Raw genomic sequence first — 115343 nt, 5'->3', positions numbered from 1 at the left:
CGCCAGGCGGCACTGCTGTGGCCGGTGGCCGATGCGACCGCTTTCAGCTACGCGCGCGGCATGTCCTACTGGCATTCGCGCACGCGCTTCTGCGGCGTCTGCGGGGGGGCGGTGGCCTTTGCCCGCGGTGGCTTCGTTGGCCGCTGCGGGCAGTGCGCGACCGAACACTATCCCCGGGTGGACCCGGCGGTGATCGTCGCGGTGGAAAACCAGGGCCGGTTGCTGCTGGGGCGGCAGTCCAACTGGGCGCCGCGCCGCTATTCGGTACTGGCGGGTTTCGTCGAACCAGGCGAGACCTTCGAACAGACCGTGGTGCGGGAAGTGCACGAGGAGAGCCGGGTGCGCATCACTGCCTGCCAGTATCTCGGTTCACAGCCCTGGCCGTTCCCGGGCGCGCTGATGGTGGGGTTCCGCGCGCAGGCGCAGGACGATGTGCCGACCGTGGATGGCGAACTGGAGGATGCGCGCTGGTTCAGTGCCGACGAGGTGGGCGCGGCGCTGGCACGTGATGTCGAAGATGATGGCCAGGGCATCCGCCTGTCGCCGCCGATCTCGATTTCGCGGGGGCTGATCGAGCACTGGTATCGCCAACAGCGGGGTTGAAGACCGCACCGGCCTGTCAGAACGGCGGCGACCATTGCCGCCACCTGAACACGGCCCGGGTTACAGTGCGGCAGACCGCTGATGGCGGCGTCGCGACGGGTAAGGTAGCGACGCCGAGCGCCTTGTTTCGTAGGGAGACCTGCCATGTTCACCACTCTGGCTGCCGTGCTGGTTGCACTGGCCCTGGGCCATGTCGCCCCGGCCGCTGCCGCCTCGCTGCGCCGCTTTGACAGCTTCCGGCGCTGGCTGGGCTGGCTGGATGCGCACGGCGGCAAGGCCTGGCAGGGCCCCATGGGCGTGGTGCTGGCGCTGCTGCCGCCGCTGGTGTTGATGGCGCTGCTGGCCTGGCTGCTGCGGGGCGTGCTGTTCGGGCTGCCCTCGTTGCTGCTGGGCGTGGCGGTTCTGGCCTGGTGCTGGGGGCCGCGCGACCTGGACCGTGACATCGAAGCGATCATCGATGCCGATGACGCACCGACCCGGCAGGCGGCCGTGCGCCATCTGCAGGCGGCCGGTGGCAGCCTGCGCGAGGATGTACCCTCGCTGGTGGAGGCGACCGTACTCAATGCGCTGCGCCGCTGGTTTGCGGTGCTGTTCTGGTTCCTGCTGCTGGGCCCGGTGGGCGCGCTGGGCTATCGCCTGCTGGCGCTGATGTCCGAAAGCCCGATGCGTGCACGCGTACCGGTGGAACCGCTGGCAGTGGCCCAGCGCCTGCTGGGCTGGATCGAATGGCCGGTGGCACAGTTGATGGCGTTCTCGATGGCACTGGTCGGCAACTTCGACACGGCGTGGAAGGCATGGCGGCAAGCGCATGGCGAGCGCTTGGTCGGAGGCATCGGATTCCTGGGTGCGGTGGCGCGGGCCAGCGTCAATGCCGAGCTGCGCGAGGACGCGCATGATTACACCGAGGCGGGCCTGCTGCCGGTCTGGCAACGTCTGCCCGACCTGCGCGATGCCATGAGTCTGGTGTGGCGGATGCTGCTGCTGTGGCTGGCGGTCCTGGCCGTGCTGGTGATCGCCGGCTGGGTGACGTAGCCGCTGGCCAGGCGCGTGCGGCCTGACCGCAGCACGCGTCGCGACGCGCCTGGACGCGAAGTGGGAATCTAGACCGGCGCCAGTGCGGTGAACGGTGCCCACGGCAGGTTGCGCAGCAGTGCGTAACCGGGCAGCAGCCACAGCCAGAACATGGGATTGGCCAGAATCCGCATCAGCGGATCAAGCACACGCGGGCGGATGCCGGCGATGTTCAGCAGCATCAGCAGCAGCAGGGGCAGGCTGATGACCAGCAGCGGGTTCATCGCCATCGCGCCGGCCAGATCGAAATGGACCAGCGAGTAAAGGCAGCGCGTGCTGCCGCAGCCGGGGCAATACAGGCCGGTGAGTGCGTACAGCGGGCAGCCCGGCAGGGGATTGCCGGCCACGTAGGGATTGACGTTGCGCAGCACCACGGCCGCGCCTGCGGCCAGGCCGGTGGAGGCCAGCAAGGGTGCCCAGCGGGCGAGCCGGGAAGGAAGAGCGGACACGATCAGGCGAAGACGGATCCGGCGCGGACGCCGCCGGATCCGTCCGCAGGCCTCAGTAGCTGCCGTTGCTCATCGCGCCGATGCCACCGAGCACGACGAAGAACAGCACATACAGCACGACCATGATGACCCAGGCAATGGCCGACCAGATGGCCCACTTCTTGGCCTTGGCGGACGAGTCCTGGGCACCGGCGATATCGCCAGCGGCCAGCTTGCCGTTGACCTGTGCCGCATAGACGATCGACACGATGCCGACCGGCAGGCAGCAGAGCAGGGTGCTCAGGATCGCCCAGACCAGGTTGTTCGGGACCTGCGGAGTAGCGGTGTTCATGATTCAAGCTCCTTGATGGGTGGTGGTGGATCAATGGTCGGAAAGAGCGCCCAGTGCGGCCAGGCCGCCGAAGAGCCCGAACCACAACAGCAACAGGACCGGCAGGGCCGCGGCCGAAGCCGCCGCCCACCAGCCCGCCTTGCGTGACGCGCTATAGGCTCCCGCCAGATCGCCGGCCGCGCGGCGGCCGTCGACCTGGGCGGCATACACGATCGACACCACGCCCAACGGCAGGCAGCAGAACAGCGTCGTCAGGATCGCCCACACCAGATGGTTGGGGATGTAGACCGGACGGCCGAGTGGTGGCGGTTGATTCAACGTGAGACTCCATTCCTTGGTGGCCGACCGTAGTGAACGGGCCGGACCTCCCCCCTGTGGGTGCGTAATCTACCGCAACCTGCGTCGCATGTATGCGTTTTCAGCCCGGCAATGACGGGCACGGCGCTTGACGCTGGCGTATGTGGGGGATGGCCCGGCTATGCGCGAACGGAGGGATTCCGTCAGGCGTGATCGCCGCGAAGGGCGCGGACCTGGGCTTCCAGTGCCGGCGCGTCGGTGCTGCGACCATCGATGGCAGGCGCCGCCACCACCTCGACGGTGGCCCGGAAGCGGCGCGGAACCCGCATGCGGCCAAGCCGGCTGTCGCGCCGGCTCCACATGCTCGACCACATCCCGCGCAGGGCCATCGGCACCACCGGCACCGGCCGGCGTTCGAGGATCTTCTCGACGCCGGACTTGAACGGCGCCATCTGCCCATCGCGGGTGAGTGCTCCCTCCGGGAAGATGCAGACCAGCTCACCCTCGGCCAGCGCCGCATCGATCTCCTCGAACGCGCGCTGCATCAAGGCCTCGTCCTCGCGAGCCCCGGCAATCGGGATGGCCTTGGCGGTGCGGAAGATCCAGCGCATCACCGGGATGTTGAAGATCCTGTAGTACATGACGAAGCGTACGGGGCGCGGAATCGTCGCCGACAGGATCAGTGCATCCATGTAGCTGACATGATTGCAGACGATCAGTGCTGCGCCTTCATCCGGCACATTGGCTTCGATGCCATGCGGGCGCAGCCGGTACAGGGTGCGCACCATCACCCAGCTCAGGAAGCGCATCAGAAATTCGGGGACGATGGTGAAGATGTAGATCGCCACCACGGCATTGGCGATCGCCAGCGCCAGGAACAGCTGCGGGATGCTCCAGTGCAGCAGTTCGCGCGCGGCCAGCGACAGCAGTGCGGCGGACACGATGAAACCGGAGTTCTGGATGTTCAACGCGGCGAACACGCGTGACATCTGCGCCTTCGGCGTGCGGCTCTGGATCAGGGCAAACAGCGGAACGACGAAGATGCCGGTGAACAGGCCGATTCCGACAAGGTCGATGACGATGCGCACACTGCCGGGCTGCTGCAGGAACTGGGTGATGCTCAGCCCCTGCACGGTGGCCTCGCCGCTGCGGGCGAAGTAGAGATCGAGCAGGAACGCGGTCATGCCGAACGCGCCCAGCGGCACCAGGCCGATCTCCACCGTGCGCGCCGACAGCCTCTCGCACAGCAGCGAGCCAACGCCGGTGCCGATGGAAAACAGCGCCAGTGCCAGCAGGTACAGCTTGGGTTCGCCGCCCAGGTTGGCCAGCGCATAATTCGGCAGCTGCGAGGTCAGCACGGTGCCGACGAACCAGAACCAGGACACGCCCAGGATCGCGTTGCGCACCGCCTTCTGCTGGCGCGCCATGCGCAGCACCACCAGCGACTCGGGCAGCGGGTTCCAGTTGATCTTCAGGCCCGGGTCGCCGGCATCGACCCTGGGAATCAATCGCGCCGCGATATTGCCGCAGACCGCCAGAGCGATGACCAGCGATGCCGCGAACACGGGCCCGTGGCTGCCGGCCAGCAGGAACACGGCGCCGCCGATGATCATCCCTGACAGGATCGAGATCGATGTGCCCATCTCCACCAGCCCGTTGCCACCGGTCAGCTCCTCGGGTTTGAGTACCGAGGGCAGCACCGAGTACTTCACTGGGCCGAACAGGGTCGACTGCATGCCGGTGCAGAACAGCGCCACCAGCAGGAACGGCAGGTTCTCGGTGAGGAAGCCGATCGCTGCCAACGACATGATCACGATCTCCATCGTGGTGGTGATCACGATGAGCCGCGACTTCTCCAGTTTGTCGGCGATCTGCCCGGCCAATGCCGAGAACAGGAAATAGGGAAGAATGAAGATCGCCGGCGCCAGCGTGGTGTACAGCGAACGCTGCTCTTCGGACACGCCCAGGTAGAACAGCAGGCCGATGATGGCCTGCCGGTATACGTTGTCGTTGAAAGCGCCCAGCGCCTGCACGATGAAGAACGGCAGGAAGCGGCGCTGGCGCAGCAGGGCGAACTGGTTGTGACCGGACATGGAATCTCCTTGACCGGCGCAGCCTAGCATTCCTGCCCGCCGGCCGGGCCCGGATCCAGTGCTGCCGGGCGGCGGTCAGGTCAGGCTGCGTACGGCCTCGTTGGCGGCGGCACGCAGCTTCGGCAGCAGGCGCAGCACCAGCGCCATCTGGGTGCGGATCAACTGCAGCTTCGGTGGCATCACGTCCTCGATCTGCTCCAGCTCCGCAGCGACTGCGCGGTCGGCATCATTGTCATCCTCCGCAACCGCCTGCCGTGCGGCCAGCGCGCCGGCCAGCTGCTGCAGCGCCTTGCGCACCCGGTCGCCGGCGGCCAGTGCCAGCGGGTCGCCGGCGTAGCTGTCGACCTGGTCGCGGTGGGCACCCAGTGCCGACAGATGACCGAGCAGGGTGTTGGACAACGCCAGGAAGTGGAAGCCGGCATCCAGGTTGCGGCGTACATGGCCGGGCTCGCGCAGCATGTTCGACAGTGCAGTGGACAGCGCCGCATCGGCGTTGTGCATGTCGCGGCGGGCGATACGGTAGGCCAGGTCGTCGTGCATGCCACTGCGGTACTGGCCCAGCACCGCATCCAGGTAACGCGCGGCGGTATCCAGTACCCGTGACAGCACCCGATGCAGCTGGCGTCCCTGCCAGTCCGGCAGGATCAGGAAGGCGGCCGCCGCAGCGATCGCACAGCCCAGGATCGTATCCACCATGCGCGGCACGATCAGCACGAAGCCATCGCCGATCAGGTTGAAGCAGGTCAGCGCCATCACCGTGATCGCGGCCGAGGCCACCAGGTAGCGATCGGTGCGGGTGAAGAAGAACAGCAGCGCCGACAGCAAGGCGATCAGCAGCTGCACGTGCAGCTGTGGGAACAGCTGCAGCAGGGCCCAGGTCAATACCAGGCCGGCCAGGGTGCCGACGATGCGCTGTGCCAAGCGCTGGCGCGTGGCGCCGAAGTTCGGCCGGCACACGAAGACGATGGTCAACAGCACCCATGAACCGTTCTGGGCATTGAACAGGCGGATCGCCAGGAAGCCGGCGATCAGCGCCAGCGCCATGCGCAGGCCATGGCGGAACAGCACCGAGCCGGGCGTGAGTTGCTGGCGCAGCCGTACCCCCATCTCGCGCAGGGTGTGCGGGTTGCTGTCACGCAGGCGCGTGTCGACATTGTCCAGGCTGGCCTCGGAGCGTTCGGCGTCGAGCAGCCGGCGCTCGATGCTGCGCAGGTTGTGCACCAGCAGATCCAGCGAACCGAGCAGGCGCTGCCATTGCGGACGCTGCTGGTCGCGCAGGTAGGCCAGCGCGTCGGCGAGGTCGCGTCCGGCCTGCTGGTTGCTCTCGCCATACACGAACGGGCGGCGCAGGCGGATGGCTTCGCCCAGACGCGCGCAGGCCTGCCCCTGCAGGTCGAGCAGGCGCTGGCAGCGGTACAGCACGTCGCTGTGGAAGAACGCATCCACCAGTGCGCCATAGGGATAGTGCGAAGAGCTGGCGCGCTCGTGGAAATCCTGCGCCATGTAGTACAGGCGCAGGTACAGGCCGGAGTTGACCCCGGGCCGGCCGGAACGGCCGAAGCGCGCAAGGATCGCCGTCTTTGCTTCGTTCAGGGCTCCCACCACACGCCGGTTCTGTTCGGCCAGATCCAGCTGGCGGCGCTGCAGGTCGGCCTCACGCACCGGCTCGAACAAGGCGGCTTTCAGCTGCAGGTAGCGGCCCAGTTCCTGGTAAAGACGGGCCACGCGTTCGCGCACCGGGCGGTTGGCGAACAGCGCGGTCCAGACGATGGACAGCAGGCCATACCAGACTGCACCGGCCAGCAGGTGGCTGACCGCATGCAACGCACGTGGCAGATCTCCGGCGCCGCCATGCTGTTCCAGCCCGATCATGGTGTAGATGGCCAGGGTGACCGTGGCCTGGGCGATGGAGGCGTAGCGTTCGCCCAGAGCGCCCAGCAGGGTCAGGCCGAAGGTGGACAGCGCCAGTGCGCCGATGAACAGCCACGGCCACGGGAACAGCGCGATCACCGAGGCGGCGGCGATGCAGAAGCACAGCAGCGACAGCAGCACCGCCTTGGTGCGGCCCCACCAGTTGTCGTCGGTTTCGGCGATCGCGCTGGCGATGATGCCAAGGAACGCCCCGGGCAGCGCGGGGAGCGCGTCCAGCTGCCAGCACACGGCCATCGCCGCCGACAGGGCGATGAACACGCGCAGGCCATAGCTGGCTTTCTCGTGCGCCCACAGGCGGCTGAGGCGGGAATGGGACGCGGACATGCAGGCTCGGGCGGCGGATTGCCTCCATTATGGCGGTGTGCGCGTGGGTGCGGTGTTCAATGTGCGGACCCACGGTCCGCACCCGCACAAGCCGGGTTACATCTCCCAGCGCACGCTCACCGCGAAGGTGCGCGGCAGGCCGACGCCCGCGTTCGACCAGTACCTGCGATTGGCCAGGTTCTCCACGCTGGCGCGCAGGGTGACCGGGTGCCCCGACGCCATCAGGCGGTAGCCCACACCGGCATTGACCAGGGTGTAGTCGGGCAGCTTCAGGGTATTGTCGGCGTCGTACCAGACATCGCCGTAGTAGCGCACGGCAGCATAGGTTTCCAGTCCATCGACCCACGGCAGCTGGTAGCTGGCATGCAGCACACCGCTCCAGCGCGCGGCGCCGACGGTGCGGTTGCCTTCCTGTGCGGCATTGTCGGGCGACAGCCTGTCGTAGGTCGGGTCCAGCCAGGTCACGCCGCCACCCACGGTCAGCGCATCGGTCAGGTGCAGGTCGGCGCTGGCTTCCACGCCTTCGTACAGGGTGATGCCATCCTGCACCAGGCGCAGGCCGGCGTCGGTGGGCTGGTCGATGTTGGCACCGCGTTCCAGGCGGAATGCGGCCACGTTCGCATTCCAGCGCGAGGCTTCTACCTTGGCGCCGACCTCGTACTGCTTGCTGATGGTCGGACCCAGCACATCACCGGCGTTGATGTAGGGGTTGCCCACGCGGCTGCCGGCTTCCAGCGATTCAATGTAGCTGGCGTACAGGGTCACGGCCTCGCTGGGCTTGAACATCACCGCATAGGTCGGGGTGACCGGGTAGGTGTGGTAACGGCCCTTGGTCTCGAAGTCGTTGTAGCGCCAGCCGGCCAGCACCGACCAGCCCCCGCCGAAGTCCACGGTATCGCTGGCGAATACGGCCTGCTGCACGGTTTCATCGCCGCGGGTCATCACCCGCGAACCCACCGCGTCGTGGCGGATGGCCGAACGCTGGTACAGGTTGGCGCGACCAATGGTGTTCCACTCGTAGGGGCGGTCCCAGCCCAGCCCGGTCTGGTGGCTGACGCCGGCCACCAGCTGGTGCTGCAGCGGGCCGGTGCGGAAGCCGCCCTGCACCAGCGCCTGCGCCAGTTTCCATTGGCTCTTGCCGCCCAGCTCATACACATTCACGTTGTAGTCGCCGTTCGGATCGTCGATGTAGGCGAAGATCTTGTTGACGTCGTTCCAGGAGGTGGTGACGCCGTAGCTCAGGCTGGCCTTCCAGCCGCTGTTGATCTGCCAGGTGAACGCCGTGGACAGCAGGCTGGAACGGGTATCGTAGTAGGTGCCCGGCACGCTGTTGTCGACGTCGCCGGCAATCGGCCGCGGCAGCGAGGTCATGCCGATGAAGTAGTACTGCGGCGACTCTTCGCTCAGGTCGCGGGACTGGAACACGCCGTCGAAGGTCCAGGTGAGCGCATTGCTCAGGCGCGCCTCCAGCGACAGCGCGCCGACCTTGCGGTCGACATGGCCGCCGTTGAAGGTTTCGCCCTTCTCCTGATACGCGTTGAAGCGATAGCCGAACATATCTTCGTTTCCGAAGCGGCCACCGGCATCGACACCACCACTGATGATGGCCTGTTCGCGCCAGCCCAGCTGCGCCGAGAAGGCAGGGGTATCGGTCGGCTTCTTGGTGATGTAGTTGACGATGCCGCCGGGCGCGCCGAAGCCGTACAGGAAGCCGCCGGGGCCCTTCAGCAGGTCCACCTGTTCCATCACTTCCAGCGGCCATTCGGTGCCCCACGAGGACACCTGCAGACCGTTCACGCGGTAGCTGTCGTAGTTCAGATCGATGCCGCGGTTGCGGATGGGCGAGCTCCAGCCGCTGGCGTAGGCGCTTACCTGGGTGGTGACCGATGGATCGAACAGGAAGGCTTCGCCCAGCGATACGACCTGGCGCTGCTCGAGCTGTTCGCGGCCGACCGCAGTAATGGCGAACGGGGTATCGCGCAGGGCACGGTCACCCAGCGCGCCGGCTTCGGTGTGGGTGCGTTCGCCGACCACCTTGATGGCGTCCAGGTCGGTGGCGCTGCGGGCATCAGCCGGGGCTTGCGCATGGGCTGCGCAGGCGGTGGACAGGGCGGCGGCCAGCAGGGCCAGGCGCGGGGTGCGGAACGAAGGCATCGATCGGATTCCTCGGCGGACGGCCACAGGCCATCCACCCATGGTTGGGGGAAGAGGCAGTGGCTGGGATCACGCAGGCTGTCCGTGAACTGGGAGCGGGGCGCCGCAGGGGCGCAGGACCATGGCTGGTTGCGAATTGTTCTCTTTTCGTTACAGCGCGTCAAACCGTGAGCGTCGCCCGGGTGGTAGCGGCACGCCGGGCGTGGCCCGGCGCTACCGAGGCTAGGCGCGCTGCGCGCGCTTGAGCAGTTTCGCCTCGCGCCTGCGCGCGCGCCGCGCCCGCCAACGCTCGGCCAGGCAGGAGAAGATCACGTACAGGGCCGGCGTGCTGAGCAGGGTCAGACTCTGCGAGAACAGCAGGCCACCGATCATCGCGATGCCCAGCGGCCGGCGCAGCTCCGACCCTTCGCCCAGGCCGATTGCCAGCGGAACCGCAGCCAGGATGGCCACCATCGTGGTCATCATGATCGGCCGGAAGCGGACGATGCTGGCCTCGCGCGCGGCCTCGCGCGGGGTCAGCCCGTGCTCGCGCTGCGCCACCAGCGCGAAGTCGATCATCATGATCGCGTTCTTCTTGACGATGCCGATCAGCAGCACCAGCGCGATCATCGAGATGACCGACAGCTCGGTGTTGGTACCGAACAGGGCCAGCAGCGCGCCTACGCCTGCCGCCGGCAGCGTGGACAGGATCGTCACCGGATGGATCAGGCTTTCGTACAGCATGCCCAGCACCAGGTACACGGTCAGGATCGCCGCCAATACCAGGATCAGCATGTCGCTGGGATCGGAATTGAAGCCAAAGCCCGCATCGTCGGCCAGGCGGATGTCGCCCGGCATGCGCATGCCGGCCACGGTCGCATCGATGATCGCCTTTGCCTCGCCCATGCTGACGCCGGGGGCGAGGTTGTAGCTCAGGTCCATCGTCGTGTACTGGTTCTCATGCGTGATCTGCGAAGGCGCCAGCCCCGGTACCTGGGTGGCCACCGCAGTGATCGGCACCATCTCGCCATTGCCTGCGCGCACATGGACCTCGTCCAGTGCGGTGGGGGTCGCCGTCTGCGAAGGCAGGGCATTGACCACGACGCTGTACTGGTTGATGTCCGAGTAGATCGTCGAGATCTGGCGCTGGCCGAATGCACCGTACAGCGCACCGTCGATGGCACCGACCGAGACGCCCAGTCGCGCGGCCTTGGCGCGGTCGATCACGATGTTCTGGCGCAGGCCGGCGTTGTCCACGTCGGTGCCGACATCGCGCAGCTTGGGGTTCTTCTTCAGTTCCGCCTGCAGCTTCGGCAACCACTCCTGCAGCGCCGCCAGATCGTTGCCCTGCAGCGAGATGCGGTACTGCGCGCCCTGGCTGGAGCCGCCGCCGTCGTTGCTGGGCAGATCCTGGATGGCGCGCAGCCGCAGCTGCAGGTCGGGATAGCGGTCGGCCTTGGCGCTCAGTCGCGCCAGTGCGTGCGCGGTGGTCTCGCGGCGGCCTTCCTTGCGTGACTTCAGTTCGACATTGAACTGCGCGCTGGAACCCTGGCGGCCACTGCCCAGGCGCACGCCGACGGTCTTCACCGCCGGGTCGGCCATCAGCATGTCGGTGATGCGGCGCTGGCGGTTGACCATGTCCTCGAAGGACACGGTTGCGCTGGAGTTGGCGCGGCCCCAGATGAGCCCGGTGTCCTGTGGCGGGAAGGCGCCCTTCTTCACCGCGCCGAACAGGAAGACGGTCACGCCGATCAGGATCAGCGGCGTGAGCGAGAGCAGCAACGCGTGGCGCAGGGAGAAATCGAGGAACACCGTGTAGATGCGCAGCATGCGTTCGTGGCCGGCGTCCAGCCAGCGGCCCAGGCGCGAGGGTGCCGCGCGATGGTCGTGCGCACTGAGGAACCGGCTGCACAGCGCCGGCGTCAGCGTCAGCGAGACGATCATCGAGACCACGATCGCCGCCACCAGGGTGACGGTGAACTCACGGAAGAACGCGCCCATCATGCCGCTGGCGAACAGCAGCGGGATGAACACCGCAACCAGCGAGGCGGTAATCGAGACGATCGTGAAGCCGATCTCGCGTGCGCCGGTGAACGCTGCCTGCAGGCGCGGCATGCCTTCGTCGAGGTGGCGCATGATGTTCTCGATCACCACGATCGCATCGTCCACCACGAAGCCGATCGCGATCACCAGCGCCAGCAGGCTCAGGTTGTTCAGGGTGAAGCCCAGCGCATACATCACCAGTGCGGCGCCGGCCAGCGACAGCGGCACCGTCACGGCCGCGATCAGGGTCGGGGCAAGCCGGCGCAGGAACAGCGCCATGGTCAGCACCACCATCGCCAGGCTGATCAGCAGGGTGATCTGCACTTCGTGCAGCGACGAGCGGATCGTCGGCGTGCGGTCGAAGTATGGGGTCATCGTGGTGCCCGGCTGCAGGTAGTCACGCAGCGTCGGGATCTGCGCCTTCACCCGGTCGACGGTCTCCACGATGTTGGCGCCGGCGCGGGTGAACACATACATGACCACCGCGGGCTTGTGGTCGAACCATGCCGCCTGGTAGGCGTCCTGCTGGCCGTCGTAGACGTTGGCGACGTCCTTCAGGCGGATCACCCGGCCGTCGCCTTCGGTCTTCACCACCAGGTTGGCGAAGTCTGCAGCGCGGGCCACCGAATCGTTGGTGATGATCGCGGTGGTGGAGTTGCCATCGCTGAGGAAGCCGGTCGGCGAGGTCACATTGGCCGCGCGCACCGCGTTGCGCAGGTCGTCGGCGGTCAGGCCCAGCGCGTTCATCAGCCGCAGGTTGACGTCCACACGCACTGCCGGCGTCGACGCGCCGGCGATGTCCACCGAGGCCACGCCGCTGATCTGGCGGATGCGCTGGGCCAGCAGCGAGTCGGCCACGTTGTACAGCTCATCGGCCGACTGCGTCTGCGAGGTCAGTGCGATGGCGATCACCGGGTCGTCGTTCGGATTCGCCTTCTGGTACATCGGCGAACCCATGCCCGAGGGCAGGTCGGCCTGCGCGGAATTGATCGCGGTCTGCACGTCCAGCGCTGCCGAATCAATGTCACGGTCGCTCTGGAAGATCATGAACACCAGCGAGCTGCCTTCCGAGCTCGACGAGCGCATGCGGTCGATGCCCGGCAGCTGGCCCAGATGACGCTCCAGTGGTGCGGTGACCGTGGAGGCCATCGTCGCCGCGTCGGCACCGGCCTGGCTGGCGTGCACGAAGATCACCGGAATCTGGATGTTCGGCAGTGCCGAAACACCCAGCCTCAGGTAGCAGATCAGGCCCACCATGAACAGGCCGATGGCCAGCAGGGCGGTACCGATCGGGCGGCGGATGAAGGGGCCGGACAGGTTCATCGCGCGGCCCCCCGCAGCAGCGGGGCAGGGGTCATGCCTGCGGCTCCTGCAGCGTGCCCTCGCGCAGTGCGCGTTGCTCGCGGCGGCGCGCCAGCCACTCGGAGAAGCGCTCCATGTACAGGTAGATCACCGGCGTGGTGTACAGCGTCACCAGCTGCGATAGCAGCAGGCCGCCGACGATGGCGATGCCCAGCGGACGGCGCAGTTCCGAGCCGATGCCGGTACCCAGCGCGAGTGGCAGCGCGCCGAGCATGGCCGCAGCCGTGGTCATCATGATCGGGCGGAAGCGCAGCAGGCAGGCGCGGCGGATCGCTTCATGCGCGTTGGCACCGGCGCGGCGTGCTTCGATCGCGAAGTCCACCATCATGATGCCGTTCTTCTTGACGATGCCGATCAGCAGCACGATGCCGACGATGCCGTCCACCGACAGGCTCAGGCCACACAGCATCAGCGCCAGCAGCGCGCCGACGCCTGCCGGCGGCAGGGTCGAGATGATCGTGATCGGATGGATGTAGCTCTCGTACAGCACGCCCAGCACGATGTAGATGACCACCAGCGAGGCCAGCAGCAGCCACACCACATCGGTCTGGCTGCCGGTGAACTCGGCGGCCTTGCCGATGAACTCGGCATGCAGGTGCGCCGGCATGTCCAGACTGTCCTTGGTCTCCTGGATCGCGCGTACCGCTTCGGACAGCGAATAGCCCGGCGCGACGTTGAACGAGACGGTCACGGCCGGCAGCTGCTGCTGGTGGCTGACCACCAGCGGCGCGCTGGTCACCTGGCCTTCGGCCAGCGCCGACAACGGAATGATGTTGCCGGCACCGACCGTGATGCCGGTGTTCTGCGCGCCGATGCCGGTGGCCGTGGAGGAGTTGGAGGAGGTGACCTGGCCGAAGCTGGTGGCGTTGGTGCCGGTCAGCGCGCCAGCACCGTTGGAGGCCACCGCCAGCTGCTCCATCAGCGCGGTGCTGGTGCGGAACTCCGGTGCCACTTCCAGCACCACGCGGTACTGGTTGAGCTCGGTGAAGATGGTCGAGATCTGGCGCTGGCCGAACGCATCGTAGAGCGTGTCGTCGATGGTCTGCATCGGCACGCCCAGCACGCTGGCCTTGTCACGATCGATCGTCAGCTGCAGGGCACGGCCCTGGTTGGACAGGTTGTTGTCCACGTCGGCCAGCTCCGGCCGCTGGCGCAGGGCCTCGGTCAGGCGCGTGGCCTGGGTGGCGACGGTGGCCGCGTCCACGTCCGACAGGGAGTACTGGTACTCGGTCGCGGCCACGCGGGTGTCGAGGGTGACGTCCTGCACCGGCTTCAGATACAACGCTACGCCGGGAATCCCGGCGACGGCCTCCTGCAGGCGCGGCAGGATCCGGTCCAGCCCATCACGCTGGCTGCGCTCCTTCAGCACGATCGACAACTGGCCCTGGTTGAGCGTGGGGTTCATGCTGCCAGCGCCGATGAAAGCCGACACGCCAGTTACATCCGGATCCTTGCGCAGCGCTTCGGCCACCTGCCTGGTGCGCTGCTCCATCTGCGGGAACGCGATGTTCTGGTCGGCCTGCACCACGCCGGTGATCAGGCCGGTGTCCTGCTCGGGCAGCAGGCCCTTGGGAATCAGCACGTACAGCAGAACGGTCAGCACAAGGGCGCCGCCGGCCACGGCCAGGGTCAGGCGCTGGTGGTCCAGCACCCAGTCCAGGCTGCGCTCATACAGGCCGACGGTGCGGCTCCATACGGTCTGCTTGCCGGCCGCGTGCGCCCGTTCGTGCGCGTCCTCGCCTTCCGGCAGCGCGTCGGGCTTGAGCAGGTAGGCGCACATCATCGGGGTGAGCGTCAGCGAGATCAGCATCGACAGCACGACCGCGATGCTCAGCACCCAGGCGAACTCATGGAACAGGCGGCCGGTGACGCCGGGCATCAGCAGCAGCGGCAGGAACACTGCCACCAGCGATACCGTCAGCGACAGCACGGTGAAGCCGATCTGGCGCGCACCGATCTCGGCCGCTTCCTTGCCGCTCTTGCCCTGCTCGATGTAACGGACGATGTTCTCGATCATGACGATGGCATCGTCGACAACGAAGCCGGTGGCGACCACCAGTGCCATCAGCGAAAGGTTGTCCAGCGACATGCCGGTGAACGCCATCACCGCGAACGTGCCGGCCAGCGACAACGGTACCGCCACCGAAGGAATGATCGTGGCCCACAGGCGGCGCAGGAACACGAAGATCACCGCCACGACCAGGCCGATGGTCAGTACCAGGGTGAACTGCACTTCGTGCACGGAGGCGCGGATGGTCTCGGTACGGTCGTTGAAGATCTCCAGATGCACGTCGGCCGGCAGCACGCCCTGCAACTGCGGCAGGATCGCGCGGATGCGCTCGACGGTCTGCACGATGTTGGCGCCCGGCTGGCGGCGCACTTCGAGAAGGACAGCCGGCTTGCCGTCGGCCCATGCGGCAAGCTGGTCGTTCTCCACGCCGTCCACCACCGCGGCCACGTCCGACAGCCGCACCGGGCGGCCGTTCTTGTAGCTGATGATGGTGTCGCGGTATTCGGCGGCACTGGACAGCTGGTCATTGGTGCCGATGCTGTAGGACTGCGTCTTGCCGTTCAGCGAGCCCTTCGGCGCATTGACGTTGGCCTGGGTGAGCGCGCTGCGCAGTTCTTCCAGGGTCAGGCCCATGTTCGACAGCTGCGCCGGATTGACCTGGATGCGCACCGCCGGGCGGACATTTCCGGCGATCGACACCAGGCCCACGCCCTGCACCTGCGACAGGCGCTGGGCCAGGATCGAATCGGCGTAGTTGTTGACCTCCCGCAGCGGGCGCGTGTCCGAGGTGAGCTTCAGGGTGACGATGGCCGCATCGGCGGGGTTCACCCGGTTGTAGACCGGCTGGTAGGGCAGCGACGAGGGCAGGGTGGCCTGGCGGATCGCCGCCTGCACGTCCTGCGCGGCGATATCGATGTCGCGGTCCATCGAGAACTGCAGGATGATCGTCGACAGCCCGGCCGACGAATCGGACGTCATCAGGTCCAGGCCGGAGATCTGGCCGAACTGCCGCTCCAGCGGGGTGGTGACCAGCGAGGCCATCGTGGTGGCATTGGCACCCGGGTACTGGGTGGTGACCACCAGGCTGGGCGCATCGATTTCCGGCAGTGCCGACACCGGCAGCTTGCGATAACCGAGAATGCCCAGCAGCAACAGGCCCGCCATCAGCAGCGAGGTGGCGATCGGGCGGCGGATGAAGATCGTCGAAAAGCCCACGGACTGATCCTTGCTGGCGCTTCAATGGCAGCGCCGGCGTCGATGCCGGCGCGAAAGGAATCGGTGGCCTGCGCTCAGCGCGGGCCACCACCGCGGCGGCCTGCGCCGCCACTCTTCTGTTCGGCGGCCTTCAATTCGGCCTCGGTGGGTGCAGCCGGGGTCTCACCGGGCTTCAGGGCCGTGACCTTGCTGCCGGGCTTCAGGCGGAACTGGCCTTCACTGACCACCCGCTCGCCGCCCTTCAGGCCCTCGGCGATCTGCACGTGGCTGTCGCCCACTTCCACGCCGCTGCGCACGGTCTGCATCTTCACCGTGTTGTCGCCCTGCACGACGTAGACATACTCGCCGTCCGGGCCACGCAGCACGGCCTGGGTCGGAATCACCACGCCGCCGCCGATGGTGCGCAGCTGCATGCGCACATTGACGAACTGGCCGGGCCACAGGCCGTTGTCCGCATTGTCGAACACCGCGCGTGCCTTGAAGGTGCCGCTGTCGGCGCTGATCAGGTTGTCGACCACATCGAGCTTGCCGTCGCCGGACAGCACGTGCGAATCGGCACGGTCCAGCGCGGCCACCGGAACGATGCCGGCCGCCTGTGCCTGGCGCACATCGCCGAGCTGGCGTTCGGGCAGGTTGAACAGCACGTGGATCGGGTGGATCTGGGTCAGGGTGACCAGGGCGGTGCCCGCGTTGACCACGTTGCCGGCATCGACTGCACGGATGCCGGCGATGCCGGAGATCGGCGCAGTGACCTTGGTGTACTGCAGCTGCACCTGCGCCGAGCGCATGCTCGCCTCGTTGGCGGCCACTGCGCTTTCGTACTGTGCCACCTGGTTGCGTTGTGTATCCAGATCGGTCTTGGCGACGTACTGGCGGTACTCGGGGGCATTGGAGCGCTGGTAGTTGGAGCGCGCGGTCGCCAGCAGCGCCTCGTTCTGGCGCTTGGCGGCAGCGGCCTGGTCATAGCTGGCCTGGGCGGTACGTGGGTCGATCACCGCCAGCACGTCGCCCTGCTTCACTTCCTGGCCTTCGCGGAAGTTCAGGCTCATCAGCTGGCCGCCGACCTGAGGGCTGACCGTGACGGTATTCATCGCGGTGACCGTACCGAGCGCACTGGCGTAGACGGGCACGTCCTGGCGCACGGCGTCGATCACGGTCACCGGTACCGGTGCGGCATCGGCGTCATCGCCACCTTGGCCGGCGGCGACGCCGGGCCTGCCGGCCTTGTCCTTGCCACCGCCCAGCACGCGCAGGCCCACCACGGCCAGCACCAGTACCGCCACGACCAGCAGCACGATCTTCCAAACACGTGACATTCAAGGACTCCAAGAGGGCTGGACGGGCGGGGCCCGGTGGGCAATGCGCAAAGCATACCTGTGCCACATCACGTTTCCTGCATGACGGATGGGACGGGCGCTAGGACCGGGACCGGCCGCGGAGGTTCCCGTAAAGGCAGCGTTGCCCTACATTCAGGTGCAGAACCCTGCCGTGGAGTACCGAGATGCGCCGTTCGTTGCTGCTGTCCGCCCTGATCCTGGCCCTGCCGGCCCTTGCCCATGCCCAGGACGGGCAGCGTCCCGAGGTGACCGCGGCCGCACAGCGGCTGCAGGCCAAAGTGGTGGAGTGGCGCCGTGATTTCCACCAGCATCCGGAGCTGTCCAACCGCGAAGTACGGACCTCGGCCGAGGTCGCCAAGCACCTGCGCGCAATGGGCCTGAAGCCGAAGACCGGCATTGCCCATCATGGCGTGGTGGCGATCATCGAAGGCGGCAGGCCGGGTCCGAAGATCGCCCTGCGCGCCGACATGGACGCGCTGCCGGTGACCGAACAGACCGGCCTGCCGTTCGCCTCGAAGGCGACCGATCAGTACCGCGGGCAGACGGTGGGCGTGATGCATGCCTGCGGCCATGATGCCCATACCGCCACCCTGCTGGGTGTGGCCGAGGCGCTGGTGGCAATGAAGAAGGACCTGCCGGGCCAGGTCATGCTGATCTTCCAGCCGGCAGAGGAGGGCGCGCCGCCGCCGGAAGAAGGCGGTGCCGCGCTGATGCTGAAGGAGGGCCTGTTCGCCGACTTCAAGCCGGAAGCCGTGTTCGGCCTGCATGTGTTCTCCAGCGTGCAGGCCGGTCAGATCGCCGTGCGTGGCGGTCCGCTGATGGCCGCCTCGGACCGCTTCGGCATCAAGGTGATCGGCCGCCAGACGCATGGCTCCGCGCCGTGGAACGGTGTCGACCCGATCGTTGCCACGGCCGATCTGGTCGGTACCGCGCAGACCATCGTCAGCCGTCGCGCGAATCTGTCCAAGCAGCCGGCGGTGCTCACCTTCGGTGCGATCAACGGCGGCATCCGCTACAACATCATTCCGGACGAGGTGGAGATGGTCGGCACCATCCGCACGTTCGACGAGGGCATGCGCCAGCAGATCTTCGCCGACCTGCGCAACGTCGCAGAGCACACTGCGGCCGCGCACGGGGCAAAGGCGGTCACCGACATCTACGAATCAGAAGGCAACCCGGCCACGGTCAACGATCCGGCGCTGACGGCGCGCATGCTGCCGAGCCTGCAGGCGGTGGTGGGCAAGGACAACGTGTACGAACCGCCCCTGCAGATGGGCGCGGAGGACTTCTCGCTGTATGCCAAGGAGGTGCCGGGCATGTTCTTCTTCGTCGGCTCCACCAGCGTGGGCATCGATCCGGCGACGGCACCGGCCAATCATTCGCCGAAGTTCCTCCTGGATGAGAAGGCGCTGGACGTGGGACTGCGTGCACTGCTGCAGGTGAGCCTGGACTACCTGCATGGTGCCGGCACCCCGGCAGGGTGAGGCTTTGCGGCAGGGCTTGCAGCCCTGCACCCCTGAAGCAACGGCAACGTCAACGGCAAAAGCGGTGCTGGATTTCTGTTGGTTGGGCGGGGCGGTGTGGGCCTGCAGGACACGCCGTAAACCCGTCCATGGGGGCTCGATGGCGCCATCCATGGCGCCAACGGTCCTGCAGGCCCACACCGCCCCGCCCCCGACAGGTTCACGCGGCTGTTGGTAGGTGTCGACCTTGGTCGACACAGGCAGACATCGGGAATGTCTGAAGGATTGGCTTTTGATTTTGATTTTTCTGATCTTTCCCGTGGTGGTGGCTGCGTGCAGGGAACTGTCAGGGGCCGGGTGGGTAGGCGGGGCGGGGGTGTCCGCGGCATGGATGCCGCGGCCAAGCCCCCAAGGACGGGTTTACGGCGTCCCCTGACCCGCCTACCCACCCGGCCAAGCCGATAGACCGCCTTCCACGACCAACCGACAAAACCACCACGGAGGGGCTCCGCCGTTGGCCGGCCCGGCCGGAGGCCCGGCCCCGTCGCGATACAATGGCCCCATGAACACCCCCCAGGATTCCAGCCTCGGTCGCGAGGTCAGTTACCCGTCGCAGTACGATCCCGGCCTGCTGTTTCCCATCCCCCGCCGCGCCGCCCGCGCCGAGATCGGCCTCGATGACACCGCGCTGCCGTTCGTCGGCCATGATCGCTGGCATGCGTTCGAGCTGAGCTGGCTCGACCCGCGTGGCAAGCCGCAGGTGGCCGTTGCCACCGTGCAGGTGCCCTGCACCTCGCCGTGCCTGATCGAATCGAAGTCGTTCAAGCTGTACCTGAATTCCCTCAACAGCACCCGCATCGACAGTGCCGAGGCACTGCATGCGCGTCTTGTCGACGATCTGTCAGCCTGTGCCGGCGCACCCGTGCAGGTGGCGTTCGGCCTGCCCGAACTGCGCCCGGTACCGCTGGGCGAATCCATCGACGGCCTGGACCTGGAGATCGACTGCTACGGCCCCCCGCAGGCGGACTTCCTCTCGGCCGACGCTGCGCAGCCGGTGGAGGAGACGTTGGTCTCCGCGCTGCTGAAATCCAACTGCCCGGTTACCGGCCAGCCGGACTGGGCCACGGTCAGCCTGCGCTATCGGGGGCCGAAGATCGACCGGGCCGGCCTGCTGCGCTATCTGGTGAGCTACCGCGAGCACGCGGAATTCCACGAGCAGTGCGTGGAGCGGATCTTCAGCGAGGTCTCCGCGCGCTGCCGGCCGCAGTGGCTGGAAGTGGAAGCGCGCTACACGCGTCGCGGCGGCCTCGACATCAATCCATGGCGCGCCAGCCCCGGCATCGCTGCCCCGGCCGCGACCTACCGCGAGCTGCGCCAGTAACCGCCGCAGGCGGTTACGGTAGCGCCGGGCCACGCCCGGCGAGCGCAGCGGGCCCACCAACCCCTCGCAGGCGGTTACGGGTAGCGCCGGGCCATGCCCGGCGAGCGCAGCGGGCCCAGCCACCGCCGCCGGGCATGGCCCGGCGCTACCGGTGGAGCAGCGGGCAGGGGGTGTCCATCTCCCGATTGTTCAGCCACCCCGGGGGGCGGCTTCACATCTGCACCATCCCCATTTAACAACCGCCATGGCACCGTGCGAACCACGTAGTCATGCAGACGGGAGTTGTGGATGAGTACCGAGAAGAAAGCTGATTTCTCCGGCGTCAGCGCCAGCGTCGACAGTACCGCCCAGCAGGCACCGAAGGCGGACTTCTCCGGCGTCAGCGGCTCGGTGGACAGCACCGCCGAGGTGGTCAGCGGCGGCACCTACACCGTGCAGAAGGGGGACTCGCTGTCGAAGATCGCCAAGGCGCATCTTGGCGACGCCAATGCCTGGAAGAAGATCTTCGAAGCCAACCGGGACGTGCTCGATGACCCGGACAAGATTTTCCCTGGCCAGACCCTGAAACTGCCACCGAAGTAAGCCGGCCGCGCCCGCACGCCATCCGACAATCCTGGGAGGAACACCGAATGATCAAGACCACGCCGCTCCAGACCGCCCTGCTGACCGCCCTGTTGGGCAGCGTCGCCCTGGTGGGTTGCAAGAAGAAGGAAGAGTCGACCGACAGCAATGCAGCGCCCGCTGCCACCGCCCCGGCCGAAACGGCCCCGGCACCGATGACCGGCGCGCCGCCGCCGATGTCTGAGGCGGCAGTAGCCGTCTCCTCCGTCTCCGTCGGCAAGACGGCGGCAGCGGACAAGTCCGTCGCTCCGGCAGCACTGTTCGCGCCGAAGGACGATGTGATCGTGTCGGTCCGCACCGACGGTGCTGCCAACAACGTCAACGTCGGCGCCAAGCTGACCTTCCAGGACGGTCAGGTCGCCGGCGAGCAGAATGCCACGCTGAACACCAGCGGTGCCGAGACCACCAACATCACCTTCAAGAACGCCAATGGCTGGCCGGCCGGCAAGTACCGCGCCGAAGTCATGGTTGATGGTAAGGCGGCCGGAACGCCGCAGGAGTTCGAGGTCAAGTAAGTCCTGCCGACTCTCTCCCGGCAGGGCTCACGATGGACGCAGCCGCGAGGCTGCGTCTTTTTTTGCGTGACACCCCCAGCCGGGTGAATCACTGCGTTGCAGTACCGGCGCGTATGGCGCGGCTTTGCCCCGCGCGGCTGAAAACGCGACAATGCAGGGGTTTCCCCGCCGCGCGCCCACCCTGACGGCGACGGGGGAAAGCGTGGGGCCAGGCCCCGCGCGAGACACGGTTGCACGTGGTCCGGCGCTGCCGCCGGGCTTTCCCTGAGCACTGCTACAGAGTCCAAGTCCCCCATGTCCAAGATTCTCTACACGCTGACCGACGAAGCCCCGTTCCTGGCCACCCAGTCGCTGCTGCCGATCGTCGATGCCTACACCGCCACCGCTGGCATCGTGGTGGAAACCCGCGACATCTCGCTGTCCGGGCGCATTCTTTCGCAGTTCCCGGAACTGCTGGGTGAGGAGCAGAAGGTCAGTGACGACCTGGCCGAGCTGGGCCAGCTGGCGACCACGCCGGACGCCAACATCATCAAGCTGCCCAACATCTCCGCCTCGGTGCCGCAGCTGAAGGCGGCCATCAAGGAGCTGCAGGACCAGGGCTATCCGTTGCCGGATTACCCGGAAACGCCGGCCGACGACCAGCAGCGCGACTACAAGGCGCGCTACGACAAGGTCAAGGGCAGCGCGGTGAATCCCGTGCTGCGCGAAGGCAACTCCGACCGTCGCGCGCCGCTGTCGGTGAAGAACTATGCCCGCAAGCATCCGCATCGCATGGGCGCCTGGTCCGCCGATTCGAAGTCGCACGTCTCGCACATGGACGCGGGCGACTTCTATGGCAGCGAAAAGTCGGCAACCCTCGCCAACGCCGGCACCCTGAAGATCACCTTCCATGGCAATGACGGCAGCACCGTCGTGCTGAAGGAAAAGACCGCGGTCAAGGCCGGTGAGATCGTTGATGCCGCCGTGATGAGCCGCAAGGCGCTGGCTGCCTTCATCGACGCGCAGATCGCCGATGCCAAGAGCCAGGGCGTGCTGTTCTCGCTGCACCTGAAGGCGACCATGATGAAGGTCTCCGACCCGATCATGTTCGGCGTGGTCGTGGAAGAGTTCTACAAGGACGTGCTGGCCAAGCACGCCGACGCCATCCGGCAGGCCGGTTTCGATGCCAACAACGGCATCGGAGACCTGGTCGCGCGCCTGCCGTCGCTGCCGGAGGCCACCCGCGCCGCCATCGAAGCCGACCTGAAGGCCGAGTACGCGCAGCGCCCGGGCCTGGCGATGGTCAACTCGGACAAGGGCATCACCAACCTGCACGTGCCGAGCGACGTGATCGTCGACGCCTCGATGCCGGCGATGATCCGCGACTCCGGCAAGATGTGGAATGCCGAAGGCAAGCTGCAGGACACCAAGGCGGTCATCCCGGACCGCTGCTATGCCGGCGTCTACCAGGCCGTCATCGACGACTGCAAGGCGCACGGCGCCTTCGACCCGGCCACCATGGGCTCGGTGCCGAACGTCGGCCTGATGGCGCAGAAGGCCGAAGAGTACGGCTCGCACGACAAGACCTTCCAGATCGCCGCCGACGGCGTGGTCAAGGTCACCGATGACGCGGGCAGCGTGGTGTTCGAGCACGCGGTGGAGGCCGGTGACATCTGGCGCATGTGCCAGACCAAGGACGCCCCGATCCAGGACTGGGTCAAGCTGGCGGTCGAGCGCGCGCGCCTCAGCAGCACCCCCGCCGTGTTCTGGCTGGACGCTGCCCGCGCCCATGACGCGCAGGTCATTGCCAAGGTCGAGCAGTACCTGAAGAACCACGACACCGCCGGCCTGGACATCCGCATCCTGCCGCCGGTGGAAGCCACCGCGTTCTCGCTGGCCCGCATCCGCAAGGGCGAAGACACCATCTCGGTGACCGGCAACGTGCTGCGTGACTACCTGACCGACCTGTTCCCGATCATGGAGCTGGGCACCAGCGCCAAGATGCTGTCGATCGTGCCCTTGATGGCCGGTGGTGGCCTGTTCGAGACCGGTGCCGGCGGCTCGGCCCCCAAGCATGTACAGCAGTTCGTTGAAGAGGACTACCTGCGTTGGGATTCGCTGGGTGAGTTCCTGGCGCTGGCAGCGTCGCTGGAGCATCTGGGCAACCGCTACGACAATGCAGCAGCCCGTGTACTGGCCAAGGCGCTGGACGAAGCCAACGGCCAGTTCCTGGACAACGACAAGTCGCCTTCGCGCAAGCTCGGTGGCATCGACAACCGTGGCAGCCACTTCTACATCGCGCTGTACTGGGCGCAGGCCCTGGCCGCGCAGGACGAGGATGCCGCACTGAAGGCACGCTTCGCCCCGCTGGCCAAGGCCCTGACCGACAACGAGCGGAAGATCGTCGAAGAGCTGATCGCAGTGCAGGGCAAGGCCGTGGACATCGGCGGCTACTACCGCCCGGACGTGGAAAAGGCCAGCAAGGCGATGCGCCCGAGCGCGACCTTCAACGCCGCGCTGGAGCAGCTGCGCGGTTGATCGATCCATCGCCGTTCGGTCGTGCCCCCGGAACCCGCGCTTCGGCGCGGGTTTCTTTTTGGCTCCGGGGTCAGATCCCCTTTTGCCATGCAAAAGGGATCTGACCCCAAGCGATGAAAACGTGACTTCCGTCAGCTGTCGGAATGTCGTCAACACGGCATGAAACTTGCCCGCGATGGCCGTCGCAGAACCGATGCGTGCGTAGGCGCGGGCACTGTCAATCTGAGCGGTCGATCACGACGGATGCCGCGGGCGATGACCTAGCCTTGGCGACGCGAGATCGCCGGGGAGGCGGTCGCACGGGGAACACGGATGGCACGCGTGCTGGTAGTGGGAACCGATATCCAGGGAGAGCAGGCCCTGCTCAGGCGCCTGCGCATCGCTTCGGCCCTGCCTGACGGCCAGATCCGCCGCAGCCAGGATCTGGACGACTGTGATCTGCTGGTCATCCGCGATACGCCCGCATTGCGCAACGCGGCCCTGCGCATGCGCCAGCAGCGGCCCCGCCTGCAGTGCTGGATCGAAGATCCCGGTGGCCAGCTGCGCGACGGCGATGGCCAGCAGCGTGTGCTCGATGACGGCGCGATCGGCCGCGCACTGCGTGGCATGCAGCGCCCACCGGAACCCGTAATTCCACACGTGCCCGCGCCGATCCGCCTGGCCGATGGTGCACACGCGATCACCCGCCTGCTGCGCGAGCGCTTGCCACTGCGGCAGGGATACGCGCTGCTGGGGGATGCCGCTGCGCCACTGCTGCTGCTGGACCTGGAGCAGGACCAGGCCATCGCACTGCACGAGCCCGTCGTGGCATTGGTCGAACGCCTTGCGCGGGGGTTCGAACAGCTCTGGCTCGATGCGCTGACAGCAGCGCAGCTGCAGGCCCAGGCGGCAGATCGCACCCGGCAGCCATTGCGCCCGTTGCTGTGGCAGTGGGCGCAGCGCAGCCCGCATTGGCAGGCCCTGGACGAGCGCCTGCGCGTCGCCTCGGTGAAACTGCTGCGCTGGCCTGACTTCCGCGTACTGGGCCACGATCACGATGGCTTCCGCCTGTGCTCGCTGCTGCTCAAGCGCGCCTGTACGGTGGACGAGTGTGCCGTGCTGCTCGACCTTCCGCAGGCTGCAGTACGCGATTTCGTGCACGCCGCTTATCTGTGTGGCTATGCGCAGCTGCAACCGGCGCCTGCGGCGACGGTGACGGTCATGCGCAGCACGGGCAACGACAGCGGGCTATTGGCCCGGCTGTGGCGCCACCTGCGCGGGAGCGAACGCAATGCGTGAGCACAAGGTGGTCGTGCTGGGTGGCATGGGCAGTGGCAAGTCGACGCTGGTGCGCAGCATCGCCGCCGGCACGGTGGTGGACACCGACGTCGCCAACAGCGATCGGCTTGGCGCCGACAAGGCATCGACCACTGTGGCGCTCGACTACGCCGACATCGATCTGCCCAATGGCGAGCGTCTCCGCCTGTACGGTACGCCGGGTCAGCAACGTTTTGATTTCCTGTGGCCGATCCTGCTGCAGGGCGCGCGCGGCGCGGTGCTGCTGCTGGATGGCCGACGTGCCGGCGTGGCTGCCGAACTGGACGGCTACCTGCAGGTGCTGCGGCCGTTCGGACCGGCGCTGGCACTGGTGGTGGCGGTGACCCATCTGGACCAGGCACCGGCGGCTGCGATGGAACACTGGGCAGCACATGCGCAGATCGACGGCCAACCGCTGCCGCTGCTGCCGCTGGATGCGCGCGACCGCGAACAGGGGCTGTTGCTGATGGATGTGCTGATGAGCGAGATCGAAGCGTACGCGCTGGTGACCGCGCATGGCTGACGGACAGGCCGCACTGCTGCCCGATGCACGCCAGCGCGAACGCCTGCAGCCGTTGCTGCAGGACCTGCAGCACCGGGTGGAAGGGGTGCGCACCGTGGTGCTGGCCAGTGTCGATGGCTTCGCACTGGTCAGTGCCGGCGCCGAAGGGCGTGGTGAACGCCTGGCCGCGATGACCAGCGCAATGCTGGCGCTGGCGGCAGCGGTAGGGCGCGAGCTGGTCCTGGGAGACCTGCAGACGCTGATGCTGGAAGCCGCGGGCGGCAAGGTGCTGATGCTGGCCATTCACGGTGAAGGGCGTGCGCCGCTGCTGCTGATGGCAGCCTGCGACCAGCGCAGCGTGATCGGCCAGGTGCTGTGGCAGAGCAGGGAATGTGGCCAGGCGATCCTGGCCGAACTCGGCGGACCGTGAGCCCGGCCGCAGGGGAACGAGGGGCTCGAACCTACACCGACAAGGGGTGCAACGTGTCTGGATTGAATGAATCGTTGAATGCACTGATGGGTATCGATGGCGCGCAGGCCGTGGCGCTGGTCGACTATGAAAGCGGCATGCTGCTGGGCGAAGCCGGTGCGGGGATGGACATGGAAGTGGCGGCAGCCGGCAACACCGAAGTGATCCGCGCGAAGATGAAAACCGCAGCGTCGCTCAACCTCAACGACAGCATCGAGGACATCCTGATCTCGCTGGGCAAGGCGTACCACATCATGCGCCCGGTGGCCAGGAAGAAGGGCCTGTTCTTCTACATCGTGCTGGACCGTAGCAAATCCAATCTGGCATTGGCCCGGCGCAAGGTGCAGGAAGTGGAGGCCGAGCTGGCCATCTGAGCCGATGCCTGTTGGAGCCGGGCAGGACCCGGCTCTACCCATTCCACCCCACGCCGGCGTATGGTTGAGCCATCTTCCCCGGTGAGGCCTGCATGTCCACGCCTGACATCGCTGCCGAGCTGGCGCCGCGCATCGCCGGCGCCATCCGCGATGGATTCGAGCAGTACCATGCCCGCTTCGCGGCGATCACCGCCCGCGCACGGCAGCGCTTCGAACAGCGCGACTGGAACGGTGCCCGCCAGGACGCCGTCGAGCGCATCGCCCTGTACGACCTGTGCATCGCCGAGCAGATGGATGCACTGCGCCGGCTTGCCGGCGAGGCAATCGGCGAGCGCTCGCTGTGGTTGCAGGTGCACGGCGCCTACAGCGCCCTGCTGCAGGGGCTGATCGACGCCGAGCTGTACAAGACGTTCTACAACACGCTGTCGCGGCGGTTGTTCGCCACTCGCGGCGTCGACCCGGCGGTGGAGTTCATCGCCTTCGATGTCGAGCCGTCCGATGCGATCACCCATCCGGTCGCCCGCCACACCTATGCGGTCTCGCCGACGCGCCCGGTGGAGGCGCTGCAGCGGGTGCTGGCTGACTATCGCTTCGATGTTCCCTATGCGCACCAGCTGCGCTGTGCCGCCGCCATCGCCATACGGCTGCAGGATGATCTTGCGCACTGGGGCGATACGCCGGTACGCAGCATCGAACTGCTGGATACCGTGTTCTACCGCGAGCGTCGCGCCTATCTGGTAGGGCGCGTCTTCGGCGAGCATCGCTTCTCGCCCTGCGTGATCGCGCTGGTCAACGATGAACAGGGCCTGCGTGCCGATGCAGTGCTGACCCGTCGCCGCGATGTCGCCCATCTGTTCGGCGTGTCGCGCAGCTATTTCCAGGCCGACCTGGCCACCGTCGGCGACGCCGTGGTGTTCCTGCGCAGCCTGCTGCCGGGCAAGCCGATCGACGAAATCTACACCGTGCTGGGCCGTGCCAAGCAGGGCAAGACCGAGCGCTACCGCACCTTCTTCCGCCATTTCAATGAACATCCACACGAGCGCCTGGTCCACGCCGAAGGCACCCCCGGCATGGTCATGGCCGTGTTCACCCTGCCCAGCTATCCGCTGGTGTTCAAACTCATCCGCGATCGTTTCGCCTGGCCGAAGGCGATGTCACGGCAGCAGGTGGAAGAGAAGTACGCGCTGGTGTTCAACCTGGACCGTGTCGGCCGCCTGCTGGACGCGCAACCCTATCGGCACCTGCGCTTCCCGCGCGACCGCTTTGCGCCGGCGCTGCTTGACGAACTGCTGGGCCAGTGCGCGCAGAGCATCCGCGTCGATGGCGACGAAGTGGAAGTGGCGCTGTGCTACGTGCAGCGCCGTTTCCGCCCGTTGAACCTGTACCTGCGCGAGCAGGGCGCAGAGCCGGTGCGCGCTGCGGTGCTCGACTACGCGCAGGCGATCACCGACATGGCGCGCAACAACATTTTCCCCGGTGACATGCTGCCGAAGAATTTCGGTGTTTCACGTCACGGCCGCGCGGTGTTCTACGATTACGACGAACTGTGCCTGGTCAGCGACTGTGTGTTCCGTGCCTGGCCGCAGCCGAGCTCGCCGGAAGAGGCGATGGCCGACGAGCCCTGGTTCCACGTTGGCCCGCGCGATGTGTTCCCCGAACGCTTCGGCCCCTTCATGGGATTGCCGGCCGGCGAACTGGCGGCCGTGCGTGAGCACTATCGGCACCTGTTCGATCCCGGCTGGTGGCAGGCCCTGCAGGCCCGCTTCGCCAGTGGCGACTATCCGGACACGCCGCCCTATGCCGCCAGCCACCGGCTGGCGTAGCCCCGCGCGCCTGCGCTTCAGTCTGCGTGGGGGTAGACGATTACCCGGTTGCGCCCCTGTTCCTTGGCCAGGTACAGGGCCTTGTCGGCCAGGCGCAGGGCCTGCTCGGCATCGGCATGGAAGCTGGGGAAATGGGCCACGCCCAGCGACACCGTGATCGTGCCGACCGGTGCGAAGGGGTGATCGGCGATGTGCTGGCGCAGGCGCTCGGCGGCCTGGCGCGCAGGCTCGGTACCGATACCCGGCAACAGCAGCAGGAACTCCTCGCCGCCAGCGCGGCACAACAGATCGCTCTCGCGCGAGTGGCGGCGCATCTGCTCGGCGATATGGACGATGACGGCATCACCGACGTCATGCCCATGGCCGTCGTTGATCGATTTGAAGCGATCGATGTCCAGCGCCAGGATCGCGAAGGGAATGCCCTGCGCCTGCAGCGCATCCAGTGCATGCTGCAGCCCGCGACGATTCAACAGACCGGTCATCGGATCGGTGCGGCTGGCGCGGTTGAGCGTGCCGATCCGGTCCTGCAGTGCGTTGAAACTGTGCAGCACCGCATGCTTGAGCTGGGCAACCTCGAAGTACCAGGCGCGGATGCCATTGACATGGCTGATCGCGTTGCCGGTATCTTCGCCCGCCTGCACGTTGCGCGCCAGCTGCCACAGCGGCAGCGAAATGCGCCGGGCGAACCACCAGGTGATCACCAGTGACAACACACCCAGCGGGATCGCGTTCCAGATCACCGCCGACATCAGCCGCGACAGTGGCTGCAGGGTGGCTTCGGTGGGCCGCTGGGCGACGATGCCCCAGCCGGTGACAGCGACCGGGGCATAGCCGGCCAGCATCGATACACCGCGGTTGTTGCGTACCTGCTGCGCTCCCCGCTCGCCGTGGATCACCGCCGTCACCGCCGGATTGCCGACCACATAGTCGCCCACCCGCTCGCCTTCGACGTGGTACAGCAGGCGGCCATGGCGGTCGACCACATACAGATACGAGCCGTCGCGATAGTAATGCGTACCCAGCAGCGTATGCAGCGCGCTGCGCTGGCGCAGGTACAGTGTGCCGCTGATATAGCCGCGGTACCGACCCTGGCCGTCGAAAATCGGATGCGACAGTGAGACCAGCAGCTTGCCGGTGGCCGACTGGTAGGGATCGCTGATCATCGGCTGACGGGAGGCCAGTGCCGCATTGTTGCCCGCGCTGTGCAGGATCTCGCCCTGGAGCTGCAGCGTCTGGGGCGAGGTGGCGATCACCAGGCCATCGGCATCCACGACCAGCGAGGAGTTGAAGCTGCTCGACTGCAGCTGCAGGCGGCTGGCTTCGCCCTGCGCCTGGCGCGGATCCATGTCCGCCTCGCCCAGCCGGGTCGCGCTGTAGGCCAACTGCTGCTGGGCGGACAGCAGGAAGTTCTGGGTCGTCTCGGCCAGCTTGCTGGCATAAACGCGGTTGGCCTCCAGCGTGTTGCCGACCAGCTGGTCGCGTTGCACGCGGTAGCTGGCCAGCAGTGTATTGGCCAGGGCGATGATGGCGCTGAGCAGGGCGAGGGCCAGGATCAGCTTGCCCAGGTTGAGGCGGGGCGAAATCAGGCGCATGCGGAGCAGGATGGGGCGGGGGGGACCGCAATGCGGGCAGGCGCAGGCGGAATGCAGGCAGCATTATCGCCAGAAACGGCGTCGGCGCGGGTGAAGCCCGGCGCGACCGGCGGCCTCAGCGCTGCAGGCGGCGCAGCAGGGTCTGGCGCACGTGCGCGGCCGCCGCTGCGTCGAGCGTTCCCAGCACACCCTGCGCCTGCATCGGGATGTGTGCGGTCGCTGCCTCGCTGTCGGCGAACACATAGTGGTCGAACATCGCGCGCCACTGCGCGCGCTGTGCCGCAGGCAATCCGCGCAGGGCCAGGATCGACAGCATCAGGGCATTCATCGGCGAGTCCATCCAGGCCGGCACCGGCCGCCACCAGGTGTTGACCAGCACATTGAATGTTTCCAGACCTTCCATGTGGTGCCACCACAGTGAAGGGATGAAGACCGCATCGCCCGGTTCAAGTTCGGCCACCAGCGCCTGCTGCAGCGCCTGCGGGAAGCGCGGAAAGCGATCAAGGTCAGGTGCGTGGAAATCGACCAGGCTGATCGCCTGCCCTGCGGGAGTGAAGTCGAGCGGGCCGATGTACAGGTTGTCGATCTGGTCCGGTGGGAACAGCGTCACCCGGCGGCGCCCGGCCGCCACGCATGCCAGGTTGTCCGGTACGTCCTGATGGGCGGCAATGCGCGAGCGGTTGCCGATCCAGATGCTGCTGAGAGGTTCGTCCACGCCCAGCTGCAGCGGATTGGCCCGGGTGAAGCCGGGCAGGAAGCTGTCCAGCGTCGTCGATGCCACGTAGATTGATGGCGGCGCCGGATCGGTGGCGTACTTCAGCAGCGTGGCCAGCACCACTTTCAACGGTACCTGCTCGCGGCGGAAGTTGAAGCCGCTCATGTCCGCGTTGTAGAACAGCCGGCCGCCGGCGTCGGGTGCTGCCGTGGTCGCGGTCACCGGCATCTGCCCGTGGTCGAACGCGGCCAGGTGCGCAACCGCCTCCGCAGGCGAGCGGCGCGCGGCCGCGACCAGGGGCCAGTGCGCGACCAGCCCGCGGATCACCTTCGGCGTGGTCCAGGTGTGCAGCCGGGCCGGCAGCTCATCCGGGTCCAGGTCCCGCACGTCATCGATGGGTCGGGGATGGGGCAGCATGCGTGGACATCCTGGTCGTGATGGAGAGCCGGGCCCGTGCCCGGCGGCCTTGGGTCCGCGCATCATGCACCCGTGCGGCGTGGGCCGGGCATGAACCCGGCTCCACGAGCCCTCCGGCGCCGGTCAGAACTTGTAGCGGACGCCGAACATGTAGCGCGGACCGGTCTGGGTGGCATAACGCAGCATGTTGGTGTGCCGCGAATAGGTGCGCATGGTCTCGTCGGTCAGGTTGATTGCTTCCAGGCTCAGCGTCAGCTGTTCGCTGACCGCGTAGCTGATGTTGAGATCGAGCTGACCGTACGCGGCAGTGTAGTTCGGGTTCGGGCCCTGGCCACCGATGCCGTTGAGGAACTTGTCGCGCCAGTTGTAGGCCGCGCGGATCTGCCAGGCGTTCTTGTCGTAGAACGCGACCACGTTGGCCGAATCGCTCAGGCCGATCATCGGGTACTGGTCGCCCAGGCTGAGGTTGTTGAACGTCAGCCCCGACTTCACCTTGGTGTAGTTCGCGGCCACGCCGAAGCCGGACTGGCCGAACAGGTGCTGCACCGCCACTTCCCAGCCGTCGAGGTGATCCGAGTGCTGGTTGGCCGGTACCGTGATGTCGAAACCGGCCACCGGGTCGTTGGGCTGGCCGACGATGGTGCCGGTCATCTGCCCGGCCGAATTGCGCCCGGTATAGGTCACGCCGGGATCCCCGGCATGGTTGGTGAAGATGTAGTCGCGGATGCAGGGCATGTCGGTGGTGCCGCAGCCCGATGCGAGTGCCTCGTTCCAGTACGCGCCACCGACCGGCGTATGCAGGGTGCCGGCGTTCTCGCGCACGATGGTGTCGCTGATGAAGTTCTTGATGTTCTTGCGGAAGAAGCCCACGGAGGCATAGCTGGCCTCGCCGTAGTACCACTCCAGCGACAGATCGAAGTTGTCCGAGATCAGCGGCTCCAGACCCGGATTGCCGCGGGTGCCGGTGCCGCCCTGGGTGCGCACGATGTCGGCCAGCGACTGACCGCTCTGGATCTGCGTCCAGCTCGGCCGGCCCAGGGTGCGGCTGTAGCTGCCGCGCAGCGCCAGCGTCTCGGCCAGGTCCAGTTTCAGATCAACGTTCGGCAGCACGTAGTCGTACTTGCCCTTGCCACCGACGAAGCCGCGATCGGCGGCGTAGTCGATGTTGAACTCGTTGGCCGAACTCCAGCTGATGCCGGTCGGTACGCGCACCAGCGCATTCGACTCCACCTCGGTCTGCTCGTAGCGCGCGCCGACGGCCACGTGCAGTGGCATCGACCAATCCAACGTGGTGCGGTACTGCAGGTAGGCACTCTTCGACTTCTCGGTGGTGCGGATGTCCTCGGAGTACTCCGTCGGTGCGTAGTAGCAGCTCGGGCAGGCCGGATCGGAATCGGTGCCGACCTGGGCCGCGCGATCGATCAGGCGGTCGAAGTCGAACACCAGGAACTGGCCGGTCAGGCGCGGATCGTTGTGGCCGGAGAATGCCTTGAAGTACTTGCCCATGTTGTCGGCGTACCAGATGTCATCGGCGTAGTCGGCCGGAGAGCCCAGACCGCCCCAGCTGTTGCGCTGCATGATGGCCGACGCAGAGCGGTTCTCCACCTGGGTGTGGCCCACGCCGAAGTCCAGCGCCGAATAGTCGGCGAAGCGGAACGTGCCGCGGCCCTGGTACTGCTGCACCTTGGACTTGTTGTAGCTGTTCTGGAACACCGAGCCGGTGACAAGTGCGTCGGAGGCCTGCACGCCGCCCGGCGGCAGTGCGATGTTGATGATCGGCAGGTCGCCGCTGTAGTCGACGGTGGTGGTGCCACGCACGAAGGCGGCCACGCCGAGCACGCCCGCCGAGCCATAGGGACTGTCCGGCCGCGATTCCGACTCGGCGTTGTGCACATCGAAGGACAGGTCCAGCGCGTCGTTCACTTCCCAGTCGACGTTGAAGCCCAGCGAGTGCATGTCGGTCTTGGTGGCCAGTTTGGCGCCGCCCATCGACACGTCCGAATTGGTCATGTCCTCGCTGTAGATGATCGGCGCGGACACCGGGCCGTTGGTCCAGATGCTGTCGCCCGGACCATAGTTGAACCAGACCGACAGCTCGCTGCGCTGCTGCTGCACCTTGTTCTCGACATAGGTGTAGTCCAGCGTGGTCGTGACATTGTCGGCCGGCTTCCACTGGAACGTCGCCTGCGCGTTGGTGCGCTGCCGCTGCACGCCATTGACGTTGTAGGCGGTGTTCTGCGGACGTGCGTAGACATCGTCGGGGCCGGGGCGGTTGGTGATGCGGTCGGAATACCCCTGGCCCGGCAGCGGCAGTGCCCGCCAGTCCGCGCTCTCGTTGCCCTTGAACGTGGCCCAGCCCTCGGCCACGGTGGCCTGGTTGAAGCCGGAATCACGTTCCTGGTGGCTGGCACTGAACGTCACGCCGAAGCGATCGTCGGCGTAGCGCTGGCTGAAGATGCCCGAGAGCTCGCCGGTGACGTTGGAGCCGCGCAGGGTCCGCGGCAGGTTGTCGTTGGACGAATCGTTGACCGCCTTCAGACCAAGGCTGATCACCGGTTCGGACTCCAGCGGCCGCAGCGTCTTGATGTTGATGGTGGCACCGATGCCACCGGCAGGATTGTCGGCGCGGCTGGTCTTGTATACCTCCACCGCAGAGATCGACTCGGAAGCGAGGTTGGCGAAGTCGAACGAGCGCGAGCCGGACAGGCCGCCGCCGCCGTTGCCCAGATTCGACGCCGGCATCTGCCGCCCGTTCAGCAGCACCAGGTTGTAGTCCGGACCAATGCCGCGCACGGTCACCTTGGACCCTTCGCCGCTGGAGGTGCGGTCGATGGAAACGCCGCTGATGCGCTGCAATGATTCGGCCAGGTTGGTGTCCGGGAACTTGCCGATGTCCTCGGCGACGATGCCGTCAACCACGCCCTGGCTGTCGCGCTTGAGGTTCATCGATGAGGTCAGGCTGCCGCGGATACCGGTGACCTGCACCGCATCGAGCGTGGTCGGATCGACTGGTTCGTTGGTGCCGGGTGCGTCCTGTGCCCATGCCGGGGCGGCCAGCGCAGCCAGCAGCGCGGAAGTGAGCATCGTCTTGCGAGGTACTGCCTTGTACGTCTTCATGGAAGCTCCCTCCCCAGGGAATTCGGTAATGGCGATCCTGCTTCGTTCAATCACGGACTACTGCATGTGGCCCGGATTGGAGCGACGCTTGACAGCGTTGTCAACAAACTGCCATGAAGTGCGCCGCGTCGGCGGTCGCAAGGCGCGCTGTGAAATCGTTGCCAGAACCTCGTCGCTTCGGAAACAACGCCTTGTGCGACGGCATCTGCAGCGGTTTTTCAGGGATGACAGCGCTGCCAACACGGGGGCAGGAAAGTGTTGTGCGGTGCAGAACAAAACTGCGCGGATCAGCTTTCAGCCCGCACGTGTCAGGGCATTCGTCGGACTGACAGCGCTGGACAATCACAATGGCTGCAAATGTCACGCATGACCGCAGGATGGCTTCGATCACTGACTGGAAGGACAAGCAATGGACACAGTAACGACCGTTCGAGGACATCACGTGCAGGGCACCACCCGCGCACTGGCGGTGGTCACCGCCATCTTCTTCATGTGGGGCTTCCTGACCTGCCTCAACGACATCCTCATTCCGCACCTGAAAGCGGCGTTCGCGCTGAGCTGGGTGCAGGCGATGCTCATCCAGTTCACCTTCTTCGGCGCCTACTTCCTGATGTCGCTGCCTGCGGGCCGGCTGGTGGCTGCGGTGGGATACAAGCGCGGCATCGTCGCCGGGCTGGCCATTGCAGGCGTCGGCTCGCTGCTGTTCTGGCCGGCTGCGGCCGCCCATGTCTATGGGCTGTTCCTGGCGGCGTTGTTCGTGCTGGCCACCGGCATCACCGTGCTGCAGGTGGCGGCCAACCCCTACGTGGCATTGCTGGGCGAGGAGCGCACCAGCTCCAGCCGGTTGACCCTGGCGCAATCGATGAACTCGCTGGGCACCACGCTGGCACCGTTGTTCGGTGGCCTGCTGATCCTGTCGGCGCAGCCGCGCAGCGAGGAGCAGCTGGCGCTGTTGCCGCAGGCCGAAGCACTGGCCTACCGTGCAGCCGAAGCGCAATCGGTGCAGCTGCCGTACTTCGGCCTGGCCGTGGTCCTGTTCCTGCTGGCGGCAGCGATCTGGATGTTCCGTCTTCCCGCCATTCCCGGCGTGGAGGAACGCACCGGCGCGCGAAGCCGGCCGTGGGACGTCCTGCGCCACCGCCATGTGCGACTGGGTGTGCTGGCCATCTTCTGCTACGTGGGCGCGGAAGTTTCCATCGGCAGCGTGCTGGTCAACTTCCTGTCCTCGCCGGGCATCGGCCAGGGCATGACCGAGCAGGAGGCCACCGGTTATGTCTCGCTCTATTGGGGCGGTGCGCTGGTCGGGCGCCTGCTTGGCGCGGCGCTGCTGGCGCGGTTGGATGCGCGCTGGCTGCTCGGTCTTTTCGCGCTCGCGGTGGTGCTGCTGCTCGGCATCACCGTCTCCACCACTGGTGGCCTGGCCAAGTGGGCGGTGGTGAGCATCGGACTGTTCAACTCCATCATGTTTCCGACCATCTTCGCGCTGGCGATCACCCGCCTTGGAGCTCTCACCGGACAGGCTTCAAGCCTGTTGGTGATGGCCATCGTCGGCGGTGCGGTCATTCCGCTGGCCATGGGCTGGCTTGCCGACAATCATGGCCTGCAGCTGTCGTTCCTGCTGCCGGCGCTGTGTTATCTCTACATTGCCTTCTATGCATGGAAGGGTTCGCGGCTGCCTGCCGCGTGAGCCGCAGGTTCGCCGCTGGCTCAACGTCGCCGTGGTGCGGCGGTCGACTCGCGTTCGAGTACCGCGTGCTCGACCGTGATCATGCGGCCAGCGGCTTCGGCACGGATGTGCTCGATCAGCTGTTCGGTGGCCAGCCGCCCCATGTGCGAGGTCGGTTGGCGCACGGTGGTGAGTGCAGGGTAGATGTGCCCTGCGATCGGCGTGTCGTCGAACCCGCACACCGAGAGGTCGCGCGGCACGCGAAGGCCGCGTTCGCCCGCGACGCGATACACGGCCGCGGCCATGTCGTCGTTGGCGGCGAAGATCGCTGTGGGAGGCTCATCCATGTCGAGCAGCAGGTTGGCTGCGTCCACGCCGGACTCGAACGAGAACTGGCCGTTGACCACCAGCGCCGGATCGTAGGCGATACCCGCCTGCCGCAGGGCCTGGCGGTAACCGGCGTAGCGCCACTGGCAGGCACCATGCGCGCGCGGCCCCTTGATGTGGGCAATGCGGCGGTGGCCCTGCGCGACCAGGTGACCGATCAGCTCGACCACCGCAGTGGTTTCATCCATGCGCACGCCGATGCGTCCTTCCGGGTGTCGCGGGGCGATGCAGGCGAAGGGAATGTCATGCTCTTCCAGGTACGACAGCACTACTTCGTCGTCGGTCAGCGGCGGGATCAGCACCACGCCATCCGGACGCGAGTTCTCGAACAGCGCGGTCATGTCGGGCAGGGTACGCCGGCCAGTGCCCACCGGGCCGAGGATCAGGTTGTAGTGCTGTGCGTGGCAGGCCTCGAGCATGCCGTTCTGGATTTCCATCAGGTAGTTGCGCGAAGGATTGTTGTAGACCAGTGCCAGCGCGTACGAGCGCTGTCCGGCCAGGCTGCGCGCGGAGAGATTGGGCTTGTAGCCCAGGCGCGCCACGGCCGCCAGCACCCGTTCGCGGGTCTGCTCGCGCACGTTGGGCTCGCGGTTGAGCACGCGGGACACCGTCTTGATCGATACCCCGGCAACGGCGGCGACATCCTCGATTCGACTGCGCATGATGCGGTGGATCCTCCTGGAAGGCGGCTACGCGCCGATGGTAGTGCGTACCTGCGATGTCGGTGTTGCCGGAGCAGGCGGATGGTGCCACGACGCGAGGGGGACTGGCACGTCCTGAATTCTTGTCGCGTCGCAACACCCACCGCCGCGGGCCGTGTGCTGCGTCGGCCGCAAAGCCCGCCGTTACGCGATTGCCGCCACAGGATGTGCGATCGCTCATTGACACGATGCAGGCAGGCTTATATGACAGCGCTGTCAGGACGGGCGTCCGATCGCCCATGCCGACGTGCCGCTGCAGTCCCGCACGCCAGGAACGTCACCCACGGAGGTAGTACCCAGTGAAGCGCCCCACCCAGACCCTTCTTGCCGGCTGTCTGCTGGCCGCCCTGGCCGCATCGGCGGGTGCCGCGCCGTCCACGGGCGAACGCCTGCAGGACTGGCCGCGCGTCCACAGCGTGATCGCTGCTGATGCGGATATCGAAAGGCGCGTGCAGGAGATCCTTGCGCAGATGACGCTGGCGCAGAAGATCGGGCAGATGACCCAGGCCGAGATCAAGACCATCACGCCGGACGAGGTGCGCCGCTACTACATCGGCTCGGTCCTCAATGGCGGTGGCTCCTGGCCGGGCATGGACAAGCACGCCAGCGTGCAGGACTGGCTGCAGCTGGCCGATGCCTACCACGCTGCATCGCTGGCAACCGATGCGAAGACGCCGGTGCCGGTCATCTGGGGCACCGATGCGGTGCACGGCCACAACAACGTGCTGGGTGCGACCCTGTTCCCGCACAACATCGGCCTGGGCGCGGCCGGCGATGCCGAACTGATCGAACGCATCGGCGAGGCGACCGCGCGCTCGGTGCGCGCCACCGGCATCGGCTGGGTGTTCGCACCCACCCTGGCCGTGGCCCATGACCCTCGCTGGGGCCGCACCTATGAGAGCTATTCGTCCGACCCGGCGGTGATCCGCAGCTACGCCCACGCCTACGTGAAGGGAGCACAGGGCACCTTCAAGGACGACGGTAACGTGGTCACCACCGCCAAGCACTACCTGGGCGATGGTGCCACCGACAACGGCCGCGACCAGGGTGAGGCGCTGGTCGACAAGAACACCATGATCAACGTCCACGCGCAGGGCTACTATGGTGCGCTTGCCGAGGGTGCGCAGACGGTGATGGCCTCGTTTAACAGCTGGAACGACCGCGCCGCAGGCGTGGACTACGGCAAGATGCACGGCAGCAAGGCGCTGCTGACCGATGCGTTGAAGGACAAGATGGGTTTTGATGGCTTCGTCGTCTCCGACTGGAACGGCATCGCGCAGGTGCCGGGCTGCCGCAACGACAGCTGTGCGCAGGCCATCAATGCCGGCATCGACATGGTGATGGTGCCCGACGACTGGAAAGCGTTCATCGCCAACACCACCGCGCAGGTCAAGAGCGGTGAGATTCCGCTGGCGCGCATCGACGATGCGGTCACCCGCATCCTGCGGGTGAAGCTGCGCGCGGGCCTGTTCGACCACAAGCCGTCCGACAGCCGCTACGCCGGCGATGCCAGTGCCGTGCAGCACCGTGACCTGGCCCGGCGTGCCGTGCGCGAATCGCTGGTGCTGCTGAAGAATGAAGGCGAGGCACTCCCGCTGCGCCGCGATGCGCGGGTGCTGGTGGTCGGCAAGAGCGCCGACAGCATCGGCGACCAGTCCGGTGGCTGGTCGCTGACCTGGCAGGGCACCGAGAACAGGAATTCCGATTTTCCCAACGCCGATTCCGTGCTGGGCGCGCTGCGCGCCGAACTGGGTGCGGACAAGGTCAGCTTCAGCGCCGATGGCCAAGGCGTCGATCCGAAGGCTTTCGATGTGGTGCTGGCGGTGATCGGTGAGACGCCCTATGCGGAAACCAACGGCGATATTCTCGCTTCGGATACCGTCAGCCACAGCCGGGCCTACCCGCAGGACCTGGCCGCGCTGAAGGCCGCAGCTGCAACCGGCAAGCCGGTGGTGACCGTCTACCTGTCCGGTCGCCCGATGTATGTCAACGACCTGCTCAATCTGTCCAGCGCCTTCGTCGCCGCCTGGCTGCCGGGCACCGAAGGCAAGGGCGTGACGGATGTGCTGGTGGCGGGCAAGGGCGGCAAGCCGGCACACGACTTCCGTGGACGCCTCAGCTTCCCGTGGCCGGGCGTTCCGTGCCCGGCACCGATCGACCAGCCCGACGCGAAGAAGCCGGCGCTGTTCGCGCTTGGCTATGGCCTCAGCTACGCCAAGGGCGGCAAGGTCGCCAGGCTCGAGGAAGCTGACCCGGACAGCTGCGGCGAAGTCACCGTGCTGCCGATCTTCAACCGCGCCGACACGCCGCCATTCGCCCTGCACGTTGCCGCCGCGGGAGCGACCCAACCGCTTGGCAATGATCTGAACGCTACGCTGCGCTGGCCCACCGCCAAGCCGGTGGTGCAGGTGCGCACCGTGCAGGTGAACACCCAGCAGGACGCCAAGGAGGTGACCTGGCGGGCCCCGGCGCAGCTGATCGCACGCAGCACCTCGCGCCGCAATCTCGGCGCACTGGCGCGCAGCAACGGCGCGCTGCAGTTCGACGTGCAGCTGGTGAAGCGCCCGGCATCGCCGGTGAAGGTGACCATGGAGTGTGGCAGCGGCTGTGAGGGCGGGGTGGACATCGCCCCGCAGCTGGTCGCGCTGGCGCCCGGGCAGAAGCAGACGGTGACCGTGCCATTGGCCTGCTTTGCAAAGCGCGGCGTGGACCTGGGCGCGGTGGAAGCCCCGTTCGTGGTCAGCGCCGACGCGCCGTTCGCCGCGGCATTCACCCAGGTCAGGTTGACGGCCAACACGGCCACCGCCGAGGGCGCGGTGGCCTGCCCGTAACCGAAGGCAGCGCCGGGCCATGCCCGGCGAATGCGCCGTTCCCGAGCAAAAAAAGCCCCGCAGTGCGGGGCTTTCTTCTTATCGCTTCATGGAACCGAAGAACTCGTCGTTGGACTTGGTGTTCTTCATCTTGTCGAGCAGGAATTCCATCGCGGCCATTTCATCCATCGGATGCAGCAGCTTGCGCAGGATCCAGATCTTCTGCAGCAGTTCCGGCTCGATCAGCAGGTCTTCGCGGCGGGTGCCGGAGCGGTTGATGTCGATGGCCGGGAACACGCGCTTCTCGGCGATGCGGCGGCTCAGGTGCACTTCGCTGTTGCCGGTGCCCTTGAACTCTTCGTAGATCACCTCGTCCATCTTCGAGCCGGTGTCGACCAGTGCGGTGGCGATGATGGTCAGGCTGCCGCCTTCTTCAACGTTGCGCGCGGCACCGAAGAAGCGCTTCGGGCGGTGCAGGGCGTTGGCGTCCACACCACCGGTCAGCACCTTGCCCGAGCTCGGCACGACGTTGTTGTAGGCGCGTGCCAGGCGGGTGATCGAGTCCAGCAGGATCACCACGTCCTTCTTGTGCTCGACCAGGCGCTTGGCCCGTTCGATCACCATTTCGGCAACCTGCACGTGGCGTGCGGCCGGCTCGTCGAAGGTCGAGCTGATGACCTCGCCGCGCACGGTGCGCTGCATTTCGGTCACTTCTTCCGGGCGCTCGTCGATCAGCAGCACGATCAGGTGCACGTCCGGATGATTGGTGGTGATCGCGGTGGCGACCTGCTGCATCATCATCGTCTTGCCCGCTTTCGGCTGGGAGACGATCAGCGAGCGCTGGCCCTTGCCCTGCGGGGCCATCAGGTCGAGGATGCGGCCGGTGATGTCTTCCGACGAACCGTTGCCGCGCTCCAGGGTGAAGCGGCGACGCGGGAACAGCGGGGTCAGGTTCTCGAACAGCACCTTGTTCTTCGACGCTTCCAGCGGCTCACCGTTGATGGTGTCCACGATCGACAGCGCGAAGTAGCGCTCGCCGTCCTTGGGGAAGCGGATGCGGCCGGACAGGTGGTCGCCGGTACGCAGGTTGAAACGGCGGATCTGGCTGGGCGAAATGTAGGTGTCGTCCGGGCCGGCCAGGTAGCTGGCTTCGGCCGCGCGCAGGAAGCCGAAGCCGTCCGGCAGGATCTCCAGCACGCCATCGGCGGCAACGCCGTCGCCGTGGCGGGTCAGCACCTTCAGCAGGGCGAAGATCACATCCTGCTTGCGGGCACGCGCCACGCCTTCGGAGATCTGCAGCTGTTCGGCGATTTCCAGCAGCTTCTGTGCCGGCATGCGCTTGAGATCGCTCAGCGAATAGACCGGGAAGCCTTCCGGCACCGTCGGCTGCACGCGCGGCACGAAGGCCTGCTGCTCGCCGCCCTCGTTGGGCATGCCGTCATCGCGGAAGCGGTTGTTGCGGTCGCGGTCGCGGCGGTTGCGGAAACGGTCACGGCGGTTGCCCTGGCCCTGGCCCTGCTGGCCATTCTGGTTGTGCGGATGCTGGCCGCCACCCTGAGGGTTCTGCTGCCGCGGCTGGCCGGATTCGCGACCCTCACCGCCTTCACCGCCGCCACTGCTGGCAGGGGCCTCGGCGGCGGGCGCGCTCGGCGCGGGAGCGGCTGCGGCCGGCGCCGGTGCTTCGGGCGCGGCGGCCAGCGGCAGGGTCGGCTGCGCGGGGGGCGCGCTGGTTTCGGCGGCGGCCGGTGCGGCAGCCTTGGTCACACGGGCCTTGCGCACGCGCTTTTCGGCGGGCGCTTCTGCGCTGCCGGTTTCGGGAGTGTTATCGGACAAGAGCGTTATTCCTCGCTTGAAGGTGCGAGCGCCCGGCTGGGGCGGCGAACGTTGGGGATGGGTCTGGAAGAAACTGCGTCCAGAAGGTGCGGCACGCGAACGCGGCCGGATGTGCCGACACTATCATCGGCCCGCGGCGCCGTGCAAGGGTCGCCGGGAACAGCATTCATGCAGGCGCGGTCCGCGCCTGCCGGCAGCCGCACCGGGCGGCTGCCGGAGTCGTTACAGGATCAGGCCAGGGCCTTGTCCAGCAGGCCGGCCAGCTGGGCCTTGCCCACCGCGCCGATCTGCTCGCCGACCTTCTCGCCGTCCTTGAACACGACCAGGTACGGGATCGAACGCACGTGGTACTTGGCGGCCAGCGCACGATTGTTGTCGACGTTGACCTTGGCGATCTTGGCGCGGCCCTGGTAGGCATCGGCCAGCTCGTCCAGCGCGGGGGCGATCATCTTGCACGGGCCACACCACTCGGCCCAGAAATCGACCAGCACCGGTTCCTTGGAATTCAGCACGGCGCTATCAAAGTCGGCATCGCCGACGTGTACAACCTTGTCGCTCATCTTGGTTTCTCGTCTTGGATTGCACCCGGCCAGGCCGGAGGTGGGTGAACTGGGCCTTGCCCGGTGGCGCGACCCTCGTCGTTGCCTCGCGGCGTCCTGCCGCGGTGCGTTCGGCGGGATGCCTGGACGCTCACGGCCGGCAGTGTACCCCTATCGCGGGGCATGGACAGTGGCCGGCTGGAACCCAGCGTATCGTGATCGCTTCGAAGCGCGGTATGTGTCGGATTTCACTGTCTTCCTGAAGTGGGGCCGGCAGCCGCGGACTCCAGCGCCCCCGGCAGGGCTGTTCAAGCGCGGTGTGGCTGGGTGAAGAGGCGTCCCGCACGGGCCTGTCTCGCGGTTGTGTGAGACGGTTCATTCCGGTTTGGCCGCCGGAGTGCGTTAAACTGGGGCATTGAGCGGCGCGCGGACCCGGTGGTCCCCGGTCCGCCGACCCGCCGCAGGGGCCGCAGTTTGCGACGGTGCCCCCAGACGATGCAGTGCCGCCCGCCCGCTGGCCGGTGGCCATACCAAGACGGACTCATGAGCGACAAACCGCTGACCGATTTGACCTTTTCCTCCTTTGAGCTGCATCCGGCCCTGCAGGCCGGCCTTGAAGGAGCCGGATTCACCCGCTGCACCCCGATCCAGGCGCTGACACTGCCGGTCGCGCTGGCCGGTGGTGATGTCGCCGGCCAGGCCCAGACCGGCACCGGCAAGACGCTGGCGTTCCTGGTTGCCGTGGTCAACCGCCTGCTGAGCCGCCCGGCGCTGGCCGACCGCAAGGCGGAAGACCCGCGCGCGCTGATCCTGGCGCCCACCCGCGAGCTGGCGATCCAGATCCACAAGGACGCCGTGAAGTTCGGTTCCGACCTGGGCCTGCGTTTCGCCCTCGTCTACGGTGGTGTGGATTACGACAAGCAGCGCGAGATCCTGCAGCAGGGCGTGGATGTGATCATCGCCACCCCCGGCCGCCTGATCGATTACGTCAAGCAGCACAAGGTGGTTTCGCTGCACGCCTGCGAGATCTGCGTGCTGGACGAAGCCGACCGCATGTTCGACCTGGGCTTCATCAAGGACATCCGTTTCCTGCTGCGCCGCATGCCCGAGCGCACCACCCGGCAGACCCTGCTGTTCAGCGCCACCCTCAGCCATCGCGTGCTGGAGCTGGCCTACGAGCACATGAACGAGCCGCAGAAGCTGGTGGTCGAAGCTGAAACAGTGACCGCCGCGCGCGTGCGCCAGAAGATCTACTTCCCGGCCGACGACGAGAAGATCCCGTTGCTGCTGGGCCTGCTCTCGCGCAGCGAGGGCGCCCGCACCATGGTCTTCGTCAACACCAAGGTCTTCGTCGAGCGCGTGGCGCGTTCGCTGGAAAAGGCCGGGTACCGAGTCGGCGTCCTGTCCGGCGACGTGCCGCAGAAGAAGCGCGAGAGCCTGCTCAACCGCTTCCAGAAGGGCCAGCTGGAAATCCTGGTCGCCACCGACGTGGCTGCCCGCGGCCTGCATATCGACGGCATCAAGTACGTCTACAACTACGACCTGCCGTTCGACGCCGAAGACTATGTGCACCGCATCGGCCGTACCGCACGCCTGGGCGAAGAGGGTGACGCGATCAGCTTCGCCTGCGAGCGTTATGCGATGAGCCTGCCGGACATCGAGGCCTACATCGAACAGAAGATTCCGTCCGAGCCGGTCACCAAGGAACTGATGACCGCACTGCCGCGTCCGGAACGCCCGGCCACGGTCGCTGGCGAGGACGGTGACGAGAACGAGAGCGTCGGCCAGATCTTCCGCGAGGCGCGCGAAGCCCGCGCCGCCGAGGAAGAGCGTCGTGGCGGTGGCCGCAGCGGTGGTCGCTCCGGCGCCGGCCGTGGCGAGCGCCGCGAGGGCGAGCGCAGCGGCGAACGCCGCTCGCGTGGTCCGCGCAAGCCGCGGGTGGAAGGCGAGCAGGGCGCGACCGCGCCGGTGGAAGGTGCCGGGTCCGGCACCCCGGCCCAGGCCCCGCGCCCGCCGCGTCCGCCGCGTGCCGAAGGTGCTCCGGAGCTCGCGGCGGACGGCGAGCGCAAGCCGCGCAAGCGCCGTCGTCGTCGCCATGGCCGTCCGGTCGAGGGTGGCGAGGCGATGGTCGCCAACGGCAGCGCCGGCAACGGTGCCTCGCCGGTGACGCCGGTTCACGTGGTGGCCAAGCCGGTGCGCAGCACCGACGCCGCCGACTCGTTCCTGACCCGCATCGGCCGCAAGATCCGCCGGATGCTGTCGGGCGGCTGATCGGCGCGCCCGGTCAGCGGTAGCGCCGGGCCATGCCCGGCGCGCGCAGCGGCAGATCAACGATTCCACCCGGGCGCGTCCCGGCGCTATCGATACTTCGCGCCGGTCCTGCATAATCGGGGCATGAGTGTCCTGCGCTTCGACAATGTCAGCAAACAGTACGCCGGTGGCCACGAAGCACTGATCGACGTCAGCTTCGAGGTCGCGCCGGGCGAAATGCTGTTCGTCACCGGCCATTCCGGGGCGGGCAAGAGCACCCTGCTCAAGTTGATTCACCTCGACGAGCGGCCCAGCCGCGGCGCGGTGGTCTTCGACGAGCGCAACCTGCTGAAGGTGCGCGGCGGCGACGTCCCGCGCCATCGGCGCGCGGTCGGTGCGGTGTACCAGGACCATCGCCTGCTGATGGACCGGACCATCGCCGAGAACGTGGCACTGCCGCTGATCCTGCGCGGTACGCGCCGTGGCGACATCGGCAAGCGCGTGCGTTCCGTGCTGGAGCGGATGGGCCTGGGCCATCGCGAGAAGGCGCTGCCATCGCAGCTGTCGGCCGGCGAACAGCAGCGCGTGGGCATCGCCCGCGCCATCGTGGGTGAACCCAAGCTGCTGGTTGCCGACGAGCCGACTGGCAACCTGGACCCGACCCTGGCGGCGGAGATCATGGCCCTGTTTGCCGAGCTGCCCGCGCGCGGCACCAGCGTACTGGTGGTCAGCCACGACCTTCCCCTGCTGCGTCGCATGCGCAAGCGTGTGCTGATTCTCGACCACGGCCGGCTGGTGGACGACATCTCGCCGCAGGATCTGGCGGAGTAACGCATGGCGAAGAACGAAAACAGCGAAGCCGCCGCACCCTCGCGTCTCGGCGTGTGGTTCCAGCACCACGTGCACAGCGTGGTGTTCAGCCTGGGCCGCGCCTGCCGCAAGCCGTGGGCGACCCTGCTGACGGTGATGGTCATGGCGCTGGCGCTGGCACTGCCACTGGGCCTGTCGATCGCGCTGGACAACCTCAAGCATTTCGCCGGCAGCGTGCAGCAGTCGCGCGACATCAATGTCTTCCTCAAGGGCACGGTGGATGGCCCCGGTGCGTTGCGCCTGGCCGGCCAGCTGCGCGACCGCGATGACGTCGGCGAGGTGACCGTGCGCACGCCCGAGCAAGGGCTGCAGGAGCTGCGCGACGCCGGCCTTGGCGAGGCGATCGACGCGCTGAACGACAATCCGCTGCCGTCTCTGCTGGTCATCACCCCGGGGCAGGGCAAGGACGATGCGCGTCTGGCGCGTGCGCTGGAAAGCCTGCCCGAGGCCGATCTGGTGCAGCACGATGCGCTGTGGCGCCAGCGTCTGGATGCGTGGCTGGCGTTCGGCGCGCGGCTGGTACAGGTGCTTTCGGTGCTGCTCGGCGTCGGCGCTGCGCTGGTGGTCGGCAACACCGTACGCCTCGACATCCAGGCACGGCGCGAGGAAATCGGCGTGCTGCAGCTGCTCGGCGCCAGCGATGGCTTCATCCGCCGGCCCTTCCTGTATCTGGGCGCCTGGTACGGGCTGGGCGCCGGCGCGGTGGCGCTGGCCCTGATCGGTGTTGCCGGCGCCGCCCTGCGCGCGCCGCTGGCTGACCTGTCACGCAGCTACGGCAGCCCGTTCGTGCTGCACGGCCTGGACCTGCTGCATGGCAGCCTGGTCCTGCTGGGCACGCTGCTGCTGGGGTGGCTGGGCGCGTGGCTGGTCACCGGCCACTTCCTCCGCCAGACCCGCCCGACCGACACCTGAGACCGGCATGCAACCGCAAGCGCTGAAGCACCTTGAAGGGCCCGCTACGCGGGTGATGGTGGTCGACGGTTCCAAACTGGTGCGCAAGCTGATCGCCGACGTGCTGCAGCGTGATCTGCCGGGCGTGGAGGTGATCGGCTGCGACAGCATCGAGGATGCCCAGCACGCGCTGGCCCAGGGGCCGGTGGACCTGGTCACCACCTCGCTGACCCTGCGTGACGGCGACGGCCTGGCGCTGGCGCGGACGGTCCGCGAAGCTGCCGGCCAGGCGTACGTGCCGGTGATCGTGGTCTCCGGCGATGCGCAGCAGCATCTGGAGCAGCGGCGCTTCACCGAGTACGTCACCGACTATTTCGACAAGGCGCTGGGCCATGAGGCGCTGGCGACCTTCATCCGTGGCTATGTGCAGCCGCAGACCATTCCCGGGGCGACCATCCTCTACATCGAGGACAGCCGGGTGGTGGCGGAGGCGACCAAGCGCATGCTCGAACGCCAGCAGCTCAACGTGCTGCACGTGGTCAGTGCCGAAGAGGCCTTCACCCTGCTCACGGCCGAATCGCTGGGCCGCAGCCGCCACCGCATCGACCTGGTGTTGACCGACGTCACCCTGAAGGGCGAATTGAGCGGACGCGACGTGGTGCAGCGCGTGCGCGTGGATTTCGGCTACGGCAAACGCCGACTGCCGGTGCTGGTGATGACCGGCGACGGCAATCCACACAACCAGACCGGGTTGCTGCAGGCCGGTGCCAATGATCTGGTGCTGAAGCCGATCGAGGAGCGCCTGCTGGTGACCAAGGTGCTGTTCCAGCTGCGCCTGGCCCGCTTGAACGATGGACCCCTGTTGCGATGACCGATGACGTAGTGGACACCCCGACGATCCAGCTGGAACCGAGCTGGAAGCAGCAGGTCGGCGATTACCTGTTGCAGCCGCAGATGCGCGAACTCTCCACCTTCCTGCGCCAGCGCAAGGCGGCCGGCGCGGCGGTGTTCCCGCCGGGGCCGCAGATCTTCGCGGCGTTCGACGCCACGCCGTTCGAACAGGTGAAAGTGGTGATCCTGGGCCAGGACCCGTACCACGGGCGCGGCCAGGCGCATGGACTGAGCTTCTCGGTGCCCGCCGGCGTTCCGGTGCCGCCATCGCTGCTGAACATCTACAAGGAGATCGAGGGCGACCTCGGCATCCCCCGTCCCGATCACGGCTGCCTGGTGCCGTGGGCGCAGCGCGGCGTGCTGCTGCTCAATGCCGTGCTGACGGTGGAGGAGGGCAGGGCCGGCGCCCACCAGGGCCGCGGCTGGGAAGGCTTCACCGACCACGTGGTGGATGTGCTCAACCGCGAACGCGAAGGCCTGGTGTTCATGCTCTGGGGGGCCTACGCGCAGCAGAAGGGCAAGGTCATCGATACCCGGCGCCATCGTGTGCTGAAAGCCCCGCATCCCTCGCCGCTGTCGGCCCATCGTGGCTTCCTCGGCTGCCGGCATTTCTCGATGGCCAACGATTACCTGCAGCGTCGCGGGCAGGCGCCGATCGACTGGTCGCTGCCGCCGCGCGCGGCGCTTTGACCTCCGCAGGCGGCCGGGCCTGAACACCGGGCAACGTTTCCTGGCCTGAATGGGCCTCCGGAACGGCCCGTTCAGCTCCGCTTGACCGGAATCGGCCGGTTCTCAGCAGGTAATTGGTTGAATTCCAAGGGATTGTGAATCCCGAAAAGCGCGCTCGCCACTGTCATCAAATCGCGCTACGGTAGGGCTCTGTTTGGGACCAGTGTTGCATCAATAGGATGCTGGAACTTTTTCTCCTTTAGCAGTCCAAATCCCGGACTGCTAAGATGGGTGCCTATGAGCCAGAACACCTCTACTGCCCTTGTGGCAAACAATCTCCCGATTCCCAGTGCGCTCGGTTCGCTGGACGCCTACATCGGTGCCGTGCACCAGATCCCGGTGCTGTCGGTCGATGACGAACAGGACCTGGCCCGTCGCTTCCGCGACGGCAACGATCTGGACGCTGCCCGTGAGCTGGTGCATTCGCACCTGCGCTTTGTGGTGCACGTGGCCCGCGGCTACAACGGCTATGGCCTCGCCCTGGGCGACCTGATCCAGGAAGGCAACATCGGCCTGATGAAGGCGGTCAAGCGCTTCGACCCGGACATGGGCGTGCGCCTGGTCTCCTTCGCCGTGCACTGGATCCGTGCCGAGATGCACGAGTTCATCCTGAAGAACTGGCGCATCGTCAAGGTCGCCACCACCAAGGCGCAGCGCAAGCTGTTCTTCAACCTGCGCAAGTCGAAGACGCGCCTGGGCTGGATGAACGCCGCCGAAGTCAGCGCGGTGGCCAAGGATCTGAACGTGTCCGAGCGCGAGGTCATGGAAATGGAGTCGCGCCTGTCCGGTCGCGATATCGGTTTCGATGCGCCCAGCGACGAGGATGACGATCATGCGCCGCCGTCGCCGGCCGCATACTTGGTGGCCAACGATGAAGATCCGTCGATGGCCTACGAGCGTGCCGACAGCGAGGACAACCAGCTGCAGCTGCTGCGCGAAGGCATGGCCGAACTGGATGCGCGTTCGCGTGACATCATCCGCCGCCGTTGGCTGGATGCGGACAGCAAGGTGACGCTGCAGGAACTGGCAGACGAGTACGGTGTGTCGGCCGAACGCATCCGCCAGGTCGAGGCGAATGCCCTGAAGAAGATGAAGGCGCTGTTCACCGCGTGATGTGACATCACAGGTATCCAACAGAAAACCCGGCATTGCCGGGTTTTTTGTTGGGCCTGCCAAGCAGCAGTCCGCTGCCTTTTACGCGTGCTCACGCGCGATCGCGCGCCAGCCGATGTCGTTGCGGTGGAATTCGTTGGCCCAGCTGACCTTGGCCACACCGGCGTAGGCATTGGCCTGCGCATCACGCACGCTGTCACCCAGCGCCGCCACGCACAGCACGCGGCCGCCGGCACTGACCACCCTGCCCTGCGCGTCCAGTGCAGTACCCGCATGGAAGACCTTGGCGCTGGCCGGCACCTCATCCAGGCCGGAAATCACTTCGCCCGTGACCGGCGATTCCGGGTAAGGTTTCGCGGCCAGCACCACACCCAGCGATGGGCGCGCATCCCACTGTGCCTGCACCTGGTCCAGGCGGCCATCAATGGCGGCTTCCACCAGCTCGACCAGATCCGACTGCAGGCGCAGCATCACCGGCTGGGTTTCCGGGTCACCGAAGCGCACGTTGAACTCGATCACCTTCGGTGCGCCGCTGGCATCGATCATCAGGCCGGCGTAAAGGAAGCCGGTGAACGGAATGCCGTCGGCGATCATGCCCTGCACGGTCGGGTTCACCACCTCGCGCATCACCCGCGCGTGCACCTCCGGCGTGACCACCGGGGCCGGTGAGTACGCGCCCATGCCGCCGGTGTTCGGCCCGGTATCACCGTCGCCGACTCGCTTGTGATCCTGCGAGGTGGCCATCGGCAGCGCATGCACGCCATCGACCATCGAAATGAAGCTGGCTTCCTCGCCGTCGAGGAATTCCTCGATCACCACGCGTGCGCCGGCGTCACCGAATGCGTTGCCGGAGAGCATGTCGCGCACCGCATCCTCGGCCTCGGCCAGGGTCATTGCAACGATCACCCCCTTGCCGGCGGCCAGGCCATCGGCCTTCACCACGATCGGCGCACCCTTCTCGCGGATGTAGGCCAGTGCCGCCTCCACGTCGGTGTGCACGGCGTAGAACGCGGTCGGGATGTTGTGCCGGGCCAGGAAGTCCTTGGCGTAGGCTTTGCTGCCTTCCAGCTGGGCAGCGGCGGCGGTTGGCCCGAAGATGCGCAGGCCGGCGGCACGGAACCGATCGACGACGCCTGCCACCAGCGGCACTTCCGGGCCGACCACGGTGAGTTCAACACCTTCGGCCTGGGCCAGGGCCAGCAGGCCATCGATGTCGGTGACCTTCACCGCCACGTTGCGGCACTTGTCTTCGGTGGCGGTGCCGGCGTTGCCGGGTGCCACGAGTACCTCATCGACGCGGGAGGACTGGGCCAGCTTCCATGCCAGGGCGTGTTCGCGGCCGCCGGAGCCGATGACGAGGATCTTCATGGGACAGGGTTCTCGTAAGCAGAAAAGAAAAGCCGGGCAGGGCCCGGCTTGGTGATGCGGATCAGTGGCGGAAGTGGCGCACGCCGGTGAACACCATGGCCAGGCCATGCTCGTCGGCGGCGGCGATCACCTCGGCGTCGCGCATCGAGCCGCCCGGCTGGATGACCGCCTTGATGCCGGCGGCGGCGGCGGCATCGATGCCGTCGCGGAACGGGAAGAACGCATCGGAAGCCATCACCGAGCCTTCAACCACCAGGTTCGCGTCGGCCGCCTTGATGCCGGCGATGCGCGCCGAATACACGCGGCTCATCTGGCCGGCACCCACGCCGATGGTGCGGTTGTCCTTGGCATAGACGATCGCGTTGGACTTCACGAACTTGGCCACCTTCCAGGCGAACAGCAGGTCGGTGAACTGCTTGTCGGTCGGCGCCAGCCTGCTGACCACCTTCAGCTCGTCACGGGTCATGCCGCGGTTGTCCGAGGACTGCAGCAGCAGGCCCGAGCCGACACGCTTGCTGTCGAAGTTGTTCAGGCCGTCGCCATGCGGAATGCGCAGCACGCGCACGTTGGCCTTCTTCTGCGCGTATTCCAGCGCCGCCGGCTCGTAGTCCGGGGCGATCAGCACTTCCACGAACTGACGGTCCAGGATGACCTGCGCGGTGGCAGCGTCCAGCGGCTTGTTGAAGGCGATGATGCCGCCGAAGGCACTGGTCGGGTCGGTGGCGTAGGCCAGCTCGTAGGCATCGCCGTTGCCGGCACCCACCGCCACGCCGCACGGGTTGGCGTGCTTGACGATGACACAGGCCGGCGCATCGAACTGGCGCACGCATTCCCAGGCGGCATCGGCATCGGCCAGGTTGTTGTAGCTCAGTTCCTTGCCCTGCAGCTGCTGGAAGGTGGCCAGGGTGCCCGGCACCGGGTACAGGTCGCGGTAGAACGCGCCGCTCTGGTGGGGGTTCTCGCCGTAGCGCAGGTCCATCACCTTGACGAAGGTGGAGTTCATCTGCGCCGGGTACTCGGCACGCACCGGCACGGCGGCGTCGGTGGCGGTGACCGCCGACAGGTAGTTGCTGATCGCCGCATCGTACTGGGCGACGCGGTTGAACGCGGCGACCGAGAAGGCGAAGCGGGTGGCCGCCGGCAGCTGGCCATCATGGGTGTCCAGGGCGCCCAGCAGCTCGGCGTACTGTGACGGGTCGGTGGCCACGGCCACGCGGGCGAAGTTCTTGGCCGCCGAGCGCAGCATGGCCGGGCCGCCGATGTCGATGTTCTCCACCGCGTCGGCCAGGGTGCAGTCGGCCTTGGCGGTGACCGATTCGAACGGGTACAGGTTCAGTACCAGCAGGTCGATGGCGCCGATGCCGTGTTCGGCCATCACGGCGTCATCCAGGCCCGAGCGGCCCAGCAGGCCGCCGTGCACCATCGGGTGCAGGGTCTTGACCCGCCCGTCCATCATTTCCGGGAAACCGGTGACCTCGGCGACGTCCTTCACGGCCAGGCCCGCATCACGGATCGCCTTGGCGGTGCCGCCGGTGGACAGCAGCTCGACGCCGCGGGCGGCCAGAGCGGTGGCCAGCTCGACCAGGCCGGTCTTGTCGGAAACGGAGAGGAGGGCCCGACGGACGGGCAACAGATCAGCAGTCATGGGACAGGGCAATCGGCAGCGGAGCGGGGCCGATATTGTAGGCGGTGGGGGCCGACGGCGGGCGGCGGCGGCAAAATTGACCGGCCCCAACGGCCCTGCGGCCGCCTTCGGTATGCCCTGGCCGGCGCCGCGCCGCGGACATTTCGACGGAGGTGCGCTCCCAATCGGGTAGGCTGTGCCGGAACTGCCAGGGAGCTGCGGGTTCGGATCGTGTCGATCTATGCATTGAAAGGACGTTTCCAGGACCTGCTGCGTCCGGCCGTAGGCGGCCTGCATCGCGCGGGGATCACCGCCAATGTGGTGACCGTGGCCGCTGCCGTGGTCTCGCTGCTGGTCGCCGTCGTGGTCTGGTGCTGTGCGCCACAGCAGCCGCTGCTGTATCTGGCCCTGCCGCTGTGGATGCTGCTGCGCATGGCCCTCAATGCCGTGGACGGCATGCTGGCCCGCGAGTTCGGCCAGCAGTCGCGGCTGGGCGCCTATCTGAACGAGCTGTGCGATGTGGTGGCCGATGCGGCGCTGTACCTGAGTCTGCTCAGCGTGCCGGGCGTTCGCCCGGAAGCGCTGTGGTTGCTGGCCTGGGGCGCAGCACTGAGCGAGTACGCCGGCGTGCTGGGCCTGATGGTCGGTGCCAGCCGCCGCTATGACGGCCCGATGGGCAAGAGCGACCGTGCCTTCGTCATCGGCCTGCTGGGCCTGCTGCTGGCGTTCGGTTGGGCCGGTGCCTTGACGGTCGGCGGCGTGGCCGCAGCGATGGCGCTGCTGTGCGGGGTAACGGCGGTCAACCGCGTCCGGCGGGGACTGAAGGAAGCGGCCACAGCGCAGCGATAAGTCAACAGCCCACCAGGAGAAGGCATGCGTCAGGTGCAGGAACGGGAATTCCACAGCTTCGACCAAGTACCGCTGTTCTACCGGCACTGGCCGGTTGCGGCCGCAGGCACACCACCGGGGCGCACGGTCCGGGCCATCGTGCTGCTGCATCGTGGCCACGAGCATTCAGGGCGGGTCGCCCACCTGGTCGACGAGCTGGACCTGCCGGAGATCGCCTTCTTCGCCTGGGACGCGCGCGGCAACGGCCGCTCGCCGGGCGAGCGTGGCGACGCACCGGGCTTCCCTGCGCTGGTGCGCGACCTGGACAGCTTCATCGCCCACATCGGCAGCGAGCACGGCATCGCGGTCGAGGACATCGTCGTGGTCGCGCAGAGCGTGGGCGCGGTCATCGCTGCGACCTGGGTACACGACTATGCCCCCCGCCTGCGCGCGCTGGTGCTGGCGTCACCGGCATTCAAGGTGAAGCTGTATGTGCCGTTCGCACGTCCAGGCCTGGCCCTGATGCAGAAGCTGCGCGGCAATTTCTTCGTCAGCAGCTACGTCAAGCCGCAGTGGCTGACGCATGATCCGGCACGGGTGGAGAGTTACCGCACCGATCCACTGATCACCCGGCCGATCTCGGTACGCGTGCTGCTGGGCCTGTATGAAGCCGCCGACCGCATCGTGGCCGACGCGCAGGCGATCAGCGTGCCGGTGCAACTGCTGGTGTCCGGCTCCGACTTCGTGGTGCACCGTGGTCCGCAGGACCGCTTCTATGAGCGCCTGTCCAGTCCGATCAAGGAGCGCGTGTACCTGCCGGGTTTCTTCCACGACACGCTGGGCGAGCGCGATCGTGCACCGGCACTGGCGCGCATCCGCGACTTCATCCAGGCGCGTTTCGCCGAACCGCTGCGCACGCTGTCGCGGCGCGACGCCCATCGGCATGGGCCGACGTTCGAGGAGTCGGAGATCCTGGCCTGGCCTCCGGAACGCAACAGCCTGGCCGACCTGCGCTGGCGCGGGGTGCGTGCGGGCCTGCGCCTGGGCGGCACCCTGTCCGAAGGCATCGCGCTGGGCCTGCAGACCGGTTTCGACTCCGGCAGCACGCTGGACTACATCTACCGCGACGAAGCGCGCGGCAAGGGGCCGCTGGGGCGGATGATCGACCGCAACTACCTCGATGCGATCGGCTGGCGCGGCATCCGCGTGCGTGGCCAGCACCTGCAGGAACTGCTGCGTGATGCGGCCATGCGCCTGCGCGGTCAGGATCTGCCGGTGCAGGTGCTGGACGTGGCCGCCGGCCATGGCCGGTATGTGCTGGAAGCTCTGGGCCAGGGCGAACAGCGCGCCGACCGCATCGTGCTGCGTGATTTCAGCCCGCTCAATGTGACCCAGGGCCAGGCCTTGATCGAACGGCTGGGAGCCGCCGACATCGCCCGCTTCGAGCAGGGCGACGCGTTCGATCCGGCGTCGTTGGCGACGGCGGAACCCGCGCCGACGCTGGCTGTGGTCTCAGGGCTGTACGAGCTGTTCCCCGACAACGACGCCGTGCTGCGTTCGCTGCAGGGTATTGCCGCGGTGGTGACGGAGGGGGGCTACCTGGCCTATACCGGCCAGCCCTGGCACCCGCAGCTGGAATTCATCGCCCGTGCACTCACCAGCCACCGCGGAGGCGCTGCCTGGGTCATGCGACGGCGCACCCAGCAGGAGATGGACGAGCTGGTGCGGCTGTCGGGCTTTGAGAAGGTGACCCAGCGCATCGATGCGTTCGGCATCTTCACCGTATCGCTGGCACGTCGGGTCGCCTGATGGCCATCACCGCAACGCCGATCGTTGCCGATGCACCGCGTCCGTGGCGCCGCGCGCTGCTGTGGCTGGCGGTGCTGGGCCCGTTCTTCTTTGCCAGTTATGGCTTTGCCAACTGGATGGCCGGCCGCCACGACGTGGTTCCGGTTGTCGTGTTCGACTGGGAGACGCGCATTCCGTTCGTGCCCTGGACGATCGTGCCGTACTGGTCGATCGACCTGTTCTACGCGGTGTCGTTCTTCCTGTGCCGGCAGCGCCTGGAGCTGGACCGCCATGCGCTGCGGCTGCTCAGTGCACAGGTGATCGCAGTGACCTGCTTTCTGCTGTGGCCGTTGCGCTTCAGCTTCGAGCGGCCGGAGACGGGCGGTGCCTATGGCTGGTTGTTCGAAGTGCTGCTGGGGTTCGACAAGCCTTTCAACCAGGCGCCGTCATTGCACATCGTGCTGCTGATCGTGCTGTGGGTGAAGTTCGCCCACTACCTGCAGGGCGCCTGGCGGCGGGTGCTGCATGCGTGGGCATTGCTGATCGGCATTTCGGTGCTGACCACGTTCCAGCATCACTTCATCGACATTCCCACCGGCCTGCTGGTGGGCTGGCTGTGCGTGTGGCTGTGGCCGGACCAGGGAACACCGCCGTTGCGTGCCTGGCAGTCCGCGGAGGATCCCGCGCGGTGGCGGCTGGCGCTGCTCTACCTTCTGGGTGCCGCCGTGCTGCTGGTGCCGGCGCTGGCGCTGCGAGGCACTGCGCTGTGGCTGCTGTGGCCGGCGATCTCGCTGCTGCTGGTGGCGCTGGCGTACGCCGGACTGGGCACGGCCATGTTCCAGAAGCGCGACGACGGGCGCCTGACCATGGCCGCGCGCTGGCTGCTCGCGCCTTACCTGGGCGCCGCCTGGATCAATTCGCGGCTATGGACATGGCGGGCACCGCAGCCCTCGGCGGTGGCCGATGGCGTGTGGTTGGGACGGATTCCACGGGCGGCCTTGGCGTCGCCACTGCACGGCGTGGTCGATACCTGCGCAGAGCTGTCGTGCCGGGAGCCAGGTGCTGCGTATGCCAGCGTTCCGATGCTGGACATGGTGGTGCCCTCGCCGGCTCAGCTGCGCGAGGCCGCTGCCGCCATCGAACGCCTGCGCATGCAGGGGCCAGTACTGGTGTGCTGTGCCCTGGGCTATTCGCGCAGTGCGGCCAGCGTAGCGACCTGGCTGCTGTGCAGCGGCCGGGCACGGGACGCAGCCGAGGCGGTGGCACGGATACGTGCCGCGCGGCCCTCCATCGTTCTGCATGACGACCACCTGCGCGCCATCCAGGCCGCCATCACCTCGGAGAGCCCCGCATGAGCCTCGCTGTCGACCTGCCGATGATGCGCCTGCTGCTGCGCCAGGGCCGGCTGCCCGCTGCGCTGTCACTGGGACTGCTGCTGGTGGCGTTGCTGCTGCTGGGCATCGAGCCGGGACTGGCGATGTTCGCGGCCGGCCTGTTGCTGCTGAGCGTGGCGGCGGGGATGGTGCAGGCGTACTACGCGGTGCGCGTACAGCTGGACGCCAGCCTCCTGCAGCTGCTGTTGCAGGAGAATCTGCACGGTGAGGCGGCGGCCGAACGGGTGGACGCGGCCCTGCATGTCGCCGGCCTGCGCCGCCGCGACGCACAGGCGCCTACGCGCGGATGGGATGTGCGCTGGGCGGGCATGCGGGGCCTGCTGCTGCGCCAGTACGCGGCAGCGCTGCTGCAGTTCGCCACGCTGCTGCTGGCCGTGCTGTGGCCGCAGACCTGAGGGGAGACATCGATGTTTGCTGAACTGATCGCCCGCGCCTGCAGTGGCGCCATCCATGTGCTCACCGGCGCGCGGGCGCTATGGGTCGGATGCGCGCCCTCCAGCGAGCGCCGTGTCTACTACGGCAACCACGCCAGCCACGGGGATTTCGTGCTGATCTGGTCGTCGATGCCGCCGGCACTGCGGCGGCAGGTGCGTCCGGTGGCGGCCGCCGAATACTGGCAGCGCGACGCCCTGCGGCGCTACCTGATCGATGCGGTGTTCAACGGCGTGCTGGTCGAGCGCGAAGCGGCGCGCCGCCAGCAGGATCCGCTGCAGGCGCTGCGTGAGGCGGTGGATGCGGAGTGCTCGCTGATCCTGTTCCCGGAAGGCACGCGCAACGTCGGCGATGAGCCGCTGCTGCCGTTCAAGAGTGGCATCTACCATCTTGCGCGGCAGCGTCCGGAACTGGAATTCGTCCCGGTGTGGATCGACAACCTGAAGCGGGTGATGCCCAAGGGACGGTTCCTGCCATTGCCGTTGCTGTGCACGGCCACCTTCGGTACTCCGCTGCGGCTGCAGGCCGATGAGGACAAGACGGCGTTTCTCCAGCGCAGCCGCCAGGCGCTGCTGGATCTGGCGCCGGACGGAGGACGCGCATGAGCGGGTTGATCGCCGTATCGGGTGACCTCGCCGCGCGCAGCGTGGGCCAGCAGACCGGGCTGCTGTTCGCCGGGGTCGGCGCGGTGCTGGTGCTGGCGACGCTGGTGGCCGAGACCCTGCGCTGGCGGCAGCGTGGACGGCCCAGCGCGGTCATCGCCAATCTGGTCTCGCGCATCCGCGCCTGGTGGGTGATGGCGATCGTGGTCGGCCTGGCGCTGCTGTTCGGCCGGGCCGGGGTGATCGTGCTGTTCGCGATCATCTCGCTGTTTGCCCTGCGCGAGTTCATCACCCTGGCACCTACCCGGTCAGGTGACTACTACGCGCTCCTGGCGGCGTTCTACATCGTACTGCCCTGGCAGTACTACCTGGTGTGGATCGACTGGTATGGCATGTACACGCTGCTGATTCCGGTCTATGCGTTCCTGTTCCTGCCGATCCTGGCGACGATCGGCGGTGACACCACGCATTACCTGGAGCGCACGGCCAAGGTGCAGTGGGGGCTGATGATCTGCGTGTTCTGCATTTCGCACGTGCCCCTGCTGCTGAACCTGCGTGTGCCCGGGCATGAGCCCGCGCGCAACGTGCTGCTGCTGGCGTTCCTGGTGATCGTGGTGCAGTCCTCGGACGTGCTGCAGTACATCTGGGGCAAGCTGCTGGGCAGGCGCCTGATCGCGCCCAGGCTGTCGCCGTCGAAGACAGTGGAGGGCTTCATCGGTGGCGTGCTGAGTGCCAGCGTGGTGGGCGCTGCGCTGTGGTGGATCACGCCGTTCACGCCGCTGCAGGCGTTCGGCCTGTCGCTGTTGATCAACCTGATGGGGTTCTGGGGTGGCCTGGTGATGTCGGCGATCAAGCGCGACCGTGGCATCAAGGACTGGGGCCACATGATCGAGGGCCATGGCGGCATGCTCGACCGGCTGGATTCGGTGTGCTTCGCCGCACCGGTGTTCTTCCACGTGGTGCGGTATTACTGGAAGGCGGGCGGCGGCGGGTGACCCCGCTTCCACGACGTCGCCATCCGCGCTCAGGCGCTGATGCCGTATTCCTTCAGCTTCTTGCGCAGCGTGGCACGGTGGATGCCCAGCATCGCCGCGGCCCGGCTCTGGTTGCCTTCGCAGTGGTTGAGCACTTCCACGAACAGCGGAATCTCCATCTCGCGCAGCACGATCTCGTAGACGTCGTCTGCATCGCAGCCATCAAGGTCGCGCAGGTACCGGCGCACGGACTGGGCGACGTGTTCGCGCAGCGGTGGCCGGGGAGCGCCACGACTGTTGTCAGGACGAGAAAGGACAGCGTTCAAGGGGGTTCCCGATCTGGTTGGCCCGTGCACGCGGAGCGCGCGGCCGGATGAGGTGGTGGCGGTCAGTCTAGCGCGAGCGTGCCCGACCTGTCATGGCTGGTCGCCTTCGTCCCGATCACAGGAACTCGAAGGTGAATGCGACAGTGGACGCCGCAGGCTCCTGCACGCGGAACGCGATGTGTGCGCTCTGACCCGGTTCCAGCACGGCGGTACCCGGGTTCTCGCCGAGGTACTGCGTGGGGCTGAAAACGTCACTGCCGATGACCCGTCCGTCCGCATCGGACAGCGAAAGCCGCAGGTCGGGCCAGGCCTGTGGCCATCGCGCGTCATTGCGGATGCTGGCCTGCACCTGCAGTACGCCGGCCTGACCAGGCAGCGGGCGGATGTCGCGACTGGTCATGGTGAAGGCGGTGGGTTCGTGCCAGGCGGGCAGGCTGCAGCGCAGCACGCTGCACAGCGCCACCAGCCATGTGCGGTGGCCGGCATCGGCGGCCAGCCGCGCGCGGTCGGCGAGCACGCTCTGCAGGATCAGCAGCGCCGCCAGCCCCGCCACCAGCAGCCAGTGCCAGCGCGGCGCCGGGCGCGAGCGTGAAGGTGCACGGGCGAGGAAACCGGGTGCGTCATGGTTCGATGGTGATGCCACCGCCGCGGCATGCGGGGGCACATCATCGGTGTGCTGCGGAACGGGTTGCGCAGTGATCACCGCCGCTGCCGGCGCATGTTCGATCTCCGCCGCAGTGGGTTCGGGCGCCGGACCGGCCTGTGCAGGCATATCGACGTGCGCCTCGACGGCAGGTGCCGTTCCGCCTTCCGGCGCGGGGCGCAGGAAGGTGGCCAGTGGACGTCGTGCGGGGGTCGGCTCGGACATGCTCACGGTGCGGGTTCGGGTCGAGCGCTCATTCAAACACGATCAGGCGCGGCGCACGCCGGTGATGCGCATCCAGTCGCCATCGCGGGTCGCCTGCAGGTCGTCGAACCAGGCACTGTAACGCTGCAGCAGTTCGTGCTCCTGTCCATGCAGGATGCCCGACAGTGCGATGCGGCCACCGCCGGCCACGCGCGCGGCCAGCAGCTCGGCCAGCGCATCGAGGGCCGAGGCGAGGATGTTGGCGACCACGATGGGATAGGTTGCCACCGGCTCGTCCTGTGGCAGATAGACCTGCATGCGGCCCTGCTCGCCATTGCGCTCGGCATTGTCGGCGGTCGCGACCAGGGCCTGCGGATCATTGTCCACGCCGATCGCCTCGGCGGCGCCCAGCTTCAGCGCAGCCAAGGCGAGGATGCCCGAGCCGCACCCGAAATCGAGCACGCGCTGGCCCTGCAGCTGGCCGTCCACGGCCAGCTGGTCCAGCCAGCGCAGGCACAGCGCGGTGGTGGGATGAGTACCGGAGCCGAAGGCCAGGCCCGGGTCCAGCCGGACGACGGCCGCGTCGGCGGCCTGCGCCGCCTCCGGCAGCTCATGGTTCCACGGCACGATCCAGGTGCGGCTGCCGAAGTCCATCGGCTGGAACTGGTCCAGCCAGGCACGCTCCCAGTCCTCGTCCTCGACGGCGCGGAAGCTGCCACCGCTCCAGTCCAGTTCCGGGTCGAACGCTTCCAGCGCCGCCAGCAGCAACAGCGCGTTGCTGTCAGCCGGGAACAGCGCCGTCAGCACCAGGCTGTCCCACAGCGGCGTCTCGCCCACGCCCGGTTCCAGGATCGCCTGCTCGTTGCTGGTGTCGGCCTCGGCATCGAGCAGGGTCACGGCCAACGCCCCGACGTCCTCCAGCGCATTCTCATAGCGGGGCTGGGTGGCTTCGGTGCAACGCAGGGTCAGTTCCAGGAACGGCATGGGATCGGGGGCAATCGCGGGAAAGGGGGCCATGCTAGACCATCGGGGCGTCTCCGTATGCTCTGAGATGAACGCCCCCCGTTCAGACAGGCCTGCCGGGCCTTGCTAAACTGCGCGCTTTCCTGTGCGCCCCCGACGCTTTCCGTTGCCGATGGCCCTCGCTCCGACCCTGAAAACCTGGTTGCTCGTGCTGCCGGCGGTGGCCGTGCTGGGCGTGGCCGGGTATCGGGCCAGCGGGCACGTGGGCTCGGTATCGTCTCCGGTCGCGGCCTCCGGGCTGCCGACGGCCCAGGTGGCGGGCAACGAGGATGGGACGACGATGCCGGTCATGCCCGAGGCGCTGGCGCGGCGTCTGGCGGCCTTCGAGCGGGGCGGCGCACTGCCGTCCGGCCTGCCGCTGGACATCCGGGCCGACATCGAGGGCGCCACCGATCTGTTCGCCTATGCGCAGCGGTTGCGTGCGCAGGCCGACGGTGGCAACCACGAAGCGCGCTGGATGCTCAGCCGGGTGTATGACTACTGCGCGCAGTACGCGGTCGATCCCGGGGGGTATCGCCTGGACAACAACGTGCTGGCGGGGCTGGGCCTGAGTGCCGCACCGGCCATGGTCGATGCGCGCGAGCGCGTGGCCCAGCGCTGCGGCGGGTTCGTGCCCGGCGACAAACTGGGCGCGGCGCTGGTGCTGGCGGAGCGTCGCAAGGCGGCCGCGCAGGGCAATCTGGCGGCCGAAGCCGCGCTGTTCGCTGAAGGTGAGCCGCTGCATGACAGCGCGGACTACCGCCGTGGCCTGGTCGAGCGCGTGCGCCTGTCGCGCGATCCGGAGGCATTCATGGCCCTCGCTCCGGGAATGGGCGTGCGCGCCGCCGGTGACAGTGCACTGGACGGGCTGGTGGCCGGCGAGCAGCTCAGCGAAATGGCGTGGCGGCTTGCGGCCTGCGAACTCGGTCTACCGTGTGGGGCCGACAGCGTGCTGGTCAACAGTTTTTGTGCGAATGGAGGGATCTGTTCGCAGGATGAGACGCAGGATTTCCGGGATTTCGTGTATGACGCTGCGGTTTCGCGGCAAGGTGCTGGGAAGATGAACGAATGGATCAAGCGATTGATTGGAAGGGGGAGCAGGCCATGAACTACCGTCGATTCCTTCACGGAGCCAAGTTCTGGTTCTGGGTGGCACTGTTCGTGGCGTATTCGGCCGGCGCGGTGGGCCTGTTGATGATCGATACCTACGAGGATCGCTACCGGCATCTGTCGAAGGTGGAGCTGACCACGGTGAAGGCACAGGAAGACCTGCGCCGCGCCGGCGCCAGCCAGGTCGCTGCGGTCTATCGCGCGCAGAGCGGCGTGCCGTTCGCATCGCTGCCGGCGGGCAGCACCTTCCAGGTGGTCTGGCCCGATGGCTCGACCGAGACCATGGTGATCGTCGATCCGACCTCGCCCAATGGTGTGCGCCCGCTGCCGAACTCGCAGATTCCGGCAACCGCGGCCGACAGGCACTGACACCGATCCTGCAGCGCCGGGCCCTCACGCGCGGCAGCTTTTCCCGGTACGCCGGGCGCGGGGGAAGGCGCTGCAGAAAGCAGAAAAGGGCGGGGATATCCCCGCCCTTTTCGTGTCCGGCACCTGTGCCGATCAGGTCAGCGCGATCGGCTTGTTCTTGCGCTCGGCCAGACGCTTTTCCAGGTAGTGGATGTTCTGGCCACCGGCCTGGAAGCCCTTGTCGCGCATGATCCGCTGCTGCAGGGCGATGTTGGTCTTGATACCGTCGACCACCATTTCGCTCAGCGCCACCCGCATGCGGGCGATCGCGGTTTCGCGGTCCGGGCCGTGCACGATCAGCTTGCCGATCATCGAGTCATAGTTCGATGGCACGCGGTATCCACTGTAGATGTGGGTGTCCACGCGCACGCCGGGGCCGCCCGGCGGATGGAAGCCGGTGATGGTGCCCGGGCTCGGCACGAAGGTTTCAGCATCCTCGGCGTTGATGCGGCACTCGATGGCATGGCCGGTGAGCACCACGTCGCTCTGCTTGATCGACAGCTTCTGGCCGGCGGCGATCTTCAGCTGCTCGGCCACCAGGTCGATGCCGGTGACCATTTCGGTGACCGGATGTTCCACCTGGATGCGGGTGTTCATTTCGATGAAGTAGAAGCGGCCGTCCTCGTACAGGAACTCGAACGTGCCGGCGCCGCGGTAGCCGATGCGGATGCAGGCCTCCACGCAGACCTTGCCGATCTGCTCGCGCTGCTCGGCGGTGATGCCCGGTGCGGGTGCTTCCTCGACCACCTTCTGGTGACGGCGCTGCATCGAGCAGTCGCGCTCGCCGAGGTGGATGGCATTGCCCTGGCCGTCGGCCAGCACCTGGATCTCCACGTGGCGCGGGTTCTCCAGGAACTTCTCCATGTAGACCTCGCCATTGCCGAACGCCGCCTTCGCTTCGCTCTTGGTGGTTTCGATCGAGGTCTTCAACGAGGCTTCGGCGTGCACCACGCGCATGCCGCGACCGCCGCCGCCGCCCGCTGCCTTGATGATGACCGGGTAGCCGATCTCACGGGCGATCTTGGTGTTGGCGACGATGTCCTCGCCCAGCGGGCCGCCCGAGCCGGGCACGCACGGCACACCGGCGGCCTTCATGGCGCGGATGGCTTCGACCTTGTCACCCATCATGCGGATGGTGTCGGCCTTGGGGCCGATGAAGATGAAGCCGGATTCCTCCACGCGCTCGGCGAAATCGGCGTTCTCCGACAGGAAGCCGTAGCCCGGATGGATGGCCTGGGCATCGGTGACTTCCGCCGCGGCGATCAGGGCGGGGATGTTGAGGTAGCTCTGCGGCGACGGCGCCGGGCCGATGCAGACCGACTCGTCGGCCATGGCCACATGCTTGAGGTTGCGGTCGACCGTGGAGTGCACGGCCACCGTGCGGATGCCCAGGGTGTGGCACGCGCGCAGGATGCGCAGCGCGATCTCCCCTCGGTTGGCGATGACGACTTTGTCGAGCATGGCGTGCCCCTCAGCCGATCACGAACAGCGGCTGGTCGAACTCCACCGGCTGGCCGTTCTCGCCGAGGATGGCGACGATGGTGCCGGACGCGTCGGCTTCGATCGGGTTGAACATCTTCATCGCTTCGATGATGGCCAGGGTTTCGCCTTCCTTGACCTGCTGGCCCACGGTGACGAAGGCCGGCTTGTCCGGAGCGGACGAGGCATAGAAGGTGCCGACCATCGGCGAACGCAGCACGTGGCCTTCCGGCAGCGCCGGGCCCGGCTTGGCGGTGCCGCCGGTGGAGGCTTCGGTCGGCGACTGCATCGGCATTGCCTGCGGCGCCGGCGCGGCAGGGGCGGCATACACCGGAGCGGCGACCGGGGCGGCATAGCCGGCGACCGGCGCGCGCGACAGGCGCACGGACTCTTCGCCTTCCTTGATTTCGATTTCGGCCAGGTTCGACTCTTCCAGCAGGTCGATCAGCTTCTTGATTTTGCGCAGATCCATGAGGGCCTCTTGGGTTTCTATCTAGGTGAGGAGAGCGCCGTGGGCGCCCGGGTCGACAATCAGGTGGCGGACAGCCGCAGCAGCGCCGCGTCCATCGCGTAGCGGTAGCTGTCGGCGCCGAAGCCGCACACCACGCCGACCGCCTTGTCGCTGAAATAGCTGTGCTGGCGGAACGGTTCGCGGGCGTGCGGGTTGGACAGGTGGATTTCGATGAACGGCACGGCCACGGCCGCCAGCGCATCGCGCAGGGCGACCGAGGTGTGGGTGAACGCGGCCGGGTTGATCAGGATGAACGCCGTGCCGTCGGTGCGGGCGGCCTGTACGCGGTCCACCAGCGCGTGTTCGGCGTTGGACTGCACACTCTCCAGCACGTGCCCGGCGGCATCGGCCTGGCGGGCCAGCGCCTGGTTGATATCGGCCAGGGTGGTGTGACCGTAGACCTCCGGCTCGCGGGTACCGAGCAGGTTGAGGTTGGGGCCGTGCAGGACCAGCAGCTTCGCCATGGGATCCGATCGACTGGAAAGGGCGGCAGTCTGGCGGAAGCGGCCGATGCTGTCCAGTTCGGCGAAGTTTGCCGCGTTTCAATCGATTGTTTGAAATCGCTGGAAGCGCTTGTGCCCGTATGCCGGGCAGCGCCTCAAGGCGCGCTGAACGTGGCGACGGCTGCTGATACCCGCACGTACGCCGACGATGGCGGCCAGCCGCTCCTGTCCCGGCCAGGCCGGGCGGGTCTGCTCAGGTTTCCAGCGGCCGCGTCGGCACGACGTTGGGGAACACCTGTTCCAGCGGCTCCTGTTCGCCCGGCCGGGGCGCGGGCCAGTCGTAGGCGTTCACCGGCTGCGCGCGGTTCACCCACAGCGCGTAATGCAGGTGGTCGGCGCGCCCATCGCCGGTGTTGGGGTGGATGAGGATCGTCAGGCCCAGGCTGTTGAGCTGCAGCCATGGCACCACGACCGGCAGGAGATCGTTGGTGAAGCCGAAATAGAACGACGGAGTGACATGGGGGCCGCGTGGCTCCGGATTCCAGTTGCCCAGTTCCACCGGGAAGCGTTCCGCCACCCAGCGCCGGATCAGTGCGGCCTTGGCCGAGGTGTCCTCGTCGAAATAGATGTGGGCGTGGTAACTCTTGATGTCGGTGTAGGGGCGTGGGTGGGTCGGCAATGGCGATTCGCCCGGGCGTGTGCTGCGCGGTCGTGGGGTCGGTTCGCTGGCGGTGTCCTGTCCCCAGGGACTGCGGCCCTGCGCCGGCGGCGGGACGATCGCCTGGAATCCGGGACGCCCCGGTGCGGTCGTGTTCGCCACCTCTCGGGCCGGTGTTGCGGCGGCCGGACGCGTGGCGCCGGCCAGGCCACCTGCGGCCAAGCCGGCCGATGCGATCAGGCGGCGCCGGCTGGGTGAGAACGGCGCGGCCTGGTGTGCATCGGTGTCGTCGCCAGCAATGGCGTCAGAAGAATGCGGTGAGCGCGGCATGGTTGTTTCCGTGGACGGCGGACCGTCACCGTCGGACGGATGCGGGGGCCGCGTCCAATGATCCGGTGGCATCACCTGATGCTGCGCCGCAGGTGCGTTGAGTCCTGTGCGCGGCCCGGATAGGGTGGTCAGCTCACCGCACGGATACCCGCCATGAACAGCGCAGATGCCACCACTGCCCGCAGACGTGCCACGTTCCGGCAGTTGCATGCGCAGGGCTGCTTCGTATTGCCCAATCCGTGGGACATCGGCAGCGCGCGCTACCTGCAGCGGCAGGGCTTCCTGGCATTGGCCACCACCAGCGCGGGGTGTGCATGGAGCGAAGGTCGCCCCGATGGTGCGGTATCGCTGCAGGCGACGCTTGACCACCTGCGGCTGATGGTGGCCGCCACCGACCTGCCGGTGAACGCAGACTTCGGCGATGGCTTCGGCGCCACGCCACAGGACGTGGCTGAGGCCGTGACGGCGGCCCTGGATACGGGCATCGCCGCTCTGTCGATTGAAGATGCCAGCGGTCTGGCCGACGCGCCGCTGCGCCCGCTGGAGGAGGCCGTGCAACGCCTGCGTGCGGCGCGTGCGGCCATCGATCGCGCCGCGGCCGATGTGCTGCTGGTGGGCCGGGCGGAAAACTTCTTCGTGGGCGTACCGGATCTGGAAGACACGCTGCAGCGCCTGCGTGCCTACGCGGCCGCAGGTGCCGATGTGTTGTACGCACCGGGCATCACCACGGCCGGACAGATCCAGGCGGTGGTGGCCGCGGCCGGCGGCAAGCCGGTGAACCTGCTGGTGGGCGGACCGACGTCACTGACGCTGCAGGACATCGCTGCGATGGGGGTACGCCGGGTCAGCCTGGGCGGGGCGTTGGCCCGTGCGGCGTGGGGGGGATTGATGCGGGCCACCGATCCCATCCAGCAGGAAGGCCGCTTTGATGGCCTGCAGGCGGCAGCATCGGGTGCGGCGCTGAACGCGCTGTTCCGCTGAGGCAGGGCCGCGGATGCACGGCAGGATCCCTTCGCTGCGCGAAGGGATCCGAGCCAGTGCTGCATCAGAACCGTGCGGTGGCGCCCACGAAGAAGGTGCGCGCGCCGCCGTCGTAGTTGTTGCCTTCGTCGATGGTGGACACGTCGCCTACGTTCAGGACGCCGGCACGCAGGGTCAGGTTCTCGTTCACGTCGAAGCCGGTCACCAGATCCCAGGTGGTGTACGCCTTGGCGAAGGTGGCGCTGGTGGCCGATACCAGTTGCTTGCCGATGTGCTGCGCACTGGCATTCAACGACCAGGCATCGGTCACCTGCCATTCCAGCGAGGTGTTGGCGGTCAGCTCCGGTACTACCAGCAGGGTGGCGCCGGTGGTGCGGTTCTTCGATTCCAGCATGCGCGTGGCGTGGGTGGTCCAGTTCAGGCGTTCGTGCAGCGGCACGGTCACGCTGGCTTCCACACCGCGGGTGCGTGCCTTCTGGATGTTCTGTGCCACCGTCCACCAGTAGCCGTTGACGAAGCTGGTGGTCTGGCCGGGGATCTGGCTCAGCGGCACCTGTTCGATCTTGTCGTCGAAGTTGGTCAGGAAGTAGGTGGCCGAGGCCGACCAGCCCTCGCGGTCGAAGCCCACGCCCAGCTCGTAGTTGGTGCTGGTCTCCGGTTCCAGGTTGGGGTTGCCGGCCATGTAGCAGCCGCGCGTGCCGTCGGCATTCACCGAACGGCTGCTCCAGCCTTCGGCGGTCAGGGCACGGCAGCCGTTGCCGCCGGACTGGGTCGCAGCGCCGGCCGTTCCCTGCTTCAGGTTGGGGGCACGGAAGCCCTTGGAAATGCCACCGCGCACGGTCCATGCGTCGGCCGGGTGCCAGACGCCGTAGATGCGCGGGCTCAGGTTGTCATCGTAGTTTTCCGTGTTGTCCCAGCGCAGGCCCAGGGTCAGCACGAAGCGCTCGTGCAGGGTGAGGTGGTCCTCGGCGAACAGCGCCCAGGAGTCGGCCTCGCTGGTCGGGCTGATGCGGCCGCTGCCCGTCCAGGTGACCGGAACGGTACCGATGGTGTCGCTGTTCTCCAACTCCTCGCGCTTCCACTGCCCGCCCACATTCAGGCTGTGCTCGACGCCCCAGTGGAAGCCGGTGTTGAAGGCGGTATCGAACACCGTTTCCTTCGAACGGTTGCCGACGTCGCTGCCCTTGTCTTCGTATTCGTTCTGCACCAGCGTGGTCTTCGACGTGGTGGCGTCGCTGTAGGTGCCGTCATGGCGGATCACGTAGCCGGTCTGCACCAGCTTGGACAGCCCCCAGCTGTTGACCTGGCCGGCCCCGCTGTTGCGCTGCGTTCCGCGCGAGGCCTCCACGCCCACGACGTGGCTGTCGCTGATGCGCCAGTTGAACAGCACGTTGGCGTTCGCTGCCTTGTTGCCCGGTGTCTGCCGCGCGCCGCGGTCAGATTCGCGGTCAGTGACGTTGGCGCCGATGCGCACGCCCAGGTTGTCGGTCAGCGGGCCACTGAACAGCGCTCCCATCTGCGTGGTGTTGCCGCGGGTGTCCGAATCGGGCTTGCTGTAGTTGAAGGTGGCCGAGCCGCCCCAGTGGTCGGCGATCTTGCGGGTGATGATGTTGATCACACCCCCCATCGCGTCCGATCCGTACAGCGAGGACATCGGGCCGCGCACCACTTCGATGCGTTCGATCATGTCCGGCGACAGCCAGTTCAGATCCTGCGGGCCCAGGTCATCACGATAGTTCACGCCGGCCGAGCTGCCCTGGCGGCGGCCATCGATCAGGATCAGTGTGTACTGCTCGGGCAGGCCGCGCAGCCGGATCTTCGACTGCGCACCGGACAGCGCGTAACCGCCGGTCACGCCGGGCACGGTGCTCAGCAGCTGGCCGATGCTGCTGACCGGCTTGCGCTCGATGTCCTCGCGGGTGATCACGCTGATGCTGGCGGGGGCATCCCGGATCCATTGCTGGGCGCCGGTGGCGGTGACCACCACGGTGTCCATCTGCTTGGCGGCGGCATCGGCTGACGCCTCGGCGTGGGCCTGGGAGGCGAGGGCAAGGCCGATGGCCACGGCCAGCGTGGCAACGGAACGACGGGACTTCAGACTGGCATGCAACATCGCGCGGTACTCCGGGTGAGGGGTCCACTGGCGATGGCTGGGACGTCCGTGTGGGGTTTCAGATCTCCTTAACAATCGTATCACGAATCATTTGCATTTGACTTGAGGCGATACAGAACGCCAGAAACAGTGTCCTGCTGGCAGTGCTGATCGGGCTGGGTTCGCTAGTTACCATTAGTAACTAATCTCCAAGGAGTTGCCCATGCACAGCCTGATTGTTGTTGCCCATCCCGATCCTGCCTCGCTGACCCACGCGGTAGCCGCTCGCATCGCGCAGGCCATCGCCGATGCCGATGAGAGCAATACCACCGCCATGGCCGATCTGATGGCCGAAGGCTTCGACCCGCGCTTCAACGGGCAGGACCAGGCCCTGTTCCGCGGCATCGCGCCGCCACCGGCCGATGTGGCGGCCGAGCACGCACGGCTGGATGCGACCGACACGCTGGTGCTGGTCTACCCGCTCTACTGGTGGTCGTTCCCGGCGCTGCTGAAGGGCTGGATCGATCGCGTTTTCACCCAGGGCTGGGCCTACGCCGAGGGTGCCGATGGAAAAGTGGAGAAGCGGCTGCAGCGGCTGCAGGTGCATCTGGTCGGCATCGGGGGTGCCGATGCCGCGATGATTGAACGCCGTGGCTATGGCGCGGCCATGAACACGCAGATCGACATGGGCATCTTCGATTACTGCGGCGCGCGCGTGCTGTCCTCCACCCTGCTGCTGGAGGCGGACACCGGGGCGGCCGCGGCGCATCTGCAGACCGCGATGGAGATCGGCCGTAAAATCGGACATCCAACGAGCTGACAGCCGTGTTCCGCCGATGCCTGCCACCGACACCCCCACGCGTCGCCGACTGACCCGCGAGCAGCGGGCCCGCCAGCTGCTGGATGTCGCATGGGCGCTGGTAGGCGCCGAAGGCACCGATGCCTTGACCCTGGGGCGCCTGGCCGAAGCGGCGGGCGTGACCAAGCCGGTGGCCTACGATCACTTCGTGACGCGCAACGGCCTGCTGGCGGCGCTCTACCATGACTACGACCAGCGGCAGACGCTCATTTTCAATGACCGTATCGCCGCGGCGCCGGCAGAACTGACCGCGCGCGCAGCGGCCATCGCGTCCGGTTACATCGACTGCGTGCTGAGCCAGGGCAGCGACGTGCAGAGCATCCTCGCAGCGCTGGTCGGCGCGCCGGAGCTGCGCGAGGTGCGTCACTGCTACCAGCAGGAGTTCATCGACAACTGCGCGGACTGGCTGGGCCCGTTCGCCGGTGACGGCCAGGTACCGGTGGAGGGGCGCTGGGCGATCCTCGGCGCTGCCGAAGCGCTGTCCGAAGCGGTGGCCAATGGCGCGATCGGCAAAGCCGACGCGGAACGCGAACTGCAGCGGGTGATCGTATCCACCGTTGTACGGGACTGACTGCCCGCGCAGCTCAGGCTTCTGCGACGGTGTCGCCGGCCAACGCGGCGAATCCACTGGCAAGATGCCTGCGCACCCGCGCATCGCGTGCTTCGCGGTCTTCCGAGCCAAGCACCACGGTGATCAATCGCACCGGCTGCGCGTGTCCGGCGATGGGGCGGCGCGCCGTAGCCGCCAGGCAGAACCCGGCCGCGCGGGTATAGCCGGTCTTCAGGCCGTCCACACCTTCATCGGCGAGCAGTGCGTTCTGGTTGCTGCGGCTGAACGTCCCGTGCGCGAACGCCGGCTGTGCGGTGATGGCCAGCACCTGCGGATGATCTGCCAGCAGGCGGCCCGCCAGCACCGCCATGTCGCGTGCGCTGGATACGTGCCGCGGCGTGGTGATGCCGGACACCGACGCGAACCAGGTACTGCCCAGGCCGAGACGCCGCGCCAGCGCGTTCATGTGCTGCAGGTACGCCGCCTGCGAGCCGTGCAGATGGCGGGCAAGCACAAGGGCCGCGTCGTTGCCCGATACCACCAGCATGCCCTGCAGCAGCCGGCCCAGCGTGACCGTTTCGCCGGGCACCAGGCCCATGCGCGTTTCATCGTCAGCAACCGCGTGCACGTCCTCGGCGGCAACGGTCACCGGCATCTCCCAAGCGGCGGCGCTGGATGCGACCTGTTCGTAGGCTGCGTACGCGGTCATCAGTTTGGTCAGTGAAGCAGGCGGACGCTGCAGGTCGGCGTTCTCCTGGTGGATGACCGCGAAGCTGCCGGCATCCAGGGTGATCGAGGAGACCGGGGGACGTGGAGACGGCATGGTGGCGCGGCAGGGGAGACGTTCCACAGGATACCGCTGCCACGATGCGTGAATCTGCAATATTGCAATGATATAACGTCGCGCATTCCGGGCCGCCTGCCCGACCCCACAGGATGCACGATGACCGCACACACGCCGCGCCGTTGGCTCTACCCTTCGATTCTGGCCGCGCTGGCAGCCCTCGCCGGCTGCCAGCCGGCACCGCGTGCGCAGGCGCCGGTGGCGACCGGCGGCTACCCGCACAACGTGATCGTGATGATCAACGACGGCGCGGGCTGGGGAACCTGGGATGCCGCCGCGTACTGGCAGTATGGCAGTCGCGAAGGCGCTCCGTACGCGCACTTCCCGCAGCGCCTTGCGGTGGCCACGTTCCCGCTCAACGCCAGCAGCCAGCCCACGCACGATTCGGCGCAGACGCTCGGCTACGACGCCGCGAAAGCATGGGATGCCACCCCGGTACCGGCAGCGGATCTTCCGTTCGCCGGTTATCAGTACCTGGCCGCGGTGGCGACCGACAGCGCCGCGGCGGGCACGGCGTTGTCGTCGGGCATCAAGACGTACAACAACGCCATCAACGTCAACAACGACGGCGTCGCGGTAGAGTTCAACACCCTGCGCGCCAAGCGCCTGGGCATGGCAACCGGTGTGGTCACCTCGGTGCCGTTCTCGCACGCGACACCGGCCGCGTTCGCCGCGCAGAACGCGTCGCGCAACAACTACCATGCCATCGCCCACCAGATGCTGGCGCAGGGCCACATGGACCTGGTCATGGGAACCGGCGGCCCCGGCTACAGCGTCGATGGCCGCGCCTGCGATGACGATGCAGGCGCAGTGAAGGAAGAAGGTTGCGCGAACCCCTGGGAGTGGGTGTCGCAGCAGGACTGGCAGCAGCTGGAAGCAGGCACCCCCATCGCTGGCAATCCTGCCGGACCGTGGCGGTTGATCCGCAGCAGGGAAGCGTTCGCTGCGCTTGCACAGGGGAGGGTGCAAGCCGACCGCCCGTTGATCGGCGTACCGCGTGTGGCCAGCACCCTGCAGCAGGCGCGTCAGCTGCAGGTCTTGGGCAGGGATGAGACCACTCCCTCCGGCGTGAGGAAGATCGACAGCGTGCCGGACCTGGCGACCATGACCCGCGGCGCCCTGCAGTTCCTGCAGCAGCGCTCGTCCAAGGGCCTGTTCCTGATGGTGGAAGGCGGGGCCACCGACTGGGCCGCGCATACCAGCGCGTGCGGCACGGAATGGCATTACGGCCAGTGCGGCGACCAGCCGCAGTACGGCCGCCTGATCGAAGAGACGGTCGAGTTCAACGATGCGGTATCGGCGGTGGTGGCGTGGATCGAGCGCAACGGCGGATGGCAGCGCAATCTGCTGATCGTCACCACCGACCACGACAACAGCATGCCGATGGGCCCCGACGCGCAGCAGGTGGCGTTCGAGCCGGTGCGCAACAACGGGCGCGGGCGGATGCCGGGGATGAGCTTCCGCCCCACCGGCAATCATTCCAATGCACTGGTACCGCTGTGGGCCAAGGGCGCCGGCGCCGAGCGGCTCACCGCCCGCGTGCGCGGCATCGACGCCGGTTACCGCCAGCATGTGCGGTGGAATGATGGCAGCTACATCGACAACACCGACGTGGCTGCCGCAGTGGAGGACGTGCTGCAGCGGCCGTGACCCGAACGGCGCACGGTTCGGCCCGGTTGCCATCGCGTCCGAAGCGATGCAGCCTGCGCCGATGGAACCGCAGATCCGCATCGATGGTCGTGTCTTCGCCTACGTCTTTCCCTGCGCCTGGGAGGATTACGCCAAGATCGGCTTCTCGCGTGACCCGCTCGGTCGCATCAGCGCACTGCATCGGCGCTGGTTCGAGTTCTTCGATCTGTGCGCCGGGGCGCTGGTGGAGGCGGAAACCGAGCGCGATGCGCGTGACCTGGAGCTGGAGCTGCGTGCCCCCTTCCGAGCCCATCGCGCGCCGGCACCGATGACCGTGCAGGACAAGGCCGGCGGACGCACCGAATGGGTGCGTGGCGCGAACCAGGCCCTGTCCGATGCTGTGCGTACGCTGGATGGGCGCGGATATCGGACCTTCCCGCTGCGCCCCTGGCTGCGCGCCGCCATGGTCCAGCGGCTGGATCGCCTGCATGACTGGGCCGCCCTGCAGCTGCCGGAAGAGGAAAGCCTGCGCATGCCGGGCAGCCCCGGACCGGCGGTGCTGCGCGATACTCTCGATGGCTATCGCGCGCTGGACATCGACCCGCTGCCATCGCTGCCGCCCCATGTGCAGGCCTGGTACGGGCATTAGCGCCCCGGCCCCGGTAAGCCCGCCGCTGCCTCGCTCAGCGCGGGGCGGAGCAGGTGGGGCAAGGCACCTGCACCGCAGCTGGACGGTCGAGGTGTGTGCTCCGGTACGGCTTTGCGGGTACCCCGGTCGTGCTGGCTACCGGCGTGGCCAACTGGCGCGCCAGCTCGGCGCTTGCGATGTGACCGTGCAGGAACAACAGACTGCTGAAGATGTTCATGATCGTCGCTCCACTTGAGTGGATTGAACGATACGGGCAGCATGAGGACGTAAAAAGCGACATTTCCGCAAGCTTGACTTGAACAGGATTCAAGCCTCATGTCCCGCCCACCCCTCCATGCCCTGCAGGGTTTCGTGGCTGCCGCGCGCCTGGGCAACCTGTCACGCGCCGCGGCGTCGATGAACCTGACCGTCAGCGCGCTCAGCCACCAGATGCGGCAGCTCGAAGAACGCCTCGGCCAGCCGCTGCTGGTCCGCCAGGCGCGCGGGGTCGCACTGACCCTGGAGGGCCAGCGCCTGCTCGATCGGGTCGGGCCGCACCTGGATGCAATCAACGAGGTGTTCCAGCGCTACGCCGCGCGCGCCGAACATGTGCTGACGATCAGCGCCGTACCGTCGATGGCCTCCGCATGGCTGGTGCCACGGCTGGGTCTTTTCGTCGCCGCACACCCGCAGATCGAGATCAACCTGCAGTCCAGCGAACGCCTTGTCGATTTCGATCGGCAGCTGCAGTTCGACGCGGCCTTGCGCGTAGGCGGCGGGCAATGGGCCGGGCTGGTGGTCGAGCGGCTGTTCGATGAGTGGCTGGTGCCGATGGCCAGCCCGGCGCTGATCGCGCGGATGGGCGGCATCGACCGTGCTCCACTGGCGCAGTGGCCGCTGCTGGGCGATCCGGATGGCGCATGGGCCGCGTGGTTTGCCCTGATCGGGCAGAGCCCCCCTTCGCGGTTCGTGGCGGTGCTCGACGATTCGGAAGCGCATCACCGTGCAGCGCTCGATGGCGTCGGTGTGGCCCTGGGCCGGCTGACGCGCGCGCGCCTGCTGCTGGATTCGGGCCAGCTGGTCGCGCTGTCGGAGCAGCGGCTGAAAACGGCCTGGCCGCACTGGCTGGTGTATCCGCAGCGCTCGGCGCGCCACCGTGGATTCCTCGCTTTCCGTGAGTGGTTGCATGCGCAGGCCAGCGAGCATGCGCGGCACATGGAGACGCAGGGCTGATCCGGCCCGGCGCACGCAGCCACCTGCCGCGTGCTGCGGGCCACCGCTGCGTCATCGCACCAGGGTGACCGCCTGTCCGGAACGTGCGAAAGCGTCCTCGAGCAGGGGCCCTGCCTTGATCGCCTCGACCTCGTCGAACAGGGCCCGCAGGGCGGCAGCGGGGCGCGCTGCAGGTGCGGCCACGGCCTGCTGGATCGCAGTGAAGCGGTCGGCGAGCACGCGGTGTCCCGGATGCTGCAGTGCCCAGGCCTGCAGTGGCTGGCGCACGCCAGCGGCGGCATCCAGGCGCCGTACGTCAAACAGATCGATGGCCGTCGCCGACGTGTCGGCACGCTCGATCGTGGCGTGCCGCAGTTCCCGGCTCAGGAACAGATCGTAGGCGGCACCGCGGCCAACGGCGATACGCAGCCCATCGCGATCCAGATCGGCCACCTGCCGCGCGGGACTGTCCTCGCGCACCAGGTAGGTTCCTTCGATCTCCACATACGGTGCACTGAAGGCGATGCGGCCGGCACGTGCCGGATCGATGGCGAGAAAGGCCAGGTCCCATGCGTCGTCGGCTGCCGCCGCGACCACCGATGCGGCCGCATCGTGACAGGTGAATCGCGCCTGCACGCCCATCCGCTGCGCCAGCGCGGTGGCCAGCTCCACCGAGGGGCCGCGCGGCGATCGTGCGTCGCCCTGCGCAAGGACCGGATTCCCCAGATTGATGGCGACGCGCAGATGGCCCAGTGGCGCCAGTGCACTTCGGTGATCGGCCAGGGTCATGCAGCGCTCCGCGAAGGGTGGGCAGGCCAGCATGCCCGCAACGATGCGCACGGAATGTCAGGGCGGCGCCATCCTGCGACGATGAACCCCATCGCGCATGTCGAGATTCCGGCCAGCGACCTGGCTCGCGCCATCGCCTTCTACCAGCAGTGGCTGCAGGTGCGCATCGATGCGCCGGTCCAGCTGCACGGCTGCCGCGGCCCGGCAGATGCCGGCCACTGGCGGGTGGCCGAGATCTGCGACAGCGAGGGCAACCGCATTGCGCTGCAGGCGCCGGTGACGTTGTAACCCGGGCACCGTGCCGCGCGGTGCTACCGTGATGCGGCGTGCGAGCGCTGCAGCCAATCGGTGATCGCCGGGTCGAGCCGCGCATCGTCCGGCACGCGCAGGCCGAATGCCGACTGCAGGACGTCGCGCACGTCGGCGGCATCGCGCAGCGGACGCTTGAGCGGCGCCTGCCCGGGGCGGTACTCGGTGTAGTTGCCACTGCCGATGGTGCGCCGCCAGTCCGGGCCGGCCAGTGACGCGCGCAGCTGGCCGGGGAAACCCGAATCCGGGTGCGTGCACACGTACCAGTTGGCCACCACGTTGTCGATCGGCGCTGGCGGCCGCAGGTCGAAGCGGTACATCGCCCGCCATGCGTCGCCCGCCTGGGCGGAAAGCACGAAGTCGTCCTCACCCGCCAGCTGCTGCAGCTGGAAAGACTCGTGCGGCGTGGCCTGCGGCGCCGTTTCGTACAGCCGCAGCGGCACCGTCGGCGTCAGGCCACCGAAGCCGGCATCGACCAGCCAGTCCTCTCCCTCCACGTGCACGCGCAGCAGCAGGTGGGTACGCGCCGTCGGGGCATTGTCCTGTGCCGCCAGCAGCACGCGCGCGCTCAGCGGCTGTGCGTCGAAGCCCACTGCCTGCAGGAGCGCCAGCAGGCCGCCGTTGAGTTCAAAGCAGTAACCGCCGCGCTGCTGGTCGAGCAGCTTGTGCTGCACGCTGTCCAGATCGATCGGCACCGCGTCGCGCAGCAGGCTGCTGAGGGTTTCAAAGGGGAGCAGGGCGTTGTGGCGCTGCACCAGCAGGGTCAGTCCGGCAAGGTCCAGCGACGGCGGAGCATCCAGTTGCAGGCGCTGCAGATAACGGGGGACGTCGAGCGGGGTCATGGCGAGGGCGGCAGGTGGGAAGAATCCCACTGTGCAACCGCAACCGGGGTTGAGGTCAAGCGCGGGCGCCGTGTCACGTCTCCGTCGCCTGGGGCCGGTACAAAGAGCGCAACCGGCACGGTGCGTGCCACAGCGTCGGCAATGTGCCTAAAGTTGTCGCCGGTCAGGCCGATACAGGTGCGTCCTTCCGCCTGGAGTCTGTGATGTCGGCCGTCGTCCCCCTTCGGTTCCTGCGCACCCGTCTCATCGCGATGCGCTCGGCGCTTCCACGCCTGCTGGTCTGGCTGCAGCCGCATCGGCTCAGCGTGGCCAACAAACTCAAGGCCACCCTGCTGGTCTGCGGCGCGGGCCTGGTGGCGATCGCCGCCGTCCATGCCTGGACCGGCCATGCCAGCAGTCAGGCCGCACGCAGCCAGGCCAGTTACCAGCGTGGCAGCGATCTGGCCGCACGCCTGGCGACACGGGTGGCGGAGGCGCGTCGCCTGCAGACCCAGTATGCACGCAGTTTCGACGATGCCGACCGCAGCCAGCTGCAGGCGGCCCAGCAGGCACTGCAGGTCGATCTGAAGGCGCTCAGGGCGATGCCGATGGATGCCGGTCGCCGCAAGGCATTGCAGGCGCTCACCGAGGCCGCCGAGGGATTCTCGCAGGGAGTGGCCGCGCTGTTCGAACGTGTGGACGAGATGGGGCGTGGTGATGCGGGCCTGGCTGCACAGCTGCAGCAGGCCGCCGATGCCCTGCAGCAGCGGGTGGATGGCCTGGACCGGCCGGCACTGGCGCTGCACCTGCAGAAGATGCGGCGCCAGGAAGCGCTGCTGCTGCTCGATGGCGATTCGACTCATGCCGACCGCGCCAGCGAAGAGAAGCTGCCGTTCGATCTGGCGCTGGCGGGGTTGCCGCCCGACGTGCAGGAGGCCCTCCGCACCGGCATGGACGCCTATCAGTCGGCACTGCTTGGCTATACCGCTGCCCGCGTCGGCCTTGATGTGGAGACGCAATCGCTGCTGGAGACGGCTGCCGGCGTGGCGCCTGCGCTCGCCGCCTTCCAGCAGGCACAGGTGAATGCGCTGGCCCTGGCGCAGGCGCGGCAGCAGGCCGGTGCACGCACCATGAGCGTGCTGTTCGCCCTCACCCTGCTGCTGGTGGCCGGCGTGCTGATCACCAGCCTGCTGCTGGTGCTGCGCGCGGTGCGCAGGCCGATCCAGGACACCCTGCGGTTCGCCAGCGACATCGCCGATGACCGGCTCGATACCACGTTGCGCGTGCACAACGCCAACGACGAGATCGGCCAGCTGGCACAGCGCCTGGTGGACATGCAGCAGCGGCTGCGTGCGCGCATCGAGACCGAGCGTGCGATGGCCCGTGGCAACACGCGCGTACGCCAGGCCCTGGACTGCGCGCAGACCGGGCTGATGGTGGTCGATGCCGAAGGCCAGGTGGCCTACGCCAATCCTGCGTTGCGGCACGTGCTGGGCCTGCAGGCCGACGCGCTGGTCGGCACTGACGCGCGGGACCTGCATCCGGCCCTGGCCAGCCTGGTAGACGCGCGCCACCGCCAGGAGCGGGAAATCAGTCATGCCGGTGTGCGCTATCAGTTGATCGCCAATGCCATCGTCGATGACGACCAGTTCCTGGGCGTGGCGCTGGAGTGGCGCAGCCGTGCGCTGGAAACGCTGCTGGAGACCGAGGTGGCGGCACTGGTCGACGCTGCCGCGCAGGGTGACCTGCACGGGCGCATTTCGCTGCAGGGCAAGCACGGTTTCGTGCATACGCTGTCCACCAGCATCAACCGCCTGCTGTCCACCTTTGAAACCAACCTGGGGGACCTGCAGGCATTGCTGGCGGCGTTGGCCCGTGGGGATCTCAGCGTGCGCATGGAAGGTGAGCTGCAGGGCGTGTTCGCACGCATGCGCGACGACGCCAATGCAACCGTCGCACAGCTCGGCCGCATCGTGACCCGCATCCAGCGCGCCGCCGCCAGCCTCGACAGCGGTGTCGGTGAAATCGTTGCCGGCCATCACGACCTCTCGCAGCGTACCGAGCAGCAGGCGGCCAATCTGGAAGAGACCGCAGCCTCGATGCATGAGCTGACCGACACCGTCGGCCGCAACGCCGACGCCGCCGGACGTGCCGACGCGCTGGTGCAGGGGGCTGCAGCGGTTGCACAGCGGGGTGGGGTGGCCGTCGGTCAGGTGGTGGAGACCATGCAGGGCATCAGTGAAGCATCGCACCGCATCGGGGACATCACCCAGTTGATCGACGGCATCGCATTCCAGACCAACATCCTTGCGCTCAACGCCGCCGTGGAGGCTGCGCGTGCCGGAGAGCAGGGCCGCAGTTTCGCGGTGGTGGCGGCGGAAGTGCGTCTGCTCGCGCAGCGCAGTGCCGAGGCAGCCAGGCAGATCAAGGCGCTGATCGAGGATTCCGTGGCACGCGTCGGCCAGGGCAGCGTGCAGGCCGCGCAGGCGGGCACCACCATGGACGAGATCGTCGGCAGCGTGCAGCAGCTGGCGGACCTGCTCGCCGGCATCCGCAGCGCCTCGCAGGATCAGCACGCGGGCATCGCCCAGGTGAACCACGCCATCGTGCAGATGGAGGCCAGTACCCAGCGCAACGCCAGCCTGGTGGAAGAAGCCGGCTCGTCGACCGCGCAGATGCAGGCGCAGGTGCGCGCGCTGGCCGAAGCCGTGTCCGCGTTCCGCCTGCAGCCGGACCGTCAGGCCCGCGCGGCGGCGTGATCGCGTCCGCCGCCGGGTCCAGCCCGGCGGCGCGGCTCAATACACGTCGCGCCGGTAGCGACCGCTCTCGAGCAGCGTTTCCACCACCTCGTCACCGAGCGCGCCCCGCAGTACCTGATCCACGCCCTCGGCCATGCCCTGCAGCGAGCCGCAGACATGGATCACGGCGCCACGCTGCATCCATTCCCGCAGTTCATCGCAGGCCGACCGCAGGCGGTCCTGAACGTAACCGCCCGCTGCGTCGCGCGAGAACGCCAGGTCGACCCGGATCAGATGGCCCTGCGCCTGCCATGCGCTCACCTCATCGGCGAACAGGAAGTCATGAGCGCGCTGGCGCTCGCCGAACAGCAGCCAGTGGCCGTGCTCGCCTGCGTGTGCCGCCTCGCGCAGCAGGCCGCGCAGGCCGGCGATGCCGGTGCCGTTGCCGATCAGCACCATGGGTGCGCCCGGCACGCGATGGAAGCCGGGGTTGCGGTGCACGCGCGCGGCGATGTGCGCGCCTGCCGGCGCATGCAGCGACAGCCAGCCCGAACCCAGCCCCGGGCGCCCGTTGTTGTCGTGCACCAGACGCACGACCAGTTCCACCACGCGATCGGCCGGGCACGAGGCGATCGAATACTCGCGGCCCGGCAGTACGGGCAGGGCCGTCAGCCAGCGTCCGGCATCCTGCACCTGCAGCGCACTGGCCGCGTCCGGCAGTTCGCGTTCGCTGGCCAGGCACTGCAGGGTCTGCGTGTCGCCTTCGATCAGCAGCGGTTGCAGCGGGTCCAGTCCATGCGCCAGCAGTACCGCACGGGCATGCGCGGCGCTGTGCCGCGGCGCGATATGCAGGATGTCGCCGGCCTGCCACTGCACGTCATCCGGCGCGGCCAGCCGGATCCGCCAGATCGGACCACCGACGCTGCCCGGGTTCAGCTGCTGGCGATCCAGCAGCTGCCAGTCGTGCATGCGGGTGGCCGCCGGCAGCACGCTGTCGTCGGCAGCAATGCCGGTCAACAGGCCGAGCTGCTGCTGCCACTGGCGCAGTGCCGTGACCGATGCAGCGTCCACATCGATGCGGTCGAACATCGCGCGGGCACCGTTGCCCAGCAGCCACGCATCGAACTGGCGGCCGAAGGCGCAGTAGTGCGGGTACTGGCGGTCGCCCAGCGCGAGCATGCCGAACTGCAGTGTGGCCAGGTCCAGGGATCGGCCCAGTAGCTGGCGCGAGGCACGTCGTGCCGAATCCGGCGGTTCGCCGTCACCAAAGGTACTGAGCACGAACAGCGCGTGGCTCGCCGCCTGAAGGCGGTGCGCGTCGATCCTTGCCAGCGGCAATACCTGCACCGCCTGTCCGCTGGCCTGCAGCTGCGCTGCCGCGCGCCATGCCAGCTGCTCGGCCAGGCCGCTCTGGCTGGCATGCACCATCAGCCATGCGGCGCCGTTGGCTGCGGCCGCCGGCAGCGGCTGGCGCAGCGCACGTGCGGCGCGCTGGCTGCGGCGACGGTCGAGATAGAGCAGCCAGCCGGTGATGAAGAACAGGCTCATGCCCAGGCTGCTGAGCATCACGATGATGCGCCCGGGAATCCCGAAGTAGCTGCCCGAGTGCAGCGCGAACACGCTGGTAGCCAGCTGACCGCCAGCGCCCTGGCGCGCGTAGGGACGCGCGTCCAGAATCGCACCGCTGGCAGGGTCGAGCTGCAGCAGATCGTGCGCGCGATCATGATGGCCGCCGCGCAATGCTGGATCGCCCGCCATGGTCCGCACATTCAGTGCCTGGCCGGGCTTCTCGGGCAGCCGCAGGTCGATGTAACCGGTGCGCACCCCGGCCTGCGCGTACAGCGTCGTTTCCACGCGGCGCAGGTCGAGCACGGCGCCGGCATCGATCACCTGCTTGGCCGGTGGCGCCACGCCGAGCAGGGCATTGGCCGCGCTGCGATACCAGTCGAACGACCACCACAGGCCGGTCAGGGCACTCATCAGGTAGATCAGCAGCACCCAGGTGCCGGCCACCGAATGCAGGCTCCACAGGAAGCCGCGGCCGCTGCGCTTCCATTCCACGGCCAGCCAGCTTCGCCAGTGCCACCAGCGGCGGGGCCAGCGCAGGTAGAGCCCGGACAGCGTGAAGAACAGCAGGGCGATCGCGCAGCTGCCGGTAATCCATTTTCCGCGCTCGCCCGCGGCGAGGTGGCGGTGCAGGTCTTCGACGAAGTCGAAGAAGGCCTGCCCGCGCAGGGCGCTGAAGCGCTCGCCGCTGTAGGGGTCGAAGTACACCCAGTGCGCTTTGCCGCCGGCGAAACGGGCCACCGATGGGCGCTGGCCGCTGGCATCCACGCGCAGCCGCTGCAACGGCCGTTTGCTGTCGGCCTGCAGCATCGGCACCAGCTCGCTCAGGGGCAGCGGCTGCTGGCCTTCGGCGTGATGTTCGGCGATGGCGGCGAAGCCGGGGTTGGCGGCGCGCAGCAGTTCATCTTCAAAAGACAGGGCTGCGCCGCTCAGGCCCATGATGGCCAGGACGGTGCCGGCCGTGATGCCCAGCAGCCAGTGCAGTTGGAACAGGACGTTCTTGAACATCGGGGGATGAAAGCCAGGAGGGCTGCCGCCCGCATCCTGCGCAACAGCAAATGAGAATTAGTCGCGTAATTCTCGGGGGCGCCCTGCCTGCGGTCAAGCCGGTGGGGTGGCGCCAGCGACGGGGCCTTCCATGGCCACCGTTGCGTGCACTTGCACCTGCGTCAGAACTTCCAGCCCACCCGCGTGTAATAGAACCCGCCGTTGAATCCGTAGGGCGAATGCACCGGATACTGCGCACCGGCCACACCCCCCAGGGGTTGCTGGCCGGCACACGGTCGAACAGGTTCTGCGCGCCCACGCTGACGTACAGGCCCGAATCGAACTTCCAGCCCACCTCCGCATCCACGATCAACGCGCTGCCCCCGTAGATCGGCAGGCCGCCGTCCTCGGCGGAGATCACGCCGCTGTCCAGGTGATCCTCGTACCAGCTGCTGTAATAGTTGAACCGGAGATTGGCGTGGAAGATCTGCCGCTGGTGATTGATGCTGAAGTAGCCCTTGGTCTTGGGCAGCGATTTCTCCAGCTTGTACACGCGCGCTTCGTCGATGAAGTCGGTGTCGTAGCGGTCCACCTTCGTGCGGTTCCAGTTGGCCGCCAGCGAGTAGGTGGTGACCCCGCCGAAGTGGTTGCTCTTGAAGCTGGTCACCAGGTCCACGCCGGTGGTGGTGGTATCGAAGGCGTTGCCGAAGTAGGTTACCTGCGAGATGGAAGCGGCTTCTGCATTGCCGCCGGCCACCAGCGCCGCACGCTCCTCCGGAGTGACTGCAAAGCTGGTGCTCAGAGCAATGCGGTCTTCCACCTTGATCTGATAGCCGTCCAGGGTGACCAGCCAGTCACCTTCGGTCCACACCGCACCCAATGACACATTCCTGGACTCTTCCGGAGTAAGCGGCTGCGCGCCCTTGAGCTGGGCAATCGGATTGGTTGGCGGCAGGGTGGCGATGTCTTCCAGTGCGGTACCGCCGAACACGGTGCTGATCTGGCTGATGTTGGCCTGGCCGGGCGTTGGTGCACGGAAGCCGGTGTTGTAGGCGCCGCGCAGAGCGAAGTGCTCGTTGAAGTCGAAGCGCGCGGTGAGCTTGCCGGTGGTGGTGCTGCCGAACGAATCGTAGTCCTCGTAGCGCAGCGCACCGGCCAGCAGCAGCCGCTCGGTGAGCTGTGCTTCCAGGTCGGCGTAGGCGGCCCAGTTGCGACGATCAAAGGTGCCGGCGGTGCGCGTGCTGAAGCCGTTGAATCCGTTGGAGCCCAGCGCGAAGCCCTGTTCGGTCAGCGGCCCGATGGCTGTGGACGGGCCGTCACCGGGGCTGATCCTGAAGCTCTCCTCGCGCCATTCGGCACCCATCGCCAGGCGCAGCGGCTGGCTGCTGAAGCTGACCGGGATGTCCCGGCTGACGTCCACGTTGAGGTTCTTTTCGGTCTGGGTATTGCCACCCGGGCGGAAGAACAGCCCGGCCGGCTGGTCGGGACCGAGCGAGGCGTTGACGGTGTTGTAGATGGTGAACTCGATGTCGTTGCGCCCCCAGGAGCCGCTCACGTCCCAGTACCACTCACCCCAGGTGCCTTTGGCGCCGGCGAACACCGAGGCGTCTTCCAGTTTGCCGCCGAAGCGTGGGGTGAAGCCGCCGGGCAGGCTGGACAGGAAGGTAAAGCAGTTGGCGGGCAGGGCAGCCACCGCGCCGCTCACGGTGCCGTACGGCAGCAGGTTGCCGGCGCCATCGCGCAGGGCGATGGTGGGGCATGCGCCCACGCCGGTCAGGTTGCCCACCAGCAATGTCTGGCCGCCATCGTTGGAGTAGACGCCCGAACGTGCGGTGGGGTCGCGGTAGTAGAACCCGCCATCCACTTCACGCTTGGCGTAATTGCCGAACAGGTAGAACTCCACGTTCTCGGTGTCGTAACCGAGGTTGGCGACCAGCTTGAGGTCGTCGTCCACCTTCGGCGATCCCCAGATCTGCGCAGGATCTTTCACCCCGGGGTAGCCTGCCGCTGCGACCGCGGCGGCATCGTCGCGCTGCACACTGCGCGAGGTGTCGTCGGCGTTGCGCCATTCGGCCGTAAGGGTGGCGAAGCCGTGCTCGGTGAGCGGCAGGCCGATCTGCGCCGAGTACTGGGTGGTGAGCCCGTCGCCCTCGTAGTACTGGCCGGCGAACACCTCGGCGGTGCCGCCTTCGCGCAGCTTCTTCAGGCTGAAGTTGAGCACGCCGGCAATGGCGTCCGAGCCGTATTGTGCCGCTGCGCCGTCGCGCAGCACGTCCACCTGTTCCAGCGCCAGCGAGGGGAACACGGACAGGTCCGGTCCCTGTGCGCCGTCGGACAGTCCGTGGCCGAGGAACGTGATCACCGCCGAGCGGTGGAAACGCTTGCCGTTGACCAGCAGCAGGGTGTTGTCCGGCGGCAGGCCACGCAGGTTGGCCGGACGCACCAGGCTGGCCGCATCGTCGATGGGAATCGTGCTGACGTTGAAGGAAGGCACGAGCACTTTGAGCTGGTCGAGGGCGTCGGTCGCGCCCTGGTTGCGGAACTCTTCACCGCTGATGATGTCGATCGGCACCGCCGACGAGGACACCGTGCGCGGTTTGGTGCGGCTGCCCAGTACCGAAACGGTATCCAGGGTGGTGGCCGCGTCGGGCGTCGTCGATGTGCCGCTGTCCTGCGCCCGTGCAACGGGGCTGGTGGACAGCAGCGCGGTGGCGAGGGCCACCATTACTGCGGATGCCAATGGCGTGATTGCGTCTGGAGCCTGAACACTTCTGCGAATTCCGTGTTTCATGCATGCACCCTGCAGTCGATTTGAGTGGTTTGTCGGTCAGTCGTTCATCCTGTTGGTTCTCCTTGCAGCCAGGGCCCTGGTCGCTAAACGCAGAATTAACAGAACGTAAACCGTACTGCAACGAATCTTTCGTTTTAAGGCGCCAAGACGCGGAATGGATCGCAAAACAGCCTTATATGGTTGCTCAAGGCATGTACTATGTGCCCAAGGCAACCATCAGGAACGTCCCCGTGTCTGCGCTCACTTCCGATCCCGTCGCACAGGTCCGCGCCTTCAACCGCTTCTACACCCGCAGGATCGCGGTGCTCGAGGAGCGTTTGCTGCACAGCGACTTCACCCTCACCGAGGCGCGGGTGCTGTTCGAACTGGCGGCGGGCCAGGGCATCACGGCTGCGCAGCTGGGCCATCGGCTGGACCTCAACGCGGGCTACCTCAGCCGGCTGCTGAGCGGGCTGCAGGCGCGCGGTCTGGTTCAACGCGAACCGTCGGTGATGGATGCGCGCGCGAACCGGCTGGTGTTGACCGAGGCGGGCCGTGCCGCCTTCGCACAGCTGGATGCAGCGTCCAGCGAAAGCGTCGCTGCCATGCTGGGAGATATCAGCGAAGCAGGATGCCAGCGCCTTCTTGAGGCGATGGCGCACATCCAGGCACTGCTGGGAGGTGCATCGTCGGATTGCGTGCTGCGCGATCCCCGCCCCGGCGACATGGGCTGGGTGATCCAGAAGCACGGCGCGCTGTATGCACGCGAATTCGGATGGAACGCGGAGTTTGAAGCGCTGGTGGCCGACATCGTCACCCGCTACCTGCGCGAACACGACCCGCAGACCGAGCGCTGCTGGATCGCTGAACTGGACGGCACCCCGGTGGGGTCGGTGTTCGTGGTCCGGCACGACGCGCACAATGCCAAGCTGCGGCTGCTGCATGTCGATGCCAGCGCGCGCAGGCGGGGCATCGGGCAGCGACTGGTGGACGAGGCGATGAGCTTCGCGCGCGCGGTGGGCTACAAGCGCATGGTGCTGTGGACCAATGCCGCGCTCATCGACGCCCGCGGCCTGTACGAACGGGCCGGCTTCGAACTGATGACCGAGCAGCACGAGCAGCTGTTCGGCCAGCCACAGGTGTCCCAGCTCTGGGCGCGCTCACTGGTCTGACCGGGATCAGGACGCGTGGATGCCGGCCGCGGCCAGCTTACAGCCGGGCCCACGTCCGGACTTCGCCGGCGGCAAACGGCCCCAGCTTCTGCTTCACGATGCGGCCCTGTGCATCCACCAGCACGCTGTAAGGCAGCAGCCCCTGGGCATTGCCCAGCTGCACGCTGGCATCGCGCGGACCGGGCGTCTCCAGCACGATCGGGTAGTCCACCGGCACCCGCTGCAGGAAGCGCTGCACATCTTCGGGTGTATCCAGCGCCAGCCCCAGCACCTGCATGCCGTCAGGTTGCTGCGCCTGCGCGAAGCGCGACAGTTCCGGCATTTCCTCGACGCAGGGCCCGCACCAGCTGGCCCAGACATTGATGAGCAGCGGCCGGCCGGCAAAACGCTGGCGCAGATCGAGCGGCTGTCCCTGCAGGTCCGGCAGCACCAGTGCGGGCAGGGCATCGCCTGCCTGCAGCACGGGCAGCGGTGCTGCAGGTGGCTGCACGTCTGGATCGCCAGCGTCCGCCGCCGGCACCGGCGTCAGCCGATGGCCGGCCCACAGGCCCAGGCCGGCAGCCAGCACCGCGGTCCACAGCAGCGCTGGCCGTTGCCACCTCATCGTGCGGTGCGCAGCAGCGCTTCTTCGACCACGGCCTGGGTAAGCAGGGTCGGCAGCACCGTCGGCGGTGCGCCGGGGCCGTACACCACGTAAAGCGGAACGCCCACGGCCTTGTGCTCATCGAGGAAAGCGGTGATCTGCGGGTCCACGTTGGTGTAGTCGCCGCGCATGTACACCGCGTTGGTGCGCCTGAGCAGCTCCCTGAACTCCGGTCGCGACAGCACGGCGCGCTCGTTCGCCTTGCAGCTCACGCACCAGTCGGCGGTCATGTTGACGAACACCACGCGGTTGTCGGCACGCAGGCGGTCGAGCAGCTGCGGCGAATACTCCACGACGTTCTCGCTGGTGGCCTGTGCCGCACGTGCCGGTGGCTTCAGCTGGGTCACGCCCCACACCGGTACCAGCGCGGCGATTGCCAGCAGCACGCCCAGCAGGCCGGCGGCGCGCTGGCTGCGCCAGCGGCTGCGCTCAAACAACCACAGGCCCAGGGCCAGCAGCAGCAGTCCGCCCAGCGCCAGCGCCATGCCGTCCACGCCACGCTGCTTGCCCAGCACCCACAGCAGCCACAGTGCGGTGGCATACATCGGGAACGCCAGCACGTGCTTGAGCGTTTCCATCCACGGGCCGGGCTTGGGCAGGCGCCGCGCGAGCGCCGGCACGAAGCCGATCAGCAGGAACGGCAGGGCCAGGCCCAGGCCCAGGAACAGGAACACGGCCATCGCCTGTACGGGCGTGGCAACGAAGGCATAGGCGACCGCGCCTCCCATGAACGGACCGACGCACGCGCTGCCGACCACGCAGGCCAGCGCACCGGTGAAGAAATCGCCGGCCGGACCGCTGCGACGGGCGAGTGACTGGCCGAGGTTGCCCAGGCCACCGCCGAGGGTGAACACGCCGGACAGGCTCAGGCCAACCGCAAACATGATGTAGGCCAGTGCCGCGACCACGCCTGGGTGCTGCAGCTGGAAACCGATGCCCACCGCATTGCCAAGCATGCGCAGGCCGACCATCAGCGCGCCGATCACCGCGAAGGCGACCAGTACGCCCAGCGTGTACCACATGGCGTGGCTGCGGGCGCGCTCGGCGCTCTCACCGCTCTGTGCCAGGCCCAGCACTTTCAGCGACAGGATCGGCAGCACGCAGGGCATCAGGTTCAGTACGAGGCCACCGGCCAGTGCCAGCAGCAGCACCCACAGGAACGAACGGTCCGGATCCGGGGTCGTGGCCGGCGGGCGGGTACGCAGCGCGTTGTCGCCCCGCGCATCGGCGGCGAACCCTGCCTGCGCGCCGGCCACATCGGCACGCGCCGGTTCGCTGTTCGGCACGGTCGGCAGCAGGCGCAACGGGGTGCCGTTGGCCGCCTCGCGCGGTGCGGCGCTGCCCGCCGGCAGCGGTCGGATCATTTCGCTGCGTGGCGCAGGCTGGCCGGCGTGGGCGCTGATCTTTCCCGCGGGGATCGACAGCTTCACCCGGCGGGTCATCGGCGGGTAGCAGATGCCATCGGTCTGGCAACCCTGGAAGGTCACCACCAGTGTGCTGTCCACCGCGTCGGTCACCGTGCGGCGCAGCGGCAGCGGCACTTCGACCTGGTTGAAGTACACCGACACATCGCCGAAGTGCTCGTCGCGATGCGACTGCGCGGCGGGCCAGCGCGGCGTATCAGCCAGCACACCGGCACTGCCTTCCAGCTTCAGTGAAGTGCGATCGCGATACAGGTAGTAGCCCGGCGCGGGACTGAAGCGCAGCAGCAGGGTGTTGCCATCGCTGGCGATCGCGTCGAAGCCGAAGGCTTGTTCGGAGGGCAGCGGAAGCGCCTGGCTGTTGCTGCTGCCGGGCAGGCGCAGGCCACCACCGCTGCCGGCCCCGGCAAGCGGAGTGTTGAACGCGTTCACGCCGGTGACCCGCGCGGTTGGCAGGGCGGCTGCGGCGCCACCGCCACCACCGGGCAGTGTCACCTGGACCACGCGCTTCTGCGGTGGGTAGCAGACACCGGCATCGGCGCAGCCCTGGTAGCGCACTTCCAGGCTGAGGGTGCCGGCCGCATCCGTCGGGGCGCCCGGCAGCGAAACCTGCAGGCGTTCGCGGTAGGTCTCGACCTCGCCGAAGAAATCGTCGTGGTGCTTGGTGCCGCTGGGCATCTGCAGCGCACCGGCATTGAAGGCCGGGTCGGCCTTGACGCTGGTGCGGTGGCGATAGAGGTAGTACCCCGGCGCGATCTTGAACTGCAGCTGGATCTGGTTCCGCTCCGGCGCACTGGCGGTGAGCGCGAACGCCTGGTCCACCGGCAGCAGATCTTTCTCGTCCAGGGCGAATGCAGGCAGGGCCAGCGAGAGCAGGGCGCACAGCGCGGCGGCACGGGCAAACAGATTCATCAAGCGGTGTCCTCCCGGGTCTGCGCCCGGATCCAATCCAGATAGGCCGGCAGTCCGGCCCGGGCTTCGACCGCGATGCACTCGGGGAGTTCATACGGATGCAGTTCGACGATCCGTGCCATCGCTGCCTCCACGCGGCTGGCCGTAGTCTTCACCAGCAGCTGCAGCTCGGCATCGGTAGTGACCTCGCCCTGCCAGCGGTAGGTCGACTGCGCCCCTTCCAGGCGCGTCACGCAGGCGGCCAGGCGCTCGCCGACCAGCGCATGCGCGATGCGCTCGGCACTGGCCCGGTCCGGGCAGGTGGTCAACAGCAGCAGGACGGGATCGACGGTCGGCATGACCGTCGAGTATAGGGCCGCCGCCGGATCAAGGTCCGGCGGCGGCGATGGACCGCTGCGTTGCGCGGTCAGTTGGCCAGCTGGCAGGTCGCCGGCTTGGCCGAGGTGAACAACGCCGGCGTCGCCCACTCGGGGTGGTCGATGAACGGGTTGCGGTTGCCCTGGAAGCTGTAGATCACGTCGTTGCGCGCGCGCTCGGCGTCGTCCGGCGGATCGGACAGATGCCAGTCGATCAGGGTCGAGAGCAGGCCCATGTAGGCCGGCGAACTGCTGGTCCTGACGATCCGGCTCCGGTCGTCGGTCAGCTCCAGGTCCGGCTCGGACTGGCCGGTGGCTGCATCCTTGCCGCCCTCGTAGCGGATCGCCATGTACATCACCGCGCGCGCCATGTCGCCCTTGCGATGGCCCCACACCTCGAAGGTGCCGGTGTTGCCGTCCGGCGTGCGCACCCAGTTGGAATTGCCCGGGTAGCCGCCGCTGCCGCCGCCATGGCCGTTGTTGGCCTCGGTGGCGCGCTCGCCACAGTTGGCATCGCACTTGCCGAACGGCTTGTTGCCGCGGTCGGCATTCCACTGCGCATCGGTCAGGTACAGCATGTGGGTGTCGGTGTAGGGCGCGTAGGGCAGGCCCTTGTCGCCGGTGGTGCTGGCAAAGCCCAGCGAGTTCGGCCAGGTGTGCTCGCGGTTGTAGGTCAGGCCGCTGCCCGTGCCAGCGCGATCGCTGACCTTGGCGTAGCTGCGGTTGCGATAGGCATCGAGGATGCGGTTGGGATTGTTCGGATCCTCGTCGGCGATCTCCAGGATGGTCCAGGTGCTGGTGCCCGACCCGCTGTACGGATAGGCGGTGTGGCCCTTGATGGTCGCGTGCAGCGAGCAGCGCAGCTGGCTCGGGCTGGAGGTGTTGACCCTGGAGTAGTAGCCCGCCGGTACGCCGGGATTGCCCGGATCGGGGTTGCCCGTGGCGCTGGCCACGGTGAAGGCGATGCGGCTGTCGGCAGCCGGATGCGCGCCCTGCAGGTCGGTGATGCGCGCGGCGCGGATGTCGAAGCGGCAGGCCTCACCGGCCACCAGCGCGGTGTTGGTGGACACCTTCACGCTCCTGCCGCTGGCCGGGTGGGTCAGCGGTACGCTGCCGGAGGCGCCGCAGCTCAGCGCGAAGGCGCCGCTGGCCAGGTTCACCGTCTCGCTGAACACCACTTCCAGATCGGCCGCGGCCGGGAACGTGCTGCTGCCCTGGGCGGGGGTGGTGGTGGACACCGATGGCGGCGTATTGGGACCGGGCGTACCCCCACCGCTGAAGGTCTGGCCGTTGTTGCAGCTGCCGAAGGTCTGCGTCGCCGATTCGGCCCAGGTGAAGTGGGCGTACTGGCTGCCGCTGCCCGTCAGCTGCAGTGAGGTGCCAGGGGCCGTGCTGTTGGTCTCGGCCACCGGAATGTTCTGGCTGGTCATGCCTGCGGCAGGACCGCCGGAGGCAGTGATCGTGCCCTCATAGCTGAGGAACTGGACCACCTTGCCGCTGGCGTCGACCAGCGCGATGCCGTCGTTGGGACCGTTCTGGATGCCGTTGGTCGGATAGCTGACCACGGCCAGGGTGGCGCTGCCGCACCCGGCCGCGCTGCCGGCAGGGACGGCCGTGTTGGCGTACACCGAAGCGGCCGACGGCGTGCTGCCGTTGTAGAGATACAGCCGATAGCCGGACAGATCCTCGCCGGCGGTGGCCACGACCTCGATCGCCTCGCCGACGTCACCGGCTGCGGTGCTGTCGTCGTAATGCAGTTCGTTGATGAAGACCTCGGCCTGGGCCGGCGCGGTGGCCAGGGCCAGCACGCAGGCGGTGGCGAGCGGGGACAGCAATCGCATCGACGACTCCTTGTGATTGGGAATGCGCGGCCGAGCCTAAGGCCGATCCAGTGACACTTTGTCGTAAATGAACGTCAGATATCTGACAGTGCGACGTTGGTCACCTAATTCGGGGCCGCCCCACCGCACTGCCGCAGCGTCCGGCGCGGAAACTTTTTTCGCTATGCCCCTTGAAAGCCTCCCGGGGGGCTCCATCTCTGCCGTGCTCCCGACCTTGTCGGGTTTCTTCACGTGCGGTTCTGGCACTCGCCTGGTGCGAGTGCTAACATCGCCGGACTTTTTTAGACCAATCAATCACTTAAGAGGTCTCCTATGAGCATCAAGCCGCTGCACGACCGCGTTGTGGTCAAGCCGATCGAAGCCGACGAAATCTCCGCCGGTGGCATCGTCATCCCCGACTCGGCCAAGGAAAAGTCCACCAAGGGTGAAGTCGTGGCCGTCGGTCCCGGCAAGCCGCTGGACAACGGCAGCGTGCGCGCGCCGTCGCTGAAGGTCGGTGACAAGGTCATCTACGGCCAGTACGCCGGCAGCTCGTACAAGAGCGAAGGCGTCGAGTACAAGGTCCTGCGCGAAGACGACGTGCTCGCCGTCATCGGCTGAGCCCCGCCGCGACCTGTTTCAACCTGATCCCCACATCCCAGCCGCCGGGCACGGCCCGGCGCGACCAATGAGGTAATTGCAATGGCTGCCAAGGATATCCGTTTCGGTGAAGACGCCCGTTCGCGCATGGTGCGCGGCGTCAACGTTCTCGCCAATGCCGTCAAGGCCACCCTCGGCCCGAAGGGCCGCAATGTCGTGCTCGAGAAGAGCTTCGGCGCCCCGACCATCACCAAGGACGGCGTCTCCGTCGCCAAGGAAATCGAACTGGCTGACAAGTTCGAGAACATGGGCGCGCAGATGGTGAAGGAAGTTGCTTCGCGCACCAACGACGACGCCGGCGACGGCACCACCACCGCCACCGTGCTGGCCCAGGCCCTGATCCGCGAAGGCGCCAAGGCCGTTGCTGCCGGCATGAACCCGATGGACCTCAAGCGCGGTATCGACAAGGCCGTCGTGGCTGCCGTCACCGAGCTGAAGAACATCTCCAAGCCGACCGCTGACGACAAGGCGATCGCCCAGGTCGGCACCATCTCGGCCAACTCGGACGAGTCGATCGGCCAGATCATCGCTGACGCGATGAAGGAAGTCGGCAAGGAAGGCGTGATCACCGTTGAAGAAGGCTCGGGCCTGGACAACGAGCTGGACGTGGTCAAGGGCATGCAGTTCGACCGCGGCTACCTGTCCCCGTACTTCATCAACAACCAGCAGTCGCAGACCGCTGACCTGGATGACCCGTTCATCCTGCTGCACGACAAGAAGATCTCCAACGTCCGTGACCTGCTGCCGGTGCTGGAAGGCGTCGCCAAGGCCGGCAAGCCGCTGCTGATCGTGGCCGAGGAAGTCGAAGGCGAAGCGCTGGCGACCCTGGTGGTCAACACCATCCGTGGCATCGTCAAGGTCGTGGCCGTGAAGGCCCCGGGCTTCGGCGATCGTCGCAAGGCGATGCTGGAAGACATGGCCGTGCTGACCGGCGGCACCGTGATCTCCGAAGAAGTGGGCCTGTCGCTGGAGAAGGCCACCATCAAGGACCTGGGCCGCGCCAAGAAGGTGCAGGTCTCCAAGGAGAACACCACCATCATCGACGGCGTGGGCGACAAGGCTGCGGTCGAATCGCGCGTTGCGCAGATCAAGACCCAGATCCAGGACACCTCCTCGGATTACGACCGCGAGAAGCTGCAGGAACGCGTGGCCAAGCTGGCCGGCGGCGTTGCCGTGATCAAGGTGGGTGCGTCCACCGAAATCGAAATGAAGGAAAAGAAGGATCGCGTCGACGACGCCCTGCACGCTACCCGTGCAGCCGTTGAAGAAGGCGTGGTTCCGGGCGGCGGCGTTGCACTGGTCCGTGCGGTCACCGCGCTGGCCGGCCTGAAGGGCGCCAACGAAGACCAGAACCACGGCATCCAGATCGCCCTGCGCGCGATGGAAGCCCCGCTGCGCGAGATCGTCGCCAACGCCGGCGAAGAGCCGTCCGTCATCGTCAACAAGGTCAAGGAAGGCAGCGGCAGCTTCGGCTACAACGCCGCCACCGGTGAGTTCGGCGACATGCTGCAGTTCGGCATCCTGGACCCGACCAAGGTGACCCGTTCGGCGCTGCAGAACGCGGCCTCGATCGCTGGCCTGATGATCACCACCGAAGCCATGGTTGCCGAAGCTCCGAAGAAGGACGAGCCGGCCCTGGGCGGCGCCGGTGGCATGGGCGGCATGGGTGGCATGGGCGGCATGGACTTCTAAGGTCCGCTGTTCCCGATGAAGTGAAAAACCCCGCCGCAAGGCGGGGTTTTTTTGTGGGCGTTCCGCCCCCTCTGCTGGACGTGGACCGTGGTCGACCTGTCAGCGCACGAATGCCTTCGTGGCGCCGTATTCCCATTCCCACGGCACCCCCGTCTCGCCCAGCACGAAGCGCACCAGTGCCGGAAAGGCCGCTTCGGCGCGCACATCGTTGCCCAGGATCACCACGCAGCGTTGGCCTTGTTCGACGCACACCAGCGTGTTGCCCACCGCATCGTCATGTCCGCCCTTGTAGAAGCCTGCGCCTTGTGGACCGGTGAATGTCACCACGCCCAGTCCCGCAGCCAGGTTTCTGCGCCGCTGCGCCGCCGGCAGTTCCGGCTGCAGCGTCGGGAACTGGCTGGCGGTGGTGATCGGCAGCTGCGGCCGCACCAGCTCCCGGCGCATCGATGCCGACAGCCCCTGGCCACTGACATAGCCGGCCGCGAAATTGCCCATGTCGGTGATGGTCGTGTCCATCGAACCGGCGGCACGCACGCGGCTGCGTTCATCGTGCGGCTCCGCCGTGCCTTCGGCGGTCCAGCCGTCGGCCAGATTCGTGGCGAAATCCTCGCGCCACATCATGCTGGTGCGGGGCATGCCGAAGCGGTCGAATACGCGCTGCTGCATGAGCGTACCCACGTCCTGGCCCAGCCCGCGCTCCAGCACGAACTGCAGCAGGATCAGGCCTTCGCCGGAATAGCCATAGCGGCTGCCCGGATCGAAGTGGAATTTCAGTTTTCCGTCCGGCTCCAGGAATGCAAAGTTGGCAAAGCCGCTGGCATGGTTGAGCAGCAGGCGCGGGGTCAGCCGGCGCCAACGTTCGTCGCCGGCCAGCACGGTGTAATCGGCGTACTTCTTCGGCTCGGCCGGATAGTCCGGTAGCGGTCTGTCCAGCGCGCTGGCGATGCTGGCATCCAGATCGATCACCTTGTCCTGTGCAAGCTGCGCGATCAGGTGGCCGAAGGCCATCTTGGTCAGCGATGCCGCATACATCACCGTGTCGGTCTGTAGCGGTTCGCCGGCAGCGTTGCGCTCGCCATAGGCGGCAACGTGCACGACCTTGCCACCGTCGACGACGGCCACTGCCATCCCGCGGGCGTGAGCCACCTGCATCAGGCGCTTGGCTTCGGCATCGATCCGGGCCGGGGAGGGCACGGGAGGGGGAGCGGCCATTACGGCGGCGGGGAACAGCGTCAGCAACAGCAGGACGGCACGGCGCATGCGTGGAACTCCTGGCGGGACGTGGCGCGATGCTACCGCAGCTTCGGCTGCTTGCAGCCCCCTGCGCGAGGAGTGCGCCCGGCCGGGCCCGGCGGCAGGCCCCGTAGGTGTTGCGTTCCATCCCGTCATGAATATGATTAGGCGCCTAAACATATTGGAAATTAATGTGCTTGAGGCAAAACATGGCGCCCTTCTGGACGAGGCCCGGCGACGTGGCCACGCCAATGTCGCCCTGCTGCATCTGTGCTTCCAGCTGCTGTCGCTGTCCTCGGCGATCGATCGCGACTGCGCCAGCCGGCTGGCACCGCACGGGCTCAGTGAAGGCCGCTTCATCGTGCTGTTCCTGCTGCACGGTGCCGGCGGCACACTGTCGCCGCATGCGCTGGCCGAACGTGCAGGCGTGACCCGCGCCACCATCAGCGGCCTGCTCGATGGCCTGCAGCGCGAAGGGTTGCTGCAGCGGCGCAGCGATGCGGACGATGGCCGTCGCCTCCAGATCGTGCTGACCGTGCAGGGCAAGCGCTTGGCCGAAGACCTCTTCAATCAGCACACGCAGTGGATCGCGGGCCTGTTCAACGGCCTGGACACTGCCGAGCAGGTGCAGCTCTCACAGCTGCTGGCCAAGGTGTGGCAGCACACCGGCGGCGGACGGAAGGACCCGCAGTGAGCGCAGCGATCAGCCCGGCGCGAAAGCATCAACTGGATACCGGGACAGCCGCCAGCACGCATCTGGCGGAATGTCTGGCCGTGGATTTCGCGGTGTTGCTGCAGACCGTTGCGGTGCTGCCGGAGACTGCCATTCAATGCATGCGCGATGCCGCCAGCAAAGGCATTACCCAGCGCATGGTTCTGGCGGCAACGCTGTTGCGTGAGGCCAGGCAGGGTGATCCTGCACAATGGCAGTCGCATGCATCCGACACCGTGCGCGGCTGGGCCTGCTACCTGATCGGTGGCGATGCCACCGCCTCCCTGCCGGTGAAGCTGGAGAAGATGCGCCCGTTGGCAGATGATCCGCATTTCGGCGTGCGCGAATGGGCGTGGCTGGCGCTGCGCACCGACATCGTTGCCGGGCCACTGCTGGCGCTTGAATACCTGCAGCCGTGGACGCAGGAACCGTCCGCCCATCTGCGCCGGTTTGCCTGTGAAGCACTGCGTCCCCGTGGCGTCTGGGCGGCGCACATCGCTCTTTTCAAGCAGCATCCCGAACACGCGCATTCGCTGCTGGAGGCACTGGCTGATGATCCCGAACGCTATGTGCAGGATTCCGTCGGCAACTGGCTCAACGATGCCGGGAAGACCCAGCCGCAGTGGCTGCGTGACCTGTGCACACGCTGGCAACGCGAGCGCGACAGCCCTGCCAACGCCTACATCCGCAGGCGCGCACTGCGTTCACTGTGATCCGGCGGGTGCCGGCCCATGACCGGGCCATCGGGCCCGGTCACATTGCGCGGACGCGGCTAGTGGGGCTGCAGGCGTTCGGCCGCATGCGTGGCCAGCCCCAGGGATGCCAGCATCAACCCTTCCATCACCCGGTCGCTCACGTGATGTTCGGGCGCGGCATTCTGGCGGCAGCGTTCGGCGGCCAGCAGCACCTCCTGCACGATGCGCAGGCCGGCCAGTGCGCCATCGGCATCGGCCAGCATCATGCGTCGGCCGTTCGCTGGATGGCGCTCGGGCCAGGGTTGGCCATCGGCGGCCGCACCGCTGCCGATGCGTTGCAGGTGGGCGACCAGACCGTTGGGATCGAACGGCGCCTGATCGGCATTGGCCGGATCGGGGTGGGCACCGGGGAAGGGAACGTGTGGTGTGTTCATGGCGTGTGCTCCGTACAGGACAGACGACACCGCCACCGGAAGAGGTGGCGGACGGTACGTGGCGGCAAAGACCGGGTCACTGATCCGGCGGGCGCAAGCGCCCCCCCGCACCGCCCGCCATGGAACGCGGACGGATTGCCAGCCGGCGCCGCCCAAGGCGACGCCGGCTGACAAACGCGAACTTCAGTGACACACGGGCTTTGCCGACCCGGCCACCCTTTTCCGGTGGCAAACCATCTTGAGCACATGTCCGCGTGGGATGCCAAGGCAGTACGCGACACGTCATGGAGACGGAGGAAGTATCGCATATGCCGTTGCCCGTATAACCGCGCATTGAGCGCCTGCAGGCCGCCTCCAGGCCGGGGCGTGGAAAGTGTGGAAAGGCGTTCTCAACCTGCGGGCACAATCGGTCCAGTCACGACATGAGCGATCCGCGTGACGGCACATGCGCTGGTGCGCCAGACGCGGTAAACAGTGCATTGCCCACGTCTACCCACAGGGAAGTCGATCATGCAGAGCACGCTCCAGGTCACGCTGTTCGGCCCTCCCGGCGACACCCCGGCGTTGCAGTTGCCGGATGTGGACGGGCCCTCGGTGGCGATACCGGAATCGACCCTGCGGCGGCTGGTCTCCGATCTCTACACGGCGCGGTCCCTGCTCAACCCCGAGCAGTTGGAGGAGGCGAGGCGGGAGCTGGATCAGGTGCTGGAGCGCTGGGCCGATATCCACGAGGGCCTGCTGCTGGACGTGGAAGTGCATGGCAGCCGCTAGATCGTCGTGCTGCTGAACCGCTTCCCCAGTTGCGGATGAAACATTTTGTGCTGCGCAGAAGCTGTGCTATCAATACACCCCATGAACGCAGCCGCTACCCGCTTTTACTGGTATTACTTTCCGAAGCCACTGGCGGAGGAAGGACTGCGCTCACCCTGAAGAAAGCTTCAGACGCATTCCCGAAAGCCGCCAGCGAACCTGGCGGCTTTTTTCATGCCGCCTCGCTGGGGACCCCCAACGTACCGGAGACCTCCCCCATGCCCCCCCATACCGACGACCTGCGCATCCGCACCATCGAACCGCTCACACCGCCTGCCCAGCTGCTGGCGATGCTGCCGTGTGACGATGAAGCCTCCGACACCGTCAGTGCTTCGCGCGCGGCCCTGCACCAGATCCTGCATGGCCGCGACGATCGCCTGGCGGTCGTGGTCGGCCCGTGTTCGATCCACGATCCGAATGCGGCCATCGAGTACGCACAGCGCTTGAAGCCTCTGCGCGACGCGCTGGCCGGCGAGCTCGAGATCGTCATGCGCGTGTACTTCGAGAAGCCGCGCACCACGGTGGGCTGGAAGGGCCTGATCAATGACCCGGACCTGGACGGCAGCTTCCGGATCGACAAGGGCCTGCGCATTGCCCGCGGCCTGCTGCGCGACATCAACAAGCTGGGCCTGCCGGCCGGCGTTGAATTCCTTGACGTGATCTCGCCGCAGTACATCGCCGACCTGGTGGCATGGGGCGCGATCGGCGCACGCACCACCGAAAGCCAGGTGCACCGCGAACTGGCCTCCGGCCTGTCGTGCCCGGTGGGCTTCAAGAACGGCACCGATGGCAACGTCAAAATCGCGGCCGATGCGGTCGGCGCGGCCTCCAACCCGCATCACTTCCTGTCGGTGACCAAGCAGGGCGGCACCGCCATCGTTTCGACCACCGGCAACCCGGATTGCCATGTGATCCTGCGCGGCGGCAAGCAGCCGAACTACGACGCGGCCAGCGTGGCCGACGCCTGCCAGGCACTGGCCAAGGCCCGGCTGCCGACGCGGCTGATGATCGATGCCAGCCATGCCAACAGCCTGAAAAACCCGGAAAACCAGCCGAAGGTGATCGAAGACATCGCCGTTCAGCTGGAGGACGGCGAACAGCGCATCGTGGGCGTGATGATCGAGAGCCATCTGGTGGGAGGCCGGCAGGAACTGGTGGAAGGCCAGCCGCTGGTCTACGGACAGAGCATCACCGATGGCTGCATCGACTGGGACACCACCGTGACGGTGCTGGAGCGACTGGCTGCGGCCGTGCGCGCCCGTCGCGAAGTGACGGTGTCAGAAGCCGCCTGAGGGCGGCATGTGTGTGGATGGCGGCCTGCGCCTGCGGGGGTGCGGCCGCGATCAGGGCCGGTCGGAGTTGGAGACCGGCCCGTCCGCACCGGCGATGCGCCTGGCGCTGCGCATGAGCGACAGCGCCAGGTCCATCGCCGGGGTGGTGCAGGGCACGAAGGGGAGCGCCGGGCCACGCCCGGCGAACACGCCATCGTTCAATGCACTTCGTCGTGATACACGAACTTCGGCATTTCCCAGCGGTAGTGGATCGCCAGCAGGCGCAGCGCGAAGCCGCCCGCCAGGCAGCACAGGATGGCCGTGGCATCGGACACGTTCCAGTGCAGCAGCAGCAGATAGGCGGCGCCGGTCAGCAGCGCGATGATCGCGTACAGCTCCTTCTGGAAGATCAGGGGCACTTCGTTGCACAGAATGTCGCGCAGCACGCCGCCGAACGCACCGGTCAGCATGCCGGCGATCAGCACGATCGGCGTGGCATGACCGGCCTCGCGTGCGATCGAGCAACCGATCAGGGTGAAGGCGATCAGGCCCAGGCCGTCGAGCACCAGGAAGGTGCGGCGGAAGTGGTGCATCCAGCGTGCGACCCAGGTGGCGATCAGCGCCGCGCACACGGTGAAGCCGAGGTACTCGGGATGTTTGACCCAGCCCAGCGGATAGTGGCCAAGCAGGATGTCGCGCAGTGAACCACCGCCGAGCGCGGTAACGCAGGCGATCATGACCACGCCGAACAGATCCATGCGGCGGCGTCCCGCGGACAGTGCGCCGGTCATGGCTTCGGCGGAAATGGCAATCAGGTAGATGATGGACAGCAACATGGAACAGGCTCCGGACGCGGTGGGGCCGGCCATGCGCGGACGCCGCCATTGCCTGCGCAATGACGGGATGACGATGACCGGTGCCGCTCCCGCTGTCCTTTTGCCTGAGAGTTCAGCGGCGTAGGCCGCGTGCCCCTTCGGCGGATCGTGCCGGGCATGCCCGGTGACCTCTCTCCAGCTCGGCGAGTCGAATGCATGGTTGGTGGGATTCCAGCCCACCGGCCTGAGCGATCATGGGAGCCTGCGCCTTCGGCGGGCGCCAGCGCGGCGCCTCTCTCCTGCATTCGCGGGCAGTATATCCGCTGCGGTGCAGCACGGCATAATCCGGGCATGGCCCCGTCCCACCGCCCGTGGTTCCTGTACCTGCTCGAATGCCGCGATGGCAGCTACTACGCTGGCATCAGCACCGACGTGGACGCGCGTTTCGCCGCCCATCGCGCCGGTACGGGGGCGCGCTACACCCGGGCCCGCCCGCCGCTGCGCATCCTGGCCGTGCGCGAGTACCCGGACCGCTCCGCCGCCTCGCGCGCCGAATGGCAGCTCAAACAGCTGCCGCGCGAGCGCAAGCTGGCGTGGTTGCAGGCATTGGATTCCGCATCTTTGTAGCGCCGTGCCCAGGCACGGCGCATCGCAGGCAGTCGCGCCGCGACGTGGGGTCAGACCCCTTTCCGCAGGAAGGGGATCCGACCCCGTTGCAGACCTGCGCTACCGTTTCGGCCGGCGGTCATCCTGGTCGTCGCCGAAGATGATGCGTGCGCTGCGCTGGTAGCTCCAGTACGCCACCGCCCAGTTCAGCAGCACCACGATGCGGTTGCGGAAGCCGATCAGGAAGAACACGTGCGCGGCCAGCCAGAACCACCAGGCCAGCACGCCCGACAGCTGCAGGCGCCCCAGGTGCACGATGGCGGCCATGCGGCCGATGGTGGCCAGGTTGCCGTAGTCCGCGTACTTGAAGGGCCCGGGCTCCGGCCTGCCGTGCAGGCGTGCACGGATGACCTCGGCCACGTACTTGCCCATCTGCTTGGCCGCGGGCGCTACGCCGGGCACGGGCTTGCCATTGGCCTGGTTCACCGCGGCCAGATCGCCGGCCACGAACAGTTCCGGATGCCCGGGCAGGGTCAGGTCCGGCTGCACCTGCACGCGCCCGGCACGGTCCAGTGGCACGTCCAGCGTGCGCGCCAGCGGCGAGGCGGCCACGCCGGCCGCCCACACCACGGTGCGCGCCGGCACGAACTGGTCACCCAGCGTGAAGCCCTGGCTGTCGATGTTGCTCACCGGCGTTCCGGTCAGCACTTCCACACCCAGCTTTTCCAGCTGCCGGCGCGCCTTCAGCGAGAGCACTTCCGGGAACGAGGACAGCACGCGTGGACCGGCTTCCACCAGGCGTACCTTGGCGCTGGCCGGATCGATGTGGCGGAATTCATTGCGCAGCGTATGGCGTGCAATCTCGGCCAGGGTGCCCGCCAGTTCGACGCCGGTCGGGCCGCCGCCGACGACGGCAAAGCTGAGCCACGCCGCCTTCCTGGCCGGGTCCGGTTCGGCTTCGGCGCGCTCGAACGCCAGCAGCAGCTTGCGGCGCAGGGCAATGGCATCGTCGAGGGTCTTCAGGCCGGGCGCATCATCGGCCCACTGGTCGTTGCCGAAGTAGGCGTGAGTGGCGCCGGTAGCCAGCAGCAGGCTGTCGTAGTCCAGCGTGCTGCCGTCGGCCAGCCGCACCTGGCGGACCTGCCTGTCGATGGCCACGACCTCACCGAGCCGCACTTCCACGTTGCGCTGGTGGCCGAGGATGTGGCGCAGCGGTGCGGCGATGTCCGGCGCTGACAGGCCTGCAGTGGCGACCTGGTACAGCAGCGGCTGGAACAGGTGATGGTTGCGGCGGTCGACCAGGGTGATGCGGATGCGTTCGCGTGCCAGCGCACGGGTGGCCCAGAGGCCGGCAAAACCGCCGCCGACAACGACCAGGTGGGGAACGCGCTCACGACTCATCGACTCACTCCAGGGGGCATGGGGAACCGTCCGGCATCTTCGCACGGCGGCGGCCTGTCACGTCAGCGTGCGCGCGGATCGGCGATACTCGGATTCAGGCAACCGCCAGCGAGAGGCCCATGAGCGAACCGGAAAAGCGCATCGCCCTGTTGATCGACGCCGACAACGCGCCCGCATCGAAGATCGACGAAGTGCTGGCGGAGGTGGCCCGCTACGGCGTGGCCAATGTCCGCCGTGCCTACGGCAACTGGAAGAGCCCACGGCTGAAAGGCTGGGAGGCGGTGCTGCACGAGTACGCGATCCGGCCCATCCAGCAGTTCGCCTACAGCAAGGGCAAGAACGCCTCGGACATGGCCATGGTGATCGATGCGATGGACCTGCTGTACGCGCGCAACCTCGACGGCTTCGCCATCGTCTCCAGCGATGCTGATTTCACTCCAATGGTGATGCGTCTGTTGACCGACGGGGTGAAGGTGTATGGCTTCGGCGAAAAGAAGACGCCGGAACCCTTCGTCAATGCCTGTTCCAAATTCACCTATCTGGAAGCACTGGGCCAGGCCCATGCCAGCGTGCCGGAAGTGGAACAGGGCACGGCAGAGCCGGGTGCCATCGAGCCGGCCACCGGTGAAACGGGCAGCGGCGAGGAAGTGCGCCCGCGCAAGAGCGGCGCGGAAATGCGCAGCGATACACGTCTGGTGAAGATGCTGCGCCGCGCCGTGTCCGCAGCGGAAGGCGAGGACGGCTGGTCGCACCTGGGGCCGGTGGGCAGCCAGATCGCCAACCAGGCCTCGTTCGATTCGCGCAACTATGGCTATGGAAAGCTGAGTGATCTGCTGGCGGCGATCGGTCTGTTCGAACTGAAGAAGGATGGCAAGTCGTCCTACGTGCGCGCGCTGCCGAAGAAGAACCGGTAGCGCCGGGCCATGCCCGGCCGACGCCCCCGCGCATCATTCCGCACGCCCACATGTACACCGATCAGGCGTATCGTTGCCGCTCGCATTGCCCGCAAGGAATACCCGCATGTTGAAGATCTGGGGCCGTCGCAATTCCAGCAACGTCCGCAAGGTGCTGTGGTGTGCCGAAGAGATCGGCCTGCCCTACGAGTCCATCGAAGTGGGCGGCAGCCACGGTGGCACACAGACGCCGGAATACCTGGCGATGAACCCCAACAGCCTGGTGCCGGTGATCGAGGACCAGGGCCTGCCGCTGTGGGAGTCCAACGCCATCGTGCGCTACCTGAGCGCGCGCTACGCGCTGGGGACTCTGTACGCCGAGGATCCGATGGAACGTGCCCAGGCCGAGAAATGGATGGACTGGAGCACTTCGCGGATGGCGCCGCTGTACAGCGATCTGATCTGGGGCATCATGCGCACCGCGCCGGCAGACCGCGACGAATCGCGGATCAATGCTGCCATCGTCCGCGCCGCCGATTACCTGGCGATGGCCGACGCGACGCTGGCCACGCAGCCGTGGCTGTCGGGCGCGACATTCGCGATGGGCGACATCCCGTTGGGTTCACTGGTGTACGCCTGGTATGAACTGCCGATCCAGCGTCCGGACCTGCCCCACCTGGCCGAGTGGTACGCCCGGCTGCGTGAGCGACCCGCTTACCAGCGCGGCGTGATGTCACCGCTGACGTAAGCGGGAATCGTGCGCGGTAACGATGGCGCCGGGCCATGCCCGGCGGATTCTGCATGCATTCAATACAGATCCGTCGGATCCACATCCAGCGACCAGCGCACCTTGCGGGCTTCCGGCAAGGCATACAGCTGCGGTACCAGCTGCGCCAGCACGCCGTGCAGAGGCGGGCGCTGTGCCGATGACAGCAGCAGCTGCGTGCGCTGGTAGCCGGCCCGGCGCGGCATCGGTGCCGGCATCGGTCCGTACGCTTCCACCAGCGCCTGTTCGCCCAGCAGTCGCCGTGCAGCCAGCAGGAACGCGTTGGCGTGCTCCACCTGCTGCGCTTCGGCACGCATCAGTGCCAGATGCGCGAATGGCGGGAAGCCGGCGGCCTGCCGCTGGTTCAGTTCGGCCTGCGCGAACGGGTGGTAGCCGCCGTTGACCAGCGTCTCCAGCAGGGGATGACCCGGATGGTGGGTCTGCAGCCACACCTCGCCCGGATCGCGGGCGCGCCCGGCGCGGCCGGCGACCTGGATCAACTGCTGCGCGAGTTTCTCGCTGGCGCGGAAATCGGCCGAGAACAGGCCCTCGTCGATGCCGACCACCACCACCAGCGTGAGTCTGGGCAGATCGTGGCCCTTGGCCAGGATCTGCGTGCCGACCAGGATGCCGGCCTGGTCCCCCAGCTTGGCCAGCTGCTGTTCCAGCGCATCGCGGCGGGCGGTGGTGCCGCGGTCGATGCGCACCACCGGGTACTCGGCGAAGGCGGCGGTGAGGTGCTCCTCCAGCCGCTCGGTGCCGATTCCCTGTGGCTGCAGGGCCAGGCTGCCGCAGGCGGGGCAGGCCAGTGGCGCCGGTTGCCGCGCACCGCAGTGATGGCACTGCAGGCGACGGCCGCCGCCATGCACGGTCATCGGCGCATCACAGCGCTGGCACGGCGCCGTCCAGCCGCAGTCATGGCACAGCAGTACCGGTGCGTAACCACGCCGGTTCTTGAACACCAGCACCTGCTGGCCGCGCTGCAGGTGCTCGCCGATGCCGGCCAGCACTTCGGCCGAGAGACCGTCCTGCAGGGGACGCTTGCGCACATCCAGGATGCGCACGCGTGGCGGCCGCGCGTCGCCGGCGCGCTGCTTCAGGCGCAGGTGCAGGTAACGACCGGCATAGGCGTTGTGCAGGGTTTCCAGCGACGGTGTCGCGCTGCCCAGCAGCACCGGAACCCCCAGCGCCTTGGCACGCACCAGGGCGAAATCGCGCGCGTGGTAGCGGATGCCGTCCTGCTGCTTGTAGCTGCCGTCATGTTCCTCGTCCACGATCAGCAGGCCGGCCTGCGGCAGCGGCGTGAACACCGCCGAGCGGGTGCCGACGATCACCCGCGCTTCGCCGCGCGAGGCGGCTGCCCAGACGCGCGCGCGCTCGTTGTCGTTCAATCCCGAATGCAGCGCATGCACGGCGATGCCCAGGCGGCCGCGGAAACGCGCCAGGGTCTGCGGCGTCAGTCCGATTTCGGGCACCAGCACCAGCGCCTGCCGGCCTTGGGCCAGGCAGTGGATGATCGCCTGCAGGTAGACCTCGGTCTTGCCGCTGCCGGTCACCCCATCGAGCAGGAAGGGCTGGAACCCCTCCGCGGCGTTGATCGGGGCAACGGCTTCGGCCTGGTCCGGATTGAGGGTCGGGCCGGGCAGCGGTTGCGCGTGCTGTGGCGCCACGCTCAGTGCAACGCGCTCGGCCAGTGCGCGCTTGCCGAGACTGCGCGCCGCGCTGCGCCAGTCCTCCATGCGCGCCCCCAGCACGTCCTCGTCCACGACGGCGTCGGCCAGCAGTTCCGCCAACTGCCGCGGGCGGCTGCCTGCGCGCAGCGTGCCGCGCTGCGCGTGGCCTGCGGCGGTCAGCTGCCAGCCCCAATGATGGGTGTCGGGCAGGGCTTCGCCGTGCCGCAGCGGCCCCGGCAGGGCCGTGCTCAGCACTTCGCCCAGCGGCGCGTGGGTGTATCGGGCCAGCCATTGCAGGCTCTGCCACAGTTCGCCCTGCAGCAGGGGCGCGGGGTCGCACCACGCGAGCGCCTGACGCAGGCCCTGGCCGTCGTCGGCCTGGCCGTGGCCGGCCACCACGCCGATGAGTTCGCGGTTGCCGAACGGCACCTTAACCCGGCAGCCGACCGCCACGTCCGGGGCATCGCCCTGCGGCGACAGATAGTCGAACAGGCGGGGCAGGGGGACGGGCAGGGCGACCTGCAGGGTCGGAATCGGGTCGAGCATCGGGGCAGTGTAACGGGCCGTGTGCACCCGCATGCCGCCCGGAAGGTCCACACGGGGGACGTCGCCGAATCATAAATGTCACCTAAATATCGGTGTCCATTGGAGATTCAGTCTTATCCACACGTTCTGTGGATAACACTGTGCGTTACCGGTCAACGGCTGCGCAGGACGCCGATGGCGACGGCCTCGCCCTTGGGTTGGTCAAAAAATCGCCATACTTTAAAATGTATTAAAATCAATATGTTATGTGTGAAACATTGCTGAAACAGAGTGAATTCAGCGAGATGTCGCGGTTTTGCCGGGCGCCAGCGTGGTGCTGTGCACAACCTGCAGCATGAAGTGCCCACGGACGCAAGTCCTGCCGGGCGCCGATGGCCTGCCGCTATCATGCCGGCAGACCTCTGGAGTGACCGATGACCGCTGTGCCCGCCCCTGTTTCCTCGACCGCGGCCGGTGCGCTGTCGGCGTTTCTGCGTGGCGTAGAGCGCCGTGCCCTGGTAGTGGCGGAGCTGCAATGCGGCGACCCGGCCCGGGCCGAGCAGACCCTGGTGGCGGTGATGCGCGCCTTCTCGGCCGTTGCCAGCGATCTGCCGATGGCACAGTGGCCGACCCGCTTCTGGACCCTGCTGGGGCAGCGGCAGGCACTGCGCGAGCCGGCCCCGGGCCAGTGGCCGCCGGCACTCGCCGCACTGGGCGGCATGGCACCGCTGCCACGGCTGGCCCTGCTGCTGCGGGTGGGCGGCAGCCTGGATGAGAACATCGCCACGCGGGTACTCGATCGTGATGAGGCTGGCTACCAGCAGCTGCTGGCCGATGCCTGCCCGCGTGATGCCCAGGGTCAGCCGGATGCCGTTGCCTGGCGCGGCCTGGCCGAACAGGTGCAGCAGCGCATCCGCGACCTGCCGGCGCAGCGACTGCAGCAGCTGCAGCAGCCGGCAGCTGCCACCAGCAGCAATCCGCAGGCGCCGACGTCCAGCTGGAGGGCACCGCAGCGCGATGAACGGAGCGCTGCCAGCCCCCGGCGCCGGCGCCCCGATGCCCGACCGCGCTGGCGCGGGCCGGCGATCCTGCTGCTCACAGTGGCAGTACTGCTGGCAGCCGCTCTGGGCTGGCGCCATTGGAGCGGTCGGTCGCTGGTGAGCGATGCGCCGCTGCCGGAGGGGGTGGTTGCCGAGGCCGGCCCGGTCACGGTCGAGGCGCTGCCGCCGAGCACGGTCGCTGCCACGCCGCAGGCGGACAGCGCCCCGGCCAACGATGACGCAGCAATGCTGGCCGACCGCGATTATCCGTTGCTGGCCGAGGCCGATCTGTATGCCTGGACGGCCGCCGGTGGTCCGCTGCCGGTGGACGAGTCGCAGACCAAGCCGAGCCGGCCAGAGCCGGCCAGCGCAGTGCTGGAAACCGCCGCCGCCGATGAATAAGTCCGTGATCACCAGCCTGCTGCTGGCCATCCCGTTGTCGCTGTCCGCAACGCCCCAGACCCTGAATGTTCCACTGCCACCCGCGCCGGCGGCCACGCCCGCGGTCCCGCCATCGGCGGCACCCACCGCGTTCGTCCAGCTCGACGCGCAGCAGCAGCGGCAGCGCCGCGTCGACTACGCCGCTTGGCGCGCGCTGCCGGAAAGCGAGCGCGAACGCATCCGTCAGGCGGCCACGCGGTTCGCCGCACTGCCGGCCGCACAGCAGGAGCGCCTGCGCTCGCAATTCCAGGCACAGGACCAGGCGTTCCGCGATGGCTGGCGGCTGGGGCCGCAACTGGGCGTGGAGTTTCCCAAGCTGCATGGGCTGTTCGGCTTCCTGCCACCGCAGCAGCGCGACAGTGCACTGGCCGTGCTGCACCAGCTCAGCCCGGCACAGCTGGCGCAGTTGGCGCTGGTGGCCCAGCGCACGCCGCCGCAGGAACGCGATGCGGTGCGCAGCGCGTTCCTCGCCGTACCTGCTGCGGAACGAGACGCCTGGCTCAAGCGCCAGGCCGGCCAGTAAGCGCGCGGTCAAACCCAGCGTTCACGCCATGTCATGGGAATGAACGCACCGCGCGCGTAAGATGACGGCCCGCAACCCGGTGCCTGTGCCCTTCGCGCGCAACCGCAGTTCGCGTTCTGCATCCCATGTCCAACGCAACCTCCACGCCGCGCTTCAGCAAGGAAGTCGGCGCCACCGGTCTGCTCGCCCTGCCGCTCGTGCTCGGGCATGTCTCCACCGGCCTGATCTCCTTCGTCGACAACGTGATTGCCGGTCATCACGCCACCTCAACCCTGGCGGCCGTGACCATCGGCACGGCCCTACTCTGGCTGCCGATGCTGATTCCGATCGGCACGCTGATCTCGCTGACCGCCTCGGTATCACAGCTGCACGGCGCCGGCCGCGAGCGCGAGATCGGTCCGCTGTTCCGGCAGGCGTTGTGGCTGGCGCTGGGCCTGGGCCTGATCATGTTCACCTTCCTCACGGTGGTGCCGCCGCTGCTGCCCGCCTTCGGCATCGCGCCGGACATCGTGCCCGGCGCAACAGCGTTCCTGCATGCGGTGCGCTGGGGCGGGCCGGCGCTGACGCTGTACTTCTGCATGCGCTATCTCAGCGAGGGCATGCACTGGACGCTGCCGACCATGTTGATCGGCTTCGGCGGCCTGGTGGTGCTGGCGCCGATGGGCTACGTGCTGGCCAACGGCAAGCTGGGCTTCCCGGAGCTGGGTGCCGAGGGCCTGGGCATCGCCTCGGCGGTGATGATGTGGTTGCAGGCAAGCGCATTTGCCCTCTATCTGTGGCGTACCCGGCGATTCGCCCATCTGCAGCTGTTCTCGCACTTCGAGTGGCCGCGCTGGAAGGCGATCTGGGACCTGCTGCGCACCGGTCTGCCGATCGGCATCACCGTGCTGATGGAAGGTGGGTTGTTCATCGTCACCGCACTGCTGATCGGCCGCCTCGGCGCCAACGAGGCGGCAGCCCACCAGATCGCGATCAACGTGGCGCAGCTGTGCTTCATGATCCCGATGGGCGTGGCCGAGGCCACCACGGTGCGCGTGGGTCATGCAGTGGGGCGGGGTGATGGCTTCGGTGTGCGTCGTGCAGCCTGGGCCGGCTACGCGATCATCATGGGTACACAGACGTTGTCCGCGCTGGTGCTGCTGTTCGGCCACGATGCCATCGTCGGGGTGTACACCAACGATCTGGCGGTGGCCGGCCTGGCCTCCACGCTGCTGCTGTACGCGGCCACCTTCCAGTTCCCGGACGGCATCCAGGTGCTGTCGGCCGGTGCTCTGCGCGGCCTGAAGGACACCCGCGTGCCGATGTTCATCGCCATGTTCGCCTACTGGGGCCTGGGCATGCCGCTCGGCGCCGGGCTCGGCCTGGGGCTGGGCATGGGCCCGCAGGGCATGTGGATCGGCCTGATCGTCGGCCTCACTGCCGCCGCCATCCTGATGGGCTGGCGCCTGCGTCGCAGCAGCCAGCGCATCGGCCAGTCCGCGCTGTCCTGACCCTCCGCCCGTCACCCCGTGACGGGCGATCCCCTGACTTGTGTCCGATGCCGCCTCACACGGCACCGGCTATGCTGTTACCACGGCAAGAAGCCATCCGGAGCGCTCCATGAATCAACCCGTGCCCCCGCTGCCCCAGGCGCGTCGCAATCCCGTCGCCAGTTTCTTCATCGGGCTGTGGGACGTCATGAATTTCACCCGCCGGTTGATCCTCAACCTGGTGTTCTTCGGCCTGCTGTTCCTGCTGCTGGTGGTGTTCGTCATCGCCGCCGGCATGGGCGCCGGTGCCAGCAAATCGCTGCAGGACCGCACGACCCTGGTGATCGCACCGGAAGGGCGCCTGGTCGAGCAGTTCAGCGCCGATCCGGTCAGCCGCGCGCTGGCCAAGGCCGTGGGCGACAACAGCGCCGAAGAGGTCCAGCTGCGTGACCTGGTCCGGGTGATCGAGTCGGCGCGCGAGGACAAGAAGATCGAGCGCGTGGTGCTGGAACTGGACAAGCTGCAGCCCTCCGGCTTCGCCTCGCTGCGTGAAGTCGCCGCCGCGCTGCAGAGCCTGCGCGCGTCCGGCAAGCAGCTGGTGGCCTACAGCGAAAGCATGGGCCAGTCGCAGTACCTGCTGGCTGCGCAGGCCGACGAGGTCTACCTGGATCCGATGGGATCGGTGGTGCTCGAGGGTCTGGGCCGCTACCGCCAGTACTTCCGCTCCGGCCTGCAGGACAAGCTGGGCGTGGACGTGCACCTGTTCAAGGTGGGCGAGTACAAGTCCGCGGCCGAGCCCTATGTGCTTGATGCTGCTTCGCCGGCGGCCAAGGAAGCCGACCTGTACTGGATGAACGACGTGTGGCAGCGCTATCTGGGCGACATCGCCAAGGCGCGCCGGCTGGATCCGGCGCAACTGGCCGCCGGCATCGATACGCTGCCCGAAGGTGTGGCGGCTGCCGGTGGCGATCTGGCCAAGTTCGCCCTGCAGCAGAAGCTGGTGACCGCGCTGAAGACCCGCGAGGAGTTCGAAGACCTGATGATCGAACGCGGCGTGGCCGATGAAGACGCTGAGGGCGGCTTCCGCAATGTCGATTTCGGTCGCTACATGGCCCTGCTCGACGCCCGCCGCAGTCCGGTGGATGCACGCCCGCAGGTGGCCGTTGTGGTTGCCGCCGGCGAGATCAGTGGCGGTGACCTGCCGGCCGGCCGCATCGGTGGTGAGTCCACGTCGGCGCTGCTGCGCGCTGCGCGCGACGACGAGCAGGTCAAGGCCGTGGTGCTGCGCGTGAATTCGCCGGGTGGCGAAGTGTTCGCCTCCGAGCAGATCCGCCGTGAAGTGGTGGCCCTGCAGGCCGCCGGCAAGCCGGTGGTGGTGTCAATGGGTGACCTGGCCGCGTCCGGTGGTTACTGGATCAGCATGAATGCCGATCGCATCTACGCCGATCCCTCGACCATCACCGGTTCGATCGGCATCTTCGGCATGATCCCGAACTTCAGCCGCGCGCTGGACAAGATCGGCGTGCATACCGATGGTGTCGGCACCACGCGCTTCGCCGGTGCGTTCGACGTCACCCGTCCGATGGATCCGGCGGTGGGCCAGGTCATCCAGACGGTCATCAACAAGGGCTACGCCGACTTCACCGGACGTGTCGCCGAAGCACGCAAGAAGCCGGTCGAGGCCATTGATGAGGTGGCCCGTGGCCGTGTCTGGAGTGGCGCGCAGGCAAAGGAACGTGGTCTGGTCGATGCCTTCGGTGGCCTGAAAGACGCCGTGGCCGACGCCGCCAGCCGCGCCAAGCTGGGCGGCGAAGACAAGTTCCGCGTGCGTTACATCGAAAAGGCCGCGACCCCGTTCGCGCAGTTCGTCAGTGGGTTTGCCGGCAGCCGTACTGGTGCCTGGATGCTGTCCGATTCGGGCGTGGCGCGGATGATGCTGGCGCGCACGATGCCGGAAGTGGATACCCAGCTGCGCTTCGTCGAGAACGCCGCGCGCGAGAAGGGTAACGGCGCTCCGGTAAAGACCCTGGCGTACTGCTTCTGCGGGTTCTGAGCACAGCCAGCCACGCGTAGCGTGGATCGACGGAAAACGCCCGGCCCTTGGCCGGGCGTTTTCGTTTGGCGGCGCTCCGCTGACAGCGCCATCGCGGCGATCAGCGCGCTGCGTCGGCTTCCGCGCTGCGCTCGCGCTCGGCGCCATCATCGACGGTCTTCTGCACGGCGCGCGCGCGATCGATCGGTTGCTGCGCTGCACGGGCCAGGGCTTGGGGTTCCGGCGGCCGTTCCGGGTCCGGTGCCGGTGGGCGTTGGCAGCCGGCCAGCAATACAGTCGCCGACAGCAGTACGGACAGGATCAGGATGCGCATGGTGGCTCTCCACGACGGGCGTGCGGCCAGTGTGGCACCGCCGGCAGGGGCGTGCCGTGAGCGCGTATCCTTTCTGCATCGGAACACAGCGGGCGCAGCCCGGGAGGACACATGACCCAGCAACGGTGGCGACTGGACGGGCAGACCGCACTGATCACCGGCGCCAGCGCCGGCATCGGCCTGGCCATCGCGCGTGAACTGGCCGGCTTCGGTGCCGACCTGATGATTGTCGGGCGCGACATCGACGCGCTGGAAACCGCGCGCGACGAGCTGGCCGACGCCTATCCCGACCAGCAGGTGCGCGCGCTTGCCGCCGACGTCTCCGACGACGAGGATCGCCGGCAGATCCTTGACTGGGTCGAGGACCATGCCGATGGCCTGCACGTGCTGGTCAACAATGCGGGTGGCAACATCACCCGCGCCGCCATCGACTATACCGAGGACGAGTGGCGCGGCATCTTCGAGACCAATCTGTTCTCGGCGTTTGAACTGTCGCGCTATGCGCATCCGCTGCTGGCACGTCACGCCTCGTCGGCCATCGTCAACGTTGGCAGCGTCTCCGGCCTGACCCATGTGCGCAGTGGCGTGGTGTACGGCATGAGCAAGGCGGCGATGCATCAGATGACCCGCAACCTGGCCGTGGAATGGGCCGAGGACGGCATCCGCGTGAACGCGGTGGCGCCGTGGTACATCCGCACGCGCCGCACCTCCGGGCCGTTGTCCGACCCTGACTACTACGAGGAAGTCATCGATCGCACGCCGATGCGCCGCATCGGTGAGCCGGAGGAAGTCGCCGCGGCCGTGGGCTTCCTGTGCCTGCCGGCGGCGAGTTATGTCACCGGCGAATGCATCGCCGTGGACGGCGGCTTCCTGCGCTACGGGTTCTGACCGTCACCGCGTTGGGCCCGCGCCACGCCGGCAGGTCCTCACCCCGGTACCGGGCAGTCGCTGGCCTCGAGCACGGCCTGCAGACGCTCGCGCTCGCTGCGCGCGGCGTCGAGGTTCTCCGGCGCGGCGAAGCGCTCACGCCCCCGGGCGTCGCGCAGGCGCTGCTGCCAGCTGCCGCAGCGCTGGATCTCGGGAACCTCCTCGCAGCGGTCGCGTACCACTTCGCAGCTGGCGGCATTGGCCGGGGTGACACCGCCAAGACCCTGTACGTCGAGCAGCACGCAGTGCGGTGGCGCCGCCTCGTACTCGTGCAGGTAGCGGCTTCCTTCCTCGCTGCTGCACTGGAAGATCGGCGGCAGCGGTGCCCGTGGCGCGGTGTCGCTGCGGCTTGCCGGGTCCGTCCGCAGCGGCAGCGCTGCGCTGTCCAGAATGGCGTCGCCGCCGCCAGCGGGTTCAACCATGCCCGCTTCCATGATGGTGCGCGCCTGGTCGAGCCGGCGCGGCGTGTCCGCCGCTGCCGGCGGCGGCGCTGACGACGGGGCGAGCTCCATTTCCTGGCCGGCGGGCGGCTCCACGCGCGGTGCCGGCGTCGCTGATGGCTCCGGTACCCGCTGGATCTGCTGCGTGCTGCCTTCGGGGCAGGGCGTGCGCTGCAGGGTAGGAACGTCGCTGCTGCTGAATGTGCAGCGGTAGATCACCATGTCCTCGGCGAACGCGTTTGCGGGCAGCAGCGCCAGAACCAGCCAGAGTGCTCTTCTCATGCGTGCAGCCTACACGGGCAGGGGCTCAACGCCCGCAGTCGCGCGACAGGCGCGCATCGATACCGCGCTGTTCGTTGCTGATCGCGGTGCGCTCGCTCTGCAGCGCGCTGTTGTAGCGGCGGTCCAGCTCCCAGCGGCGATCGCGCAGGCGCGAACAGACTTCCTGCGGCGGCAACGCATGGCAGGCGTCGCGGACCAGGATGTTGCCTGCCGGCACCTGCACGCCGACGCCGACCGCAGGTGGCCGGTAGAACGGCGGACCTCCGGCCGATGCGCCCGTGGCCGGGCGGGGCCCGGGATGGCCTGGCCCGAAATGGCCGCGCGGCGACCAGACCGTGGTCCACAGCGGGACCCAGCGTGGATTGCCTTCGTTGCTGTCGCTGGTGTAACGCTCGCCGTCGGCGGTAACGCATTCGTACATCGGTTGCGGAGGCTGGACGTAGACGTGCCGGACCTCGCGCTCGATCACGGCCGGCGGCGTGCTGGTTGCGGGCGCGGCGTCGCTGCGCACCACCTGCGGCGCCGGATCACGCGGCCGCTGCAGGTCGCGCACTTCCTGGCGGCCGCTGCTGCACGGCGTGTCCTGCAGTGCCACGGCGCCATTGCTGCCGACACAGCGGTAGACACGCACATCGTCGGCGGCGGTGGCGGTCAATGGCAGCAGCAGGCTCAGGCAGAGGGCGGCGCGCAGCGGGCTCATGGAGGCAGCGTGCGGGATCCGGCGGAGCGGCGCAATCCGCGCGTCCACAGGGCGGCTCAGGATCGCAGGACGTTGCCGCTGAGCGCATCGCGGATCGGCGTCGGCTGGGCCAGGCCGCCGGTCGGGCCGTCCAGGATACCGTCCAGCAGGCGCAGCAGGCGCGGATCCAGTTCCTCGCGGCTGCGTGCCGGCGGCTCGCCGGCCAGGTTGGCGCTGGTGGAGACCAGCGGCCCGCCCCACGCGTGGCACAGTGCCGCCACCAGCGGGTGGGCGCTGATGCGCACCGCGATGCCGCTGTGTTCGCCGGTGATCCAGCCTGGCGCGCGTGATCCGGCAGGAAGAATCCAGGTGTTGGCGCCGGGCCAGCTGGCCAGCACTGCACGCTGACGCTCGTCGGGCAACGCCTGCAGGCGTACCCAGCCTTCCAGCTGCGCCAGCTCGGCGGCCACCAGGATCATGCCCTTCTCGATCGGCCGCTGCTTCAGCCGCAGCACCGTGTGCACCGCCGCTTCGTGCGACGGGTCGCATCCCAGGCCCCAGACCGCTTCGGTGGGATAGGCGATCACGCCGCCGGAGCGCAGCAGGGTGACGGCAGAATCCAGGGTGAGTTCTTTCATGGTGGCGACCGGCCCGGCATGGGCCTTCATTATCCTCCCACCGCGTGCAGATGGGGTGGACCGGCGCCATCGAGGCGGCGCCGGACCGGGTACTGCACTGCCTGCGCCCGGCCCATGGCCGGGCGCTGTCCCGCATCAGGCCTTCTTGACGACCTTCTTGGCCGCTTTCTTCGCCGGTGCCTTCTTGGCGGCGGCCTTCTTTGCCGGCGCCTTTTTCGCGGCCGCCTTCTTGGCCGGTGCCTTCTTGGCCACTGCCTTCTTCGGCGCGGCTTCCTTCTTCACCGCCGCCTTCTTCGCCGGTGCCTTCTTGGCAGCGGCTTTTTTCGCGCCGAAGCCCTTGCGCACCGGCTTGCCGGTTTCTTCCATCAGCTGCTGCACTTCGGCCAGCGTCAGCGAGGCGGGCTCGCGGTCCTTGGGAATCTTGCCGTTCATCCTGCCGTCGCTGATGTACGGGCCGAAGCGGCCATTCAGCACCTGGATGTCGCTGCCTTCGAATTCCTTGATGATCCGGTTGCGCGCGATCTCTTCCTTCTCTTCGATCAGGAAGACGGCGCGGGCCAGGTCGATGGTGTACGGGTCGTCTTCCTTCTTCAGCGAGGCATAGGTGCTGCCACGCTTGGCGAACGGGCCGAAGCGACCAATGCCGACGCTGACCGGTTCGCCCTTGTCCTCACCCAGCGCGCGCGGCATCAGGAACAGCTCCAGCGCGTCTTCCAGGGTGATGGTGTGCATCGACTGGCCCGGGCGCAGCGAAGCGAACTTCGGCTTCTCCTCGGCATCTTCGGCGGTGCTGCCGATGGCGGCGTACGGCCCGAAGCGACCCAGGCGCACGCTGACCGGCTTGCCGGTCTTCGGGTCGGTGCCAAGCTCGCGCGCACCACTGGCTTCGGCACGATCGACCGATTCCTTCTTGTCCTCGACCAGCTCCTTGAACGGCTCCCAGAAGCGTGACATCAGCGGGATCCACTCTTCCTCGCCGCGCGAGACGGCGTCCAGCTCGTCTTCAAGCCTGGCGGTGAAGTCGTAGTCCACGTACTGGGTGAAGTGGCTGGACAGGAACTTGGACACTGCACGACCGACGTCGGACGGACGGAAGCTGCGACCTTCCATCTCCACGTACTTGCGGAACAGCAGGGTCTGGATGATCGAGGCGTAGGTCGAGGGACGACCGATCCCGTACTCTTCCAGCGCCTTGACCAGTGCCGCCTCGGTGAAGCGGGGCGGCGGCTGGGTGAAGTGCTGCTCGGCCAGGATGCGTTCCAGCGGCACGCGGTCGCCGGGCTTCATCGCCGGCAGCTTGCGGCCTTCGTCCTCGTCTTCGGCGCTCTTGCTGTCCTTGCCTTCCTCGTACACGGCCAGGAAGCCGGGCACGACCACGGTGGTGCCACTGGCACGGAAGACGTGTTCGCTGCCGGCCGACAGGTCGACGCTGACGGTGTTGAGCGTGGCCGGAATCATCTGGCACGCTACCGCGCGCTTCCAGATCAGTTCGTACAGCCTGCGCTCGTCGTCGGTCAGGAACCGCGACACCTGCGCCGGCGTGCGCAGCGCCGAGGTCGGTCGCACCGCTTCGTGCGCTTCCTGGGCGTTCTTGGACTTGGTCTGGTAGGTGTTGGGCTGGTCCGGCAGCGAACCGATGCCGTAATCGCGGGCGATCACGTCGCGGATTTCCGCCAGCGCATCCTGAGACAGGTTGACCGAGTCGGTACGCATGTAGGAGATCAGGCCGACCGTGCCTTCATCGCCGATTGCCACGCCTTCGTACAGCTTCTGCGCCACCTGCATGGTCTTGCGGGTGGTGAAGCCGAGCTTGCGCGAGGCTTCCTGCTGCAGGGTGGAGGTGGTGAACGGCGGCGCCGGGCGGCGCTTGCGCTCCTTGCTGGCCACGTCGGTGACGTGCAGCGAGCCCTGCGCCGCCTGCTGGATGCGCAGGCGGGCGGCCTCGGCGGTATCGCCGTCGGTGATGGTGAACTGTTCGAACTTCTGTCCGTCCAGCTTCACCAGCTTGGCATTGAAGTGTTGCGACGGGTGCGCGCATTCGGCGGCGATGGACCAGTATTCGCGCGCGATGAAGGCTTCGATCTCTTCCTCGCGCTCGACGATCATGCGCAGTGCCGGGCTCTGCACGCGGCCGGCGGACAGGCCGCGCTGTACCTTGCGCCACAGCACCGGCGACAGGTTGAAACCGACCAGGTAATCCAGCGCACGGCGTGCCTGCTGGGCGTCCACCAGATCGCTGGCGATGGCCCGCGGCTGGTTGATCGCTTCCTTGATGGCGCGCGGGGTGATCTCGGTGAAGACCACGCGCTGCATCGGCTTGTCCTTGACCAGCCCGCGCTCCTTCAGGATCTCGGCGATGTGCCAGCTGATCGCCTCGCCTTCGCGGTCCGGGTCGGTCGCCAGCAGGATGTCATCGGCGCCCTTGGCCGCCTTGGCGATCGCATCG

96 protein-coding genes and 2 riboswitches (2 of these 98 running past the window's edge) are annotated in these 115343 nt (G+C 67.5%); of the genes, 51 read left to right on the top strand and 45 right to left on the bottom strand.

Features of this window, described 5'->3' with window-relative positions:
- Positions 1-603 carry the 3' portion of an NAD(+) diphosphatase gene (gene nudC / locus ACZK08_RS17905; protein ID WP_065174519.1) on the top strand. Its footprint begins 303 nt before the window's first position, so 603 of the gene's 906 nt are visible here — the last part of the coding sequence; the start codon falls outside the window, past its left edge; it ends in the stop codon at positions 601-603.
- 144 nt (positions 604-747) lie between these two features.
- Positions 748-1635, top strand: coding sequence for a regulatory signaling modulator protein AmpE (gene ampE / locus ACZK08_RS17900; protein WP_053515600.1), 888 nt, complete (start codon positions 748-750; stop codon positions 1633-1635).
- 68 nt (positions 1636-1703) lie between these two features.
- On the opposite strand, the gene ACZK08_RS17895 is transcribed toward ampE, so the two are convergent.
- The 9 genes from ACZK08_RS17895 to ACZK08_RS17855 form a co-directional block, all read right to left on the bottom strand.
- The gene (locus ACZK08_RS17895) at positions 1704-2123 is read right to left on the bottom strand and encodes a DUF2752 domain-containing protein (protein WP_053515602.1); all 420 of its coding nucleotides are present in this window, start codon (positions 2121-2123) and stop codon (positions 1704-1706) included.
- Between the two features lie 52 nt (positions 2124-2175).
- On the bottom strand, positions 2176-2454 hold the full coding sequence (locus ACZK08_RS17890; RefSeq protein ID WP_065174386.1) for a CD225/dispanin family protein: 279 nt from the start codon (positions 2452-2454) through the stop codon (positions 2176-2178).
- 30 nt (positions 2455-2484) lie between these two features.
- Positions 2485-2772 (bottom strand): CD225/dispanin family protein, encoded by a 288-nt coding sequence (locus tag ACZK08_RS17885; protein ID WP_053515606.1) that lies wholly within the window; start codon positions 2770-2772, stop codon positions 2485-2487.
- A 182-nt stretch (positions 2773-2954) separates the two neighbouring features.
- Positions 2955-4844 (bottom strand): MFS transporter, encoded by a 1890-nt coding sequence (locus tag ACZK08_RS17880; protein WP_065181538.1) that lies wholly within the window; start codon positions 4842-4844, stop codon positions 2955-2957.
- 75 nt (positions 4845-4919) lie between these two features.
- Positions 4920-7100 carry a YccS family putative transporter gene (yccS, locus tag ACZK08_RS17875; RefSeq protein ID WP_065174388.1) on the bottom strand — a complete coding sequence of 727 codons (2181 nt, stop codon included), beginning with the start codon at positions 7098-7100 and terminating at the stop codon, positions 4920-4922.
- A gap of 96 nt (positions 7101-7196) precedes the next feature.
- Positions 7197-9254, bottom strand: coding sequence for a TonB-dependent siderophore receptor (locus tag ACZK08_RS17870; RefSeq protein WP_478452326.1), 2058 nt, complete (start codon positions 9252-9254; stop codon positions 7197-7199).
- 222 nt (positions 9255-9476) lie between these two features.
- A complete protein-coding gene (locus ACZK08_RS17865) occupies positions 9477-12599 on the bottom strand; it encodes an efflux RND transporter permease subunit (protein ID WP_065174390.1) in 3123 nt (1040 codons plus the stop codon).
- A gap of 31 nt (positions 12600-12630) precedes the next feature.
- Positions 12631-15864: an efflux RND transporter permease subunit gene (locus ACZK08_RS17860; protein WP_053515615.1), complete on the bottom strand. Its 3234-nt coding sequence runs from the start codon at positions 15862-15864 to the stop codon at positions 12631-12633.
- Between the two features lie 74 nt (positions 15865-15938).
- Positions 15939-17180: an efflux RND transporter periplasmic adaptor subunit gene (locus ACZK08_RS17855; RefSeq protein ID WP_065181540.1), complete on the bottom strand. Its 1242-nt coding sequence runs from the start codon at positions 17178-17180 to the stop codon at positions 15939-15941.
- A gap of 185 nt (positions 17181-17365) precedes the next feature.
- Here ACZK08_RS17855 and ACZK08_RS17850 point away from each other — a divergent pair, with 185 nt between their 5' ends.
- The 10 genes from ACZK08_RS17850 (at position 17366) to aceK (ending at position 28162) form a co-directional block, all read left to right on the top strand.
- Positions 17366-18685, top strand: coding sequence for a M20 family metallopeptidase (locus ACZK08_RS17850; protein WP_053515620.1), 1320 nt, complete (start codon positions 17366-17368; stop codon positions 18683-18685).
- A gap of 541 nt (positions 18686-19226) precedes the next feature.
- Positions 19227-20045 (top strand): NADPH-dependent 7-cyano-7-deazaguanine reductase QueF, encoded by an 819-nt coding sequence (queF, locus tag ACZK08_RS17845; RefSeq protein ID WP_065181541.1) that lies wholly within the window; start codon positions 19227-19229, stop codon positions 20043-20045.
- A gap of 288 nt (positions 20046-20333) precedes the next feature.
- Complete coding sequence (locus tag ACZK08_RS17840; RefSeq protein WP_053515622.1) at positions 20334-20627, top strand: LysM peptidoglycan-binding domain-containing protein; 294 nt, start codon at positions 20334-20336, stop codon at positions 20625-20627.
- 47 nt (positions 20628-20674) lie between these two features.
- A complete protein-coding gene (locus tag ACZK08_RS17835) occupies positions 20675-21181 on the top strand; it encodes a hypothetical protein (protein WP_053515624.1) in 507 nt (168 codons plus the stop codon).
- A gap of 294 nt (positions 21182-21475) precedes the next feature.
- On the top strand, positions 21476-23698 hold the full coding sequence (locus ACZK08_RS17830) for an NADP-dependent isocitrate dehydrogenase (RefSeq protein ID WP_065181542.1): 2223 nt from the start codon (positions 21476-21478) through the stop codon (positions 23696-23698).
- 312 nt (positions 23699-24010) lie between these two features.
- The gene (locus tag ACZK08_RS17825; protein ID WP_065181543.1) at positions 24011-24976 is read left to right on the top strand and encodes a hypothetical protein; all 966 of its coding nucleotides are present in this window, start codon (positions 24011-24013) and stop codon (positions 24974-24976) included.
- Positions 24969-25517 carry a GTP-binding protein gene (locus tag ACZK08_RS17820; RefSeq protein WP_065174394.1) on the top strand — a complete coding sequence of 183 codons (549 nt, stop codon included), beginning with the start codon at positions 24969-24971 and terminating at the stop codon, positions 25515-25517. Before ACZK08_RS17825 ends, ACZK08_RS17820 begins: the two co-directional genes overlap by 8 nt.
- Positions 25510-25926: a roadblock/LC7 domain-containing protein gene (locus tag ACZK08_RS17815; RefSeq protein ID WP_065181544.1), complete on the top strand. Its 417-nt coding sequence runs from the start codon at positions 25510-25512 to the stop codon at positions 25924-25926. Before ACZK08_RS17820 ends, ACZK08_RS17815 begins: the two co-directional genes overlap by 8 nt.
- Positions 25927-25979: 53 nt before the next feature.
- A complete protein-coding gene (locus tag ACZK08_RS17810; RefSeq protein ID WP_053515634.1) occupies positions 25980-26339 on the top strand; it encodes a hypothetical protein in 360 nt (119 codons plus the stop codon).
- Positions 26340-26431: 92 nt separating this feature from the next.
- Entirely contained in the window at positions 26432-28162 is a 1731-nt protein-coding gene (gene aceK, locus ACZK08_RS17805; RefSeq protein WP_065181545.1) for a bifunctional isocitrate dehydrogenase kinase/phosphatase, read from the top strand.
- 17 nt (positions 28163-28179) lie between these two features.
- On the opposite strand, the gene ACZK08_RS17800 is transcribed toward aceK, so the two are convergent.
- The 4 genes from ACZK08_RS17800 to ACZK08_RS17785 form a co-directional block, all read right to left on the bottom strand.
- Positions 28180-29754, bottom strand: coding sequence for a sensor domain-containing diguanylate cyclase (locus ACZK08_RS17800; protein WP_053515759.1), 1575 nt, complete (start codon positions 29752-29754; stop codon positions 28180-28182).
- A 115-nt stretch (positions 29755-29869) separates the two neighbouring features.
- The gene (locus ACZK08_RS17795; protein ID WP_065174396.1) at positions 29870-30886 is read right to left on the bottom strand and encodes a cupin-like domain-containing protein; all 1017 of its coding nucleotides are present in this window, start codon (positions 30884-30886) and stop codon (positions 29870-29872) included.
- Between the two features lie 123 nt (positions 30887-31009).
- Positions 31010-34003: a TonB-dependent receptor gene (locus ACZK08_RS17790; protein ID WP_065174397.1), complete on the bottom strand. Its 2994-nt coding sequence runs from the start codon at positions 34001-34003 to the stop codon at positions 31010-31012.
- A gap of 100 nt (positions 34004-34103) precedes the next feature.
- Complete coding sequence (locus tag ACZK08_RS17785) at positions 34104-34394, bottom strand: hypothetical protein (protein ID WP_155761008.1); 291 nt, start codon at positions 34392-34394, stop codon at positions 34104-34106.
- Positions 34395-34412: 18 nt separating this feature from the next.
- Here ACZK08_RS17785 and ACZK08_RS17780 point away from each other — a divergent pair, with 18 nt between their 5' ends.
- Entirely contained in the window at positions 34413-35690 is a 1278-nt protein-coding gene (locus ACZK08_RS17780) for a sugar MFS transporter (protein ID WP_065181547.1), read from the top strand.
- A gap of 20 nt (positions 35691-35710) precedes the next feature.
- On the opposite strand, the gene ACZK08_RS17775 is transcribed toward ACZK08_RS17780, so the two are convergent.
- Complete coding sequence (locus ACZK08_RS17775) at positions 35711-36718, bottom strand: LacI family DNA-binding transcriptional regulator (protein WP_053515642.1); 1008 nt, start codon at positions 36716-36718, stop codon at positions 35711-35713.
- Between the two features lie 338 nt (positions 36719-37056).
- On the opposite strand from ACZK08_RS17775, the gene ACZK08_RS17770 reads away from it, so the two are divergent.
- Complete coding sequence (locus ACZK08_RS17770) at positions 37057-39588, top strand: glycoside hydrolase family 3 protein (RefSeq protein ID WP_065181548.1); 2532 nt, start codon at positions 37057-37059, stop codon at positions 39586-39588.
- A gap of 78 nt (positions 39589-39666) precedes the next feature.
- Here ACZK08_RS17770 and rho read toward each other — a convergent pair whose 3' ends face one another.
- On the bottom strand, positions 39667-41400 hold the full coding sequence (gene rho / locus ACZK08_RS17765; protein ID WP_065174406.1) for a transcription termination factor Rho: 1734 nt from the start codon (positions 41398-41400) through the stop codon (positions 39667-39669).
- Between the two features lie 230 nt (positions 41401-41630).
- Positions 41631-41960 (bottom strand): thioredoxin, encoded by a 330-nt coding sequence (gene trxA, locus ACZK08_RS17760; RefSeq protein ID WP_025878607.1) that lies wholly within the window; start codon positions 41958-41960, stop codon positions 41631-41633.
- 522 nt (positions 41961-42482) lie between these two features.
- Between trxA and rhlB the strand changes: the two genes are divergently transcribed.
- The 6 genes from rhlB (at position 42483) to rpoH (ending at position 48683) form a co-directional block, all read left to right on the top strand.
- The gene (rhlB, locus tag ACZK08_RS17755; protein ID WP_065181549.1) at positions 42483-44210 is read left to right on the top strand and encodes an ATP-dependent RNA helicase RhlB; all 1728 of its coding nucleotides are present in this window, start codon (positions 42483-42485) and stop codon (positions 44208-44210) included.
- 123 nt (positions 44211-44333) lie between these two features.
- Positions 44334-45020, top strand: a complete 687-nt coding sequence (gene ftsE, locus ACZK08_RS17750; protein ID WP_053515652.1) for a cell division ATP-binding protein FtsE — start codon at positions 44334-44336, stop codon at positions 45018-45020.
- Between the two features lie 3 nt (positions 45021-45023).
- On the top strand, positions 45024-45971 hold the full coding sequence (gene ftsX / locus ACZK08_RS17745; protein ID WP_053515654.1) for a permease-like cell division protein FtsX: 948 nt from the start codon (positions 45024-45026) through the stop codon (positions 45969-45971).
- Positions 45972-45978: 7 nt separating this feature from the next.
- A complete protein-coding gene (locus ACZK08_RS17740; protein WP_065181550.1) occupies positions 45979-46821 on the top strand; it encodes a response regulator in 843 nt (280 codons plus the stop codon).
- The gene (ung, locus tag ACZK08_RS17735; RefSeq protein ID WP_053515657.1) at positions 46818-47531 is read left to right on the top strand and encodes a uracil-DNA glycosylase; all 714 of its coding nucleotides are present in this window, start codon (positions 46818-46820) and stop codon (positions 47529-47531) included. The genes ACZK08_RS17740 and ung overlap by 4 nt, the downstream gene beginning before the upstream one ends.
- 276 nt (positions 47532-47807) lie before the next feature.
- The gene (gene rpoH, locus ACZK08_RS17730) at positions 47808-48683 is read left to right on the top strand and encodes an RNA polymerase sigma factor RpoH (RefSeq protein WP_053515659.1); all 876 of its coding nucleotides are present in this window, start codon (positions 47808-47810) and stop codon (positions 48681-48683) included.
- Positions 48684-48764: 81 nt separating this feature from the next.
- Here rpoH and purD read toward each other — a convergent pair whose 3' ends face one another.
- Together purD and purH are read right to left on the bottom strand one after the other, a co-directional pair.
- Positions 48765-50051 (bottom strand): phosphoribosylamine--glycine ligase, encoded by a 1287-nt coding sequence (gene purD, locus ACZK08_RS17725; RefSeq protein ID WP_065181551.1) that lies wholly within the window; start codon positions 50049-50051, stop codon positions 48765-48767.
- A gap of 61 nt (positions 50052-50112) precedes the next feature.
- Positions 50113-51696: a bifunctional phosphoribosylaminoimidazolecarboxamide formyltransferase/IMP cyclohydrolase gene (purH, locus tag ACZK08_RS17720; RefSeq protein WP_065174411.1), complete on the bottom strand. Its 1584-nt coding sequence runs from the start codon at positions 51694-51696 to the stop codon at positions 50113-50115.
- A 210-nt stretch (positions 51697-51906) separates the two neighbouring features.
- Here purH and ACZK08_RS17715 point away from each other — a divergent pair, with 210 nt between their 5' ends.
- Genes ACZK08_RS17715 through ACZK08_RS17690 form a run of 6 tightly spaced genes read left to right on the top strand, consistent with a single transcriptional unit; the run spans position 51907 to position 57714 of the window.
- Positions 51907-52524 (top strand): CDP-alcohol phosphatidyltransferase family protein, encoded by a 618-nt coding sequence (locus tag ACZK08_RS17715; protein WP_065181553.1) that lies wholly within the window; start codon positions 51907-51909, stop codon positions 52522-52524.
- 24 nt (positions 52525-52548) lie between these two features.
- The gene (locus ACZK08_RS17710; RefSeq protein WP_065181554.1) at positions 52549-54312 is read left to right on the top strand and encodes a bifunctional alpha/beta hydrolase/class I SAM-dependent methyltransferase; all 1764 of its coding nucleotides are present in this window, start codon (positions 52549-52551) and stop codon (positions 54310-54312) included.
- The gene (locus ACZK08_RS17705; RefSeq protein ID WP_065181555.1) at positions 54312-55646 is read left to right on the top strand and encodes a phosphatase PAP2/dual specificity phosphatase family protein; all 1335 of its coding nucleotides are present in this window, start codon (positions 54312-54314) and stop codon (positions 55644-55646) included. Before ACZK08_RS17710 ends, ACZK08_RS17705 begins: the two co-directional genes overlap by 1 nt.
- Complete coding sequence (locus ACZK08_RS17700) at positions 55643-56080, top strand: hypothetical protein (RefSeq protein ID WP_065181556.1); 438 nt, start codon at positions 55643-55645, stop codon at positions 56078-56080. The genes ACZK08_RS17705 and ACZK08_RS17700 overlap by 4 nt, the downstream gene beginning before the upstream one ends.
- 12 nt (positions 56081-56092) lie before the next feature.
- The gene (locus tag ACZK08_RS17695; protein ID WP_065181557.1) at positions 56093-56722 is read left to right on the top strand and encodes a lysophospholipid acyltransferase family protein; all 630 of its coding nucleotides are present in this window, start codon (positions 56093-56095) and stop codon (positions 56720-56722) included.
- Positions 56719-57714, top strand: coding sequence for a phosphatidate cytidylyltransferase (locus ACZK08_RS17690; RefSeq protein WP_053515673.1), 996 nt, complete (start codon positions 56719-56721; stop codon positions 57712-57714). Before ACZK08_RS17695 ends, ACZK08_RS17690 begins: the two co-directional genes overlap by 4 nt.
- Before the next feature lie 29 nt (positions 57715-57743).
- Here the strand turns inward: ACZK08_RS17690 and fis are convergent, their stop codons facing one another.
- The 3 genes from fis to prmA form a co-directional block, all read right to left on the bottom strand.
- Positions 57744-58019, bottom strand: a complete 276-nt coding sequence (gene fis / locus ACZK08_RS17685; protein ID WP_005419706.1) for a DNA-binding transcriptional regulator Fis — start codon at positions 58017-58019, stop codon at positions 57744-57746.
- A 115-nt stretch (positions 58020-58134) separates the two neighbouring features.
- Complete coding sequence (locus ACZK08_RS17680) at positions 58135-58887, bottom strand: DUF3426 domain-containing protein (protein WP_053515674.1); 753 nt, start codon at positions 58885-58887, stop codon at positions 58135-58137.
- Positions 58888-58929: 42 nt separating this feature from the next.
- Complete coding sequence (gene prmA / locus ACZK08_RS17675; protein WP_053515676.1) at positions 58930-59850, bottom strand: 50S ribosomal protein L11 methyltransferase; 921 nt, start codon at positions 59848-59850, stop codon at positions 58930-58932.
- A 151-nt stretch (positions 59851-60001) separates the two neighbouring features.
- Here prmA and ACZK08_RS17670 point away from each other — a divergent pair, with 151 nt between their 5' ends.
- Together ACZK08_RS17670 and ACZK08_RS17665 are read left to right on the top strand one after the other, a co-directional pair.
- The gene (locus ACZK08_RS17670; protein ID WP_053515678.1) at positions 60002-60976 is read left to right on the top strand and encodes a hypothetical protein; all 975 of its coding nucleotides are present in this window, start codon (positions 60002-60004) and stop codon (positions 60974-60976) included.
- Positions 60973-61347 carry a hypothetical protein gene (locus tag ACZK08_RS17665; RefSeq protein WP_065174417.1) on the top strand — a complete coding sequence of 125 codons (375 nt, stop codon included), beginning with the start codon at positions 60973-60975 and terminating at the stop codon, positions 61345-61347. The genes ACZK08_RS17670 and ACZK08_RS17665 overlap by 4 nt, the downstream gene beginning before the upstream one ends.
- Before the next feature lie 132 nt (positions 61348-61479).
- Here the strand turns inward: ACZK08_RS17665 and accC are convergent, their stop codons facing one another.
- The 4 genes from accC to ACZK08_RS17645 all read right to left on the bottom strand — a co-directional run bounded on the left by accC (position 61480) and on the right by ACZK08_RS17645 (position 64807).
- Positions 61480-62847: an acetyl-CoA carboxylase biotin carboxylase subunit gene (gene accC, locus ACZK08_RS17660; protein ID WP_014648613.1), complete on the bottom strand. Its 1368-nt coding sequence runs from the start codon at positions 62845-62847 to the stop codon at positions 61480-61482.
- 10 nt (positions 62848-62857) lie between these two features.
- Positions 62858-63337 carry an acetyl-CoA carboxylase biotin carboxyl carrier protein gene (gene accB, locus ACZK08_RS17655; RefSeq protein WP_053515682.1) on the bottom strand — a complete coding sequence of 160 codons (480 nt, stop codon included), beginning with the start codon at positions 63335-63337 and terminating at the stop codon, positions 62858-62860.
- A gap of 59 nt (positions 63338-63396) precedes the next feature.
- Positions 63397-63840 carry a type II 3-dehydroquinate dehydratase gene (gene aroQ / locus ACZK08_RS17650; protein ID WP_065181558.1) on the bottom strand — a complete coding sequence of 148 codons (444 nt, stop codon included), beginning with the start codon at positions 63838-63840 and terminating at the stop codon, positions 63397-63399.
- A 232-nt stretch (positions 63841-64072) separates the two neighbouring features.
- Positions 64073-64807: a DOPA 4,5-dioxygenase family protein gene (locus tag ACZK08_RS17645; protein ID WP_065174419.1), complete on the bottom strand. Its 735-nt coding sequence runs from the start codon at positions 64805-64807 to the stop codon at positions 64073-64075.
- A gap of 153 nt (positions 64808-64960) precedes the next feature.
- Between ACZK08_RS17645 and ACZK08_RS17640 the strand changes: the two genes are divergently transcribed.
- Entirely contained in the window at positions 64961-65788 is an 828-nt protein-coding gene (locus tag ACZK08_RS17640) for an isocitrate lyase/PEP mutase family protein (RefSeq protein WP_065181559.1), read from the top strand.
- Between the two features lie 64 nt (positions 65789-65852).
- On the opposite strand, the gene ACZK08_RS17635 is transcribed toward ACZK08_RS17640, so the two are convergent.
- Complete coding sequence (locus ACZK08_RS17635; protein ID WP_081284364.1) at positions 65853-67901, bottom strand: TonB-dependent receptor domain-containing protein; 2049 nt, start codon at positions 67899-67901, stop codon at positions 65853-65855.
- 202 nt (positions 67902-68103) lie between these two features.
- On the opposite strand from ACZK08_RS17635, the gene ACZK08_RS17630 reads away from it, so the two are divergent.
- Positions 68104-68700, top strand: coding sequence for an NAD(P)H-dependent oxidoreductase (locus ACZK08_RS17630; protein ID WP_053515689.1), 597 nt, complete (start codon positions 68104-68106; stop codon positions 68698-68700).
- 16 nt (positions 68701-68716) lie between these two features.
- A complete protein-coding gene (locus ACZK08_RS17625; protein WP_053515691.1) occupies positions 68717-69310 on the top strand; it encodes a TetR/AcrR family transcriptional regulator in 594 nt (197 codons plus the stop codon).
- Between the two features lie 13 nt (positions 69311-69323).
- Here the strand turns inward: ACZK08_RS17625 and ACZK08_RS17620 are convergent, their stop codons facing one another.
- Complete coding sequence (locus tag ACZK08_RS17620) at positions 69324-70112, bottom strand: D-alanyl-D-alanine carboxypeptidase family protein (protein WP_065181560.1); 789 nt, start codon at positions 70110-70112, stop codon at positions 69324-69326.
- Between the two features lie 120 nt (positions 70113-70232).
- Here ACZK08_RS17620 and ACZK08_RS17615 point away from each other — a divergent pair, with 120 nt between their 5' ends.
- The 3 genes from ACZK08_RS17615 (at position 70233) to ACZK08_RS17605 (ending at position 73623) form a co-directional block, all read left to right on the top strand.
- A complete protein-coding gene (locus ACZK08_RS17615) occupies positions 70233-71783 on the top strand; it encodes an alkaline phosphatase (RefSeq protein WP_065181562.1) in 1551 nt (516 codons plus the stop codon).
- Positions 71784-71844: 61 nt separating this feature from the next.
- Complete coding sequence (locus ACZK08_RS17610) at positions 71845-72411, top strand: GIY-YIG nuclease family protein (RefSeq protein ID WP_065181563.1); 567 nt, start codon at positions 71845-71847, stop codon at positions 72409-72411.
- A gap of 315 nt (positions 72412-72726) precedes the next feature.
- Positions 72727-73623 (top strand): LysR substrate-binding domain-containing protein, encoded by an 897-nt coding sequence (locus tag ACZK08_RS17605; RefSeq protein WP_065181565.1) that lies wholly within the window; start codon positions 72727-72729, stop codon positions 73621-73623.
- Positions 73624-73674: 51 nt separating this feature from the next.
- Here the strand turns inward: ACZK08_RS17605 and ACZK08_RS17600 are convergent, their stop codons facing one another.
- Positions 73675-74391 (bottom strand): transporter substrate-binding domain-containing protein, encoded by a 717-nt coding sequence (locus ACZK08_RS17600; RefSeq protein ID WP_065181625.1) that lies wholly within the window; start codon positions 74389-74391, stop codon positions 73675-73677.
- 81 nt (positions 74392-74472) lie between these two features.
- On the opposite strand from ACZK08_RS17600, the gene ACZK08_RS17595 reads away from it, so the two are divergent.
- The gene (locus ACZK08_RS17595) at positions 74473-74679 is read left to right on the top strand and encodes a VOC family protein (protein ID WP_065181567.1); all 207 of its coding nucleotides are present in this window, start codon (positions 74473-74475) and stop codon (positions 74677-74679) included.
- Positions 74680-74702: 23 nt separating this feature from the next.
- On the opposite strand, the gene ACZK08_RS17590 is transcribed toward ACZK08_RS17595, so the two are convergent.
- Entirely contained in the window at positions 74703-75542 is an 840-nt protein-coding gene (locus ACZK08_RS17590; protein ID WP_065181569.1) for an arylamine N-acetyltransferase family protein, read from the bottom strand.
- 203 nt (positions 75543-75745) lie between these two features.
- On the opposite strand from ACZK08_RS17590, the gene ACZK08_RS17585 reads away from it, so the two are divergent.
- The gene (locus ACZK08_RS17585) at positions 75746-78280 is read left to right on the top strand and encodes a methyl-accepting chemotaxis protein (RefSeq protein ID WP_065181571.1); all 2535 of its coding nucleotides are present in this window, start codon (positions 75746-75748) and stop codon (positions 78278-78280) included.
- A 36-nt stretch (positions 78281-78316) separates the two neighbouring features.
- Here the strand turns inward: ACZK08_RS17585 and ACZK08_RS17580 are convergent, their stop codons facing one another.
- Entirely contained in the window at positions 78317-80833 is a 2517-nt protein-coding gene (locus ACZK08_RS17580) for a PepSY domain-containing protein (RefSeq protein WP_065181573.1), read from the bottom strand.
- Positions 80733-83534, bottom strand: coding sequence for a TonB-dependent receptor plug domain-containing protein (locus ACZK08_RS17575; protein WP_478452319.1), 2802 nt, complete (start codon positions 83532-83534; stop codon positions 80733-80735). The genes ACZK08_RS17580 and ACZK08_RS17575 overlap by 101 nt, the downstream gene beginning before the upstream one ends.
- 299 nt (positions 83535-83833) lie before the next feature.
- Between ACZK08_RS17575 and ACZK08_RS17570 the strand changes: the two genes are divergently transcribed.
- A complete protein-coding gene (locus ACZK08_RS17570) occupies positions 83834-84754 on the top strand; it encodes a bifunctional helix-turn-helix transcriptional regulator/GNAT family N-acetyltransferase (protein WP_065181626.1) in 921 nt (306 codons plus the stop codon).
- A 37-nt stretch (positions 84755-84791) separates the two neighbouring features.
- Here the strand turns inward: ACZK08_RS17570 and ACZK08_RS17565 are convergent, their stop codons facing one another.
- The 4 genes from ACZK08_RS17565 to ACZK08_RS17550 form a co-directional block, all read right to left on the bottom strand.
- The gene (locus tag ACZK08_RS17565) at positions 84792-85358 is read right to left on the bottom strand and encodes a TlpA family protein disulfide reductase (RefSeq protein WP_065181575.1); all 567 of its coding nucleotides are present in this window, start codon (positions 85356-85358) and stop codon (positions 84792-84794) included.
- Entirely contained in the window at positions 85355-87733 is a 2379-nt protein-coding gene (locus ACZK08_RS17560) for a protein-disulfide reductase DsbD family protein (RefSeq protein ID WP_155761011.1), read from the bottom strand. The genes ACZK08_RS17565 and ACZK08_RS17560 overlap by 4 nt, the downstream gene beginning before the upstream one ends.
- A complete protein-coding gene (gene cutA, locus ACZK08_RS17555; RefSeq protein ID WP_053515713.1) occupies positions 87730-88068 on the bottom strand; it encodes a divalent-cation tolerance protein CutA in 339 nt (112 codons plus the stop codon). The genes ACZK08_RS17560 and cutA overlap by 4 nt, the downstream gene beginning before the upstream one ends.
- 68 nt (positions 88069-88136) lie before the next feature.
- Positions 88137-89927 (bottom strand): endonuclease, encoded by a 1791-nt coding sequence (locus ACZK08_RS17550; protein WP_065181577.1) that lies wholly within the window; start codon positions 89925-89927, stop codon positions 88137-88139.
- Positions 89928-90239: 312 nt separating this feature from the next.
- On the opposite strand from ACZK08_RS17550, the gene ACZK08_RS17545 reads away from it, so the two are divergent.
- Together ACZK08_RS17545 and groL are read left to right on the top strand one after the other, a co-directional pair.
- The gene (locus ACZK08_RS17545; protein ID WP_006396661.1) at positions 90240-90527 is read left to right on the top strand and encodes a co-chaperone GroES; all 288 of its coding nucleotides are present in this window, start codon (positions 90240-90242) and stop codon (positions 90525-90527) included.
- 81 nt (positions 90528-90608) lie between these two features.
- On the top strand, positions 90609-92258 hold the full coding sequence (groL, locus tag ACZK08_RS17540; RefSeq protein ID WP_053515717.1) for a chaperonin GroEL: 1650 nt from the start codon (positions 90609-90611) through the stop codon (positions 92256-92258).
- Between the two features lie 99 nt (positions 92259-92357).
- Here the strand turns inward: groL and ACZK08_RS17535 are convergent, their stop codons facing one another.
- Positions 92358-93518, bottom strand: coding sequence for a serine hydrolase domain-containing protein (locus ACZK08_RS17535; RefSeq protein ID WP_065181578.1), 1161 nt, complete (start codon positions 93516-93518; stop codon positions 92358-92360).
- 166 nt (positions 93519-93684) lie between these two features.
- Here ACZK08_RS17535 and ACZK08_RS17530 point away from each other — a divergent pair, with 166 nt between their 5' ends.
- Both ACZK08_RS17530 and ACZK08_RS17525 read left to right on the top strand, forming a co-directional pair.
- On the top strand, positions 93685-94185 hold the full coding sequence (locus ACZK08_RS17530) for a MarR family winged helix-turn-helix transcriptional regulator (protein ID WP_065181579.1): 501 nt from the start codon (positions 93685-93687) through the stop codon (positions 94183-94185).
- Positions 94182-94916 carry a DNA alkylation repair protein gene (locus tag ACZK08_RS17525; RefSeq protein WP_065181580.1) on the top strand — a complete coding sequence of 245 codons (735 nt, stop codon included), beginning with the start codon at positions 94182-94184 and terminating at the stop codon, positions 94914-94916. The genes ACZK08_RS17530 and ACZK08_RS17525 overlap by 4 nt, the downstream gene beginning before the upstream one ends.
- Positions 94917-94975: 59 nt before the next feature.
- Here the strand turns inward: ACZK08_RS17525 and ACZK08_RS17520 are convergent, their stop codons facing one another.
- Positions 94976-95332, bottom strand: coding sequence for a hypothetical protein (locus ACZK08_RS17520; protein WP_065174435.1), 357 nt, complete (start codon positions 95330-95332; stop codon positions 94976-94978).
- A gap of 510 nt (positions 95333-95842) precedes the next feature.
- Between ACZK08_RS17520 and ACZK08_RS17515 the strand changes: the two genes are divergently transcribed.
- Entirely contained in the window at positions 95843-96103 is a 261-nt protein-coding gene (locus ACZK08_RS17515) for a hypothetical protein (protein ID WP_053515725.1), read from the top strand.
- A 257-nt stretch (positions 96104-96360) separates the two neighbouring features.
- Positions 96361-97434, top strand: coding sequence for a 3-deoxy-7-phosphoheptulonate synthase (locus ACZK08_RS17510; protein WP_053515727.1), 1074 nt, complete (start codon positions 96361-96363; stop codon positions 97432-97434).
- 197 nt (positions 97435-97631) lie between these two features.
- Here the strand turns inward: ACZK08_RS17510 and ACZK08_RS17505 are convergent, their stop codons facing one another.
- Positions 97632-98249: a trimeric intracellular cation channel family protein gene (locus tag ACZK08_RS17505; RefSeq protein WP_053515730.1), complete on the bottom strand. Its 618-nt coding sequence runs from the start codon at positions 98247-98249 to the stop codon at positions 97632-97634.
- A gap of 82 nt (positions 98250-98331) precedes the next feature.
- A riboswitch (glycine riboswitch) is annotated at positions 98332-98437 on the bottom strand.
- A 13-nt stretch (positions 98438-98450) separates the two neighbouring features.
- A riboswitch (glycine riboswitch) is annotated at positions 98451-98540 on the bottom strand.
- A gap of 39 nt (positions 98541-98579) precedes the next feature.
- On the opposite strand from ACZK08_RS17505, the gene ACZK08_RS17500 reads away from it, so the two are divergent.
- Entirely contained in the window at positions 98580-98855 is a 276-nt protein-coding gene (locus ACZK08_RS17500) for a GIY-YIG nuclease family protein (protein ID WP_053515731.1), read from the top strand.
- Between the two features lie 99 nt (positions 98856-98954).
- On the opposite strand, the gene ACZK08_RS17495 is transcribed toward ACZK08_RS17500, so the two are convergent.
- Positions 98955-100235: an NAD(P)/FAD-dependent oxidoreductase gene (locus ACZK08_RS17495; protein ID WP_065181581.1), complete on the bottom strand. Its 1281-nt coding sequence runs from the start codon at positions 100233-100235 to the stop codon at positions 98955-98957.
- A gap of 119 nt (positions 100236-100354) precedes the next feature.
- Here ACZK08_RS17495 and ACZK08_RS17490 point away from each other — a divergent pair, with 119 nt between their 5' ends.
- Together ACZK08_RS17490 and ACZK08_RS17485 are read left to right on the top strand one after the other, a co-directional pair.
- Positions 100355-101149, top strand: coding sequence for an NYN domain-containing protein (locus ACZK08_RS17490; RefSeq protein WP_053515735.1), 795 nt, complete (start codon positions 100355-100357; stop codon positions 101147-101149).
- A gap of 106 nt (positions 101150-101255) precedes the next feature.
- Entirely contained in the window at positions 101256-101876 is a 621-nt protein-coding gene (locus ACZK08_RS17485) for a glutathione S-transferase family protein (protein WP_065174440.1), read from the top strand.
- A 59-nt stretch (positions 101877-101935) separates the two neighbouring features.
- Here ACZK08_RS17485 and ACZK08_RS17480 read toward each other — a convergent pair whose 3' ends face one another.
- Positions 101936-104113 carry a primosomal protein N' gene (locus ACZK08_RS17480; RefSeq protein WP_065181582.1) on the bottom strand — a complete coding sequence of 726 codons (2178 nt, stop codon included), beginning with the start codon at positions 104111-104113 and terminating at the stop codon, positions 101936-101938.
- Positions 104114-104526: 413 nt separating this feature from the next.
- On the opposite strand from ACZK08_RS17480, the gene ACZK08_RS17475 reads away from it, so the two are divergent.
- The 4 genes from ACZK08_RS17475 to sppA all read left to right on the top strand — a co-directional run bounded on the left by ACZK08_RS17475 (position 104527) and on the right by sppA (position 109618).
- On the top strand, positions 104527-105534 hold the full coding sequence (locus tag ACZK08_RS17475) for a hypothetical protein (protein ID WP_065174442.1): 1008 nt from the start codon (positions 104527-104529) through the stop codon (positions 105532-105534).
- Positions 105527-106096 carry a DUF3106 domain-containing protein gene (locus ACZK08_RS17470; protein ID WP_065181583.1) on the top strand — a complete coding sequence of 190 codons (570 nt, stop codon included), beginning with the start codon at positions 105527-105529 and terminating at the stop codon, positions 106094-106096. The genes ACZK08_RS17475 and ACZK08_RS17470 overlap by 8 nt, the downstream gene beginning before the upstream one ends.
- A gap of 125 nt (positions 106097-106221) precedes the next feature.
- The gene (locus ACZK08_RS17465) at positions 106222-107586 is read left to right on the top strand and encodes an MATE family efflux transporter (RefSeq protein ID WP_053515745.1); all 1365 of its coding nucleotides are present in this window, start codon (positions 106222-106224) and stop codon (positions 107584-107586) included.
- A 109-nt stretch (positions 107587-107695) separates the two neighbouring features.
- Complete coding sequence (sppA, locus tag ACZK08_RS17460; protein WP_053515746.1) at positions 107696-109618, top strand: signal peptide peptidase SppA; 1923 nt, start codon at positions 107696-107698, stop codon at positions 109616-109618.
- A gap of 100 nt (positions 109619-109718) precedes the next feature.
- On the opposite strand, the gene ACZK08_RS17455 is transcribed toward sppA, so the two are convergent.
- Positions 109719-109931: a hypothetical protein gene (locus ACZK08_RS17455; RefSeq protein ID WP_053515748.1), complete on the bottom strand. Its 213-nt coding sequence runs from the start codon at positions 109929-109931 to the stop codon at positions 109719-109721.
- Between the two features lie 111 nt (positions 109932-110042).
- Here ACZK08_RS17455 and ACZK08_RS17450 point away from each other — a divergent pair, with 111 nt between their 5' ends.
- Positions 110043-110819: an SDR family oxidoreductase gene (locus ACZK08_RS17450; protein ID WP_065181584.1), complete on the top strand. Its 777-nt coding sequence runs from the start codon at positions 110043-110045 to the stop codon at positions 110817-110819.
- A gap of 38 nt (positions 110820-110857) precedes the next feature.
- On the opposite strand, the gene ACZK08_RS17445 is transcribed toward ACZK08_RS17450, so the two are convergent.
- The 4 genes from ACZK08_RS17445 to ACZK08_RS17430 all read right to left on the bottom strand — a co-directional run.
- The gene (locus ACZK08_RS17445) at positions 110858-111580 is read right to left on the bottom strand and encodes a hypothetical protein (protein WP_065181585.1); all 723 of its coding nucleotides are present in this window, start codon (positions 111578-111580) and stop codon (positions 110858-110860) included.
- Positions 111581-111605: 25 nt separating this feature from the next.
- Positions 111606-112280: a hypothetical protein gene (locus ACZK08_RS17440; RefSeq protein ID WP_065181586.1), complete on the bottom strand. Its 675-nt coding sequence runs from the start codon at positions 112278-112280 to the stop codon at positions 111606-111608.
- Between the two features lie 56 nt (positions 112281-112336).
- Complete coding sequence (gene tsaC / locus ACZK08_RS17435; protein ID WP_080375246.1) at positions 112337-112927, bottom strand: L-threonylcarbamoyladenylate synthase type 1 TsaC; 591 nt, start codon at positions 112925-112927, stop codon at positions 112337-112339.
- 105 nt (positions 112928-113032) lie between these two features.
- Positions 113033-115343: the 3' portion of a DNA topoisomerase I gene (locus ACZK08_RS17430; RefSeq protein WP_065181587.1), read on the bottom strand. It continues 191 nt past the right edge of the window; only the last 2311 of its 2502 coding nucleotides appear in the window; its start codon lies off the right edge, out of view — the gene reads right to left on this strand; its stop codon occupies positions 113033-113035.

Source organism: Stenotrophomonas sp. 112478_Sma, from assembly GCF_056479905.1.
The sequence above is the reverse complement of the archived record's forward strand: the minus strand, read 5'-3'. Positions and strand labels throughout refer to the sequence as shown.

Excerpts from the sequence above, each read along its gene's own strand:
- ampE (WP_053515600.1), top strand. The coding sequence starts at position 748 with ATGTTCACCACTCTGGCTGCCGTGCTGGTTGCACTGGCCCTGGGCCAT.
- ACZK08_RS17890 (WP_065174386.1), bottom strand. The coding sequence starts at position 2,454 with ATGAACACCGCTACTCCGCAGGTCCCGAACAACCTGGTCTGGGCGATC.
- ACZK08_RS17880 (WP_065181538.1), bottom strand. The coding sequence starts at position 4,844 with ATGTCCGGTCACAACCAGTTCGCCCTGCTGCGCCAGCGCCGCTTCCTG.
- yccS (WP_065174388.1), bottom strand. The coding sequence starts at position 7,100 with ATGTCCGCGTCCCATTCCCGCCTCAGCCGCCTGTGGGCGCACGAGAAA.
- ACZK08_RS17870 (WP_478452326.1), bottom strand. The coding sequence starts at position 9,254 with ATGCCTTCGTTCCGCACCCCGCGCCTGGCCCTGCTGGCCGCCGCCCTG.
- ACZK08_RS17865 (WP_065174390.1), bottom strand. The coding sequence starts at position 12,599 with ATGAACCTGTCCGGCCCCTTCATCCGCCGCCCGATCGGTACCGCCCTG.
- ACZK08_RS17855 (WP_065181540.1), bottom strand. The coding sequence starts at position 17,180 with ATGTCACGTGTTTGGAAGATCGTGCTGCTGGTCGTGGCGGTACTGGTG.
- ACZK08_RS17850 (WP_053515620.1), top strand. The coding sequence starts at position 17,366 with ATGCGCCGTTCGTTGCTGCTGTCCGCCCTGATCCTGGCCCTGCCGGCC.
- queF (WP_065181541.1), top strand. The coding sequence starts at position 19,227 with ATGAACACCCCCCAGGATTCCAGCCTCGGTCGCGAGGTCAGTTACCCG.
- ACZK08_RS17840 (WP_053515622.1), top strand. The coding sequence starts at position 20,334 with ATGAGTACCGAGAAGAAAGCTGATTTCTCCGGCGTCAGCGCCAGCGTC.
- ACZK08_RS17835 (WP_053515624.1), top strand. The coding sequence starts at position 20,675 with ATGATCAAGACCACGCCGCTCCAGACCGCCCTGCTGACCGCCCTGTTG.
- ACZK08_RS17830 (WP_065181542.1), top strand. The coding sequence starts at position 21,476 with ATGTCCAAGATTCTCTACACGCTGACCGACGAAGCCCCGTTCCTGGCC.
- ACZK08_RS17825 (WP_065181543.1), top strand. The coding sequence starts at position 24,011 with ATGGCACGCGTGCTGGTAGTGGGAACCGATATCCAGGGAGAGCAGGCC.
- ACZK08_RS17820 (WP_065174394.1), top strand. The coding sequence starts at position 24,969 with ATGCGTGAGCACAAGGTGGTCGTGCTGGGTGGCATGGGCAGTGGCAAG.
- ACZK08_RS17815 (WP_065181544.1), top strand. The coding sequence starts at position 25,510 with ATGGCTGACGGACAGGCCGCACTGCTGCCCGATGCACGCCAGCGCGAA.
- aceK (WP_065181545.1), top strand. The coding sequence starts at position 26,432 with ATGTCCACGCCTGACATCGCTGCCGAGCTGGCGCCGCGCATCGCCGGC.
- ACZK08_RS17800 (WP_053515759.1), bottom strand. The coding sequence starts at position 29,754 with ATGCGCCTGATTTCGCCCCGCCTCAACCTGGGCAAGCTGATCCTGGCC.
- ACZK08_RS17795 (WP_065174396.1), bottom strand. The coding sequence starts at position 30,886 with ATGCTGCCCCATCCCCGACCCATCGATGACGTGCGGGACCTGGACCCG.
- ACZK08_RS17790 (WP_065174397.1), bottom strand. The coding sequence starts at position 34,003 with ATGAAGACGTACAAGGCAGTACCTCGCAAGACGATGCTCACTTCCGCG.
- ACZK08_RS17780 (WP_065181547.1), top strand. The coding sequence starts at position 34,413 with ATGGACACAGTAACGACCGTTCGAGGACATCACGTGCAGGGCACCACC.
- ACZK08_RS17775 (WP_053515642.1), bottom strand. The coding sequence starts at position 36,718 with ATGCGCAGTCGAATCGAGGATGTCGCCGCCGTTGCCGGGGTATCGATC.
- trxA (WP_025878607.1), bottom strand. The coding sequence starts at position 41,960 with ATGAGCGACAAGGTTGTACACGTCGGCGATGCCGACTTTGATAGCGCC.
- rhlB (WP_065181549.1), top strand. The coding sequence starts at position 42,483 with ATGAGCGACAAACCGCTGACCGATTTGACCTTTTCCTCCTTTGAGCTG.
- ftsE (WP_053515652.1), top strand. The coding sequence starts at position 44,334 with ATGAGTGTCCTGCGCTTCGACAATGTCAGCAAACAGTACGCCGGTGGC.
- ftsX (WP_053515654.1), top strand. The coding sequence starts at position 45,024 with ATGGCGAAGAACGAAAACAGCGAAGCCGCCGCACCCTCGCGTCTCGGC.
- ACZK08_RS17740 (WP_065181550.1), top strand. The coding sequence starts at position 45,979 with ATGCAACCGCAAGCGCTGAAGCACCTTGAAGGGCCCGCTACGCGGGTG.
- ung (WP_053515657.1), top strand. The coding sequence starts at position 46,818 with ATGACCGATGACGTAGTGGACACCCCGACGATCCAGCTGGAACCGAGC.
- rpoH (WP_053515659.1), top strand. The coding sequence starts at position 47,808 with ATGAGCCAGAACACCTCTACTGCCCTTGTGGCAAACAATCTCCCGATT.
- purD (WP_065181551.1), bottom strand. The coding sequence starts at position 50,051 with ATGAAGATCCTCGTCATCGGCTCCGGCGGCCGCGAACACGCCCTGGCA.
- purH (WP_065174411.1), bottom strand. The coding sequence starts at position 51,696 with ATGACTGCTGATCTGTTGCCCGTCCGTCGGGCCCTCCTCTCCGTTTCC.
- ACZK08_RS17710 (WP_065181554.1), top strand. The coding sequence starts at position 52,549 with ATGCGTCAGGTGCAGGAACGGGAATTCCACAGCTTCGACCAAGTACCG.
- ACZK08_RS17705 (WP_065181555.1), top strand. The coding sequence starts at position 54,312 with ATGGCCATCACCGCAACGCCGATCGTTGCCGATGCACCGCGTCCGTGG.
- ACZK08_RS17700 (WP_065181556.1), top strand. The coding sequence starts at position 55,643 with ATGAGCCTCGCTGTCGACCTGCCGATGATGCGCCTGCTGCTGCGCCAG.
- ACZK08_RS17695 (WP_065181557.1), top strand. The coding sequence starts at position 56,093 with ATGTTTGCTGAACTGATCGCCCGCGCCTGCAGTGGCGCCATCCATGTG.
- ACZK08_RS17690 (WP_053515673.1), top strand. The coding sequence starts at position 56,719 with ATGAGCGGGTTGATCGCCGTATCGGGTGACCTCGCCGCGCGCAGCGTG.
- ACZK08_RS17680 (WP_053515674.1), bottom strand. The coding sequence starts at position 58,887 with ATGTCCGAGCCGACCCCCGCACGACGTCCACTGGCCACCTTCCTGCGC.
- prmA (WP_053515676.1), bottom strand. The coding sequence starts at position 59,850 with ATGCCGTTCCTGGAACTGACCCTGCGTTGCACCGAAGCCACCCAGCCC.
- ACZK08_RS17670 (WP_053515678.1), top strand. The coding sequence starts at position 60,002 with ATGGCCCTCGCTCCGACCCTGAAAACCTGGTTGCTCGTGCTGCCGGCG.
- ACZK08_RS17665 (WP_065174417.1), top strand. The coding sequence starts at position 60,973 with ATGAACTACCGTCGATTCCTTCACGGAGCCAAGTTCTGGTTCTGGGTG.
- accC (WP_014648613.1), bottom strand. The coding sequence starts at position 62,847 with ATGCTCGACAAAGTCGTCATCGCCAACCGAGGGGAGATCGCGCTGCGC.
- accB (WP_053515682.1), bottom strand. The coding sequence starts at position 63,337 with ATGGATCTGCGCAAAATCAAGAAGCTGATCGACCTGCTGGAAGAGTCG.
- aroQ (WP_065181558.1), bottom strand. The coding sequence starts at position 63,840 with ATGGCGAAGCTGCTGGTCCTGCACGGCCCCAACCTCAACCTGCTCGGT.
- ACZK08_RS17645 (WP_065174419.1), bottom strand. The coding sequence starts at position 64,807 with ATGCCGCGCTCACCGCATTCTTCTGACGCCATTGCTGGCGACGACACC.
- ACZK08_RS17640 (WP_065181559.1), top strand. The coding sequence starts at position 64,961 with ATGAACAGCGCAGATGCCACCACTGCCCGCAGACGTGCCACGTTCCGG.
- ACZK08_RS17635 (WP_081284364.1), bottom strand. The coding sequence starts at position 67,901 with ATGTTGCATGCCAGTCTGAAGTCCCGTCGTTCCGTTGCCACGCTGGCC.
- ACZK08_RS17630 (WP_053515689.1), top strand. The coding sequence starts at position 68,104 with ATGCACAGCCTGATTGTTGTTGCCCATCCCGATCCTGCCTCGCTGACC.
- ACZK08_RS17625 (WP_053515691.1), top strand. The coding sequence starts at position 68,717 with ATGCCTGCCACCGACACCCCCACGCGTCGCCGACTGACCCGCGAGCAG.
- ACZK08_RS17620 (WP_065181560.1), bottom strand. The coding sequence starts at position 70,112 with ATGCCGTCTCCACGTCCCCCGGTCTCCTCGATCACCCTGGATGCCGGC.
- ACZK08_RS17615 (WP_065181562.1), top strand. The coding sequence starts at position 70,233 with ATGACCGCACACACGCCGCGCCGTTGGCTCTACCCTTCGATTCTGGCC.
- ACZK08_RS17610 (WP_065181563.1), top strand. The coding sequence starts at position 71,845 with ATGGAACCGCAGATCCGCATCGATGGTCGTGTCTTCGCCTACGTCTTT.
- ACZK08_RS17605 (WP_065181565.1), top strand. The coding sequence starts at position 72,727 with ATGTCCCGCCCACCCCTCCATGCCCTGCAGGGTTTCGTGGCTGCCGCG.
- ACZK08_RS17600 (WP_065181625.1), bottom strand. The coding sequence starts at position 74,391 with ATGACCCTGGCCGATCACCGAAGTGCACTGGCGCCACTGGGCCATCTG.
- ACZK08_RS17595 (WP_065181567.1), top strand. The coding sequence starts at position 74,473 with ATGAACCCCATCGCGCATGTCGAGATTCCGGCCAGCGACCTGGCTCGC.
- ACZK08_RS17590 (WP_065181569.1), bottom strand. The coding sequence starts at position 75,542 with ATGACCCCGCTCGACGTCCCCCGTTATCTGCAGCGCCTGCAACTGGAT.
- ACZK08_RS17585 (WP_065181571.1), top strand. The coding sequence starts at position 75,746 with ATGTCGGCCGTCGTCCCCCTTCGGTTCCTGCGCACCCGTCTCATCGCG.
- ACZK08_RS17580 (WP_065181573.1), bottom strand. The coding sequence starts at position 80,833 with ATGTTCAAGAACGTCCTGTTCCAACTGCACTGGCTGCTGGGCATCACG.
- ACZK08_RS17565 (WP_065181575.1), bottom strand. The coding sequence starts at position 85,358 with ATGAGGTGGCAACGGCCAGCGCTGCTGTGGACCGCGGTGCTGGCTGCC.
- cutA (WP_053515713.1), bottom strand. The coding sequence starts at position 88,068 with ATGCCGACCGTCGATCCCGTCCTGCTGCTGTTGACCACCTGCCCGGAC.
- ACZK08_RS17550 (WP_065181577.1), bottom strand. The coding sequence starts at position 89,927 with ATGCGATTGCTGTCCCCGCTCGCCACCGCCTGCGTGCTGGCCCTGGCC.
- ACZK08_RS17545 (WP_006396661.1), top strand. The coding sequence starts at position 90,240 with ATGAGCATCAAGCCGCTGCACGACCGCGTTGTGGTCAAGCCGATCGAA.
- groL (WP_053515717.1), top strand. The coding sequence starts at position 90,609 with ATGGCTGCCAAGGATATCCGTTTCGGTGAAGACGCCCGTTCGCGCATG.
- ACZK08_RS17535 (WP_065181578.1), bottom strand. The coding sequence starts at position 93,518 with ATGCGCCGTGCCGTCCTGCTGTTGCTGACGCTGTTCCCCGCCGCCGTA.
- ACZK08_RS17520 (WP_065174435.1), bottom strand. The coding sequence starts at position 95,332 with ATGAACACACCACACGTTCCCTTCCCCGGTGCCCACCCCGATCCGGCC.
- ACZK08_RS17515 (WP_053515725.1), top strand. The coding sequence starts at position 95,843 with ATGCAGAGCACGCTCCAGGTCACGCTGTTCGGCCCTCCCGGCGACACC.
- ACZK08_RS17510 (WP_053515727.1), top strand. The coding sequence starts at position 96,361 with ATGCCCCCCCATACCGACGACCTGCGCATCCGCACCATCGAACCGCTC.
- ACZK08_RS17505 (WP_053515730.1), bottom strand. The coding sequence starts at position 98,249 with ATGTTGCTGTCCATCATCTACCTGATTGCCATTTCCGCCGAAGCCATG.
- ACZK08_RS17500 (WP_053515731.1), top strand. The coding sequence starts at position 98,580 with ATGGCCCCGTCCCACCGCCCGTGGTTCCTGTACCTGCTCGAATGCCGC.
- ACZK08_RS17495 (WP_065181581.1), bottom strand. The coding sequence starts at position 100,235 with ATGAGTCGTGAGCGCGTTCCCCACCTGGTCGTTGTCGGCGGCGGTTTT.
- ACZK08_RS17490 (WP_053515735.1), top strand. The coding sequence starts at position 100,355 with ATGAGCGAACCGGAAAAGCGCATCGCCCTGTTGATCGACGCCGACAAC.
- ACZK08_RS17485 (WP_065174440.1), top strand. The coding sequence starts at position 101,256 with ATGTTGAAGATCTGGGGCCGTCGCAATTCCAGCAACGTCCGCAAGGTG.
- ACZK08_RS17480 (WP_065181582.1), bottom strand. The coding sequence starts at position 104,113 with ATGCTCGACCCGATTCCGACCCTGCAGGTCGCCCTGCCCGTCCCCCTG.
- ACZK08_RS17475 (WP_065174442.1), top strand. The coding sequence starts at position 104,527 with ATGACCGCTGTGCCCGCCCCTGTTTCCTCGACCGCGGCCGGTGCGCTG.
- ACZK08_RS17470 (WP_065181583.1), top strand. The coding sequence starts at position 105,527 with ATGAATAAGTCCGTGATCACCAGCCTGCTGCTGGCCATCCCGTTGTCG.
- ACZK08_RS17465 (WP_053515745.1), top strand. The coding sequence starts at position 106,222 with ATGTCCAACGCAACCTCCACGCCGCGCTTCAGCAAGGAAGTCGGCGCC.
- sppA (WP_053515746.1), top strand. The coding sequence starts at position 107,696 with ATGAATCAACCCGTGCCCCCGCTGCCCCAGGCGCGTCGCAATCCCGTC.
- ACZK08_RS17455 (WP_053515748.1), bottom strand. The coding sequence starts at position 109,931 with ATGCGCATCCTGATCCTGTCCGTACTGCTGTCGGCGACTGTATTGCTG.
- ACZK08_RS17450 (WP_065181584.1), top strand. The coding sequence starts at position 110,043 with ATGACCCAGCAACGGTGGCGACTGGACGGGCAGACCGCACTGATCACC.
- ACZK08_RS17445 (WP_065181585.1), bottom strand. The coding sequence starts at position 111,580 with ATGAGAAGAGCACTCTGGCTGGTTCTGGCGCTGCTGCCCGCAAACGCG.
- ACZK08_RS17440 (WP_065181586.1), bottom strand. The coding sequence starts at position 112,280 with ATGAGCCCGCTGCGCGCCGCCCTCTGCCTGAGCCTGCTGCTGCCATTG.
- tsaC (WP_080375246.1), bottom strand. The coding sequence starts at position 112,927 with ATGAAGGCCCATGCCGGGCCGGTCGCCACCATGAAAGAACTCACCCTG.